The 80,939-nt window shown below is 68.0% G+C and carries 48 protein-coding genes and 1 pseudogene; 9 read left to right on the top strand and 40 right to left on the bottom strand.

From position 1 onward, the window contains the following. From NA10_RS38805 to NA10_RS22500, 11 genes are all read right to left on the bottom strand, one after another. A partial coding sequence (locus NA10_RS38805) for an SDR family NAD(P)-dependent oxidoreductase (protein ID WP_067571160.1) occupies window positions 1–3,286 on the bottom strand: 3,286 nt, incomplete at its 3' end. After that, a complete protein-coding gene (locus NA10_RS22545; RefSeq protein ID WP_084515136.1) occupies window positions 3,279–4,649 on the bottom strand; it encodes a beta-ketoacyl [acyl carrier protein] synthase domain-containing protein in 1,371 nt (456 codons plus the stop codon). The genes NA10_RS22545 and NA10_RS38805, both read right to left, overlap by 8 nt. Next, window positions 4,646–5,410 (bottom strand): thioesterase II family protein, encoded by a 765-nt coding sequence (locus tag NA10_RS22540; protein ID WP_067571158.1) that lies wholly within the window; start codon window positions 5,408–5,410, stop codon window positions 4,646–4,648. Before NA10_RS22540 ends, NA10_RS22545 begins: the two co-directional genes overlap by 4 nt. Window positions 5,411–5,450: 40 nt before the next feature. Beyond that, window positions 5,451–11,900 (bottom strand): condensation domain-containing protein, encoded by a 6,450-nt coding sequence (locus NA10_RS22535; protein WP_084515135.1) that lies wholly within the window; start codon window positions 11,898–11,900, stop codon window positions 5,451–5,453. A 69-nt stretch (window positions 11,901–11,969) separates the two neighbouring features. Next, window positions 11,970–15,602 carry a non-ribosomal peptide synthetase gene (locus NA10_RS22530; RefSeq protein ID WP_067571156.1) on the bottom strand — a complete coding sequence of 1,211 codons (3,633 nt, stop codon included), beginning with the start codon at window positions 15,600–15,602 and terminating at the stop codon, window positions 11,970–11,972. A gap of 219 nt (window positions 15,603–15,821) precedes the next feature. Then, a complete protein-coding gene (locus NA10_RS22525; RefSeq protein ID WP_067571154.1) occupies window positions 15,822–20,405 on the bottom strand; it encodes a non-ribosomal peptide synthetase in 4,584 nt (1,527 codons plus the stop codon). Further along, window positions 20,402–22,207 (bottom strand): condensation domain-containing protein, encoded by a 1,806-nt coding sequence (locus NA10_RS22520; RefSeq protein ID WP_067571152.1) that lies wholly within the window; start codon window positions 22,205–22,207, stop codon window positions 20,402–20,404. The genes NA10_RS22525 and NA10_RS22520 overlap by 4 nt, the downstream gene beginning before the upstream one ends. 28 nt (window positions 22,208–22,235) lie before the next feature. Further along, on the bottom strand, window positions 22,236–23,204 hold the full coding sequence (locus NA10_RS22515) for an ABC transporter substrate-binding protein (protein ID WP_084515134.1): 969 nt from the start codon (window positions 23,202–23,204) through the stop codon (window positions 22,236–22,238). Then, window positions 23,201–26,707 (bottom strand): non-ribosomal peptide synthetase, encoded by a 3,507-nt coding sequence (locus NA10_RS22510; protein ID WP_067571150.1) that lies wholly within the window; start codon window positions 26,705–26,707, stop codon window positions 23,201–23,203. The genes NA10_RS22515 and NA10_RS22510 overlap by 4 nt, the downstream gene beginning before the upstream one ends. Before the next feature lie 11 nt (window positions 26,708–26,718). Beyond that, window positions 26,719–27,660, bottom strand: a complete 942-nt coding sequence (locus NA10_RS22505; protein WP_067571148.1) for a methionyl-tRNA formyltransferase — start codon at window positions 27,658–27,660, stop codon at window positions 26,719–26,721. Between the two features lie 39 nt (window positions 27,661–27,699). Further along, a complete protein-coding gene (locus NA10_RS22500) occupies window positions 27,700–29,001 on the bottom strand; it encodes an FAD/NAD(P)-binding protein (RefSeq protein ID WP_067571171.1) in 1,302 nt (433 codons plus the stop codon). 152 nt (window positions 29,002–29,153) lie between these two features. Between NA10_RS22500 and NA10_RS22495 the strand changes: the two genes are divergently transcribed. Further along, entirely contained in the window at window positions 29,154–29,627 is a 474-nt protein-coding gene (locus NA10_RS22495) for an MTB12 C-terminal domain-containing protein (RefSeq protein ID WP_067571169.1), read from the top strand. 111 nt (window positions 29,628–29,738) lie between these two features. Here NA10_RS22495 and NA10_RS22490 read toward each other — a convergent pair whose 3' ends face one another. Both NA10_RS22490 and NA10_RS22485 read right to left on the bottom strand, forming a co-directional pair. After that, window positions 29,739–31,475: an ABC transporter ATP-binding protein gene (locus tag NA10_RS22490; RefSeq protein WP_067571146.1), complete on the bottom strand. Its 1,737-nt coding sequence runs from the start codon at window positions 31,473–31,475 to the stop codon at window positions 29,739–29,741. Further along, window positions 31,472–33,304, bottom strand: a complete 1,833-nt coding sequence (locus tag NA10_RS22485; protein WP_067571144.1) for an ABC transporter ATP-binding protein — start codon at window positions 33,302–33,304, stop codon at window positions 31,472–31,474. The genes NA10_RS22490 and NA10_RS22485 overlap by 4 nt, the downstream gene beginning before the upstream one ends. Window positions 33,305–33,484: 180 nt before the next feature. Here NA10_RS22485 and NA10_RS22480 point away from each other — a divergent pair, with 180 nt between their 5' ends. Both NA10_RS22480 and NA10_RS22475 read left to right on the top strand, forming a co-directional pair. Then, window positions 33,485–34,441, top strand: coding sequence for an RluA family pseudouridine synthase (locus tag NA10_RS22480; RefSeq protein WP_067571142.1), 957 nt, complete (start codon window positions 33,485–33,487; stop codon window positions 34,439–34,441). Between the two features lie 46 nt (window positions 34,442–34,487). Next, window positions 34,488–35,252 carry a CPBP family intramembrane glutamic endopeptidase gene (locus NA10_RS22475; RefSeq protein WP_084515131.1) on the top strand — a complete coding sequence of 255 codons (765 nt, stop codon included), beginning with the start codon at window positions 34,488–34,490 and terminating at the stop codon, window positions 35,250–35,252. A 111-nt stretch (window positions 35,253–35,363) separates the two neighbouring features. On the opposite strand, the gene NA10_RS22470 is transcribed toward NA10_RS22475, so the two are convergent. The 4 genes from NA10_RS22470 to NA10_RS22455 all read right to left on the bottom strand — a co-directional run bounded on the left by NA10_RS22470 (window position 35,364) and on the right by NA10_RS22455 (window position 39,918). Beyond that, window positions 35,364–35,774, bottom strand: coding sequence for a hypothetical protein (locus NA10_RS22470; RefSeq protein ID WP_067571165.1), 411 nt, complete (start codon window positions 35,772–35,774; stop codon window positions 35,364–35,366). Window positions 35,775–35,969: 195 nt separating this feature from the next. After that, window positions 35,970–38,126, bottom strand: coding sequence for an MMPL family transporter (locus NA10_RS22465; protein ID WP_067571140.1), 2,157 nt, complete (start codon window positions 38,124–38,126; stop codon window positions 35,970–35,972). Between the two features lie 35 nt (window positions 38,127–38,161). After that, complete coding sequence (locus NA10_RS22460) at window positions 38,162–38,713, bottom strand: EXLDI protein (RefSeq protein ID WP_067571138.1); 552 nt, start codon at window positions 38,711–38,713, stop codon at window positions 38,162–38,164. A 251-nt stretch (window positions 38,714–38,964) separates the two neighbouring features. Next, the gene (locus NA10_RS22455) at window positions 38,965–39,918 is read right to left on the bottom strand and encodes a LysR family transcriptional regulator (RefSeq protein ID WP_067571135.1); all 954 of its coding nucleotides are present in this window, start codon (window positions 39,916–39,918) and stop codon (window positions 38,965–38,967) included. A gap of 80 nt (window positions 39,919–39,998) precedes the next feature. Here NA10_RS22455 and NA10_RS22450 point away from each other — a divergent pair, with 80 nt between their 5' ends. Next, the gene (locus tag NA10_RS22450) at window positions 39,999–40,409 is read left to right on the top strand and encodes a DUF5997 family protein (RefSeq protein ID WP_067571133.1); all 411 of its coding nucleotides are present in this window, start codon (window positions 39,999–40,001) and stop codon (window positions 40,407–40,409) included. A 344-nt stretch (window positions 40,410–40,753) separates the two neighbouring features. On the opposite strand, the gene NA10_RS38800 is transcribed toward NA10_RS22450, so the two are convergent. Next, complete coding sequence (locus tag NA10_RS38800) at window positions 40,754–44,047, bottom strand: 3-carboxy-cis,cis-muconate cycloisomerase family FAD/NAD(P)-binding protein (protein WP_245677654.1); 3,294 nt, start codon at window positions 44,045–44,047, stop codon at window positions 40,754–40,756. A 295-nt stretch (window positions 44,048–44,342) separates the two neighbouring features. Between NA10_RS38800 and NA10_RS22435 the strand changes: the two genes are divergently transcribed. Next, window positions 44,343–44,765: a pyridoxamine 5'-phosphate oxidase family protein gene (locus NA10_RS22435; protein ID WP_067571129.1), complete on the top strand. Its 423-nt coding sequence runs from the start codon at window positions 44,343–44,345 to the stop codon at window positions 44,763–44,765. A gap of 101 nt (window positions 44,766–44,866) precedes the next feature. Here NA10_RS22435 and rpsQ read toward each other — a convergent pair whose 3' ends face one another. The 12 genes from rpsQ to NA10_RS22375 all read right to left on the bottom strand — a co-directional run bounded on the left by rpsQ (window position 44,867) and on the right by NA10_RS22375 (window position 51,052). After that, window positions 44,867–45,163: a 30S ribosomal protein S17 gene (rpsQ, locus tag NA10_RS22430; RefSeq protein WP_067571127.1), complete on the bottom strand. Its 297-nt coding sequence runs from the start codon at window positions 45,161–45,163 to the stop codon at window positions 44,867–44,869. Further along, the gene (rpmC, locus tag NA10_RS22425; protein WP_067571125.1) at window positions 45,160–45,399 is read right to left on the bottom strand and encodes a 50S ribosomal protein L29; all 240 of its coding nucleotides are present in this window, start codon (window positions 45,397–45,399) and stop codon (window positions 45,160–45,162) included. Before rpmC ends, rpsQ begins: the two co-directional genes overlap by 4 nt. Then, window positions 45,399–45,815 (bottom strand): 50S ribosomal protein L16, encoded by a 417-nt coding sequence (rplP, locus tag NA10_RS22420; protein ID WP_067571123.1) that lies wholly within the window; start codon window positions 45,813–45,815, stop codon window positions 45,399–45,401. The genes rpmC and rplP overlap by 1 nt, the downstream gene beginning before the upstream one ends. A 3-nt stretch (window positions 45,816–45,818) precedes the next feature. Then, on the bottom strand, window positions 45,819–46,625 hold the full coding sequence (rpsC, locus tag NA10_RS22415) for a 30S ribosomal protein S3 (RefSeq protein ID WP_067571121.1): 807 nt from the start codon (window positions 46,623–46,625) through the stop codon (window positions 45,819–45,821). Then, entirely contained in the window at window positions 46,626–47,027 is a 402-nt protein-coding gene (rplV, locus tag NA10_RS22410) for a 50S ribosomal protein L22 (RefSeq protein WP_067571119.1), read from the bottom strand. Next, window positions 47,024–47,305, bottom strand: a complete 282-nt coding sequence (gene rpsS / locus NA10_RS22405) for a 30S ribosomal protein S19 (protein WP_040804204.1) — start codon at window positions 47,303–47,305, stop codon at window positions 47,024–47,026. Before rpsS ends, rplV begins: the two co-directional genes overlap by 4 nt. A gap of 14 nt (window positions 47,306–47,319) precedes the next feature. Next, window positions 47,320–48,150: a 50S ribosomal protein L2 gene (rplB, locus tag NA10_RS22400; RefSeq protein WP_067571117.1), complete on the bottom strand. Its 831-nt coding sequence runs from the start codon at window positions 48,148–48,150 to the stop codon at window positions 47,320–47,322. 33 nt (window positions 48,151–48,183) lie between these two features. Next, window positions 48,184–48,489, bottom strand: coding sequence for a 50S ribosomal protein L23 (rplW, locus tag NA10_RS22395; protein ID WP_067571115.1), 306 nt, complete (start codon window positions 48,487–48,489; stop codon window positions 48,184–48,186). Beyond that, the gene (gene rplD / locus NA10_RS22390) at window positions 48,486–49,157 is read right to left on the bottom strand and encodes a 50S ribosomal protein L4 (RefSeq protein WP_067571113.1); all 672 of its coding nucleotides are present in this window, start codon (window positions 49,155–49,157) and stop codon (window positions 48,486–48,488) included. The genes rplW and rplD overlap by 4 nt, the downstream gene beginning before the upstream one ends. Continuing rightward, window positions 49,154–49,819 (bottom strand): 50S ribosomal protein L3, encoded by a 666-nt coding sequence (gene rplC, locus NA10_RS22385; RefSeq protein ID WP_067571111.1) that lies wholly within the window; start codon window positions 49,817–49,819, stop codon window positions 49,154–49,156. The genes rplD and rplC overlap by 4 nt, the downstream gene beginning before the upstream one ends. 14 nt (window positions 49,820–49,833) lie before the next feature. Further along, complete coding sequence (rpsJ, locus tag NA10_RS22380; RefSeq protein ID WP_003938093.1) at window positions 49,834–50,139, bottom strand: 30S ribosomal protein S10; 306 nt, start codon at window positions 50,137–50,139, stop codon at window positions 49,834–49,836. A gap of 517 nt (window positions 50,140–50,656) precedes the next feature. Then, the gene (locus NA10_RS22375) at window positions 50,657–51,052 is read right to left on the bottom strand and encodes a hypothetical protein (protein WP_067571110.1); all 396 of its coding nucleotides are present in this window, start codon (window positions 51,050–51,052) and stop codon (window positions 50,657–50,659) included. A gap of 164 nt (window positions 51,053–51,216) precedes the next feature. Here NA10_RS22375 and NA10_RS22370 point away from each other — a divergent pair, with 164 nt between their 5' ends. Together NA10_RS22370 and NA10_RS22365 are read left to right on the top strand one after the other, a co-directional pair. Continuing rightward, window positions 51,217–51,693, top strand: coding sequence for a hotdog fold domain-containing protein (locus tag NA10_RS22370; protein ID WP_067571107.1), 477 nt, complete (start codon window positions 51,217–51,219; stop codon window positions 51,691–51,693). Window positions 51,694–51,834: 141 nt separating this feature from the next. Then, on the top strand, window positions 51,835–53,013 hold the full coding sequence (locus tag NA10_RS22365; protein ID WP_067571105.1) for a lycopene cyclase family protein: 1,179 nt from the start codon (window positions 51,835–51,837) through the stop codon (window positions 53,011–53,013). 8 nt (window positions 53,014–53,021) lie between these two features. Here NA10_RS22365 and NA10_RS22360 read toward each other — a convergent pair whose 3' ends face one another. The 4 genes from NA10_RS22360 to NA10_RS22345 all read right to left on the bottom strand — a co-directional run bounded on the left by NA10_RS22360 (window position 53,022) and on the right by NA10_RS22345 (window position 56,855). Continuing rightward, complete coding sequence (locus NA10_RS22360; RefSeq protein ID WP_067571103.1) at window positions 53,022–54,050, bottom strand: SDR family oxidoreductase; 1,029 nt, start codon at window positions 54,048–54,050, stop codon at window positions 53,022–53,024. A gap of 89 nt (window positions 54,051–54,139) precedes the next feature. Next, complete coding sequence (locus NA10_RS22355; protein WP_067571101.1) at window positions 54,140–55,024, bottom strand: ABC transporter permease; 885 nt, start codon at window positions 55,022–55,024, stop codon at window positions 54,140–54,142. Beyond that, window positions 55,021–55,845 carry an ABC transporter permease gene (locus tag NA10_RS22350; protein ID WP_067571099.1) on the bottom strand — a complete coding sequence of 275 codons (825 nt, stop codon included), beginning with the start codon at window positions 55,843–55,845 and terminating at the stop codon, window positions 55,021–55,023. Before NA10_RS22350 ends, NA10_RS22355 begins: the two co-directional genes overlap by 4 nt. Beyond that, window positions 55,842–56,855, bottom strand: coding sequence for an ATP-binding cassette domain-containing protein (locus tag NA10_RS22345; protein ID WP_084515129.1), 1,014 nt, complete (start codon window positions 56,853–56,855; stop codon window positions 55,842–55,844). Before NA10_RS22345 ends, NA10_RS22350 begins: the two co-directional genes overlap by 4 nt. A gap of 305 nt (window positions 56,856–57,160) precedes the next feature. On the opposite strand from NA10_RS22345, the gene NA10_RS22340 reads away from it, so the two are divergent. Further along, window positions 57,161–58,642 (top strand): aldehyde dehydrogenase family protein, encoded by a 1,482-nt coding sequence (locus NA10_RS22340; RefSeq protein WP_067571095.1) that lies wholly within the window; start codon window positions 57,161–57,163, stop codon window positions 58,640–58,642. 94 nt (window positions 58,643–58,736) lie between these two features. Here the strand turns inward: NA10_RS22340 and NA10_RS22335 are convergent, their stop codons facing one another. Continuing rightward, window positions 58,737–59,975 carry a TetR/AcrR family transcriptional regulator gene (locus NA10_RS22335; RefSeq protein WP_067571093.1) on the bottom strand — a complete coding sequence of 413 codons (1,239 nt, stop codon included), beginning with the start codon at window positions 59,973–59,975 and terminating at the stop codon, window positions 58,737–58,739. A gap of 126 nt (window positions 59,976–60,101) precedes the next feature. On the opposite strand from NA10_RS22335, the gene NA10_RS22330 reads away from it, so the two are divergent. Beyond that, on the top strand, window positions 60,102–60,896 hold the full coding sequence (locus NA10_RS22330; protein ID WP_067571091.1) for an enoyl-CoA hydratase-related protein: 795 nt from the start codon (window positions 60,102–60,104) through the stop codon (window positions 60,894–60,896). A 74-nt stretch (window positions 60,897–60,970) separates the two neighbouring features. Here the strand turns inward: NA10_RS22330 and NA10_RS22325 are convergent, their stop codons facing one another. The 5 genes and pseudogenes from NA10_RS22325 to NA10_RS22305 all read right to left on the bottom strand — a co-directional run. Then, window positions 60,971–62,218 (bottom strand): Nramp family divalent metal transporter, encoded by a 1,248-nt coding sequence (locus NA10_RS22325; protein WP_245677652.1) that lies wholly within the window; start codon window positions 62,216–62,218, stop codon window positions 60,971–60,973. A 155-nt stretch (window positions 62,219–62,373) separates the two neighbouring features. Then, the gene (locus NA10_RS22320) at window positions 62,374–63,381 is read right to left on the bottom strand and encodes an alpha/beta hydrolase (protein ID WP_067571090.1); all 1,008 of its coding nucleotides are present in this window, start codon (window positions 63,379–63,381) and stop codon (window positions 62,374–62,376) included. Window positions 63,382–63,608: 227 nt separating this feature from the next. Continuing rightward, window positions 63,609–77,618 (bottom strand): annotated as a pseudogene (locus NA10_RS22315) (non-ribosomal peptide synthetase); the annotation flags it as partial. Between the two features lie 286 nt (window positions 77,619–77,904). Beyond that, window positions 77,905–78,501 carry a condensation domain-containing protein gene (locus NA10_RS38795; RefSeq protein WP_169812624.1) on the bottom strand — a complete coding sequence of 199 codons (597 nt, stop codon included), beginning with the start codon at window positions 78,499–78,501 and terminating at the stop codon, window positions 77,905–77,907. A 174-nt stretch (window positions 78,502–78,675) separates the two neighbouring features. Further along, window positions 78,676–80,939 (bottom strand): condensation domain-containing protein (locus tag NA10_RS22305; protein WP_157556679.1); only part of this gene is annotated, 2,264 nt, incomplete at its 5' end.

Here is an 80,939-nt window from a genome sequence, read left to right as displayed (position 1 = left end):
CCCCGGCCCTCGAGGCTGCCGTGGCCGTGGTCCCCGAGGCTCCCGTCGAGTTGCCGGGCGCGGTACCCCCGCTGGTCGAGATCGCGGCGGCTCCGATAACCGCGGCAGTCGCGGACGGCGGTGTGATCGGCCGATCCGGCAGGTCCGCGAAGAGCGGGTCCTGGCCGAACAGGGCGAAAATCTCGCGCAGCGTAGACCATTCGGCGGCCACGACCAGGCTGTTGCCGGAGGCGGCGAAGCCCGCGGCAATGGCGGCGGCCGGGTCCATGGGGAGCAGTCCGGCGCCGCTGATGCGGGCGAGGGCGTCGGCATTGTCGGCTCCGACCGCGCGCCACAGACCCCATTGCACGGAGGTGACGCCGATGCCGTCGCGGCGGTAGCCGGTGGCGGCGGCATCGAGCATGCGATTGACCGCGGCGTAGACCGCGTGGCCGCGCCCGCCGATGGTGGCCGAGAGCGAGGAGCACAGCACCACCCGGGCATCGGGGGCGAGCGGGAGCTCGCGAATCATCCGGTCGAGCGCGATCACCTTGGATTCGGCTGCGGCACGGACGGTTTCGGGGCTCGGCTCGGCGGCGGCGGCCGCGTAGTCGACGGCGGCGTGCACCAGCAGGCTCACCGGGGTGCGGACGAACTCGTCGCCGAGGGCGCGCACGGCTTCGTCATCGGTGACATCGCAGGTACGAAGCTCCACGATGGCACCGCGCGAATTCAGTTCGCGAATACGCTCTTTCGTCTCCGCCGAGCCGCCGGTGCGGCTGATCAGGGTCACGCGGCGCGCCCCGGCGCGCGCGAATTCGGCGGCGCAGTCCAGCCCGAGCGCACCCGTGCCGCCGATGATCATGACCTCATCCAGGTCCGAAGGCGTGAGCGGGCAGTCCCCCGGCCTCTCGTCCAGGACGAGGCGCTTGGCGTACCAGGCACCCCCGCGCGCGGCCAACTCCGGCTCACCGGCGGTGTGCACCGCACCGAGCACAGCCTTGGCGGCGTCCGGAAGCGTCTGCCCCGCAGCGATATCCAGATGCCGGAACCCGACCCCCGGATACTCCGCGGCGAGACAGCGGAACCCGGCCTGCGCCGCGGCATGGGCGATATTCGGCGTCTCCCCGTCGAGCACCTGCTCCCCGCCCGAGGTCACCAACCAGACATCCCGCACCCCGGTGAGATCCGGAAGCCACCCGCGATCACCGACGAACGCAGCGGATTCCGCTACCGCCGTGGCGATATCGATGCCGGCGGAGGTTGGCACCAGCACAACCACGGTGTCATAGCCCGGCTGAGCGGGAGCGGAGCTCGCCCCGGCATCACTCGTTCCAACAGTTGTCCGGTGAGCTGCTCCTGCGCTGAACCCAGCGGTCACCGTGCCGCGGCTCGCTGCCACCGCGGTGCTGTCGGCAGACCGGGTCGCCTCGTCAACACGGGTGGCCATGGCAGGTTCCTCGGCACCGCCGGTCGCGGCACGGCCCCCGGCATTTCCACCGGGCAATGGGCGGTTCTCCGCGCCGCCACCGTTCCCGGCATGGTCTTCGGCACCGCCGCCGGTCGCCGTACCCGCAGTACCGAGTGCTTCGACAATGGTCGCACCGTGTTTAGCCGCTGCCTGTTCGATTGCGGCGGCGAGATCGGGCCGGCGAGCGGTGTGGTCGATGATCGTCAGCGCACGCGGTGGGACCAATTTGCGGCGGTCGAGACGAACCCACCGTTCGGCGAGGCGCTGCGGCACAACCGTTCCGGGCGCGACCACCGGGTGTCCGGTGAGCGGGTGGTCGGTCCGGGTTCCTTCCCCGGATTCGACGCCGAGATGACGAGGGGATCCGGCGAGATGCCCAGGGGATCCGGCGGGATGACGAGGGGATTCGGCAGCGAGGGTATTCGCGGGGGCGGCGAGGTTGTAGTCGAAGGGGGCCCAGAGTTGTTTCGGGGTGGTTTGGGTGTTGGGGAAGTCCAGGAGGGGGAGGCGTTGTACTTCGGTGGTGGTGTCGCGCAGGGAATCCCAGGGGAAGGTGGTGTCCAGGACGGCTACCTGGGCCAGGTTCTCGGTGAATTCGGTGAGGTCGGTGGCGGTGCGGCGGGAGGTGCCGATGGTGCGGAAATCGCGGTCCGCGCCGAAGCCGGAAAGGGTGTCCTGCATGGCGACCATGAGGGCCGGGTGGTCGGCTATCTCCAGGAAGATATCGGTGTCGCGGGCGGCGGCCTCGGCGACGGCGAGGTCGAAGCGGACGCGATTGCGCAGGTTCCAGTACCAGTATTCGGCGGGTGATAGGTCGGGGGTGATGGCCGCGCCGAGAGTCGCACCGACGCAAGCGATTTCGGTGGGGGCGAAGTGCGGCGAGTCGAGGGTGTCGTGCAGCGTGCCTTCGAGCTGCTCGCGGAATTTGCTGACGAAGGAGGTGTGCGCGGGGTATTCGACGCGGATCTCCTTGGCGAATTTGGCCTGGGCGGTGAGGTTTTCGACCAGCGCGGCGACGGCGGGCCGCTCCCCCGAGACGGCCAGCACATGCGCGGAGTTCACCACCGCGAGCTCGGCCCAGCCGGAGTTACGAGCCAGTAGCGCCTCGCATTCATCGCGCTCGATACCGACCACGGCCATGGCCCACTGACCATTCCAATCGTTCTCGCGCTCCAGCGAACCCACCAATTCGGCGCGCAGGGTGACCACGCGAATTCCGTCCGCGAGCGAGATGATGCCCGAGACCACGGCGGCGGCGATCTCACCCTGGGAGTGCCCGACGGTCAGGTGCGGTTCGACCCCCGCCGCCCGCCAGATGGCGGCCAGGCCGAGCATCTGCATGAACAGCGCGGGCTGCACGATCTCGACATTCTCGGTGACCGCACCGGCCTCGTCGAGCAGATAGGTGAGCGGCGAAATCCCATGCTGCGCTTGGAAAAGCGCATCGCATTGGTCGACCGTGGCGCGGAATACCGGCGAATACCGGTAGTAGAGCACGCCCATACCGGGGCGCTGGCTGCCCTGTCCGGGGAAGACGTACGCGATGCGGCGCGCCGTCGCCGCGCGATTACCGGCGATGACCGTCGGATGCGGCTGCCCGTCGGCGACGGCGTGCAGCGCCTCCAGCAGCCGCTCACGGCCGGTGGCGGCGATCAGCGCGCGGTACCTGCGCGGGGTGCGGGTGCGGAACAGCATGTCCGCCACCGCATCCGGGGTCACCCGTGGTCGCTGCTCGAGATACGCCGCGAGCCCGGCGGCCTCACGTTTCAGCGCGTCGGGGGTATCGCAGGACAGCAGGATGGGGGTGCTGCCGTCCGGAAGTCGATAGTCAGGCATGGTTCTCCTCTTCCAGGACGGGCATGGCGAGCACGGCGTGCGCATTGGTCCCGCTCACGCCGAATGACGAGACCGCGCCGTAGCGCACGCCGTCGCGCGGCTCCCAGTCGGTGAGTTCGGTGGCCAGCCGCAGACTTCCGGCCTCCCAGTCGAATCGGGTACTGGGGCTGTCGGCGTGGCGGGTGGGCGCGATCTGTCCGTGCAGGCCGCTGAGCAGCACTTTGATCAAGCCGAGCATGCCCGCCGCGGCTTGGGCGTGACCGAGATTGGATTTGACCGAGCCGAGCAACGGGGCGGTGCCGTCGGTGCGGGGCGCGCCGTAAACCCGTTGCAGGGCGGTCAGTTCCAGTGGATCACCAACGGCGGTGCCGGTGCCGTGGCCCTCGATCATGTCGACCAGACTCGGATCGATACCGGCGACCGCGACGGTCCTGCGCACCAGGCGTTCCTGCGCCGCCGCACTGGGCACGGCGATGGGCGCGCCTTTGGCGTTGTGGTTGATGCGGGAGGCGAGCAGTCGGCCGTAGACACGATGCCCGAGCGCCCGTGCCCGCGATTCACGTTCCAGCACAACGACTCCGACGCCTTCGCCCCAGAGTGTGCCGAGCGCGTTGTCGGAGTACGGCCGGCATCGGCCGTCCGGCGCGAGGGCATTGTTCTTGGAGAATTCGAAGAACGCGCCGGGCGAACCCATGACGCAGGCCGCGCCCGCCAGCGCCCATTCACATTCGTCATCGCGAATGGCGTTGGCCGCCAGATGAACCGCCGCCAGCGAGGAGGCGCAGGCCACATCCACCACCACGGACGGGCCGCCCAGGCCGAGCACATTGGAGATGCGTCCGGCCACCGCGCCCAGTGCGGCACCGCCCGCGCGGTATCCGGTGTAGTCGTTGACCGTCGCACCGTGCGGGCCGTACTCGGTATTGGACGCGCCCATGTAGCAGCCGATGTCGTCCCCGTCACCGAGTGCGGCCGGATTGATGCCCGCGTTCTCCAGCGCCCGCCAGGCCACGCGCAGCGCGACCCGCTGCTGCGGATCCATGGCGACCGCCTCGCGCGGGGTGATGCCGAAGAACTGCGGATCGAAATCCGCCGCGGTGTCCAGGAATCCACCCGCGTCGCGGACCTCGCCCCAGCCCTCGGTGCGGGCCAGATCGAACAGCCGCTCCAAGGGCCAGCCGCGATCGCGAGGGAAAGGCCCGATGAGATCGCGTGATTCGGCCAGCGCGGTCCAGTACTGCGCCGGGGTTTCAATGCCCCCGGGCGCTTCGACGGCCATACCGGTGATGACGATCGGATCGTCCGTATCCTTCAGCGCGCCACCGTTCGCGGGGCCTCCCGCGCCGCCGCGATTGCCGCTCATCGCGCCGCTACCGATCGGATCGGCTCGGCCGCAAGGGTTTCCGCGATAGCGGCGATATGGTCGTGCAGATAGAAGTGCCCGCCGTCGAACATGCTCACCTGAAGTTCGTGCGGTGTGTGCGCCTGCCAGCCGTACAGGTCACCGATGGAGACGAATTCGTCGTCACTGCCGCCCATCGCGTGCAGCGGCACGTCGAGTTGGACGTCCTTGTCGCAGGTGTAGGCGTCGAAGGCGGCGTAGTCGGCCTTGAGCGCGGGCAGTGCCATGCGCATCAGCTCGCGGTTGGCCAGCACATCGGCTCCGGTGCCCTGCAATCCGCCGACGTGATCGAGCAACTCCTCGTCCTCGGTGGGGTGCCCGGGCATATCCACCACCCGCCACGGCGCGACCGCACCGGAGACGGCGAGCAGACGCACCGGAATACCCGCGGATTCGGCCAGTCGCGCGAATTCGAAGGCCACCACCGAGCCCATGCTGTGCCCGTAGACGGTGATCGGTTCACCGGTATTGCCCGGTGCGCGAACGAATTCCGCGAACGCCCCCGCCGCGATCTCCGGCACGGTGCGCAGCGCGGCCTCGCGGGCCCGGTCCTGACGGCCCGGGTACTGGAAGATCGAGACGTCGAAATGCTCGCTCAGCGCCCTGGAGAACGGGCGATAAGTGGAGGCTCCGCCGCCCGCGTGCGGGCAGATGACCAGGGGCGGATTGCCCGCCGCGCGCGGTCGATGGAATTTGCGGATCCAGCCGAGGGAATTGCTCATAGTCCTTGCTCCTGTTTCTGCACGCTGGAATTCGCCGCTCTCACTGCCACATTCGGCGCATGACCAGCAGGCCGTGGTCTTCGTCGGCGATGACGGCGGACGCGTCGACGCGGGTGTCCGGTGCGGCGGCAATAGCGCGCAGGGTGTCGTGGAAGGCCGCCTCGATGATCTCGGCCTCGGTGTCGTCGAAGGAGTCCTCCGCATAGAAGACCACAGCCCGGACTCCGTCGCCGGGCAGCAGCGCATTGGCGGGGAAGATCATCACCAGCAGCGCGTTGTCGGTCGCGCCACCGCCCTCGAAGCCGACCAGCTCCAATTGCGCCTGCGCGAGTAGGCTTTCCAGCTCCTCCCGGCCGGGCGGATAGGACTGGAAGACGAACATCGAGTCGAAGAGTCTGCGCACGCCGGTGGCGCGGATGGCCGAGGTGAGCCGGTACTGATGGAATTCCATGAGTTCGACTCGGCGACGCTGGATTTCGGCGAGCAACTCCCGCCAGCTGGCGTCACCGCGCAGTTCGACCGCCACCGGAATGGTGTTGGCGAAGCAGCCCACGGCATGGTCCACCTCGTCGAGATCGGCGGGGCGGCCGGACACCACCTCACCGAATACCGCTGTCTCGGAACCGGTTACGTAGCGCAGGACATTGGCCCAGGCCAGCTGACAGATGACGCTGAAGGTGGTGCCGACTTCGGCGGCGAGAGCGGTGAGCCGCTCCACCACCTCGGCGTCGATGACGGCGGAGCGGCCGGTGGGCACGCCGCCGCCCTCGGGTACGCGATTCGGTGCGACCAGGCACGGCTGCACACCGTCGAGGTAACCCGCCCAGGCGGCCTCGGTGGCCTGTTCGCGATCCTGGGTCAGGCGCAGGAATTCGGCGAAGGTGTCCGGATTGCCCAGCGGCGCGGCGGTGCCGTCGGTGAGGTAGGCGGCGAAGATCTCCTGCGGCAGCAGCTGCCCGGACCAGCCGTCGGTGAGCAGATGATGCGAGGTCAGCACGAGCATGTGCACCCCGTCCGGCAGGTGCACCACGGTCGCCCGGGTGAGCGGGCCGCGCGAGAGGTCGAACTGTTCACCCTGATCGGCCAGCAGGAAATCCTGTAGTCGCTGATCGGCATCCGACCGGGTCGAGAAGTCCACCTCGCGCACCGGCACCCGTACGTGATCGGTGACGATCGCGTACGGCTGTCCGGCGTGCGATACCGAAATCGCCACGCGCAGATTGGGATAGCGGTTGATCACGGTATCCAGGGCGGCCGTCAGGCGCGGCAGCTCCAGTGCGCCGCGCACCGCGATCATGGTCTGCACATTGTAGAAATCCTTGCCACCGGAGCCGAGCGCGGTGAAGTACAGCCCCGCCTGCATGGGCGCGAGGGGATGGACGTCGGCGAACGCGCCGTAGAGCGTGTGCCAGCGGTCCAGGTCCAACTGCGTGACCTCGCGGGCCAGCACGTCACCGGGGGTGAAGCGGCGGCTGGAGTCATCGCGCACGGTCTTCGCGAAATCGCGGAGGCCGCCCGCCCACAGGTCGGCGAATTCGTGCACCTCGGCATCGGTGAGCACGCCCGCCGGGAAGCGGAAGGAGGCGCGCAGGGTGGCGCTGTCACCGTCGGTGACGGTCACGGTGTTCACATCCAGGACCGCCGCCGCCGGCATGGCGGGGTCGGCGTGACCACCCAGATAGCCGAATTCCGGTGCCGCAGCCCAGGTTTCGGCGGTGTCTGCGACCGCGAAGCGACCCATGTAGTTGAAGCTGAGCTGCGGTGCGGGCCGGTCTGCCAGCACGTTTGCGCCCCGCTCATCGATCCAGCGCAGCAGGCCCCAGCCGATACCGGAGTCCGGCACCGCCAGCAGCTGTTCCTTGACCGCCTTCACCGCATCGGTCACCTCGATCTCGACACCGCGCATGACATCCAGAGCGACCGGATAGGCGCTGGTGAACCAGCCGACGGTATTGGCCAGATCGGCTCCGGCGAACAGGGTTTCGACGCGGCCGTGCCGTTCCAGGGTGAGGGTGACGGTGCCGGTATCGCGGGCCCTGGCGCGCCGGAAGCGGTGCACCGCCACGGCCAGCGCCGCCACCTGGATATCGAGGAAGTCACAGCCGAACGCCTGCGCACCGGTGGTCATGAGGAAGCGGGTGTCCTCGGCGTCCAGTTCGGTGGTGACCTCGTGCAGGGTCGCGATGGTGTCCACCGCCGGGTCGAAGGCGCGCGAGCCCAGCAGCGGATCCTCGGTCTCGGCTACCGCTCGCCAGTACGGCAATTCGGCGGCGAGAGTGTCGCTTTCGGTATAGCGAAGCAGATTGGTGTTCCAGGTCTTGACCGAGGTTCCGGTCTCGGGATCGAGTGCGCCGTCCTGCCAGAGTGCACGCAGATCGTCGTGCAGGATGCGCCAGGAGACGCCGTCCACCACCAGGTGGTGGATGACCAGGAGCAGGCGGCCGACGGTGTGATCGGGGGTGCGCGCCCAGACCGCGCCGACCATGCGCCCGGCGGCGGGATCGAGTCCGCTCCCGGCGATGTGCAGCTGCTCTTGCAGCACCGAACCGGCGGTGAGATCCCAATCCCCACCGTCGATTTCGACTTCGACCAGCGCTACAGGCGGATACGCCTCGCCGATCTCCGGCACATAGTAGGCAATGGAACCACTCGTCGTCCCGGCATGCTTGTGGCCGGGATCCACCCCACCCGCGGGGATTCCGGTCGAAGGCGCGCCGGAATGACGGGGGAACAGCTCATCCTCGGGTGCGCTTCCGAGACGAGCGCGCAGTAGCGGGTGCCGGTCGAGTAGACCGTTCACCGCGGCGGTGAGACGTTCGGCGGTGGCGTCGGCCGGGGTCACCACGGTGGTGGCCTGGCTGTATCCGGTGTATTCGCCGACCTTTTCGACCAGCATGACGGCGATCGGGTTGAGCGGGATCCAGCCGGTGGCCGCGCCCGCGTCGATCAGGGCGGGTGCGGCGGTGTCGACAATGGGGGTGGCCGCGGCGGCGATGGCGGCGATGGTGCGGGCGTCGAACAGAGCGCTGGTGGTGATGGCCAGGCCGCGCTTCTTCAGGGCCGAGGCCATGCGGATGGCGGTGATGGAGTCGCCGCCCAGTGCCAGGAAGTCGTCGTCGGCGGCGAGGGTGACCTCATCGGTCAAGCCGAGGACCTGGCGAACCGCCTCGGCGACAAGGGTTTCCGGGCCGTCGCCGAGATCTCGGCCGCGACCGGTGCTGCCGCCGAGATCGGGCTCGGGGAGGGCGCGGCGGTCGAGCTTGCCGTTCGCGGTGAGCGGTAGGGCGGCCATGCGCACCAGGGCGGACGGAATCATGTACTCGGGCAGGCGTTCCGCCAGGTACGTGCGAATGCTCGCGGCGACGTCGGTCTCGGAGTCACTGGCGAACACCGAATTCGGCTCGGCGACGTAGTAGCCGACCAGTACCGAGTCATTGCCGCGCGGCAGCGCGACGGCGGCGGCCGAACCGATTCCGGGCATGCGGCGCAGCGTGGTGCCGATCTCGCCGAGTTCGATGCGATGACCGCGAATCTTGACCTGATCGTCCACGCGGCCCAGATATTCCAGGCGGCCGCGCGAATTCCAGCGCACGATATCGCCGGTGCGGTACATGCGCGCACCGGATTCCTGGGCGAACGGGCAGGCCACGAAGGTTCCCGCGCTCAGCCCCGGGCGGCGGTGATAGCCCCGGGCCAGCTGCACGCCACCCAGGTACAGCTCACCGGTGACGCCCGGCGGCACCCGGCGCAGCTGCTCGTCCAGGACGAAGACCGACGAATTCCATTCGGGCACACCGATGAGCGCCGAGCGGATCTCATCACCGCCACGGGCCCCCGCGAAGTCCTCGTGGGTGAGGTCCATGGCGGCCTCGGTCGGACCGTACAGGCCCAGGACGGTGCCGCCGAAGACCCGACTCGCCTCTTCGACGAGAGCGGGAGGCACGGATTCGCCACCGAGGTAGACGTACCGCATGGAGCGCAAGCGCTCCGGATCCGGCCCGGCATCGAGGAAGGCCCGGGTAACGCTCGGCACCAGGGACAGCTGAGTCACCCTGTGCCGGTCGATGATTCCCGCGAGCGCCGCCACATCGGCCTGCCACCACTCCGGATGCGGCAGCACCGTGGCCGAACCGGTGCACAGGGCGTTCACCAGCTCGAAGACCGAGACATCGAAGCCGATCGGAGCCTTCTGGAGAATGCGCTCCTCGCCGAAGCCGAGGTAATCGCGCATCCACTGCACATGATTGGCAATGGCGCGGTGATGAATGACCACACCCTTGGGACGGCCGGTGGTCCCGGAGGTGTACAGCAGGTACGCCGCATCCAGCGGATGAATGGGCCGAGCCAACTCCTCCGGGCGAATCGAACTCGTCTCGGCCGCAGCCAACTCGGCGCGGACGGCCGGATCCGCGAGATCCAGCAGCGGCAACCCCGTCGGCCCAGCAGCGTCCCCTGCCGCGAGGGCAGCGGACTCCCCCGACACGAGCGCAGCGGACTCCCCCGTCATCCCGGCATGTTCTTGGCCGGGATCCACACCATCAGTGGATGATCCGCGGCTGTGGATTCCGGCCAAAAGCGCGCCGGGATGACGGGGGGACACCGAGAAAACGGCGGAGACCATCAGGGTGAGTTCGGAGTCGGCGAGCATGTATTCGATGCGCTCGAGGGGGTAGCTGGGGTCGGCGGGGACGTAGACCGCGCCCGCGCGCAGGACGGCGGCGAAGAGGATGGGGAGCCATTCGCTGCGGTCGGCGTAGACACCGATGCGATCGCCGTTGCGGACGCCGCGAGCCAGGAGCATGCGGGTGAGTGCGTTGACGCGGGAGTCGAATTCGGCGTAGTCGAGTTCGGTGTCCTCGAAGATGACCGCGACTCGGTCCGGATGTTCGGCCGCGGAGGTGCGGATCATGGCGTCGACGGTGTCGGAGGTGATGGCGGGGCGGTCGCCGAAGGACCAGTCGTCCAGGCGGGCGCGGTCGGAGGCGGAGAGGGTTTCCAGGGAGCCCAGGGTCGCACCGGGGGTGGCCGCGGCCAGCACCTGATCGATGTACTCGTGCAGGCGGTCGATGGTGCCGCGGTCGAAAAGGTCTGTGCGGTAGGTGATCTGCACATCGGTGCGGTCACCGTGCATGAAGGTCTCGACGACCAGCGGCAGCAGTGCGCCGCCATTGTCGATGAGTTCCCAGCTGGTGGTCGCGCCCGGCAGCTGCGGGCCGTCGATCTTCTGATGCAGGAACAGCACCATGGTGTCGAAGAGTTTGGAGCCGACATGCCCGGTGGCGCTGTTGGCCGCGCGGACGATGCCCTCCTGCGGGAAATGCTTGTGCTTGAAGGCTTCGGTGGTGGTGGCGCGCACCTGATCCACCAGCTCGGCGAAGGTGCCCGCGCCCGCGCCGGTGAAGCGCAGCGGAATCATATTGGAGAGATTGCCGATCAGCAGTTCCTGACCGGACTCCTCGCGATTGGCCACCGTGGTGCCCACCACGATGTCGCGCTGACCGGTGAACTGGCGCAGCGCCAGGTAGTAGGCGGCCAGGAAGACCGCGAACGGGGTGCTGCGCAGGTCGGTGGAGAGGCGGCGCAGATTGGCGTCCGCGCGCACACCCAGCAGCCGGTCCAAGCGCTCGCCGCGCTCGCTGACGGTGACGGGCCGGCGATCGTAGGGCAGTTGGAGTTCGGGCACCTCACCGTCGAATTGGCTTGCCCAGAAATCCATTTCGGCGCGATGGTCGCCGTCGCGGTAGCGGTCCTGCTCCCATTCGGCGAAGTCGGCGACCTGTAGGCGCAGGGGTTCCACGGTGACGTCGCCGGTGCGGGCCTGGCGGTAGAAGTCCTCCACATCGCGGGAGACCGCGGGCAGGGTCATCCCGTCCCAGGCGATGTGCTGGATCACCAGCAGCACGACCAGACGGTGCGGGCGGGTGCGGACGAAGGTCACGCGCAGGGACGACTCCGAGGACAGATCGAAGGTCTCGTGCGCGGCGGACCGGGTCAGCTCCGCCAGCCGCCGGTCGATGTCGCGCGGGTCCGGCGCGGTCCTGCCCTCGGTCGAATCCCCGGCGAGTGCGTCCAGGCCGCTGCCGAGCGCATCCCGCGCGGTGCGAACTTGCGCGGGCTGCTCGTCGACATCCGCTGTCGTGAGGTCGATTTCGGTCAGCCGGGGCGGCAGGTCGTCGTGAATGCGCTGATAGGGGTCGCCCTGCTCGTCATTGTGGTACGTGGTGCGCAGTACCTCGTGCCGCTGGACCAGCGCCAGGAAGGCGCGGCGCAGCGCCTCCCGATCCACCTCACCGTCGAAAGTCAGTGCCAGGCAGAGGTTGTAGGCGGCGCTGTCCGGGGCGATCTGCTGATGCGCCCACACGTAGCGCTGTCCGAAGGACAGGGCGGCGCGGGTGCGGTCCCGGCGCACCGGGACCGCGGGTGCGGCCGCCAAGCCGGCGGTGGCGAGGCGGGCTGCCATTGCTGCCTGTAGGTCTTCCAGCGACTTCATCAGGTGAGAACCAATCCTTGTACTTCGACGAACCCTTGCGCCGGAGCGGATTCCGGCGCGGCGAACCGATCAGCGCGCGGCGACCGGCTCCGGATTCGGGATCTCGGCGAGCTCGAGCAGAATGCGGGACACCTGGTCCAGCCGGTCCGGGGTGGGCTCCCCGGCCAGCAGCGCGGTGCAGATACCGCGCACGGTGCGGCCCTCCAGCACGGCGGTGACGCCGAACCGGTCCAGGGCGAGCAGGCCGCGCAGTTTGGCGGTGAGGGTGGTGGCGAGAATCGAGTTGCCGCCGACCTCGAAGAAATCCGTTGCCACACCGAGCTTCTCGATACCGAGCACGGTGGCGGCGATGTACTCCACCGCGGCTTCGAGGGCGGTCGCCGGGGCGACGTAGGTGTCCGGGGCGGCATCGTCACCGGCGGCAACCATACGGCGGATGGCGGCGCGATCCAGTTTGCCGTTGCCGGTCAACGGGATCGCGGCGACGAGTTCGAGGATCTCGGGAACCATGTGCGCGGGCAGCAGGTCTCGCACGCCGGTGAGTATCACCTCGGCGGAGATCGCGTCCTCGGCTGCGGCGACCGCGGCCAGGCGACCCGAATCAGTCACCAGCGCAACGGCTTCGCGAATGCCCGGCTGTGCGGCCAGCGCGGATTCGACCTCGCCGAGTTCCACGCGGAAACCGCGGATCTTCACCTGATGGTCGGCGCGGCCCAGGAAGTCCAGGGTGCCGTCGGGCAGGTAGCGGGCCATATCACCGGTGCGGTACCAGCGGATGCCGTCCACGGTGACGAAGCGGTCGGCGGTGCGCTCGGGATCGCCGCGGTAGCCGTCGGCGACGCTGACGCCGCCGATCCACAGCTCACCCGGCACCCAGTCCGGGCAGTCCTCGCCGCGCGAATTCACCACGCGGCAGCGCACATTCGCCATCGGCGTGCCGTAGGGGACATTCGCCCACTCGGCCGGATAGTTGTCGGTGATCTCGCAGACGGTGGAGTGGATGGCGGTTTCGGTGGTGCCGCCCAGGCCCGCGAAGCGCACGCCGGGGACGAGTTCGCGGAAGCGATGGCCCTGTGCGGATTTCACCCGGTCACCGCCGGTGATGACCACGCGAACGGTGCGCAGCTGCTCGGCGGTGGCGGTGTCCAGCAGCATGGTGATCAGGCCGGGGGCACAGTTCACCACCGTCACACCGGTTTCCGCGATCAGCCGGGACCAGGCCACCGCATCGCGTTCGATACCCGCCTCGACCGCGACCACCGCGCCGCCCAGGGAGAGCGGGGCGAAGATATCGAAGACCGACAGGTCGAACTCCAGCGCCGACAGCCCGATGGTGTGATCGTCCGCGCCCAGATCGAAGTGGGTGATGATGGCGTCGATGGTGTGCGCCGCCGCACGATGACTCACCTCCACGCCCTTGGGCTCACCGGTCGAACCGGAGGTGAACAGCACATAGGCCACCGAATCGGCGGGCGCGATATGCGGTGCCGCCAGCCGCTCCCCCGCGACGGCCTCGGCCAGCGGCAGCGCGGTGACCCGTACGGGCAGCTCCACCGGAGCGTCCACCAGCACCACCCGCGCACCGCCGCGCTCCAGAATGCGATCGCGGCGCGCCCGCGGCTGTTCGGTGCTGATCGGCAGGTAGGTCGCGCCCGCCGCGAGCACACCCAGGACCGCCGGAATCTGCCTATGCCCCTTGGGAATCATGACCGCGACGGTGTCGCCCGGGCGTACTCCCGCGTCGACCAGCGCGCGGCCGACAGCCAGCGCCTGCCCGGCCAGTTCGCCATATGTGCTGCCGGACCCGAACGCGGGAGACCACCCCTCGTCATCCCGGCATGCTTGCGGCCGGGATTCACACGGGCTGTCCTGCGACGGGTCGCTATGGATCCCGGCCGACAGCGCACCGGGATGACGGGGCTGGGACGTGACACCGTCCTCGGTGCGTTCGCCATCGCTCCACAAGCGCAGGGCGGGCCGATCGGGATGGCGGCCGGCCAGGGCGAAGAAGGCTTCGTGCAGGGTGCGGGGGCCGCCGAGTTCGAGGTCGGTGGCATTGACGGCCGCGCGGACGGCGCGCTGGGACGGCGGCAGGTCGATGGTGAGATCGGCGTGCCAATCCGCGCCTTCGGCCACCAATTCGTCCAGGAGAGACCGAAATTCGGTGAACATGGCCTCGGCGACGCCTTCGGGAAGGGCGTCGCGGCGCAGGTCCCAGTTCACCAGGAGGCCGCCGTTGAGCTCGACGACCTGGGCGTCCAGGTCCACCTGCGGACCCTGGGAGATGATCCACACCGGAGAGCCGAACACGCTCAGTACGCGTTCGGAGAAGAGTTCGCCCAGGTCCAGACCCGAGGTGAAGACCACCGACGGGGTGACCGGCGCACCGTGCAGGCGGCCCAGATCGCGCAGTACATCCAGGCCCTCGTAGACCGAATGCGCGGCGCAGGTGTGCAATTCGCGTTGCAGGCGCTTGGCGCGCTCCACCATGGATTCGCGGCGGGTGGCGTCCACGTCGACCAGCACCGAATTGGTGAAGTCGCCGACCACGCGGTCGATATCGTCGTGCAGCGGTTCCCGGTTGAACAGCGGGACGTTCAGCAGGAAGCGCTGCCGAGCGGACCAGCGGGCAATGGTCTCGGAGAAGACCGTGGCGAGGGTGACCGCGGGGGTGACACCGTGGCTGTGCGCAATCTGGTTCAGGCGCTGACGCGCGGCCGGATCGAACCAATGATGCAGGCGCACACTACGACTCGGGTCGCGGCGCTCGGTCTCGGGCAGCACCGGCAGCGCCGGGATACCGGGCAGGTCGCCCAGGCGGGCCGCCCACCAGTCGCGATCGGCCGAATTGTCCGGGGCCGCCTGCTCTTTCGCGGCCAGGTAGGCGCGGAAGGTGTAGGCCGGGGAATCGGTGAGGTCGGCATCGGTCGCGTAGAGCGTGGCCAGATCCTCCAGAATGCGGCGGTAGCTCTGCGCGTCGGCAGCGAGCATATCCACATCCACGTGCAGGCGATGACCGCCGCCCGATAGCAGCGACAGCGCGATGTCGATGACCTGTCCGGCCGCCACATCCATGCGCTGATGGCTCTTGGCCTGGCGCAGGCGTTCCAGCTCGGCGGCCTCGGAATCGGCGTTCAGGGTGAGCGTTTCGAAGACCGGGCGCTGCGGTTCGGGCAGGGTCTGCTGGGTGCCGCTGTCGGTGAAGCGGGCGCGCAGCTGCTCATGCCGGTGCACCAGGCGGGTGACCGCGCGGCGCAGGCGTTCGGGATCCAGGCCGTTCCCGTCGAATTCGACGTACAGGTGCGCGGCGACGCCGCCGAGGGCCTGATCCTGGCGACGGCCCATCCAGTAGGCGTGCTGCATGGTGGCGAGGCCGAATTCGTCACCGGGGGTCCCGGATTCGGTGCGGCCACGGTCGGTGCTCGCGGGAGTTCCGCTGTCCGAGGCGTTTCCGGCTGCCGGTTCCGCGGCGGCCTCGATACGGCCCGCGAGCAGCAGGGCGGTCCAGGCGGTCAGGGTGGGCTCCAGGGCGAGGGCGGAGCTGCGGACCTCATAGCCCTGCTTGCGCCAGGCGGCGGAGAGCTGCATGAGCTTCATGGAGTGCATGCCGAGGCTGACGAGATCGTCGCCGTCACCGATCGATTCGGGGGCGACGTCCAGCGCCGCCGCCACGAGTGCGCGAATCCCAGCCTTGTCGAGCATCGAACTCCTCATCCTGCGAACGGGCCGCCTCCTGTCGAGGCACCAAAGGTAGGCTTGCCTAACTTAACCAGGATGTTAGCCCATGCTTACTCGCACGGTGAAGGGGTGTGGTTTGGCTAACCTAAATATATGAGCAAAGCGCTCTGACAAGGGAATACGCCGAATGGGGTCCACGGAAATTACTCCGTGAACCCCGATCGACTACTCCCGACGGTTCGTTCAGACCCCCGCGAATTCGCTCAGCACCGCCGCCCAGCGCTCAGCGCGCGCATCCACCGCCAGACCGTCCAGCACGGCCGTATTCACATCGAATTGCGCCACCAGTGAGGGGCGGCCGTCCCGCGGCACCACCGCGGTGGTGATATCCACGCTGAAGCGCAGCGGCAGATCCGGGTGCGCGGCCACACCGAACTCACCGGTGAACTCGGCCAGCGGCGTGGGCGACCAAGGGCCGGTGCCGAATTGGAGCACATCGAAACGGCCCAGGTGATTGATGCGCAATTGACCGCGCGCGGCGAAGGTGCGCTCGGACAGATCCGGTGCGCCCCCGCCGGACGGCTCGGCATCGGCAGTCCACGTCGCCGCCGAGCCCGGCACCAGGACCGTCTCCTCGACGGTGAACCAGCCGACCCGCCGGGAATCGTCGTCATCCGGGCGTCCGTGTGATTCGCGGGTGATGGCGACGCGGCCACCGGCATCGGCGATATCGGGGAAGGTGCGGGCGCAGGCCAGAATCAGTGCGTCCTCCAGCGGGACGGACGCCCGCGCGCAGACGGCCAGCAGCTGTTCGGTGCAGTCCGGGCCCAGCTCCACCACGCGCCGGGTGAGCTTGCCCGCGCGATCCCGGGCCGGATCGGTGAGTTCGCCGGCCAGGGGTGTGCCGAGGATGTCCGATCCCGAAGTGGTTGTCGCCGTGTCTGTTTCACCGTAGTGCTGTTCGTTCAGCGGCGCGTGACCCTGTTCGAGACGGCGGAGGTCGTCGACCAGGATCAGCCAGGACACCACATCCACCGCCAGGTGATGGATGGACAGCAGGAGCCGCGGCTGTGGGCCGGACAGGAGGGTGGCGGCCAGCATCAGGCCCGCCTCCGGATCCAAACGGGCCACGGTATCGGTCAGATATGTCGCGGGCGAGCCGGTTCCGTCCGCCTGGTGCAGCCACATCGGATGCGGGGGCAGTTCCTCCACCCGTAGGGCGGGCGCACCGTCCGGGTCCGTGATCAGACGTGAGCGCAGCGTCGGGTGGGCGGTGGCCAGGGCGGAGATGCGTTCCGCGACAGCCGATGTCGTCGCGCCCACGGGGAGGGAAAGCACCTGGGACTGCGCCAGGTGGCGGTAATCGCCATTGCCGATGATCTCGCGGGCGAGCGCGGTGAGCGGGAGCAGCGTACCGGCGGCGGTGACGTCCGCCTCGGCCCACTTCTCCCCCGCCGCGGCGAGTTCGTCCAGGCGAGCGGCGAGCTCACGAAGGTCACCGGCGGCCAGCACATCTCGGGCCGCGACGGGGAAACCCGTTCCGCGCAAACGGGATACGAGATCGATCACTCCGATGCTGTCGATACCCAGATCGACCAGACTGTCGGTGATCGCCGGACCGGTACCCGATGCGCCCAGGGCCGAGATGACAGCCAGCAGGGTGCGCTCGGTGTCGGTCGCGGGCTCGCTGCCGCCGGAGCCGAGCACCGGGGCGGTGAGCAGGGCGGTGGCGGCCTGCACATCCAGTTTGTCGTTGCGGTTCAACGGAATCTCGGACACCGCGACGATGCGGGTGGGCACCAGGAAGCGCGGCAGGCGCTGCGCCAGGGCCAGGCGCAAGCGCGGCACCGGTACGGCGCTCACGACCAGCGCGCCCAGACGGGTGCGGCCACCGTCGGTGTAGGCGAGCACCGCGGCGTGTTCGACACCGTCGAGTTCGCGCAGCACCACGGCGGCCTCATCGGGTTCCACGCGATAGCCGTTGATCTTGACCTGGCTGTCGATACGACCCTCGTAGACGACCGTGCCGTCGGTGGCGCGGCGCACCAGATCGCCGGTGCGATAACGCCTTCCGGCCGGACCTGCTACGAAGGCCGCGGCGGTGGTGGCGGGGCGGTTCAGGTAACCCAGGGCCAACTGCGGGCCCGACAGGTACAGCTCACCCAACCCGCCCGGGGGCACCGGACGCAGGCGGTGATCGAGAATCTCCGCGGTCATCCGGTCGAAGGTGCGGCCGATGGTCGGCGAATCATGGTCGTGCACATCGGCCATGAGGGCTTCGACGGTCGCCTCGGTCGGGCCGTAGAAGTTGATGACGCGGGTATCGGGCAGCGCGCCCAAGCGCTTCCAGGTATCCGGATCGATGGCCTCACCGCCCAGCGCGAGCACCGCGAGCGGGCAGTGCTCCACACCATCGCGCTCGGTGAAGAGGCCGAAGGCTATGAGGCGCGGCAACATCGACGGTGAGGTGTCGAAGATGTCGATCCCGTGCCGGGTGATGGCCCCGGCGATCTGCTCGGCATCCGTGCGCACCTGCTCCCCCAGCATCACCACGGTATGCCCGCTCAACAGGGCCACGGTCGGCTGCCAGGCGGCATCGAACCCGGTCGACCAACCGTGCCCGATCCGCAAGCGCCGTCCGAGCCGCGCGACCGCAGGGGCGAAGATGCGCCGCTCATGATTGGCCCAGTGACTCAGCAGCGCACCGTGCGGCACCACCACACCCTTCGGACGACCCGTGGTGCCCGAGGTGAAGATGACATAGAACGGCGTCACCGCGGCCGGGGCCGGAATTCTGCCTGGAACAGCCGAATTCACCACGGACAGTGTGTCTTCCGAGCCGACGCTCCGAGCCCGCGCGGCGCGGGACTCGATGATCGTGGAGGGCGGCCGCGCGCCCGGCACGCCGTGGAGCCCGCCGATCAGCCGCAGTTCACCGGTGCCGCTGGGGATTCCGTGCGCGAATTCCACACCCTGTGCGCGGACCTGCACCAGCACCTCCGACAGATCCTCGGCACCGAGCACCAGGCGGGCACCGGAGGTCTCCAGGAGATACGCGAGACGATCGGCCGGGGTGCCGGGATCGACGTGCACGCAAACGCCACCGGCATGCGCGATGGCGAAGGGTGCGTGCAGCACTCGGCGATCACGCGGGAGCACAACGGCCACCGCATCACCGGGGCGCACTCCACTCGCCCGCAGTCGTGCGGCGAGAGTCTCCACCGCCGCACCGAATTCGGCGAAGGACTGCTCGCCCTCGGCATCGATCACCGCGACGCCGCCACCCGCGCGGGCCGCCGCGTCCAGCAGGACATCCGACACCGGGGCGCTGTCCGCGTCGGCGGTCGCGAGGACAGGAGGGTACGCGTCCTCGGCAAAGACATGGCCTGTCATTCCGGCGTGCTTTTGGCCGGAATCCACTGCGTTCGGCGGGAGTTCACCGGGTGTGGATCCCGGCCAAATACCTGCCGGGATGACGGGGATGGCGGTCGACTCGGCGATGGTCGCGGTGGGGTGGTCTGCGGTCAGGGTGGTGGGTTCGTCGTGGAGGAGGACCGAGACCGATGCGGCGGTGGGCGCTTCGAGCAGGCGCTGGACCACGGCGAGCATGCGGCTGGCGAGGCGGTCGGGGTGGAAGCGGGAGGCCAGGTCGGGGCGGATTTCCACACGGGTGATGAGTTCGCCGTGTTCGAGGACGGGGACCACGGCGATCGGGTAGTGGCTGGGGGAATCGACGCGGCGCGGGAGGAGGCGGGCACCGTGACCCATGGGCATATCGGCGGTGACCGCGCCGAGGGGGGTGTTCTCGAAGACCAGGAGGGTGTCGAAGAGTTGGTGCCCGCCGGTGTGGCGGGTGATCTCCGCTATGCCTACGTATTCGTGGGAGCGGAGTTGGGCCACCTCGCGTTGCAGGGCGGTGCCGATATCGGCGGGGGCGCGGTCGTCCAGGCGGACCCGGACGGGAATGGTGGTGACGAGCGCGCCCACCAGGCGTTCGGCATTGGGGAGGGAGGCGTCACGGCCGGAGGTGGTTTGGCCGAAGACCACGTCGTCGCGGCCGGTGAGGCCGGAAAGGACTCGGGCCCAGGCCATTTGGAGCACCGTATTGAGGGTCAGGCCCCGGCTGCGGGCCCACGCGGTGACGCGCTCGGTGGCCTCGCGGTCGAGGCGGGCCTCACCCAGCACCGGGATATCGGCGGGGGCGGGGGCGGCGAGCATGGACATGGGGGCCAGACCGTCCAGCGCCCGCTTCCACGCGTCGAGGGAGGCGGCGGTATCGCGGCTCGCCAACCAGGCGGCGTGTTCGCGCAGCGCCGGGGCGGGCGGCAGACTTGCACCCGAACCGCTGTGCAGGGCAATGAGATCCGTGAACAGCAGGGGAATCGACCAGCCGTCGATAATGATGTGGTGGGCGGTGCAGACCAGCTCGTACGCGCCCTCGGCCACACGGGCGGCGGTGACACGGAACAGCGGACCGCGATCAAGATCCAGGCGGCGGCGGCCCTCATCCCAATACAGTTGCCGCGCGGCGGCTTCCGGATCCGCGGCGGTGCGCAGATCCAGTTCGCGCCAGCCGATCGCGCCGCCGGTGGTGGTGACCAGCACCGGATGCGGCAGGCCGTCGGTCACGACCGCGCCGCCCAGGTGCGGGTAGCGCTCCAGCAGGCCGTCGAAAGCCGTTCGCAGCGTGGACAGTTCGGTCAAACCTTCGATACGGACCGCGAAGGTGACCAGATACGGGTCGACCGCGCCGGAGGCGACGCTGACCGAATACAGGCCGCGCTGTAGCGGAGACAGTGCGACGACATCGAGAATCTCCACGCTCACCGGGCAGCGAGCTTTCCAGCCAGGGCGTTCAACGCGCCCGCGTCCAGTCCGGAGGCGGCCATGGGGGCGACCGCGGCGGCGGGCTCGGCTGTCGCCGAACCACTTTCGGAGGTGAGGTGCGCGGCCATCTCATGGACGGCGGGAAACTCGAACACCTTCTGTACATCCAGGATGTGCCCCTGTTCGGCGAGTACGGTGACGAAGCGCAGCGCGGCCACGCTGTCACCGCCGAGTGCGAAGAAGTTGTCCTCCCGGCCGACCTCGTCCTGCTCGTCCAAGTCCAGGATCTCGCGCAGGGCGGCGGCAATAGCTCGCTCCGCATCGGTCCGCGGCGGGCCGCCGAGACCGGAGATGGCGAACGGGTCCAGGTCCAGGGAATCGTCGCCCGAGACGAACCAGCCGCACGGCATCACCTCGACGGCGTCCGGCACGGAATCCGGTGCGGTCGACCAGGATTCAAGGGTCTGTACCAGGTGACGCGCGAAGGCGTCCACCGCGTGCCGGCGGGACAGCTCCTCGGCCAGATCGACGGTCACGGTCCAACCGCGCTCGGTCACCACCGCGTCGACGATCAGGTCCACGCCGTGCGGGCGGGCGAGCGCCCGGGCGATCTCACGCACCGTGCCACCCTCCACGGCGAACTCCAGCACACCGGCGCGCACCCCGGCGAGCACCTGGAACAGGCCACCCCGGGCCGCGCCGCCCGGCCCGCGCAGCTGATGGGTGAGCCGCTCGATCCGGGTGCCGGTATGCGCACGAGCCTGGGCCAGCAGTGCGGCGGCCGCGGCGACCGACTCCCCCGGCGCACTACCGCGTGGCGTATCCACCCACAGCACGAGATAATTCGCGAAATTGCCGAGGACCGTCCCGGCGGCTTCGGTCCGCGCCGCGTCGGCGATCCCGATCGGCACATCCTCCCCCGCGCCGAGTTCCCGCAGCGCTCCGGCCACCAGCGCGGTCAGCACGGCGGCAGGGTCGACAGTGGGTGCGGCGACCGACCCGACACCCTTCGCCCCACCGGTTGCCATTGATTCCGCAGCCACGTCCGCGGCAGCCGGTGGCGCGGCAGCTACGGGGGTGGACGCCGATCCGGCGCGCACGGCGCTGTATCGCGAGATCGCCGCCGTCAGTGCGGCAATGGCGTCGGCGGGCAGTTCGACGACGGCGCGGGCGCTGCGCGGGGTGGCCGGGCGGGGACCGGTCAGGAACAGTTGGTCGGGCAGGCCCGCCAAGCGCTCGGTCCAGTAGGTCAGCGAATCATCCGCTGCCGCCAAGGCTTTCACCTGGGCGGCGGTGAAGTCGCGGTATTGCGCGGCAGCGGCGATCGGGCCGTTCGAGCAGAGCTGGGTCGCCAGCAGATCCACCGTGCGGTCGTCGGCCGCGATCGGATGCGCGGCGAGCGAGAGCACCGCGCGGTCAGCCAGGCGATACACCCGAATCCGGATCGGGTGCTCGCATACCAGATCGAAGGTGTGACCGGCATCGGTCATGAGCGCGGGAGCCAGTGCGGCTTCGCTGATTTCGGCACTCGCGGCCGCGGTCGCCGGTGCGGCCTCGACCCGCTGGTAAGGGACTCGCCGGTCATCCGGATAGACCGCACGCAGGACCTCGTGCGCGGCGAGCACTTCGGCCGCGCGCGCCACCACACCGTCGGCCAGTGCGACCGGAATCTCCAGCGCCAGAAACACATTGGCGGGCGCGGTGCGCGCCAACCGTTCCGGCAGCAACGCCGCCTGCTGCGCCGGGGAGAGCGGGAGTCCGCGATCGGATCGTGCTGGCGCGGTGTGGGTTTCGAGAGTCATGAGGTGAGGTCCTTCCTGCTACCGGCTGCTAGCTACCGGCGATATTCGCGAACGCCGGGTCCAGCTTTTCCAGCACGTACGGCACCGACAGCGCGGTCGGCTGATTGATGGCATTGATGGCGACCACATCCACGAACGAGATACCGCCGTGCCGGACCGCCGGGAGATCGTTGTAGCCGGGCAGCTCCTTGAACTTCGCCTCCAGACTGGGCATCGCGCCGCAGACCAGCAGGTCGGAGGTCAAGTCGCTCAGGCGTTCCGGGGACAGGGCCAGGCGACCGCCGGACGGGGCCTCCTTGACGATGTTCGCGGGAATGGTCATACCCAGGCGGGTGAAGACCTCGGCGGAGCCGTCCTTGGGATCGGCCAGCACCATCAACTGCGCGGGACCGGTCAGCATGCAGGTCAGGAAGGTCTTGCCCTTCAAGCCCGGATGTCTCACGCCCACCGCGTCGATCTTCCCGTCGACATCGGCGATGACCTTGGCCGCCTCGGACTCCTTGCGCAGCACCCTGCCCAGCGCGGTCACCTGGTCCTGCCAGGAGTCGATCTGCGTGCTGGACAGCGAATCGATGGTGGGGGCCAGCTTGGACAGCTTGTCGTACATGGTGCGATCGGCCATGAAGGCCGGGGCCAGAATCAGATCCGGTTCCAAGGCCGCGATCTGCTCCACATAGTCGCCGGTGGCCTCGATGCGCTTGGCGGAGTCCGGAATCGCGGGCTCCCACGGCACCTTGGTGGTCGCGGTCAGACCGGGCACCAGATAGCCGACCGGCGTCACGCCCAGCGCCAGCGCGGCATCGAACCACTGCGGGCCGAGCGTCACCACGCGCTTGGGGGTGCGGTCGATGGTGGTCTCGCCCATGACGTGCTTGATCGTCACCGTGCCGGAGCCGTCGCCGTCACCGTCGCTCGAACCGCAGGCGGCGGTACCGACCACCAAACCCAGTGCCAGCAGGCCCAATCCGGCTCTGCGCCACAGTCCTCGGGTATTCACTCGTGTTGCTCCTCGTCTCGGGCGGTCGCTTCCAGCACCGCGGCCAAACCGTGGACCGCGGGGGTGTCGAAGACCGCGCGCACATCGATCTCGAATCCGAATTCGGCGCGAATCCGCGCGACCAGGTGATTGGCCAGCAGCGAATGGCCGCCGAGTTCGAAGAAGGAGTCGTCCGCGCCGATGCGGTCACGTCCGAACAGCTCGCCGTACAGGGCGGCGAGGCGAATCTCGGCCGCTGTCACCGGTTCCCGGTAGGGACGGGCGGTCAGGCATACCGGTTCGGGCAGGGCGCGGCGGTCCAGCTTGCCGTGCTCGGTCAACGGGATGGCGTCGATGATCGCGTAGGCGGCGGGGACCATGTATTCGGGAAGTCCGGCCGCCGCATGCGCGCGGATCGTATCCAGTTCCGGCACGGTGGATTCGGGCACCAGGTAGGCGGCCAGCAGCGGGCCGCTCACCGCATCGCCCACCACGGTGACCACGCAATCGCGGATCAGCGGATGCGTACTGAGCGCGGCCTGCACCTCACCCGGTTCGATACGGTACCCGCGCACTTTGACCTGCTCATCGGCGCGGCCGACGAATTCGACCGCGCCCGTGAGATCGCGGCGGGCCAGATCCCCGGTGCGGTACAGGCGCGCACCCGGGGTGAACGGATCGGCGACGAAGCGCTCGGCCGTGGCCGGGGCGCGATCCAGGTAGCCGCGCGCCAATTGTGTTCCACCCAGATAGATTTCACCGATCACGCCCGGCGGAACCGGTCGCAGGCGCTCATCGAGCAGGTACAGGTCCACATTGCGATTCGGGTGGCCGATCGGCACGATGCGATTGCCCTGCGGGCCCGCCACCGGCATATGCGTCGCGCTGACCACGGCCTCGGTCGGGCCATAGTGATTGCGCAGCTCGGCGTCGAGCACACCGGTGAAGCGGTCGGCGATCTCACCGGGCAGCGCCTCACCGCCCACGGGCACCAAACGCACGGTGCGCCACTCACTCACCTGCGGCAGCGACAGGAAGGTGCGCAGCAGGGAGGGCACCATATGCAGCACCGTCACGCCGTAGCGGGTCACCAGATCCGCGATGTACGCCAGATCGGTGAAGCCGCGCGGGCGCGGAATGATCAGGCGCGCACCGAGGGTCAGGGTCACGAAGACGTCCAGCAGGGAGGCGTCGAAGCTCACCGAGGACGCCTGCAACAGCCGATCCTCGGCGGTCATCCCGCACTGCGCCCGGAAACCGAGCAGATGATCGGCGATCGCGGCGTGCTCGACCGGAACACCCTTGGGGCGACCGGTCGAACCGGAGGTGTAGATGACATAGGCCAGATTGCCCGGCCGGAGCGGGCGCAACCGATCCGCATCGGACGGATCATGTTCCGGCGCAGTGGAAGCCAGTGCCTCCGCGGTCTCCAACTCGACTCGCCCCAGTACCAGGCGCGGACGGGCGTCAGCGATCAGATAGTCGATGCGGTCGTCCGGATAGGCCGGATCGATCGGCAGATACGCCGCCCCGGACTTGAGCACCGCCAGCACCGCGATCACGAACTCCACCGAGTTCGACAGCCGCAGCGCCACGACGTCCTCGCTGCCGAGGCCCTGCCCGATCAGCCGGTGCGCCAACCGATTAGCGCGCCGATTCAGCCCGTCGTAGGTCAACTCGACCTCGGGGAGCGTCACGTCGCCGACCCGCTGCGCGGGAGACACGAGGGCCGTCGCCCGCGGCGCGGTCAGCACCCGCTCCTCGAACAACGCCACCACCGTGGTCGCCGGGGTGGGCACCCGCTGACCACGCGAAAGTTCCAGCAGGCGAGCGTGCTCGGCCGCACCCAGCAGATCCAGCTCGCCGATACGCCGCTCCGGCATGGCCGTGCCAGCGGTCAGCAATCGCAGGTAGTGGGTGAGCAGCTGCTCGACCAGTTCGGATGCGAAGCGCCCGGCGTGATACACGGCCTCCACGTACGCCCCCGCACTGTCACGAACGACGGTGAACCGCAGCGGTACTCGCGGTGCGGGACTACCGAGCTCCACACGCGCCGCCGTCACCCCGTCGAACACCGGACCCACCGGCGCGATGCGCACCCCGAAACCGAGCCGAACCATCTGATCCAGCCCATCGCGATCCCCGGTCCGCTCCGGATTGACCGCGGCCACCACCCGGTCGATGCCCACCGTCCGATGCGCATGCGCCCGATCCCGGGAATCCCGCACAGCGGCAACCAATTCAGCGAAGGTCAGCCGATCATCGAGCGCAGCCCGCAGCAGCACGGTATTACCCAGGTAGCCGATCGGCGCACCCTGCCGATCCGGCAGCGACTCCCCCTCGCGCATCGAAACCGGCACGGACACAAGAAACTCGGCAGCCCCGGTGTACCGCCCCATCAGCACCTCGAAGGCCGCCAACAACACCGACTCGGCGACAGCGCATCCACCCACAGGCGGCGGCGACAGCCCCTCGTCGGGTGGTTCGATGAGACCCGATCGGAGCGCGAAATCCGCCACAGCCGACAACAATTCGGCAGGCAACTCACGCACCACGCGCCGCGCCGGGGCGTGCCCGGGGACGACAGTGGCGTGGCCGGGGAGTTCGAGCGGCTCCGGCAGCGGCGACAATTCCGCGCGCCAGAATTCGACGCCCGCGTCATCCCTGTCGACCGGGGGCAGTCCTCGATCATCGGAACGTGGCGGCGACTGCGCACCGGTAGCGGGCGAATCGGCAGCGTCGATGATCGGGGCATCCGCGGGCGTACCGCGCGACGCGGCGGCTCTCGCGTTCCCAGCGCCCGAAGGCGGCGCGATGGCGGCGGAGTTCGATGGGCGGGCAACCAGATCGGCGTATCGGAGTGCGGGGCCGGTGGGGAGGTGGCCGTTGTAGGCGGCGGAGAGGTCGCGGGAGAAGATCTCCCAGGACTCGTCATCCCAGCAGAGCGCATGGGCCACCAGGATCAGTGCACATTCATCCACACCCGTGTGGATCAAGGCGAATCGAATCGGCGGTGCGGCCGTGGGGTCGAACGGCGCACCGAGAATGCGGCGGATCAGCACCTCGGCCCGGCGGGTTCGGCTCGCCGCCGAAAGATCCGCGAGATCGTGCTCTTGCCAAGCACATTCGACCTGGGCGAGCACCGACTGGAACGGCTCACCGTCCGCACCGACGCCATAGACGGTGCGCAGAATGTCGTGCCGTGCGACCACCTCGCCCACCGCCGCGCGCAAGAGCGCGGCGTCCAGGTCGCCGGTCAGCCGATAGGCGATGCCGACATTCAGGTCGACATTCGACGGATCGCGCTGCTGGAGGAACCAGGCGCGCCGCTGTCCGGGAGACAGGGGTCGGCGAGCGCCTGAAACGAGATCGCTCACGCGAACCCGATTGACTGAATTCACCTCGGCCGCAGCGCCGTCGACGGCATCGCGATCGGCCGCGATCCTCTCGGCGGCAGCGCCATCGGCCGCGATCCCCTCGGCGGCAGCGCCATCGGCCGCGATCCCCTCGGGTGCGGTGGGCATGACACCGACTCTCATTCGGGTGAGTCGGTGAGGTAGCCGCCGCGTACGAAGAATTCGGCGCCGTCGTGTTCGATGCCGTCGGCGGTGCGGACGCGGGTGATCACCAGGGCGTGGTTGTTGCCGCGCACCGGGTTCGGGCCGCAGACGACCGCGCCACCGCCCTCCTGGACGATGACCCGGCCCGCGGTGCCGCCGTAGCGGGCCTCGGAGATGGTGGCGGACAGGATTTCAATGCGCTCACCGCGGTAGTGCGAGAAGGCGCGGGGGTAGGGCTCGGAGAGGGCGCGCACGAAACGCTCCAGATCCACCGCGTCCCAAGAGAAGTCGATGCGGCTGTCCCGATCGGAACGCTTGTGGAAGTAGGTGCGGTCGGCCTTGTTCTGCGGCTTCCACTGCGCGGTGCCGTCGGTCAGCGCCGCGAGCGCCTCGTGCACGGCACCGGGAATCAATTCCATTCCGGCCAGCACGAGTTCGGTGCCGGTGGCTCCGGCGGGGATGGGCAGCTTGTGCTGAACCAGGATGTCGCCGGTGTCGAGCTGCTCGTCCATCCGGTGCACGGTGAGGCCGAATTCCTCACTGCCGCTGATCAATGCCCACAGCACCGGGGAGAAGCCGGTGAACTTGGGCAGCAGCGAATCGTGCAGGTTGAGCGTGCCGAACGGCGGCAGCTTGTACAGCTCCGGCGGCATCCAGGTGTACCAGCTGTTCACCACGATCACATCGGGTTCGGCGCGCTTGACCAGATCGATGGTCTCGGCGTCGGCGCGCTCGGTGAGGTGCACGGGAATACCGTGTTCGCGGGCCAGTTCCTCGACCGAATCGTTCCAGATCGCCTTATAGGACGACTCGCTGGCCGGATGGGTGACCGCGAGCACCACCTCGTGCTCGGAATCGATCAGGGCCGCAAGGGTTTTGCGCCCCCACGTCTGGAAGCCGAACGACACGATACGCATGGAACCGAACCTCATCTCTCTAAGTAAGGCTAGCCTAGCCTATTGTCCGGCTCGCGCGTGTTCCACCCTCCCCGCCGCAACCCGATCGGCAACTTCCGAGCCATCGACCGCGGGCCGCAGCACCCGATCCGAGAGTTCGCCCAGGCAGCTGAGATTCGGGAAGCCCGGCCCCTGGGTCAGCGCGGCCAGATTCGGCAGGTAGAGCTTGGTCTCGAGATTCGAGACCGCCAGGTCGTAGCCGACCGCCGCCTCGATCCGGGCCTGGGTCAGCGGGCCACCCACCGCCAGTTCCAGCAGATCCGCGGCATCGGTGTCGAAAAGGTCCAGGAACCACAGCGGTTGCCCACCGGTCGCATCCACCACCAGATCGAAAACGTGCAGCTCATCGGCGCGCGGTGCATTGCGCAGGGTCAATTCGACACCCTCGCCGGACTCCCGTACCCGTATCACCCGGCCCTGCAGATGATGAACCCGGTTGTCCCCCAACAGGCTCTCCTGCACCCGCACCGAGAACACCCCGCGATCGGTCCGGCGGATCACATCGCGGCGCTGCTCCAGACTCAGCCCCGCCCAACGGCCCGGATCGCTGTACAAAGCGTTCTCGAAGTAGCTCTCACCACGGGTGTAGAGCGTGGGCAGCGGCGAGATCACCGAGACCGTCAGCATTTCGTGGGCAACCAACTCGTCCAGTGCCGAACCCGCGGTCTCACCGCCGCCGATCACCGCCACCCGGGAGGAGACCGGCAGGGCGCGCCGCCCCGCCAAATCCCAGAAATCCGAGATGCTCAGCACCTTCGGATGATCGGCCAGGGCGCGCGAACTGCGGCCCGGCCCGGTGATCATCAACTCGTCCGCGTCCAACTGGATGACCACACCCTCGGCATCGGTCACCGACACCAGCCAGCCGTCGGCCGCCGGTGCGATCGAATGCACCCGGCCCCGAACCAATTCCAAGTCGATGCGATGCCCCACCCATTGCAGGTACTTGGCCCACACCGTGTGCCGCGGACTGGGCCGGCCGCGATCGATCCACTCCGCGTAGCCGCCCTGATCGACCAGGAACGAGGTCCAACTGAAGGCGTGCATGGCCTCGTTGATCTCGCGATTGCGGCCGCGCGCCCAGGTGGAGTGGTACGGGAAGCCCACATCCTTCTCCGGGCTGGTGCCGAGACGATGCCGGCCGTCGGTCCAGCCACCACTGGGCAGCCAATTGCCGCCCACCGCATGCGGCTCCACCACCACCACACGCGGGGCGGACAGCCCGAGTTGTTGCAGGACATGCGCTTTCGCGGCTACCGCGAGGGCCTTCGGGCCCGCACCGACCACCAGCAGAGTCTTCACCGGGTTCACACTCACTTTCGTTCGCAACCGCTCGGCGATCGCGTCACAGCAACCAAGGTCCCCTCCCATGTTTGCATAGGCTTACCTTATATTGCTTGGTACCGCTCGGGCACCGCCCGCGGCTCACCGCAGTGAACGATTGGATGAAATACATGATCAGCACCACCCGAAAGAAGCTGGGAGCAGCGGTTTTCGCCGCCGCGGCCGTGATCGGCGGTATCAATGTGGCGACTGTCGCACCGGCCCAGGCCGCCCCGATCGTCGCACCGGTCCGCACCGCGCAGCCGGGTCTGGGCGACCTGAACGCCAAGCTGCGCTTGGCGCTGAACCCGGACGCGTCCCGTTCGGCGCGCGCCGCCGAACTCGAAGCGGGCGAAGCGGGTCTGCCACTGCTCGATCAGGTCGGCAGCGTGATCAATACCGTTCCGAGCCTGCGCTGGACGCTCGCCGGACCGGTCGGACAGAACGGTGACACCCTCACCGCCAACCTGCAGGTCACCGTCGACGGCTACGGCACCTTCCCGAATATCGAGATGGCCTGGCGCGAGATCGACGGCACCTGGAAGCTCACCCGCGAATCCGAGTGCTCGGTCGCGTACTACGCCGGACAGTCCTGCAACCTGTGATTCGCGGCGTCGCGTAACGCCGTAATCCACTGTGTGGCAAGGCCGAGCCCCGGGTATTCCATGGAATACCCGGGGCTCGGCCCTATTCGGATCTCCGCTATGCGAGAAGTACTACACCGAAACCGATTCCAGCCGCCAACCGGTCGCGCGCGTGCGCTCATTCCAGAACCCGGCATAGCGGCCGTCCAGCGCCAGTAGCTCGGCATGGGTGCCGCGCTCGACAATGCGACCCGCCTCCATGAACAGAATCTGATCGGCGTGCGCGATGGTGGCCAGCCGGTGCGCCACCACGATCACCGTGCGATCCCGGGTCAGCTCGTGCACACCGCGCACCACCACCGCCTCGTTCTGCGGATCCAGTGCACTGGTGGCCTCGTCCAGCAGCACCACCGGGGCATCCTTGAGCAGGGCGCGGGCGATCGAAACCCGTTGGCGCTCACCACCGGACAGGGCCGCACCGCCCTCGCCTACCGCACTGTCCCAGCCCCGCGGCAGGCGCTCGGCGATCTCGTCCACCCGCGCCGCGGCGGCCGCCACCCGCACCTGCTCGTCCGTGGCCTCGGGGCGACCGGCGCGAATATTCTCCAGAATCGAACGGTTGAACAGGTAGACGTTCTGGAACACCAGGGACATCCGGCCCAGCAGTGCGCGCGAGGTCTGCTCGCGGACATCGTTGCCGCTCACCAGGACTCGGCCCGAATCAGCATCGTGGAAGCGCGCGGCCAACCGCAGCACCGTCGACTTGCCCGCACCGCTGGGGCCGACGATCGCGGTGGTGGTACCCGGTTCGACCGTGAAGGACACCCCCGAGAGCACCTGCGCGCCGGTGCGGTACGCGAAGCTCACGTTGTCGAAGACCACGCTCGGCGCGCCGGGCTCCGGATCGGAATCCGGCTGCGGCAGTGCGGGTTCGGCCAGCAATGTGGTCACCCGCTCGGCCGCCGAAACCGCCGAGCGCAGAGCCGTGCCCAACTGCGCGGCCTGATTCAACGGCTCGATGAAACGTGAGCTCACCGCCACCAGGGCGATGGCCGCGGCCGCCGAGATACCGCCGTCGGTCACCTGACCCACGACCAGGTACACCAGCACCAGGAACACCGCCTGTACGCACAGCGAAAACACCATCAGGCCGGGCACACTCGCGAACAGCAGGCCCGTGGCGGCCCTGCGCTGCCGGATCAGGGCCGCGTGCAACGCCTTGTTGCCCTCGCCCACCGCCCCGAAGGAACGCAGCACCGGCTGCGCCTGCGCGAACTCCAGCACCCGGGCATTGGCCTCGGCCGACGCCTCGTGCAACTGCTCGTCGGAGGCGGTGTACGAGCGATTCGCCCACAGGTTCACCAGATACAGCACCGGGGCCGACAGCAGCATGGCGAGCGAAATCCGCCAGTCCACGAACAACATTCCGATCGCCACACCCAGCGGGACGATCACACCGGTCAGCATCTTGGCCAGCAGGTACGCGATCAGACCCTGCACCTCGCGGACGTTCTCCACCACCAGCCGCGACAGCGCACCGGCGTGCCGGGTCTCGAACCAGCCCAGCGGCAGGGAATTCAGATGATCACCGAGCCGGGTCTGCAACCCCTGCTGCATGCCGACGCCGATGCGCAGGCCGAGCACCGCCTGGACGAAACCGAATCCGATGACACCCGCCACCGCGGCGGCCAGCCAGATGGTCCAGCGCCAAGCACCGCCGGTATCACCCTCGAACAGTGCCTCGAGCACCGGCACCAGCAGCAGGTACGCGGCGGCCTGACTCAGCGCCTGCGCGGTGATAGCGGCCAGCAATCTCGGTGTGAGCGCGGCGAACTCGCTCGGCACCAGGGCGAAAACCCTGCGAATCATCGCGTTCCCTCCAGCACCACATCCAGCGCCGCCTCATTGATCTGCCATAGTCGCTGATAGAGACCACCGGCCGCGACCAGGCTCGAATGATCGCCCTGTTCGACCAGTACGCCGTTCTCCAGCACCAGAATTCGGTCTACCCCGGTGATGGTGTGCAGTCGGTGCGCGATCACCAGCACGGTGCGGCCCGCGACCAAGGCGGCCAGCGCGTCCTGCACCGCCGCCTCGGATTCCGGATCCGCGAAGGCGGTGGCCTCGTCCAGCACCAGCACCGGGGTATCGGCGAGCAGTGCGCGGGCGATCGAAAGGCGTTGCGCCTCACCGCCGGAAAGCGTGGCGTCGACACCGATCTCGGAGTCGTAGCCGCGCGGCAGGCTCATGATCCGGTCGTGGATCTGCGCGGCACGGGCCGCCCGCTCGAGTGCGTCCGGCTCCGCGTCGGGGCGGGCCAGCAGTAGGTTGTCGCGAATACTGCCGCGGATCAGGCGCACATCCTGGAAGACGAATCCGACCGTGCGATACAGCTCCTCGGTGCTGAAGTCACGAATATCCCGGCCGCCGATGGTGATTCGACCCGCCTGCACGTCATAGAAGCGGGGCAGCAGTTTGGCCAGGGTGGACTTGCCGGAACCGCTCGGGCCGACCAGGGCGGTGAGCGTGCCCGGGGCGAGTTCCAGATCGATGCCGCGCAACACCTGATGATCGTCGCGGTAGCCGAAACTCACGCCCTCGAAACGCACCAGGCCCGCGGCGACGGGCGCGGCGGCCCGCGCCTCCGCCGATTCGGTGTCATCCGAAACCGCTGAGCTGGAAGCCAATTCGGGGGTCCGCATGAGTTCGTGCAGTCGCAGCGCCGCGTCACCGGCGGTGCGCAGGGCCTGCGCCCCGTAGCCCAGACCCATCAGCGAACTGCCCAGCCCCAGGCCGATCAGCAAGAACGGCAACACATCCAGGGGTTCGATCCACCCCGCGCCGACACCGGTCAACCCGGCCAGCACCACCAGCAGCATGACGAAGACCGGCGACACCACCGCGTCCGAGAGCGACTGCACCGAGACGATCGGCATCTTCAACCGCCGCAGACTGTCGGTCTGATGATCGACCGCGTCCTGGAAGACGCTGTGCGCCTTACCCGCCCGGCCGAACGCCCGCACCACCTGGATACCGTCCACGAACTCCACGGTCGCCTCGCGAGTGCGCTGTTCGGCGGCGTTGTAGGTGAGCATGCGCTCGCGGCCCGGCTCGTCCAGCATCCTCTTCATGCACAGCGCGTAGAGGACCAGCGGCACCAGCAGCACGAGGGTGAGCCGCCAGTCCACGATGAACAGGTAGACGAGCGTCACCAGCGGCACGGTCACCGAACCGATGAAATCCAGCCGGGCGTGCGCGACCAGATAGTGCAGCGCCTCCACATCGTCCTGGAGGTACTTCTTCACCTCCGCGGAGGTGCGATCACCGAACCAGCCCAGCGGAACCCGGGTCAATTTATCGGCGAGCAGGCGGCGCAGCGTCAGCTGGAATCCGGCATCCACCAGATGCGACCAGGTCAGCGCGACCGCCTGCAACAGGGCCCGCGCCACCAGCACGACCACCGCGACGAGCAGCAGCCGCCACACCCGATCGGTATCGACGGTGTCGTTCAACAGCTCCCGGCAGGCCGAGACGATGAGCAGGAACGGCACCACAGCGCACACCGACGCGATGGCGACCAACAGACTCGCCAGCGTCAGCACCCCGCCGACCGGAGCCAGAATCTCCTTCCGCGCCCGCGCTTCCCGCTGTTTGCGCGCCTTCGCCGCCGCCTTGTCCGGCGCGACCTCGACTGTCATCAGAAGCCCCTCACCCTTGGTTCCATCCGCCCGATCCTCACACAATTTTCGCCCGAAGGATAGGCTAGGCTAACTTTGCCATCCAGCGGGCAGTCCGTTCGGACGTGCGCGCACTGACACCGGCAAACGTCGAGTAGGCCCCTGCACCAGCGCGAATACGTCGCCGATAGGGTTCGCGGGGTGAGACGTAGGCAGCAGCCGCCGCTGGGGAAGCGGCATGGGTTGGACCCGGCGCGGTTGCGGATGCCCGAGGATGGGGAATGGGCGACCATTCGCGATCATCTCGTCGATCGATTGCCGCGGGTGGATCCGGCGCGCATCGACGCGCTGTTGCGGGAAGGCGGGATCGTGGATCTCGACGGGCCGATCGCGCCCGATGCCGCGTACGTGCCCGGCGGGGCCGTGTGGTTCCACCGGGATCTGCCCGTCGAAACCGAGGTGCCGTTCGAGATCGGCATCGTGCATCGGGACGAGAACATTCTCGTCATCGACAAACCGCACTTCCTCGCCACGATTCCGCGTGGACAGCACATATTGCAGACCGCGCTGGTGCGACTACGACGCGAACTCGAGCTACCCGATCTGGTGCCCGCGCATCGACTCGATCGCGTCACCGCCGGACTGATCCTGTTCATCGTGAATCCGGCTGTGCGCGGGGCGTATCAGACCATGTTCCACAAGCGGGTGGTGCACAAGGAGTACGAGGCCATCGCGCGCTTCGATCCCGAACTCGAACTACCACGCACGGTGATCAGCCGGATCGTCAAGGAGCGGCAGGTGCTGCGGGCCTTCGAGGAACCCGGCGAACCCAATGCCGAGACGCTGGTCGAATTGCTGGAGCAGCGCGACGGACTGGGGCGATACAATTTGAAGCCCAAGACCGGCCGCACCCATCAGCTACGACTGCATATGAATTCGCTCGGCATTCCGATTCTCGGCGACGACTTCTATCCCGACCTCACCGATAAACCGGTCGACGACTACTCACGGCCACTGCAATTGCTGGCCTGTGCGCTCGAATTCACCGACCCGATCTCACGACAGCCGCGCCGCTTCGAAACAGCCCGCACGCTGCAGGCTTGGACCGATCCGGAGGGCTGGGCAGGCGGGCCGATCCGTACCGGAGATCAGCTTTAACCACATTCGTAGTGCGTTCTAAGGATCCGTACGTACACTGGCCGGGATGTCTCAGAACGATAACGGTGCGATCGCTGCGCTCCCCGCAGCACCCGCACCCCTCCGCCACCGCCTGCACGCCTCCCTCGATGTCGCGGTCGTCGTGGTCGTTCTGATCTGCACCAATCTCATCGCGCACTTCACCACCGCCTGGGCCAGCATTGTCACCGTCCCGATTGCCGCGATTGTGCTGCTCGCCATGGTCCGCCGCCGCGGCCTCGGCTGGGCCGAACTCGGCCTGTCCCCCAGGCACTGGCGACGCGGCTCGGTCTGGGCCCTCGCCGCCGTGGGCGTGGTCCTCACCGCCGTGGCCATCGGCGCACTGCTGCCGATCACCCGCCCGTTCTTCCTGGCCGACCGCTACGCCACCATCTCCGGCGCGCTCATCGCATCGATGATCGTCATCCCCCTGCAAACGGCCATCCCCGAGGAGCTCGCCTTCCGCGGCGTCCTGCACGGCACCCTCGACCGCGCCTACGGCGCACGTGGCGTATTCGCGGCGGGCTCAATGCTTTTCGGCCTCTGGCATGTGGCCTCATCCCTGGGCCTCACCACCGGCAACAAGGGCCTGACCGGCATCCTCGGCAGCGGCGTAGCGGGGCAGATCCTCGGCATCGGCCTGGCCGTCCTCGCCACCGCCGCCGCCGGAGCCGTCTTCACCTGGCTCCGCCGCCGCAGCGGCAGCCTGCTGGCCCCCATCGCCCTGCACTGGTCGGTCAACGGCGCGGGCGCACTCGCCGCGGCCCTGGTCTGGCATACGACCCTGCGCTGAAACAGTTTTCGCCCGTGAAAAGGGGTGGACCGGCTGACCTGGGGAACAGAGGATTTGGCGGTCAGCCGGTCCGGGACGGTTCGGTGTGGTTGGGCCGCCACCGAACCGGGATCAGGAGCCCAGGAAGCCCAGGGGGCTTGCGCCGCAGGTGGCGCTGCCGGTGAGGGTGGGCTGCAGGACGTTGACCTTCAGTTCCCAGGCGGTGCCCTGGAGGGTGGAGAGGGTGTGGGTGCCGGCGCTCTTGGGGGTCCACTGGATGGTGGCTTTGCCGTTGGTCGGGCTGATCGGGCTGCCGCCGATGACCAGGCCGTTGTCGTAGAACCAGGCTTCGAACCAGTGGTCGTAGGTGGCGGTGACCTCATAGGTGCAGGCCGCGTAGATATTGCGGGCGTTCACCGACAGGCCGGTGGGGACCGCCGAGGCGTAGGGCGCGGTCAGGGCCGCCGAACAGGCCACCGCCGCCAGCGCGGTGATGCCGAATCCGGCCCGCTGGGCGATGCGCTTGTTCACGGTCGTGGTCATGTCTGGAATCTCCTCGGGTGCCAACCCCCTGCGGGTACGGTCCGGCGAACCATATCGGTTGTCCAGTTCGAGGCGTGGCACTTTCGGGAAAAAACTGAAACGCGTTTCTGTCAGAACGGCGAAAAGCCCGGTACAGCGGCCGGGCCCGCCTCCGACAGGGAGACGGGCCCGGCTGTGCTGGAACAGGATTCGCGGCTAACGGCGCGCGGAATCAGAGGCGGGCTGCGCCCACTGCTGCTCATTCCACTCCGCCTGCGGATCGGCATCACCACCGTGACCCGGCCACCACGCCTTGCGACCGATCAGCGCGGTCACCGACGGGGTGAAGAACATCGCCATCACGAAGGCCGCGATACCGATGCCCACCGAGATGGCGAAACCCATCTGGGACAGGGCGTTGTTGCCCGCCAGCATCATCGAGGCGAAGGTGCCCGCCAGGATCAGACCGGCGGCGGCGATGGTCGGGCCGGTGTGCTTGACCGCCTCGGCCGCGGCCCGATGCGGATCGTGACCCTCGCGGGCCTCCTCCCGCAATCGCGCCACCATGAGGATGTTGTAGTCCGTCCCGAGGGCGACCACGAACAGATACATGATCAGCGGCAAAGTGAAGATCAGACCCGAATTGCCTTGCAGGTGCTGGAAAACCAGCACCGCGGCGCCGAGCGTGGCGGCGAACCCGAGGAACACCGACGCGATCAGATACCAGGGCGCCACCAGACTGCGCAGCAGCAGACCCAGCACCAGCATGATCAGCACCGCGGCCACCGGGAACACCACCGCGTAATCACGATTCATCGCGGCCTTGAAGTCCACGAAGATCGAGGTCATACCGCCGACCACGGCCTTGGCGCCCTCCGGTGCGGCCGAATGCGCGACATCACGCAGCGGGCCCTGCACCGTCTTCAATGCCGCATCGGACTCCGGAGCGTCATTGAGCGTCACCTGGTATTCGGCGATCTCCTGGTTCTCCGACAGCTTCGGCTCGGAGACCTGACCCACACCGGAGATACCGGTCAGCGCGGTGCGATAGGTGCTCAGCTGGTCGGCCGTGAGCGCAGTGCCCTCCGAACTCAGATAGACCTGCGACGGCTGGGTCGTGCCCGCGGGCATGCCCTTGAGCAATTCCTTGCTGTAGACCGTGGATTCGGAGGTGTCCGAGGTCGAACTCGAACTCAGATCGAAGGTCGGATTGAAGCCGAGCGCGACCACGCCCAGGGCCACCAGCAGACCACCCGAAACCAGCGCGTACAGCCCCGGACGCCGACCCAGCGAGCCGCCGACCGCCGCGAAACGCGCACCCGTCGGCTCCTGCTGCCACGCCTTCGACGGCCAGAACACCTTGGTGCCCAACAGCGAAACGATCGCCGGAACCAGGGTCAGACCCGCCAGCAGCGCCACCGCGACGGCAATGGCCAGCGCCGGACCGAGCGAACGGAACATGCCCAGCGTCGACAGCATGAGCGCGCCGAAGGCGATGATCACCGCGGCCGCGGCCGAACTGATCGCCTCACCCACCCGGGTCACCGCGCTGACCATGGCGGTCTTGGGATCCTCACCGGCACGCAAGCGCTCCCGATACCGGAACATCAGGAACAGGATGTAGTCCGTGCCGACACCGAACAACACCACCACCAGCAGTGACTGCACGGAACTGTCGACCTTGAGATCGAAAGCCTTGGACACCATGGCGATCAGACCGTTGACCGCCATCGAGATGGCGCCGATCACCAGAATCGGCAGCAGCGCGATGACCGGGCTGCGGAAGATCACCAGCAGCAGCACCAGAATCAGCACGATGGTCGCGATACCGATGATGGCCAGCGCCTTGTTACCCGAATCCTGCTGATCCAGCGTCTGCGCCGCCTGCCCGGTGACACCCGCCTTCAGGTCCGAACCCTCGACCGTCTCCTTCAGAGCGGTGCGCAGATCCTTCACCGCATCGGTCTGCCGCGTATCATTCGGGCTGGTGACCTTGATCATCTGCACCGCGACGACATCGACGAGCTTGTTCTCCGAGACCGGCATTGCCGCGATCGCGGTGACGTCCTTGATCTTTCGCTCGGTGAGCTTGGTCGCAGCCGCCTGCACGGTGGCCGCATCGGCCTCGGTCAGCGGTGCGCCGTCGGCGCGCTCGAAGACGATGAGCGCGGACGGGGTGGCACTGTTGGGGAAGGCCTTCTCCTGAGTCTGCATCGCCCGGATGGACTCGTAGTGCGAAGGGAGGAAGTCGGCCTGATCCGTGGTTGCGGTGAGTTTGGGCGCCGTGGCGGCGATGGCGACAATGGCGATAAGCCAGACGCCGATAACCAGCCACGGCTGCTTGACGACAAAGCGTCCCAGTCGGGAGAACATGCGGGAGAAGTCCTTTCGGGGTTCGGCCGCGCTATTCAGATATCGAGGTCGTGCGAGGCCGGGTTCGACACCACATCGGCGGCGATCCGGAAGGCCTTGGCGGGGACACGCTCGCGCAACTCGTCCAGCGAGTCGACGATGTCCAGAGTGAAGTCCCCGTACCCATCCTTACCAAGGCCAAGCAGTTCGCGCCAGTTCTTAAACTCCTTGACCCAGTGGGTGATAGGTGAAAAGTCGGACTGATCGGAATTGCGGCGCGCGGTGATGAAGTCGGCGCGAACGGAGTTGTACGCCTGCTTGGTCGCCTGCTGGAAATCCGACCATTCGACGTACTGACGGTGCACGACGAACTTGCCCTTCCGGCTGAGGTAGACGTTGATCACCTCGGTGCCGACCTTGGTGACCTGCTGCGATTCGGCCAGCAGCCGGCCGACGAAGCTCTGTGTGCGACCGCCGCCGGGACCCACGCGCAGTTCGATGCGGCTCATACCCTCGGGAAGATCCTCGGTGCCGACAGCGCTCCGGGCGGGCTCGTCGCCCTCGGGCTTGTGCATGTCGATGTCCATGACGTACTCCAATTCTCGCATGCGTCAACCTTAGGTTGACTTTTATTTGATAGTCAACCATCGGTTGACGTTCTTCACATTCATTGATGCGTATATAGGCATGCATCTACAACGTGCCGTCATGGATTGAGATGCACTGTGCCGCAACGGGTTCGATTACCGATGACCATCAGCGGGCGGCTTCATCGCCGCCCGCAATCACTATAAGTAGACGTATACGTATAGCGCAACCCTGAATCGACCCTGAGATATCCCCAGATCGACCCCGATGATCAGCGGCCGCGCCGCTTACCCGGCTTCTGCACTGCCCCACCACGTTTCGCGGGTGCGGGCTTCTTCCCGCCGACCGGCTTCTTCGCACCCCGCACCGGCATCTTGGCCTGCGGCTTCTTCGAATCCTGACCGGACGGCGAGCGCGAACTGCGCGCGGACCGGCCGCGCACCACGCCGACGAACTCCTCCACCAGTTCGGTGGTGCGCTCCTGCGGCCAGGCCAGCGCGATCTCCGTCGTCGGCACATCGGTGACAGTCCGGTAGACGAGATCCTTGCGGGCATGCAGCCGGGCGATCGAATGCGGCACGATGGCCGCACCGCTCACCGCGGCCACCATCTCCATGGTCATGGCCGCCTCATCCAGATCGGCGGCGTCCTGCATCCGCTCATCGGCCAGCTCGAGCGTGCTCACCTGCTCGAACACCGAGATCGGATGATCCTTGGGCACCACCACCACCGGCAGTTCGCGATACAGCGGAATGGCGCTCATCCCCTCGCGATCGATGGGCAGGCGCACGAACGCCATATCGACCACGCCCGCGCGCAGCGCCGATTCCTGATCACGCATGGGGATCGCCAGCATCTCCAACGGCAGCTCCGGGAAGCGCTCACGCCAGATGCGCTCCCATTTGGTGACCGTCACGCCGGGGACGAATCCCACGCGCAGGCGCTCACCCTCGTCCTCGGCCGCGCGCGCGGGCTCCTCGACCACATTCGCGAGAATCTCGCGAGCCGCGGTCAACAGCTCCTCGCCGTCGGCCGTGAGCTGGGTGGGTTGTGCGCCCGGTACGAAGAGTTTGGCGCCGAGCTCCTCCTCGAGCTCGATGACCGTCCGGCTCAAACGCTGCCGGGAAATCCCCATGGCCTGTGCGGCACGGGCGAAGTGCAACTCCTCCGCAACCCCGGCGAACCAGCGCAGACGCGTGACATCGATCGACTCGAACCGGCTCATTCCACCCAGGTTATTGCACTGGCATCCGATAACCGCACCGCGCGGCCGGTTCACCCCACCCGGCCCGATACCCTTGACCGGTGAGCCCGGACAAGAACGCCCAAACCATGAAGCCGCTGACCGCGGCCGCCAAACTCGGTATCTACCTCCCCGCAACCCCCGAGGAGTTCCGGAACTCACCCGTCACCCGCGCCCAGCTGGAGCAGTTGCGCACCGATCCGCCGCAGTGGCTGCGGGATCTGCACCGGGACGGACCCTTCCCGCGCGATGTGGTCGCCCGCAAACTCGGCATCTCCAACTCCGGCCTGGGCCGCGCCGGGGTCGAGGACGCCATGACCACCGCGCAGATCGACGAGCTCCTTGCGAACCCGCCCGAGTGGCTGCTGCGCGAACGCGAGAACTACGCCGAGGTCCGCAAGGAAGCCGAGCGCGTCAAGGCGAAAGAGGCCGCCCGCCGCGCAGCGACCAACCGGCCCGCCAAGCGCTGGTAGTCCCCGCCACATCCCGGGTTGTCGTAACCCCGCCATCCCGGGTTGCCGCACCCCCGTCCCGGGTTGTCGTTCCCCCATCCCGGGTTGTCGTTCCCCCATCCCGGGTTGTCGTTCCCCCATCCCGGGTTGTCGCACCCCCGTCACGGGTTGTCGCACCCCCGTCACGGGTTGTCGCACTCCCATCCCGGGTTGTCGCACTCCCATCCCGGGTCGTCGCACCCCCATCCCGGGTCGTCGTGCCCCCGTCATCCCGGCATGCTCTTGGCCGGGATCCACACCTTCGACGCTCCAACACGTTCAGTGGATCCCCGCCGAGAACCCGCCGGAATGACGACGCTGAAGGCTCACAGTCGGCGCAGCACTCGATCCACCAGATCGGGGGCCGCGCCGAGGTAGTTTTCCGGGCGCAGTAGGTCGTTGAGTTCCACCGGGCTCAAATGCATTGCGATATCCGGGGATTCGGCCAATATCTCCGCCAGCGGACGCGCCGTGGACTGCGATTCGTAGGACGCCGATTGCAGGGTCTTCTTCGCGACCGGCTTCCCCAGCAGCGGAGCCAACCGGATGGAGAGCCGCTCGGAGACGATCTGTCCCTTGGTGAGCGTGAGATTCGCGGTCATCCGGTCGGCGTCGGCGGTGAGACCGGCGGCCAACTCCACCGCGGTATGCGCGGCGCCACCCACCAGCAGCAGACATTCGCGCAGCGGCTGCCATTCGGCATGCCAGGCGCCCGCAGGCCGCTCGTCCTCGGCCAGCAGCGCGCCGAACAGCGTCGAGGCCAGCGCCGGGGTTTGCAGGGCGGCCGCGCGAATCATGGTGCTCAGCACAGGATTTCGCTTCTGCGGCATGGCCGACGACGCACCGCGTCCCTCGGCGGAGGGCTCGTAGAGTTCGGCCACCTCGGTGCGGGACTGGGAGATGACATCCACCGCCATCTTGCCGAGCACGCCCGCGGTGAGCGCCAGCGCGGACGCCAGATCGGCGATGGGTGTGCGCACCGAATGCCACGGCGTCGCGCTCACGCCCAGGGACAGTTCGGCGGCGAACTCCGCGCTCAACCGCTCCACGATCTCCCCGCTCGGCGCGAGGGCCAACTCGGACGCACCGCAGCGCGCGCATTCGATATACGAGGCCAAAGTGCCCGCCGCACCGCCCAATTGCACGGGCAGCCCGGTGCGCACCTGGCACAGCCGCTCACGCGCGTCGAGAATGCCCTGCATCCACACCGCCACCTTCGCGCCGAAGGTGGTCGGCACCGCCTGCATGGCCAGGGTGCGACCGGCGATCGGCGTACTGCGGTGCCGCCGCGCCAATTCGGCCAGCGAACCCAGAATGCGGTTCAGATCCGCGATCACCACCGAGAGCACCCGCGCCGCGATCACCATGGTCGCGGTATCGAGAATGTCCTGACTGGTGGAGCCGTAGTGCACATAGTTCGCACTCACCGGATCGATATCGGCGACCGCGCGATGCAGCCGCTCCACGAGGCACACCACCGGATTCGCCGCTCCCCGTGCGGCTTCCGCGATCTCCCGGGCATCGAGGCGATGATCGCGCACCGCCATGGCGATATGCTCGGGCACCACCTCCGGCACCATGCCCAGGCGGGCCTGCGCCCGCGCGAGCGCCACCTCCACCTCCACCATGGCCTCGATCCAGGCATCGTCGCCGAGCAGGGATTCCACCGGCGCGCCCACGCCCACCGGGGACAGCAGACCGTATTCGATCGCCATATCGTCTTGCCCTTCCAGAGGATTCGCGGACCGCTCATAGCGGTGCGTGGTGAGAATCTCGCGGGCGATACCGTCGCCGTCCGCCAGCGTCACCGAATTCACGCCCGGCCGCGGACCGGCCGCGGTCACCCAGCGCACCGATTCGGTGGGCACACCGAAGGCATAGCGGCGCTGATGAATTCGGCCCGCGCCATCGATCAGATGATGGGTATTGGGTGCGAGCGCCAGACCGCCGGTGCGATAGTCGCTGCCATCGGGGGAGGCGATGGTGAAACCGCTGACGTCCTTGCGGCCCAGCAGATTACGCAGCAGCGGATCCGCGGTGCGGCGCAGATCGGGAGCGGGCAGCCAGGCGTCGATCAGATGACGGCCACGCACGAGCGAACCTGCCACCTGCGGCGACTCCGCCGCGAACAGGCGACGACCGGGGTCCACGCGCAGGCGCATACCCGGGCCGATGACCCGCAGCACGCCCGCGCGAATCAGCGCCGCCATTTCTGCGATGCGACTGGCGGGCGGGCCGATGGAGAGGAAGGCGTTCATGGGGGTGTACCAGCGGTCCAGGTCATCGCGGTAGGACGAACCCGCGATACCGCCGTGGTCGACCACCAGGCGGACCTCATTGCGCAGATCGCGCAGGACATCCAGGGCCGATTTCACCGGGCCGCGCACATTGCCCAGGCGGGCCTCGCGGACATCGGCGTCGAGATAGCCGAGCAGCCAGTCGTGGAAATCGTCGGGATCGGTGAAGGCGCGACCGCCGGTGGGGTCGACGAGGGTGGACCAATCCCACCGCTCGTCCTCGCGAAGATGGAAGCGCTGCAACAACTCCGCGGTCTCGGCGGCCGCCGCGGCATTGAGATAGCGGTCCCGGAAGGACTCCAGCCGCTGCGGGCTCAGCCGTTCGGCCAGGATGGCCGAGTAGTAGACCGATTCGACCTCGCGGGCGATCAGCGGCCACACATCGTGCCGGAACGACACATCACCGAATTTGCGTGAGCGGCCGCGCAATCGGGCAATGCGCTCGGGGGTCAGCAGCATCGGCGCGTACCGGCCGTCCACCCCCTTCTGATTCTCCCCGCGCGCGTGATGGGGTACGCCGCGCCGGCAGCCCGCCATGATCACCGGCTCCCGGCCCGAGGCCACGTACTCCAGGCCCGCGTCGCACTCCTTGAAACAGCCGCCGCGACCTACGGTCAGCAGCGTCAGATAGTCGAAGAAGGTGAGGCCGAGGCCGCGAATCAGCACCGGTTCGCGCTCGGGAATGCGGGCGGTATCGATATCGGCGGCATTGGCCGGGGCCACGTAATCGAGGCCGAGGCGGCGCGCCGAATCGGGCAGCGAGCCGGGCTCCCGCGGCGGCTCCTCCCCCAGATGCCCCTGGCTGAGCACCACGGCGTGCAGACCGCACAGGCGTTCGCCGGTGCTGAGGTCGAGTTCCTGTAACCCACCCGGGCCGTCTCGCAGATCGATTGCGGTAGCCACAATTTCGCGAGTATGCGCCCATTCGGCATAGCGGTCGCGGGTGCGTTCGAATGCCCAGCGCAGATAATGGCCGTAGAAGTAGCGCGGCGGATAGGTATCCGCGCGGATGCGCAGGGCTTCGCGATACGCACCGGAGGGCAGTCCGGCGAAATTGCCTATCTTGGCGAGGAAATTGGACCATTCGTACAAACTGGGCCCTCGATCCACCGGACCCGCCATCTCCACCGTATCGTCGGTGAAGATGGTGACCTGCTCGGCAACCGTGTTCATCAGCAGCTGAGCCGGTTGATCGGTGCGCCAAACCGCGCCCGTGCCAACCCTTTTCGAGTCTATGAGAATCAGTTCCACACCGGCACAACTACCGAGCTGCCGAGCATTCGCGCAAATACGTTCGAAGACATTCAGACCGCGAGGTCCCATTCCGACTATCGCAATACGAACAACATTATCGAGCATTCACTCACCGATCGCGCCCGAGGATCCGTGCCCGGTAGCGGGCACTTCGCCGAGGGTAGCAATGCGATAAATCCCATACAAGAACGCGCGGTACGGAATACGGCCGTGAACAATCCCATGAGCCGCAAACGCCTGTTGCTGCCGCATGCCGTCGAATCGCCGCACATTCCCACCTGATCAGGTGAAACACCGCCCTCCGCGGCGCTTCGGACGATTCGGCGGCCGAAACCGGTCATACCCGCGCGCTACCGTGGATGGCATGACACTGACGTTGGAAGAACGACAGAGTTTCCTCGCCCAACCACACATCGGCGCTTTGGCGGTCAATGACGAGCCGGGTCGAGCACCGCTGAACGTCCCCATCTGGTACCGGTACGAACCGGGCGGTGAGCTGTGGTTCCTCACCGGTCCAGAGTCGCGGAAGATGCGGCGGCTGAAGGAATCCGGCCGCTTCAGCATTATGGCGCAGGTGCTGGAGCCGAGCGTCCGCTACGTCACGGCGGAGGGCCCGATCACCCGCATCACCCCCATCACCGATGCGATGCACCGCGAGATGGCAGCCCACTACATGTCCCCCGAACAGGTCGAGGGCTATATGAAACAGGCCGACGCCATCGGTGAGCAGGTGGCCGTCTACATGACACCCGAACACTGGCTATCGGCCGATCTGGGCTCTTTCTGACCCCTCGCGCGCGGCGGCCCTGCCCGATGAAACGACGAAGGCCCGCCTCCACGGGGGAAGCGGGCCTTCGTATTTCGACTGTCATCGAGGTGGAGCAGACCTTACTTGGCCTTCTCCAGCACCTCGACCAGACGCCAGCGCTTGGTGGCGGACAGCGGACGGGTCTCCATCAGCTGCACGCGGTCACCGATACCGGCGATCTCGTTCTCGTCGTGCGCCTTGACCTTCGAGGTGGTGCGGATGATCTTGCCGTAAAGCTTGTGCTTCACGCGATCTTCCAGCTCGACCACGATGGTCTTGGTCATCTTGTCGGAAACAACGTAGCCGATGCGCACTTTGCGCTGGCCACGCTCTTCTGCCTTGGCCGGCGTCTTGGCCGGGCCCTTTACGTCGCTCATGCGGCGTCTCCCTTGCCTTCAGGACCGGAGGCCAGGCCGAGCTCGCGCTCCCGCATGACCGTGTAGATGCGCGCGATCTCGTGGCGGACCACACGCAGACGACGATTGTTGGTCAGCTGACCGGTCGCCATCTGGAAGCGCAGGTTGAACAGCTCTTCCTTGCCTTCACGCAGTTTCGCGACGAGCTCCTCTTCGGTCAGCTCGCGCAGCTCTGCAGCCGGAGTTCCGGTAGCCATCAGAACTGCTCCTCTCGCGTCACGATCCTGCACTTCATGGGGAGCTTGTGCATCGCGCGGCGCAGGGCCTCACGAGCGGTCTCCTCATTCGGGTAAGACATCTCGAACATGACCCGTCCGGGCTTCACGTTCGCGATCCACCACTCCGGCGAACCCTTACCGGAACCCATGCGGGTTTCGGCCGGCTTCTTGGTGAGCGGGCGATCGGGGTAGATGTTGATCCAGATCTTGCCGCCACGCTTGATGTGGCGGGTCATCGCGATACGCGCCGACTCGATCTGACGGTTGGTCACGTAAGCGGGCTCCAGAGCCTGGATGCCGTACTCACCGAAGGAAACCGCCGTGCCGCCCTTGGACATGCCCGAACGGCTGGGGTGATGCTGCTTACGGTGCTTGACCTTGCGAGGCATCAACATAGGTCAGCCCTCCTGGGTCGTCTCAGCCGGAGCTTCCGCGACAGCAGTCGCGGCACGCCCGGCCTCAGTGCTGGTCGCGGTTGTGCCCTGGGCACCCGAACGACGCGGGCGGCTGGGCCGCTCACGACGCGGGCGATCACGGTCGCCGGCGGGCGCTGCGGTCGCGGTGACCTCACGCTTGCCACCGACGATGTCGCCCTTGTAGATCCACACCTTCACGCCGATACGGCCGAAGGTGGTGCGGGCCTCGTACAGGCCGTAGTCGATGTCCGCGCGAAGCGTGTGCAGCGGCACACGGCCTTCGCGGTAGAACTCCGAGCGCGACATTTCGGCGCCACCGAGGCGGCCCGAGCACTGCACGCGGATGCCCTTGACGTTCGGCGAACGCATGGCCGACTGAATGGCCTTACGCATCGCACGACGGAACGCCACACGGTTCGACAGCTGCTCGGCCACACCCTGGGCAACGAGCTGCGCATCCGACTCGGGGTTCTTGACCTCGAGGATGTTCAGCTGCACCTGCTTGCCGGTGAGCTTCTCCAGCTCGGCACGGATGCGGTCGGCTTCGGCGCCACGACGGCCGATCACGATGCCCGGACGCGCGGTGTGGATATCCACACGAACGCGATCACGGGTGCGCTCGATCTCGACCTTCGAGATGCCCGCGCGCTCCATACCGGTGGAGAGGAGCTTGCGGATCTTGACGTCTTCTCCGACGTATTCCTTGTACTGCTTGTCGGCGTACCAGCGCGACTTCCAGTCGGTGGTGATGCCGAGGCGGAAGCCGTGGGGATTGATCTTCTGTCCCATTTACTTCGCCCCTCCCTTCCGGCGGCTACGAGTGGCAGCGCCGGCAGTGGGCACGCTCTCGACCTCGATGGTGATGTGGCTGGTGCGCTTGCGAATCCGGAACGCACGGCCCTGGGCACGCGGCTGGAAACGCTTCATGGTCGCGCCCTCGTCGACAAACGCCGTCGAGATGACCAGGGTCGCCGGGTTGAGGCCGAGGTTGTTCTCGGCGTTGGCGGCCGCCGAGGCGACAACCTTCGCAACCGGCTCGCTGGCGGCCTGCGGAGCGAACCGCAGGATGTTCAGCGCATCCTCGACCCGCTTGCCGCGGACCAGGTCCACAACACGACGAGCCTTCATGGGCGTCACGCGGACATGCTTGGCGGTCGCGCGTGCGGTCTGATTCTGAGTGTCAGTGCTCATCGCCGCTTGCTCTTCCGATCTTCCTTGACGTGGCTCTTGAACGTCCGAGTCGGCGCGAATTCACCGAGCTTGTGTCCGACCATGTTCTCCGACACGAACACCGGCACGTGCTTGCGGCCGTCGTGCACCGAGAACGTGTGGCCGATGAAATCGGGAATGATGGTGGAACGACGCGACCAGGTCTTGATGACCTGCTTCGTGCCCTTCTCGTTCTGTACGTCCACCTTCTTCAGGAGGTGGCCGTCGACGAACGGGCCCTTCTTCAGGCTACGTGGCATGTCTAACCTCCTCCTTAACGCTTCTTGCCGCGGCGGCGGACGATGAGCTTGTCGCTGGGACGGTTGGGCTTACGGGTACGGCCCTCGGGCTTGCCCCACGGCGAGACCGGGTGGCGACCACCGGAGGTCTTACCTTCACCACCACCGTGCGGGTGGTCGACCGGGTTCATCACGACACCACGGACGGTCGGGCGAACGCCCTTCCACCGCATACGGCCGGCCTTGCCCCAGTTGATGTTCGACTGCTCGGCGTTGCCGACCTCGCCGATGGTGGCGCGGCAGCGCACATCGACGCGACGGATTTCACCGGAGGGCATACGCAGGACGGCGTAGGCGCCTTCCTTACCCAGCAGCTGAATGCTCATGCCGGCGGCGCGAGCCAGCTTGGCGCCGCCACCCGGACGCAGTTCCACCGCGTGGATGGTGGTACCGGTCGGGATCGAGCGCAGCGGCAGGTTGTTGCCGGGCTTGATGTCCGCGCCGGTGCCGGACTCGATCTTCGTGCCCTGGGCGATGCCCTTGGGCGCGATGATGTAGCGCTTCTCGCCATCCGCGAAGTGCAGCAGGGCGATATTGGCGGTGCGGTTGGGGTCGTATTCGATGTGCGCGACCTTGGCCGGGATGCCGTCCTTGTCCAAACGACGGAAGTCGATCAGACGGTAGGCACGCTTGTGGCCGCCACCCTTGTGACGAGTGGTGATGCGGCCCTGAGCGTTACGGCCACCGGTCTTGGTGAGCGGACGCAGCAGCGACTTCTCGGGGGTCGAGCGGGTGATCTCGGCGAAGTCCGAGACCGAGGCACCGCGGCGGCCCGGGGTTGTCGGCTTGTACTTACGGATTGCCATGAGTTCTTCTCTACTTTCTGAAGTCCCCGCCGCTTACGCGACCGGGCCTCCGAAGATCTCGATGGGCTTGCTGTCGGCCGAGAGGGTCACGAGCGCGCGCTTGGTGCTCTTGCGCTTGCCGTAACCGAAGCGGGTCCGCTTGCGCTTGCCCTGACGGTTAGCGGTGTTGACGCTGGTCACCGTGACGCCGAAGACCTTCTCGACGGCAATCTTGATCTGCGTCTTGTTGGAGTCCGGGTGCACGATGAAGGTGTAGGTACCCTCTTCGATCAGTCCATAGGACTTCTCGGAGATGACCGGCGCCAGCAGAATGTCGCGGGGGTCGGCGATCGTGGTCACTTGCTCTCCTCCTGTGCAGCTTCGGCAGGGCCGTGCACGAAGGCGTTGAGCGCCTCGACGGAGAAGATGACCTCATCGGCCTTCAGCACGTCATAGGTGTTCAGCTGATCGGGAGCGATCGGGTGCACGTTCTGCAGGTTCGCGACGCTCTTCCACGTGGCGATGTCCTCGCGACCGACGACCACCAGGAGCTGCTTGCGAGTCGAGAGCTCGGCAAGGAAGTTCTTGGCGACCTTGGTCGACGGGGTCTGACCCGGGACCAGTTCGGTGATCACATGGATGCGTTCGTTGCGAGCCCGGTCGGAGAGAGCGCCACGCAGTGCGGCGACCTTCATCTTCTTGGGCAGGCGCTGGGTGTAGTCACGCGGCTGCGGGCCGTGGACGGTGCCACCACCGGCGAACTGCGGCGCACGGGTCGAACCCTGGCGCGCGCGGCCGGTGCCCTTCTGGCGGTACGGCTTACGGCCGCCACCACGGACTTCACCGCGGGTCTTGGTCGCATGGGTGCCCTGGCGAGCCGCGGCCAGCTGGGCCACGACGACCTGGTGCATCAGCGAGATGTTGGCGGTTACGTCGAAGATCTCCGCGGGGAGCTCGACGGTGCCCTCGGTCTTGCCGCCAGCGGCCTTGACCGTGAGCGTCAGGTTGGTCTTGGTCTCGGTGCTCATGCCCGGGCACCACCCTTCACTGCACTCTTGACGATCACGACGTGGCCGCGACGGCCCGGGATCGCACCCTTGATCAGCAGCAGACCGTTCTCGGCATCCACCTTGTGGACCGTGAGGTTCTGCGTGGTCACGCGGTCGCTACCCATCCGGCCGGACATGCGCATGCCCTTGAACACGCGACCCGGGGTGGAGCAACCACCGATGGAACCCGGACGACGGTGCACGGCCTGCGCGCCGTGCGAGGCGCCCTGGCCCTTGAAGCCGTGACGCTTCATGGTGCCCGCGAAGCCCTTGCCCTTGGAGGTGCCCGTCACGTCGACGAAGCTGCCTTCGGCGAAGGCTTCCGCGCCGATCTCCTGGCCGACCTCGAAGGAATCGACGTCAGCGACGCGGATCTCCGTGATGTGGCGGCGAGGGGTGACACCGGCCTTGGCGAACTGGCCGGAAACCGGCTTGTTCACCTTGCGCGGGTCGATGGCGCCGTAAGCGATCTGGATGGCGGCGTAGCCATCGCGCTCAGCGGTGCGGATCTGGGTCACGACGTTCGGACCGGCCTTGACGACGGTCACCGGAACAACGCGGTTCTTCTCATCGAAGACCTGGGTCATACCGAGCTTGGTTCCCAGGATGCCGGCAGCCGGCCTGCTCTTGTTGTCAGTCATATCTGGAATCCCCGTCACTGAATGTTGACGTCGACGCTGGCCGGGAGGTCGATACGCATGAGAGCGTCAACCGTCTTCGGCGTCGGGTCGAGGATGTCGATCAGCCGCTTGTGTGTACGCATCTCGAAGTGCTCGCGCGAGTCTTTGTACTTGTGCGGCGAACGGATAACGCAGTACACGTTCTTTTCGGTGGGCAACGGCACCGGGCCAACGACGCGGGCACCCGTACGGGTGACCGTCTCAACGATCTTGCGCGCAGACGCGTCGATCGCCTCATGGTCGTAGGCCTTGAGCCTGATGCGGATCTTCTGTCCCGCCACGCTGAGTGTCCTTTTCTCCGCTTAACGTTTGTGCCCCAAGAGCTTTCGCTCTCGAAACACCCTCATTTGCACAGCCCGAACACACGAAGACGCATCAGCCACCACACGACCCGGCCTCTCGAGGCCCGATCCATCGCCGCTGTTCATCTGTCATGGTTCCATCCGGTCCACGCGGTCGGGCGTGTCGCCCATCCGCTCATTCTTCGGCCCGAGTGATCTCTGAGCCTTGGAACCGTGTCCCGGAAGCACCCGCGCCTATCCGGCGGGGTACAAGAGTGGGTCCTACTCACCCGCCACCACCTGCGACTTTCCCGGAGGAAGGCACAACCCGGTGCGGGCAACCTGAACAGTATGCCCCACGGCTATGGGGGACTTCAAATCGGCCCCCCACACCCGCGAAAACGCGATGGCCCTGGTCACAACCGTCGCCGCGACCGGCTTTCAACCACGGGGTGTCGTCACCCGGGCGCGTCGCCGGACGACCGAGCGGACGTCACGAGGACGCCCGCCGGATGGATCAGTACCCCAGTTCCTGAACGACCAGGAACTGGTAGCCCCCGAGTCGGGCCGGATCCACCACCGCGAAGCCGACCATACCCCCGTACTCCCCCGCCTCTTTGAGCACCGAACCGGGAGTGGCATACAAGTGGCCGTCGCGCTGGAGCAGCTCGGAGTAGTCGTCCAGGATGTAGCCCGTCTGACGGTTCGACAGGAACTGGGTCATCAGACCCGGGACCACACTGTCGCTCAGCGCGGCGGTTTCGGCCCGATCGAACTCCACACCGAAGTAGATCCCTTTACCCGGATCACTGAAGGGTTGAAAGGCGGCGGCCGAGCCCGCTCCCACGGTCGATACTGCGGCCGCGCCCGCCAGCGCGATGCCCAGCGAGGCGGCAACGGTCTTGATACGCATGATTTTTCGAGCTCCATTCCCCGACGAACCGATGAATTGGCATCGGCGCCAGCCACGTTGATCACGCAGCGTTTCAAATTAGCAAGCAACTGCCCGGTTTGCCGGGTGAGCCGGTCGCGCCCCGCACCCTTCCGTCGAACTTACTTCTGAGTAAGATACGCGGTATGAGCAAAGAGACCGCCACCTACCGCGGCTGGAAGAAGCTGCCGGACAACCGCCTCGGCCACACCCTGTTCTCCCTCGGCATGGTCGCGCGCGTCCCCTACTTCGGCACCGTGCTGCCGACCGTGGTGCGCCTGGAACCCGGCCTCTGCGAGGTGACTGCCCCCAAGTGGTTCGGCATCCACAACCACCTGAGCACCTTCCACGCCATCGCCGCCTGCAACCTCGCCGAGGTCGCCATGGGCATGCTCTCCGAGGCCACGGTCCCCGACACCCATCGCTGGATTCCCAAGGCCATGAACGTCCAGTACCTCGCCAAGGCCAACTCCGGCCTGCGCGCGGTGGCCGAACTCCCCGAAATCCCCGACTTCGCCACCATCACCGAGGGCCGGAACCTGGTGGTCCCCGTCGCCATCTACGACAAGTCCGGCGTCGAGGTGGTCCACGCCGACATCACCACCTGGGTCACCCCGAAGTAGTCCGAACCCGGTAATTCCGCTGCGCCCCGGCGAAATTGCCCCGTTCGCCCGCCGGAGGAGGCGTCCGCCGCCGAACTTCGGCGGGGTGCGAAGCCGGGTGGATGGTGGTGGGGCGGGGGCGGGGCTGTTTGAATGCGAAGTATGAGTGGCCGGATGGTTGGTGGGGTGGCGGATGTCTGTGTCGTGGGGTTGGGACCCACGGGACAGGCGCTCGCGCACCGGGCGATGGTCGCGGGGTTGCGGGTGGTCGCGGTGGATCCGCGACCGGAGCGGATCTGGCCGCCCACGTACTCGTGCTGGATCGATGAGCTGCCGGAGTGGTTGCCGCAGAGTGTCATCGCCAGTCGGGTGGACAAACCGGTGGTGTGGACCAAGGCCGAACATCGGATCGATCGGCCCTACTGCGTGCTGTCGAAGCCGGGGTTGAAGGCGGCGCTGCCGTTGGACGACGCGATGGTGATCGCCGGGCGGGCCAAGGCGGTCCAGGCGCATCGGGTGGAGTTGGCCGATGGCACCGAGATTCGGGCCGCGGTGGTTTTCGATACGCGCGGACAGGTGTCGCCGGGACAGCGCAGAGTGGCGGCGGCACACGGCATTTTCGTGCGCGAAGAGGTGGCCGCGCCGATGGTGACCCCGGGTGAGGGGCTGCTGCTGGATTGGCGGAACGAGAATGGCGCGGGAGCGGATGAGCCGCCGTCGTTCCTCTACGCCATGCCGCTCGGCGATGGGACCGTGGTTTTCGAGGAGACCAGTCTCGGGTTGCGGGGCGGAATGCCGCAGCACGAGTTGCGCAGGCGGACACTGCATCGGCTGGCGCGGCACGGGATTCGGCTCACCGGCGATGAACCGACCGAGGCCGCGCACTATCCGCTCGATGACGCACCGCCGAAAGCCGGTCGCGGACAGACGATTCCGTTCGGATCGCGGGGCGGGATGATGCATCCGTGCACCGGGTACAGCGTGGCGGATTCGCTGGCGCTGGTCGATACCGCGGTGGCAGCCGTTCAGCGGGGGCAGGATCCGATCGCGGCGCTGTGGCCCGCGCGGGCGCGGCTGGTCTACTGGATGCGCATGCGCGGGGTGTACGGGCTCGGCCGGTTGACCACCGAACAGTCGATCTCCATGTTCGACGCCTTCTTCACCGCGTCGCCCCGGCAGCAGCGGGCGCTGTTGTCCGCACATGAGGACTACACCGCGCTGGGCGGCGTGCTGTTCATGACGGTGGCGCGGACCTGGCCGTTCCGCTGGCGCTACGACCTGGTCGGCTGGCGGAACCGAAACCGTTGGGTGGGTTGGGATTACGGTCGGCCCGAGTCCTGACGACCGGCTCAGACCCAGTTCTCGATCCAGTACTTCCAGATGATGGGCGCGTAGCCGACCAGCGGCGGGACCTTGATATCGGTTCCGGCCAGCGCGGCCTGGGCGTGCCGGGAGTCGAAGTGGCAGGCGAATTCGCTGTGTTCGATGACGTCCATGGGAACCCCGACCTGGCGCAGCGCCCAGCCCATGCCGGGCACGCGCAGCGTCATATCGAGGGTCTGCTTGGGCATGACCTCCATCAGATGCGGTGCTCCGGCCTCATCGGCGAAGAGGTTGAACACCTCGGCCACGCTCTGCCGCCGCGGATCGGTGAGGTGGTAGGTCGCTCCCCCGCCGCCGGGCCGATGCGCGATGTGGTCCAGCGCCCGCGCCACGTAATCGACCGGAACCATGTTGGTTTCGCCCAGTTTCGGTGAGACCACCGGCAGGATGCGCGGCAGCTGCGCGGCCATGCGCAGCAGCCGGAAGAAGTAGTACGGCCCGTCGATGCGGTCGATCTCCCCGGTGTGCGAATCGCCGATGACGATCGAGGGCCGGTAGATCCGCCACGGCACCCCGTCCTGATCGCGCACGGCCTGTTCGGCCTTCAGCATGGCGCGCTGATACGGCGACCCGAGCACCTGTCCGACGTCGAACATGTCCTCGGTGAACACCCCTTCCCAGCTGCCCGCGATCTGCGCGGTCGAAATATGGTGCAGCAGGCCCGCTTCCAGCTGGGTCGCGAGTTCGGCGACGCGCCGGGTGCCGCCGCCGGGTTCGACGGAGTCGAGTCCACCGGCCAGGTGGAAGACGTGTTCGATCGAACCCCGCTGCGCCGCAATCCAGCTCGGGTCGACGCCGACGCCGGGCGCGTTGAGGTCGCCGCGGACCGCGCGCACCCGGTCGCCCGCGCCCCACAGTCGCAGGCAACGGTTGAAGCGCAGTACGGAGTCCTCGCCGGGGCGCACCAGTACGTGGACGTCCGCACCGCGTTTCAGTAATTCGGGAACCAAGAACCGACCGATGAACCCGGTTGCCCCGGTAACCAGGTAAGACATGGGTTCACCCTAGCGTGACGCGCGCCACACTCCTCCTGCGGCTCCGCAAAACGCTCAAAGCTCGCATGCGGGACGCATTCACATTCCCGTCAGGCTCCGGTCTCGGCCGCCTTGCGATAGCCGCGGATGGCCGGATAGCCGAAGACCAGCACCAGTCCGATGGCCCACGCGATGGTCTTCATCAGCGGCGTGGCGATCGGCCCGTCGTAGGCGAGCCCGCGCATGGCGTCGACCGCCGTACTCATGGGCTGGTTCTCCACGGTCTTCTGCAACCACACCGGATACGCGAACACCGGCACGAATCCGGTGTTGAAGAACATCAGCAGGGTATTGATGACACCGATGACCTGCACCAGCATCACCCCTTCGGTAATGGTGGCGAGCGCGGTCACCAGGACCGCGAAGCCGATGCCGAACAGCACCGGAATCGCGAGCATGGCAATGGCCGCGGCCGGACCGAACCAGAATCGGAAGCCCAGCGCCACACCGACCGCGAGCACGATCAGCGAGGTGACCAGTACGCGAATCGCCTCGGCAAGCAGTCGCCCGGTGAGCCCGGCGGCGCGATTCATCGGCATGGTCCAGAACCGGCCGAGCAGTCCGGTGGCCTTCTCGACCTTGAAGCCGAGCGCGGACACCACCGACCCGGACATGGCCGCGACGAGCATGACCATCGGGACCGTGCCGTAGATGCTGGGCATACCGGTGGCGGAGGTGATCGAATCACCCAGCACCACACGGAACATCAGCAGGGTGGCGGCCGGGTAGACGATGGTCTGGATGGTCGTCGCGGGGTCGCGCGCCCAGCCGATCAGCAGTCGCTTGCACTGGATCAGGCTCTGCTCGAACCAGACCGCCAGCGCCCGTTCGGATCGCTCCCGAACGCGCGGCAGCGGCTGATGCCCCGCCCACGACTCCTGCTCCGCTGTCACCGTTTCGCCCTCGAGCGTGTTGGCTTCGATTACCGAACTCATGACCGCCTCATACTCGCCCAGACCGCTGCCGGCACGAAGACCACAGCGGCGCCGATCAGCCACACCATCGGTACCCAGAACACCTGCCAGGTCACCCCGTTCGCGGCCATGTCACGCAGCGCGAAGGAGAACTGGGAGATGGGTTGATTGCGCACGAACGGCCGAACCCACACCGGGAAACCGGATTCCGGGACGAAACCGCAGGAGAGCATGCCGAAGATCAAAGTGGGCAGCGTCAGCGCCTGACTCAATGATTCGGGACTCTTGGTGAGCGATCCGAGCGCGTCCGCGCCGATCGCGAGGACCGTGCCGACCGCGAGGGAGAACAGGCAGAACAGCACCGCCTGGCCCCAACCGGCCACGAATCGGAAGCCGATCATATGGCCCCAGCCGATGGCGGCGGCCAGCGAGACGATGGACCGCACCAGGCCCGCGCTCAGGCGGGACAGCAGCGGCACCATCTTGCCGACGGGCATGGTCTGCAACCGGGTGTTGAATCCGGTCATGGCTTCGAAGGCGGCCATCTGCGCATTGGACATCATGGTGACGGACATGGTCTGCAGCACGATGATCGGCATGACGAACTGCGCGTAATCGATGCCGCGAAAATGCATGACGTATTTGAGCGGCAGGTAGAAGCCGAGGGTCAGCACCAGCGGGGTGATGGTCGCGAAGATCAGTTCGCCCTTGGTGGCCATCACCCAGAGGATGCGCCCGGTGAGCGCGCGCCACTGTCCGAAGCTGTTGGGCTTGGATTTGGGTAGTCCCGCGAACAGGTCGTCGCGCAGGCGGACGGCGGGTTCGACCGACGCCGCCGTCACTGGGTGCCGCCCGAGTGTCCGGTGAGCGAGAGGAAGACATCGTCGAGCGAGGGGCGGCGCAGTCCGATGTCGGCGAGTTGGATGCCGGCGGTATCGAGTCGGCGCAGTGCCTCGGCGAGGGTCGCGGCCCCGTCCGGCGCCGGAATCGAAAGCCGGTCGCCGCCATTGATTTCGGCGCGCACGGTGGCGGGGACCAGATCGCCGAGCGCGTCGGCGGCGTGGGTCAGCTGTGTCGGGTCGAGCGGGACGACCTCGCAGTAGCTCCCGCCGGTCTTCTCCTTGAGCGCGTCCGCGGTGCCCTCGGCGATGACGGTGCCCTTGTCGATGACGATGATGTTGTCACTGAGCACGTCGGCCTCTTCGAGGTACTGCGTGGTCAGCAGGACCGTGATGCCCTGGGTCTTGAGCGCGTTGACCAGATCCCAGACGCCCTGGCGGCTGCGCGGGTCGAGGCCGGTGGTGGGCTCGTCCAGGAAGACCACCTCGGGCCGGACCACGAGTCCGCAGGCGATGTCGACGCGGCGGCGCATACCGCCGGAGTAGTGCCGGACAGCGCGGCGGCCCGCGCCGGTGAGGTCGAACTCCTCGAGCAGGTTGTCCGCGCGCAGGCGGGCGGCCTTGCGGGGCAAACCCATGAGGCGGCCGAAGAGTTCGAGGTTCTCGCGTCCGGAGAGGTTTTCGTCCAGGGCCGCGTACTGACCGGTCATCATGATCGATCGGCGGACGGCGGCGGGATCCTTGCGCACATCGTGGCCGGCGACCCGGGCGGTGCCGGAGTCCGGGCGCAGCAGGGTGGAGAGAATCTTGACGCAGGTGGTCTTACCCGCACCGTTGGGTCCGAGAATGCCGAGCACCTGACCGCGTTCGGCGGTGAAGCTGATGCCGCTGAGGGCGTGCACCTCACCGAAGGATTTGCGGACGTCTTCGACATATACGGCCGGATCGCTTCCGCCGCGCGCTGCTGTTACTGAAACATTTTGCGGCGAATCCGGTTTGTCCTGGCTCGGCATCAACTCTCCACTATCGGCTGGGCGGGCAATTTCAGTCGCCCCGGGCGGCGGGTCCCCACATCCCCTCGGGATGATCCACTCCGTCGCGCGCGATGTTACCGGCCACGCGGAAGCGGGGTCGTTGCTTTGCCTTAGCAGCGTTAGACCAAACGTGAGCTTCACCACAAACCAATGGGTCTACGAATAGCCGCAGATCCAGGGCCAGACCGGGCGGTCTGCTGAATTTCCGCACCTTGTCGGGGGTGTGCGCCGAACCATAGTCTGACGTGGAGGGGAGAGTTTTCGATGGCCACGAGAGGGTAACCATGGCCGAGTCTGCGCAGCAGCCACGGGCCGCAGCGCGCACCGGAGCGGGCCGATCCAAGGTCCTTACTTCGTACGATCCACGGACCGGGGAGGTCGTGGGCGATTTCGCCATTATGGGCGCCGGTGAGCTGACGCGCGCCGTGCGCGCCGCGCACACCACCGAACAGTGGTGGGCGACAATGGATTTCGCCGGACGCAAACGCTGGCTGCTGGATTGGAAGCGCGCCATCGCGCGCGGCACCCGGGATCTGGTGGAGGTCATCAGCTCCGAGACCGGAAAACCGCGCCTGGACGCCGCCGTCGAGGTGACCCTGGCGGTGGAGCATCTGGACTGGGTCGCGCGCCGCGCCGAGCGGACCCTGGGCCGCTCCACCCGCACCGCCGCGCGCTTGCGGCGCGATCGCCCCGGCTCGATCGGGCATCTGCCGCTGGGCGTGGTCGGCGTGCTCGGCCCCTGGCACAATCCCGTTCTCGCACCGATGAATTCGATCGCCGGCGCCATGGCGGCGGGCAATGCGGTGGTGTTCAAACCGAGTGAACTCACTCCCGGTGTGGGCGCGTGGCTGGCCGATACCTGGAGCCGTCTGTCCCCCAGTCAGCCTGTGCTGCAGGTGGTTACCGGTGACAGCAGCACCGCCGCCGCGCTCTGCCGGGCCCGGCTGGACAAGATCGCCTACTCCGGTTCCGCCGCCGGGGCGCGCGAGGTGACCGCGCTCTGCGCGCAGTCCGGTACGCCGCTGGTGGTCGAACAGGGCGGTCGCGGAGCCATGGTGGTACAGGTCGACGCCCGGCTCGATACCGCCGCTGCCGCAGCGGTTTACGGGGCGATGTCCAATGCCGGACAGCATCCGGCGGGCGTGCACGTGGTGTACGTGGCCGATTCGGTCTACGAGCCGTTCCTGGAATTGGTCGCCGGTCAGGCCCGCCGCCTGCGCCCCGCCGCCGACCGCCGCGCCTCCTACGGGCCGATGGTGCTCGAGGCCCAGCTCGACGTGGTGCGCCGCCAGGTCCGCGACGCCCTCACCCGCGGCGGCCGCGCCGTGGTCGGCAGTCTGGAATCGATCCGCGAGCCCTATATCGAACCGGTGGTCCTGACCGAAGTCCCCGAGGTGAGCGTGGCGATCACCGGCGATGCGGTGGGTCCGGTGCTCATCGTGAATCGGGTAGCCGATATGGACGAGGCCGTCGAACGCGTCAACGCGTCGGAAAGACCGCTCCCCGTAGCGGTTTTCACCCGGGACATCCGCAGTGTCCCCGAATTCGCCGAACGCCTGCGCACCCCGTTGGTGACGGTCAACGCCACGCCGGTCTACGGCGTGAACGGCCCGGGCCGCATTCGCGACCCGCAGTCACTGCTGGAATTCACCCGCCCCCAACTGATTACCGAACAGCGCCACCGAGACCCGTTGGGCACCTTCGACAATCATCCCCAGCGTCTCCGGATGGCCAGGGCCCTATTCCGTCTCCGCCACCGTGTTTGACTTGCCCTCCGCTTCGCTCCGGGCGGGTTCGCGGCCCTGGGAGTCGCGGGCCGCGAACCTCGCGGCGAGAACATGGAATGTCTCGAGGTTGCGGCTATTCGCCGTCGGGGGCGGGGTTCGCGCCCAGTAGGACCGCGCTCATCAGGGCGCGGACCCTTGCCAATTGTTGTGGGCGGGAGTCGAAGCGGAGGCGGCGGCCCACGTCGATGACCTGGCCGATCGCGGCGTGGACGCGGAAGCGGGCTTCGGTCTGGTCGCCTTCGAGCAGGTTGGCCCATTCCAGGACGTTCTGGCGCTGGATGGAGCGGAGTCGATGCTGTTCGGTGGCGGGCAGATTGGAGAATTCGGCGAAGTAGACCGGGAGGATCTCCGGCATGGCGAAGGTCATGCGGGCGAAGCGCTCGGCGATGCGGACCGCGGCGTCGGCGCGGCCGGTGGCCTCGGACAGGGCTTCGGCATTGGCGATGGCCACGCGTTCGCCGGTGCGGTGGAAGGCGGCGGCGAGCAGATCGGATTTACTGCTGAAGTAGCGGTAGACGCTGGAGGCGTTGATGCCCGCGGCCGCGCCGATCTCCTCGATGCTGGCCTCGTGATAGCCCTGCCGGCCGAAGATCCGAATCGCCTCGGTGAGCAGTTGTTCGCGTTTGGAGATGACGGGCAGGCCGCGCACGATCGGATCGCCGGTGACCGGCGGGGGCGGCGGGGGTAGCTCGGCGCGCAGGATATCCCAGCAGATGTCGTTGAGCAGGGCCACGATTCGCGCATTGGAGAGCGCGGTGCGGTGGCCGGTGACGCTGCCGATGGCCGAGAGCACGGCGGCCGCGCGCAATATGACATCGGCGGGGTCGGCGTCCGGGTACAGCTCGGCGATGGGCGCGGCGACGGTTTCGTGCAGTTCGGTGTAGATGACGCGAATGCGCGCGCGGTCCTCGCGCTCGAGATACCGGCGCTCCCAGCGGTACAGTCCGCCCTCGCGGCGGCAGTCGATGGTGTACTCGGTGATGCCGCGAATCAGTGCGGTGAGTCGCGGTTCCGGTTCCAGCTTCGGATTGTCCGCGGCCTTGGCGGCGTCCAGAAGTTGCTGTGCCCCCATCTCGGCGGCGGCGACGAGCATGGCGTACTTATTGCTGAAGTGCCGGTAGAGCGCGGGCCCGGAGATGCCGACCTCGGCGGCGATCTCGTCCACGCCGACCGGGTGATAGCCCCGCTCAGCGAAGGCGCGGGCGGCCACGCCGACAATCTGAGCCTTGCGATTCTTGGGTCGTCGCCGGGGTCCGGGTTCGCCGGACGGTCGCGCGGAAGCGAGTCCGGCTTCGCTGCGATCGGCGACCATGCACTTTCTCCTTCTCAACGGCACCGGCTGTTGACAGTGCCGGACGGATCCACCTAAGTTAACCACAATTCGCACAGCTGAACATATTGCGCCGCGATTCGCACCGCACGCAGAGCAGGAGCAGACATGAGCAACACTGCGGCGACCCCGGGCTACACCGCTGTGCTGGACGGCCGGGTGCTGCGTGTCACCATCACCAATCCCAAACGCAAGAACGCCATCGACTACGACACCATGGCGGGGCTCGGTGAGACGGTGCTTTCGGCATATGAAAACCCGGCCGTGCGCGTGATCGTGCTCACCGGCGAGGGCGGCGACTTCTGTACCGGGGCGGATCTGGCGGCCGGTCCGGGTGAGGCGGCGCGCGGAATCACCCCCGAACAGACCATGGACGTGGCCAATCGGATGATCAAGGCGATCGTGGACGCGCCGATCCCGGTGATCGCCCGGGTGAAGGGCGCGGCGGCCGGGGTGGGCGTGGCCTTCGCGCTCGCGGCCGACCTCACCTATGCGTCGGAGGACGCGTATCTGCTGCTGGCCTTCATCAATATCGGCCTGATGCCCGATGGCGGTGCGGCCGCCATGGTCGCCGCCGCGGCCGGTCGTCCGCTCGCCGCGGAGATGGCATTGCTCGGCGATCGCCTGCCCGTCACCGAGGCGGCGCGGCGCGGGCTGATCGCGGGCGTCTACGGCGATGCGGAACTCGACGCCAAGGTCGAGGCCGCCGCGGCCAAGCTCGCCCACGGCCCGCGGCGGGCCTTGGAACTCACCAAGCGTGCCCTCAATGCCGCCGCCCTGACCTCCCTCGACGCGGCGCTCGCGACCGAAAAGACCGGCCAGGCAGAGCTTTTGCGCGCCCCCGACTTCACCGAGGGCGCTACGGCCATGCTCCAGAAGCGCAAAGCGGTCTTCGCCGAATAGCGGAATTCATTCGCCCCGTATGGATCCCGGCCGAAAGCGCGCCGGGATGACGGGGCGATAGACCCGTTGCGGGTCTACATGCCCGTGACGGTGAGGTAGATGAGGGCTACGTTCAGGGCGGAGATGATCAGGGCCACCAGCCAGGCCAGGGCGGTGGTGAGGCGGGGGTTGACGTCATCGCCCATGAGGGTGCGGTCGGCGGTGAAGCGGACCAGCGGGATCAGGGCGAAGGGGATGCCGAAGGACAGGACCACCTGCGAAATGATCAGGGCCCGGGTGGGATCCACGCCGATGGCCAGGATGACCAGGGCGGGGATCAGGGTGATGAGTCGGCGCAGCAGCAGGGGGATGGTGCGGTGCAGCAGCCCTTCCATGATCATCGCGCCCGCGTACGCGCCGACCGAGGTGGAGGCCAGGCCGGAGGCCAGCAGGCCGACTGCGAGCAGGAGTCCGGCGGCCGGTCCGAGGGTGTCCCGCACCGCGGCGTGCGCGGTTTCGAGCGAGTCGACGTCATCGCGCCCCCGCAGCGTTCCGGCCGCCATGAGCAGCATGGCGAGGTTGACCGTGCCCGCGAGCAGCATGGCCAGGCCGACGTCGTAGCGGGTGATGCGCAGCAGCCGGGCGCGGGCCGGTCCCGCCGCGGGGCTGCCGTGCCGGTCCCGGGCGAGCGCGGAGTGCAGGTAGACCGCGTGCGGCATGACGGTCGCGCCGATCATGGCGGCGGCCAGCAGCACGCTCTCGCCGCCGTCGAAACGCGGCAGCAGTCCGCCGATGGTCCCGCCCGCCGAGGGCGGTGAAATAACCACGGAGGCAAGGAATCCGATGGCGATGACGCCGAGCATGCCGGTGATGACGCGTTCGAACGGCTGCTGCCCGCGCCTGTTCTGCACCAGCAGCAGCCCCATCGAGACGATGCCGGTGATGACCCCGCCGAGCAGTAGCGGCAGGTTGAACAGCAGCTTCAGCGCGATGGCCCCGCCCACCACCTCGGCGAGATCTGTTGCCATGGCGACGGTTTCGGCCTGCGCCCAGTAGGCGAGCCGGGTTTTGCGACCGGCCTTGTCCCGCACGGCTTCCGGGAGGGACATCCCGGTGACGAGCCCGAGTTTGGCGGACAGGAATTGCACCAGTCCCGCCATCACATTGGCCATGACGATGACCCAGACCAGTAGGTAGCCGAATTTCGCTCCGGCGCTGATATTGGAGGCGACATTGCCGGGGTCGACGTAGGCGATGGCGGCGACGAAGGCCGGACCGAGCAGGACCGTGGCCGATCGCGCTCGCTGGAACGTGGAGCGTTTATCGGCCAGGCTGGTACTCACAACAATAGTTTACGGGTTCCCAAACTTTTTGTTGAGAGCTACCCGTGAAAAAAGACCCGACTCCTCGTCCGGCACAGAAAAAGAGACCGACCCGACGGTTTCCGTCGAATCGGTCTCTCGATGATCAGGGGCTCACCGCCCCGCGGGCGTCTGCCTCAGAGGCCCAGGCCCCGGGCCAGCACCGGCCACGAGTTCATGAACTCGTCGTTCCAGTAACCCCAGGAGTGGGTTCCGGTGGCGCGGAAGTTGTAGGTCGCCGGGATGCCCAGCGAGTCCAGCTTGGCCTGCAGATTGTGCGTGCAGTAGTTGGTGCCCGCCTCGATGGCGCCGCCGATGATCAGCTGATTGGCCAGGCCGTAGGCGCCGGGCAGCGCGTACGGGCCGTTCAGCGCGTCGTACTGGCCGGGCAGACCGCTACCGGAGGAGATGTAAAGGTCTGTGCCGCGCAGCTTTTCGGCGTGGATGACCGGATCGTTCTCGGCCCAGGCCGGGGAATCCTCCGGACCGTGCATATTCTCCAGCTTGCCGCCGCCCCAGGTCTCGACGGTGAGGCGCATGAATTCACGGCCGACCGGATCGGCGAACTGCGCGCAACCGCTGTAGGCGGCCGCGGCGCGGAACAGGCCGGGCTTGGCCTCGGGCAGCGACAGCACGGTGGTGCCGGAGGTGGAGATGCCGGCGATGGCGTTCACACCGTTGGTGCCGAGCGCGGCGTCGATCAGCGGCGGCAGCTCCTCGGTGAAGAAGGTCTGCCACTTGTTGCGGCCGAGCACCTCGTCATCGTTCTGCCAGTCCTGGTAGTAGCTCCACTTACCGCCGATGGGCTGCACGACATTCAGGTTCTTGTCGCCGAGGAAGCCGTTGACGATAGTGGTCTTCTTCTGCCAGGAGGCGTCGTCCTGTCCGCCGCCCGCGCCATTGAGCAGGTACAGGGTCGGGCGCGGCGCGGACGCGTCGGCCGGGCGCTGCACGTCGACGGGGTAGGTGGCGTCCATGGCGGCGGAGTAGACGTAGAGACGGATATTGCGACCGTCCTTCATCTCCGCCTTGGTGATCTTCGACCCGTCCGGGGCGACGGGATCGGCGAGCAGCTTCTTGCTGTCGATGATCGGGTCGGCGGAGGCGCTCGGCACGCCGACACCGGCGACCAGGCCGGTCAGCACTGCCGTTGCGGCGAGGAAGGCAGCGGTTCGTGCACCGCGCCGACGCCCCACAATCCCATTACGGACGTGTCGACGAATCAATGTTCACACCTTCGCTTTGGTTCGTTTGTGCCGGTCTTACCACCCTGCGGCGCAGTGCTGCTCGGGTACCCAGCCGTGGTCTCCGGGCAGGGTTCACCCCCCGAGAGACCATACGGCTAATGCCATCGCCGCGATAGCCGACAATGTTACGGATTGGTCGCGCGTCCGTGCTCGGCGAGTCCGCCGAGCGCTTGGACCCAGCCTTCGACGAGTCGCTTGATCTGCTCCAGGTCCAGTACCGCACCGGCGAAGTCGAAGCGTGCGACCAGGCCGTCCTGGGTGGTGTCGACGGTGACGTCGAGGTACAGATCATCGGTGACGGGTTCCGGATACACCCGGGCGGGTCGCAGGTCCCGATAGCGGAACCCGATGCGTCCCACCGGGAGTTCGGCGATGGCAGCGGCGGTGTCCGGGTTCAGGTGCTGGAGCAGTCCGAAGCCGACGCCCCGGAACGGGACCTCACGGCGGCGATCGCGAATCTGCCGGATGACCGATCCGGCCGCCGCGCCACCCTGTCGGACCTCTTCGAAGTCGATGCCGTAGACGCGCAGCGGGAACGGGTACGGCGTGGAGAACGCCCCGACCGTGCGGTGCCCGGCGGGATCGCCCGGCACCCGGCCGTCGGCGACCAGCTGCACCACCGAACCCAGTGCGCTGCGGACGATTTCGGCGCTGTCGTCGAGCAGAGTGACCGCGAGCGCGGCCAGCAGGACGTCGTCGATGCTGGCGTCGTAGTAGCGGGCCACGGTATCGACGGCGGCCGCGCCCTCACCGGTGATGGAGACCGAGACCCGGCCGCGGCCGAGCGGTTCGCCGGCACCGCCGAATACCTCGGCCGGATCGCGGCCGGGCAGTGCGGAGGTCAGGGCCGAACGCCACCAATCCAATTCGGCGACGGTCTCGGTGGCGGCGGCCCGGACCGCGAGGTCACGGGCGATACCGACCGGATGCGCGTCCGCGCTGGGCGGGGTGGCGTGCCCACCGGACCAGGAAGCGGTGAGGTCCTCGATAATGGTGCGCCACGAGGTGTCGTCCACGACCAGGCCGTTGGCGACCGCGACCAGGACGGCGGCGGGCCGATCGGCCGGATCGAGATTCGGATCGACCTCGCCGCCCGCCATCAGGACGAAGCGGATATTGCGGCCCTTCTCCGGATCGAGCTCCGCGGCGGCGGCATGGATGACGGCCTCGATGGGATCGCCGACCGCCTCGACCGACGGATCGAGCTGCCAGACCACGGCATCGCGCGAATTCGCCTGCATCGGAATGTCCATGACGGCGGTATCGCCGTCGCGGCGCAGTCGGGACCAGAGCGCCGGATGCCGGTCCAGCAGGGTCCGTACGGACCTGCGGACGCGACTGCCGGAGACATCGGCGGCGATATCGAGGGTGATGGCGCGGATCCACAGGCCGGAGGGTTCGATCTCCAGCATGCTGACCGCGCCCGCGGGCAGCGGAGACACCTTGCCCACGGCGGTGAGACGCGGACCCATGACCGGCGGGGTGGCCGGTGCGGGCGGAACCTCGGGCTCGGCAATGGGTTCCGCCGTATCGGATGCGTCGGCGAGGCCGGTGGCGTCCGCCTCGACGGCTGCGGTCTCGGCTTCGGCGTCCGTGGTCTCGGCTTCGGCGTCCGTGGTCTCGGCTTCGGCGGCCACCGGCTCGGCCTCGACGGCCACGGGCTCCGGCTCGGGGACGGCCTCCGGTTCGACCTCGGCCACCGCCTCGGCGACCGCTCCCGCCATCTCCTCGGCGATCTCCTCCGGAGCCGCCTCCTCGGTGAGGTGCCGCGAATCCTCTTCGCGGGCCTGGAGTTTCATCTCCGAGCCGACCGCGTCGAAGTCGATGACGGGCAGCACCTGGGTGATGGTCCAGTCGCCCTCGGCACGGTCGCCGCCGGCCGTCACCTCGTCTGCGGGAGCGCCACTGTCGCCGTCCAGGATGGCGGCGAGCCGCGGCCCGATGACGGCGTAGGACTCGGCGGTGGTCATGAGCTGATGCTTGACCGGCACCACGTGCTCGGTGACCGGCCCGGTGACGAAGGGCCGCCAGTCCGCGGCCGAATGCCGATGATCGTCACCGCGTCCGAGCTCGGCGGCGAACAGTTCCATCCGGCCGTCGAATGCCGTTGGGCGGTACCGCGATCCGAGCTCGACGGTGCGTACCGCGCCCCGGTAGATGCGCCGCAGCCGCTCCACGGTGAGTACCGCGAGATCGGCCGGGATGGCCTCGTGCAGCGCCGCCAGCGCCTCATCGCTGAGGTCGCTCATATCGCCGTCCGGGAAGGCTTCCTCGCCGACGCCCAGCGCCGCGAATTCGTCGCGGACCGCGGCGGTGAAGTCGGTGAACTCCGCGTCCGGGTAGGCGTCGAGGTTGGCCAGCACGTCGACCTGTTCCCCGGCGGCCTGGAGTTCGGTGGCGATGGCGTGCGCCAGGATGCCGCCGAGCGAGTAGCCGAGCACCCGGTACGGCCCGTGCGGCTGTATCTCGCGGATGGCCTCGACATAGCGCCGCGCCACCTCTTCGAGGCTGTCGGGTGCGTAGTCGGCCTCGGTGAGCGCCGGGGATTGCAGACCGTAGAGCGGCTGGTCCGCGGGCAGGTAACCCGCCAATCCGGCGTAGCACCAGGACATTCCGACCATGGGCGGTGCGCAGAACAGCGGGGTGCGGTCGCCGGTGGCGCGGATCGGCAGCACCACCGCGAGCGCGGCGTCGGCGGCCGAGTCGTAGTCGTGCTTGCTCTCCAGATCCAGGCGAATGCGTTCGGCGAGTCCGGTCACGGTCGGATCGGTGAAGAACCAGGCGACCATGACCTGCGCACCGGAGACCTTGCGCAGTTTGCTGACGATCTGGGTGGCGAGCAGTGAGTTGCCGCCGATGGCGAAGAAGTCCTCGTCCACGCCGACCCGGTCGACGCCGAGCACCTCGGCGAAGGTGGCCGCGATGGTCTCCTCCAGCGGGGTGGACGGTGCGCGGTATTCGCGTTGGCGCAGTTCGGGTTCGGGCAGCGCCTTGCGATCGAGTTTGCCGACCGGGGTCAGCGGCAGCTCGTCCAGGACCACGACGGCGGCGGGCACCATATGCGGGGGCAGGCTCTGCCCGGCGTAACTCCGCAGCGCCTCCGGGTCGAGCGCCCTGCCGAGCACATAGGAGACCAGAACCGTTGTGCCGGTGTGGTTCTTGCGCCCGACGGTGAGGGCGAAGTCGACATCGGGATGTGATCCGAGCACCGCGTCGATCTCACCGAGTTCGATGCGGAAGCCGCGGATCTTGACCTGGAAGTCCGAGCGCCCGACGTAATCGAGCTCCCATGTGGTACCGGGCAGTGCGGTATTGCCGCCACGCTCGTCGGCATCGGCGTACCAGCGCACCACATCGCCGGTGCGGTACATCCGCGATCCCGGTGCGCCCCAGGGGTTCGCGACGAATCGCTCGCAGGAGAGCCCGGCGCGATTGCGGTAACCGCGGGCGAGTGCGCCACCGGCGAGGTACAGCTCACCCGCGACGCCCGGCGGCACCGGGTTCAGTCGCGAGTCCAGCACCAGGGCCGACATGCCGTGCACCGGTTTACCGATGGTGATGTGCCGGCCCGGGGTGAGCTGGGCGTAGGTGGAGATGATCGTGGTCTCGGTCGGGCCGTAGGCATTGTGGTAGACCCGCCCGGCGGCCTTCCAGCGCGCGACCAGCTCCGGCGGTGTCACATCGCCGCCGACCGAGAGCACCTCGAGCTGCGGCTGGGTCGCCGGATCGAGGGTGCCCAGGACGGCGGGGGTGATGAGCGCGTGCGAGACGTTCTCGGTACGCATGAGCTCGCCGAGTTCGGGCCCGCCCAGAATCTCCGAGGGCACGATGACCAGCGTCGCGCCGGTGTAGAACGCGCATACCCATTCCAGCACCGAGGGATCGAAGCTGGGTGAGCAGATGTGCATGAGCCGGTGCTCGGGATCGAGGTCGTAGAGCGCGATCGCGTAGTCGGCGAGCCCGCCCAGACCGGCGTGGGTGACGGTGACGCCCTTGGGCATACCGGTGGACCCGGAGGTGTAGATGACATACGCCGGATGCGACATCCGTACCGGCGCAAGACGATCGGCGTCGGTGACCGGGCCCGGGGACTGCGCCATGCAGGCCGCGTCGGTGGCGGCGTCGTCCAGGCACAGCCATTCGACCTCGCCCGGCAGCGCCCCGCGGTGCGCGCGCCCGGTGATGCCGAGCACGGCTCCGGAGTCGGTGACCATATGCCGCACGCGATCCGCCGGATAGGTGGGATCCACGGGTACGTGCGCACCACCGGCCTTGGCCACGGCCAGTACGGCGGCGACCATTTCGAATGAGCGCGGGAAGGCGATGGCGACCAGCTTCTCCGGTCCGACGCCGCGGCCGATGAGCACCCGCGCCAGCTGCGAGGAGTAGTCGTCGAGTTCGCCGTAGGTGATGGAGTGGCCGCGGTAGCGCACCGCGATCCGGTCCCGGCCCAGTGCGACGCCGCGGGTGAGCAGTTCGGGCAATAGTCCGGTGGCCATCACGTCATCGCCGTGCACATGGGTGAGCAGCTCGTATTCACTGTCGTCCAGCAGCGGCAGATCGCCCACGGGGGTGCCCGGCCGCTCCACGATGGCGGCGAGCAGGCGCTTGAAGCGGTCCGCGAAGACGCCGACGGTGGCGTAGTCGAACAGGTCGCGGGCGAAGGTGAATGCGCCCTGGAGCCCCTGTCCCCCACCGTCGCTCATGGTCAGCGACAGGTCGAACTGTGAGGTCTCGACCTCGGATTCCAGTGCGGCGATGCGCAATTCGGGCAGGTCCGCATTGTTGGCCGGCAGATTCTGGAAGGCCAGCATGACCTGGAACAGCGGATTGCGGGCGGTGGAGCGCTCGGGGTTGAGCAGTTCGACCAGGCGCTCGAACGGGACCTCGGCATTGGCGAAGGCGCGCAGATCGGCGTCCTTGGTGCGGGCGAGCAGTTCGTCGAAGCGCAGTTCGCCCGGCACCCGAGTACGCAGTACCAGGGTGTTGACGAACATGCCGATGACATCGTCGAGTTCGGCCGCGCCACGACCGGCGACCGGGGTGCCGATGGCGATATCGTCGGTGCCCGACAGCCGCGCCAGGAACAGCGCCAGCGCGGTGTGCACCACCATGAACAGCGTGGCGTGCTGCTCGCGCGCGATGCGTTGCAGCCCTTGATGAATCTCGTCGTCGATGGTGAAGTTCACGCTGCCGCCGCGGAACGACTGGGTCGCCGGGCGCGGGCGGTCGGCGGGCAGGTTGAGCTCATCGGGGAGGCCTGCGAGTTCGGCGCGCCAGTGCTCGGTCTGCTTGGCGATCAGGCTCTCGGGATCGTCCTCCGAGCCCAGCACCGCACGCTGCCACAGCGTGTAGTCCGCGTACTGCACCGGCAGCGGCGCCCATTCGGGCGCGGTATCGGCCGAGCGCGCGATGTACGCCAGGATCAGATCGCGCGAGAGCGGCCCCATGGACCAGCCGTCGGAGCTGATGTGGTGGGTGACCACGACCAGCACATGCTCGATCTCGTCGGCGATATCGAGCCGGAACAGCTTGACCCGCAACGGAATCTCACGCGTGACGTCGAATCCGGCGGTGAGCAGTGCGTGGACCCGGTCGGTGACCGCGTCCACGCCGATCCGCTCCGGCATGAGTTCGGGCACGACCCGCGCGGCGGGCAGGATCACCTGGTGCGCGGTGCCCTCGACCTCGGGGTAGATGGTGCGCAGGGTTTCGTGCCGCTCCAGCAGATCGGCGACGGCCAGCCGCAGCGCCTCGGTGTCGAGGGCGCCGGTGAGGCGCAGCGCGATGGGCAGGTTGTACGCCGAGGAGGTCGGATCGAACTGGTTCAGGAACCACATGCGCTGCTGTGCCAGCGACAGCGGCACCCGCTCGGGGCGCGCCCCGGCGACCAGCTTGGGCCGTGGCGCGATGCCCTCGGTGCCCGAAACCCGCTGTGCGAGCGCGCCGACCGAGGAGACCTCGAACAGATCCCGGACACCGAGACCGGCGTCGAGGGCGGCGTTCACCCGGGCGATGACCCGGGTGGCGACCAGTGAATTACCGCCGAGTGCGAAGAAGTCGTCATCGAGGCCGACCCGGTCGAGGCCGAGCACCTCGGCGAAGACCGCGGCCACGGCCTGTTCGGTCTCGGTCTCGGGTGCGCGGAATTGGTGATCGGCCGCGAAATCCGGTGCGGGCAGCGCGCGCCGGTCCAGCTTGCCCGACGGGTTGACCGGGAATTCGTCCAGCACCACGAAGGCCGCCGGGACCATGTACCCCGGAACCCGTTCCGCCACAGCGGACTTGACCGCGACGGTGTCAACGACGGATCCGGCTGCCGGTAGGACATAGGCGACCAGCTGATCCCCCAGTCGCTCGTCATGGCGCAGCACCACGACCGCACGGGCGATGGATTGCTGTGCGGTGAGCGCGGATTCGATCTCGCCGAGTTCGATGCGCAGACCGCGCAGCTTGACCTGGAAGTCGGTGCGGCCCAGGTACACCAGCTGACCGCGATCGGTCCAGCGCACCAGATCGCCGGTGCGGTACATGCGTTCGCCGCCCCGGCCGAAGGGGTTGGCCACGAAGCGATCCGCGGTCAGGTCGGCGCGCCCGTGGTAGCCGCGGGCCAGCTGAGCACCGGCGAGGTACAGCTCACCGGCCATACCCGGGGCGACCGGGTGCAGGCGCGCGTCCAGGACATAGGTCTGGGCGTTCCACACCGGTGCGCCGATCGGCACCGCGCCCGAAACCTCTTCCGGGACGGGGGCATAGGTGGCGTGCACGGTGAATTCGGTGGGCCCGTACAGGTTGTGCAGTTCCGCGCGCCCGATGCGCCGGAAGGCGGTGACCGCGTCACCGGTGAACGCCTCGCCGGCAATGAGCAGGGTACGCAGCGAGGTGAGCGCCGCGGGGGCGGCGGTATCGGTGAAGGCGCTGAGCATGGACGGCACGAACGAGGTCATGGTGATGCGTTCGGCGGCAATGACTTCCGCGAGGTAGGCCGGATCGCGATGCCCGTCGGCGGTGGCGATCACCAGTTTCGCGCCGACCGCGAGCGGCCCGAACAATTCCCAGACCGATACGTCGAAGGTGGCGGGTGTCTTGAGCAGCACCACATCATCGGCGCCGATGCCGTATTCGGTGGTGATCCAGCGGATCTGGTTGACGGCGGCGGCGTGCGAGACCGCCACGCCCTTGGGCCGTCCGGTCGAGCCGGAGGTGAAGATGACGTACGCCGGGTGCGCGCCGTTCAGCGGTGCGCGCCGTTCGTCCTGGCGGAGCGGCTCATCGGAGTACCCGGAGAGGTCGAGCGCGTCGATGGTGAGCACATGCCCCGCAAAGACATCGCCGGGCGCGGGCGTGAAATCGTCCCGGCGCGTGGTGAGTACGCAGACCGGCTGGGCCGTCTCGAGCACATGTTCGATGCGGTCGGCGGGCTGATCCAGATCGAGGGGCACGTATCCGCCACCGGCCTCGAGCACCGCGTAGATGGCGACAACGAGATCGACCGAACGCCGAATGCCCAGTGCCACCAGGCTTTCCGGTCCCACCCCGGCCGCCGTGAGCAGGCGCGCCAGACGGTGCACCCGCGATGCCAGTTCGGCGTAGGTGAGTTCGACGCCCTCGAAGCTGAGCGCGACCGCACCCGGATTGCGGGCCGCCTGCGATTCGAACAGCGAGAACAGCTGTCCCGCGGGCAGATCGATGGCGGTCTCGTTCCATTCGGTGAGCACCTTGCGGCGCTCGTCGAAGGCGAGCACATCGATATCGCCGACCGCGCGGGCGGGATCGGCGGTGACAGCGACCAGGATGCGGCGGAAACGCTCGGCGAAGCCCCGCACGGTGGCCGCGTCGAAGAGATCGGTGGCGTAGGTGAACAGGGCGGTCATGCCCTGTACCTCATTGTCGGCGTCGGCGTGTTCGCTGACGGTCAGTTGCAGGTCGAATTTGGCCAGCGGCACGTCCAGTTCGACCGCCGAGACCGAGACCCCGGGCAGCGAGAGTGCGGAGTTGCCGACGTTCTGGAAGGTGAGCATGGTCTGGAACAGCGGATGCCGGGCCTGGGAGCGCGCCGGATCGAGCACCTCGACCAGCCGCTCGAACGGGACGTCGGCGTGGCCGAAGGCTGCGATATCGCTCTCGCGCACCGTATTCAGCAGATCGCCGAAGGACGCGGCCGGGTCGACCTGGGCGCGCAGCACCAGGGTGTTGACGAACATGCCGATGAGATCGTCCAGCGCGGCCTCACCGCGGCCGGCGACGGGTGCGCCGATGGCGATGTCCGCGGTGCCCGAGAGCCGGGCCAGCAGTGCGGCGAAGGCCGCGTGTACCACCATGAAGAGGGTGGCGTTGTGTTCGGCGGCGACCCGGTGCAGCGCCGAGTGCACGATGGGGTCGATCTCGAAGGCCAGGGTCGCGCCGCGTCCGCTGGCCACGGCCGGGCGGGGCCGGTCACCGGGCAGTTCGAGCTGATCGGGCAGTCCGGCCAGGGTGCGCTGCCAGTAGTCGAGCTGGCGGGCCAGCAGTGAGCCGGGATCGGTTTCGTCGCCGAGGATTTCGCGCTGCCACAGCGCGTAATCGGCGTACTGCACCGGCAACGGCGTCCATTCGGGCTCGCGGCCCTGGATCCGGCTCAAATACGCGGTCATGAGATCGCGGGTGAGCGGCCCGGCGGAGAAACCGTCACCGGCGATATGGTGCACCACACAGACCAGCACATGATCGTCGACGCCCAAGCGCAGCAGGCGAACTCGCAACGGCGGGGCGGCGGTGACGTCGAAGCCGGCGACGGCGGCCGCGGCGACGGCGGCGGCGATACCGTCCTCGCGCACATCCACCATGGGCATCGAGGGCATGGCCTCGGGATCGTCGGCGGCCAGGATCAGCTGATACCCGACGCCGTCCCGTTCGGGGTAGATGGTGCGCAGCACCTCGTGCCGCTCCACCAGATCGCGGACCGCCGCGCGCAGGGCGGGCACGTCCAGGCGGCCGGTGATGCGCAACGCGGTGGGCAGGTTGTAGGTCGCCGAGGCGGTGTCGAAGCGGTTCAGGAACCACATGCGCTGCTGGGCGTAGGAGAGCGGGATCAGCTCCGGCCGCTCCATGGCGCGCAGCGGCGTGCCGAACGAATCCGCCTGATCGCCGAGGGTTGCGGCGAGTTCGGCGACGGTGGGCGATTCGAAGAGGGCGCGCACCGGTACGCGTGCCCCGATGGTCGCACCCAACCGCGCCACCACCTGAGTGGCACTGAGCGAATTGCCGCCGAGTTCGAAGAAGTCATCGTCCGCGCCGACGGTCTCCACACCCAGGACCGCCGCGAACACCTCGGCCACGGTCCGCTCACCCGATGTCGACGGCACACGATAGGCCCGCGCCTGGAACTCCGGCTCGGGCAAGGCTTTCCGATCCAGCTTGCCACTGGCATTGAGCGGCATCGCCGCCAGACGCACCACAGCCGAAGGCACCATATACGACGGCAGCGACGCTCGCGCGTGCGCGAGCAACTCCGAATCCGCCACCACCACACCGGATTCGAGGACGATATAGGCGACCAGACGATCACCGGTGGACGCGCGCACCAGTGTGACAGCGGCACGGTGCACCGCCTCATGGCTCAGCAGCACCGTCTCGATCTCACCGAGTTCGATCCGCTGACCACGCAGTTTGACCTGGAAATCACTGCGGCCCAAGTACTCCAGCGCGTGACCGGTGCCCGCCGGGTCCGCGACCCAGCGGACCACATCACCGGTGCGGTACAGACGAGCGCCGTTCTCGTGTGCGACGAAGCGTTCGGCGGAGAGTCCCGGTGCGCCGAGGTAACCGCGCGCCAATTGCACTCCGGCCACATACAACTCACCGGCGGCACCGAACGGCACCGGCCGCAACTGACGGTCCAGGACGTGCACACGGGTATTGGCGACGGGGCTGCCGATCGGCACGGCATTGCCCGCGGCCTGATCGGCCGGGTGCGCGGTGACCACGGTCGCCTCGGCCGGACCGTACCAGTTGACCAGGGCCGTATTCGGCAGTGCCGCATCGAACTTGACGGCGGTCTCGGTGGACAGCGCCTCACCGGCGGCGAAGACCCAGCGCAGCTGTCCGCTCGGCGCGGTCGCGGACCGCGCGAGACCGTCGAGGTATGCCTCGAGCATGGACGGCACGAAATGCACCGAAGTGACCCCGTACTCACCAATCATCCGCGCGATATACCCCGGATCACGATGACCATCCGGCTCCACGATCACCACCGCCGCACCCGTCTGCAACGGCCAGAACAACTCCCACGTCGAAATATCGAACGTGATCGGCGTCTTATGCAACACCACATCACCCGCACCATGCGGATAAGCCCGCTGCGCCCAACGGAACTGATTCACCATCTGCCGATGCGTAATCACCACACCCTTGGGACGACCCGTCGAACCCGAGGTATAGATCACATACGCCGCATTATCCGCCCGCACCGACACCGAACCCGACCCGACGAACTCGATCTCACTCGCCCCCGCCAGCGCCTCAACCAAGAAAAGCGGCACACCCGAAGCGGTTTCGAAACCCTCATCAGCCCGAGTCAACACACACACCGGCGCCGAACTCTCGAGCACATACTCATTACGCTCGCCCGGATGATCGGGATCCACCGGCACATACACACCACCGGCCCGCACCACCGCATAGATAGCCACCACCAAATCGACACCACGCCGCATAGCCACCGCGACCCGGGACTCCGGGCCGACGCCGCGCAGTGTGAGTTCCTGTGCGAGCCGCCGCGATCGGGCATCGAGCTCGGCATAGGTGAGCGTGGTGTCGCCGAAGATGACCGCGAGCGCCTCGGGCGTCCGCGCCGCCTGCGCGTCGAACAGGGTGAGCAACGTCGAATCATCCAGCAGCTCGGGCACTTCGGTGGCATTGACCGCGTCCAGGGCCTCGCGCTCACTGTCGATGAGCGCGTCCACCTCCGCGATTCGGGCCTGCGGGTTGCTGCCGAATCGGTTGAGCAGCAGGGCAAGTCGGTCGGCGAGCGCCTCGGCGGCGGCGGTGTCGAACAGATCGCGCAGGTACTTGAGATTCACCCGCAGCGCCTTGCCCGGGGTCACCATCACGGTCACCGGGTAGTGCGTGCCATTGGCGGCCGAGGTGCCGAGCAGGCCCACACCCTCGATGGGCGCGGCGGCCTCGTCCAGGGCCTCGTCGTCCACCGGGAAGGACGCGAACACCACGAGCGAGTCGAAAATCCCGTCGATACCGGTGATTTCCTGAATTTCGCCGAGTCCGAGGTAGTGATGGTCGAGCAGGGCGGCCTGCTCGTCCTGCAACTGGCGCAGCAGCCCGGCCAATGTTCCGGCGGCATCGAGCTTGACCCGCACCGGAATGGCATTGAGGAACAGCCCGACCATGGTTTCGATCCCGGCCAGCTGCGGCGGGCGACCCGAAACGGTCGCGCCGAAGACCACATCGTCGCGATCGGTGCTGCGCCCGATGAGCAGACCCCAGGCGGCCTGCACGATGGTGTTGACGGTGATACCCGCCTCGGCGGCCACCCGGCCCAGCGCGGCGGTCTCCTCGACGGTGAGCTCGAAGCCCAATTCGCCGATGCCGGCGGAGATTTCGCGGGACCGGTCGACCGGCGCCAGCGGTGAGGGTTCGGTGAACCCGGCCAGGGCCTCCCGCCACGCCGCCCGCGCGGCCTCGCGATCCTGGGCGGCCAGCCAGGCCAGGTAGTCCCGATAGGACCGGACCGGCGGCAGCAGCGCGGGATCACCGCCGAGTGCGTAGAACGCCAGCATGTCCTGCATGAGCAGCGGCAGTGACCAGCCGTCCAGCAGAATATGATGGCTGGTGACGAAGAGCTGGAAGCGTTCGGGCGCGGTGCGCACCAGGGTGAAGCGCAGCAGCGGCGCGGTGCGCATATCGAAGTGGCCGGTCATTTCGGCGGCCATCAGCCAATCGGTGCGCGCGGGCGCCTCATCAGCCGCGCGATCGCCGAGATCCATATAGCGCCAGGGCACTTCGAGGTCGTCGACGACGATCTGCAGCGGATTGCCGTTCGCGTCCTCGGCGAAGGCCACCCGCAGATTCACATGCCGGTCCAGCATGGCCTGGGCGGCCGCGCGCAGCCGCGGAATATCCAGTGCGCCGGAGAGTTCGACGGTGAACTGGGTCATGTACGCGTCGACCGAATGCTCGGCCAGCAGCGCGTGGAAGAGCATGCCGGACTGCAATGGCGTCAGCGGCCAGATATCCGACATGGTCGGGTAAAGCTCTTGCAGCCGTGCGCGATCGGCGTCGGTGACCGCGACGAGCGGTCCGGCGGCCAGTGACACCTCGGCCTCGCCCGGTGTCACCGTTTCGGCGAGGGCGGCGAGCCCCTCGACGGTGCGCGCGGCGAAGACGTCCTTGGCCTTGAAGGCCAAACCCTGTGCGCGCGCCCGCGACACGATCTGGATGGAGGTGATGCTGTCCACGCCGAGGGAGAAGAAGTCGTCATCGAGGCCGACCCGGTCGACCTTGAGCACCTCGGCGATGACGGCCGAGACCGTCTGCTGCGCAGGGGTTTCCGGTGCGCGGTAGGCGCGCGCCTCGATCACCGGCGGCGGTAGCGCGGCCCGGTCCAGCTTGCCGACCGGGGTCAGCGGGATCTCGTCCAGCACCATGATCGCGCCGGGCACCATATGCGGCGGCAGCGCGCTCTCGGCGAGTGCGGACAGCGCCGCGATATCGACGGTGGCCCCGGGGGCGGGGTGCACATAGGACACCAGAACCGTCGCGCGGTCCCGTACCTGATGACCGACGGTGACCGCGAAGTCGACCGTGTCGGCTCCGGCCAGCACCGCGTCGATCTCCTCGAGTTCGATGCGCAGGCCGCGGATCTTCACCTGGAAGTCGTTGCGCCCCAGGTACTCCAGCTCACCGGATGCGGTCCAGCGCACCAGGTCGCCGGTGCGGTAGAGCCGGGAACCGTTGTCCTCGAACGGATTCGCGATGAAGCGCGCTGCCGTGAGCTCGGGCCGCCGGTGGTAGCCGCGCGCCAGCAGCGCACCGGCCACGTACAGCTCGCCGGGCACGCCCGGGGCGACCGGTCGCAGGTGTTCGTCCAGCACATGGGCGACCGCGCCGCGGATGGCCGCGCCGATGGTGACCGGCCGGTCCGGGAACAGCTCCGCGCCATTGCTCCACACCGTGGTCTCGGTGGGGCCGTAACCATTGAGCAGCCGCCGCTCGCCCCCGGCGATCGGGGCGACCCAGCGCCGCACCAGCTCCGGCGGGCACGCCTCACCGGCGGCCAGGACGACCTGGAGCTGATCGAGTCCGGCCGGATCCAGCGAGGCCAGCACGGAGGGCGTGATCACCGCGTGGCTGACGGCCTCGCGAGCCAGCAGCGCGCCCAGGTCCTCGCCGCCGTAGACCTCCGGCGCGGCCACGACCAGGGCGGCGGCGGATCCGATCGCCATCAGCATTTCGAAGACCGAGGCGTCGAAGGAGGGCGAGGCCACGTGCAGCACCCGCGATTCCGGGGTGATGCGGAAGCGTTCGCGCTGCTCCTCGCTGAGTCCGGAGAGGCCGGTGTGGGTGACCACGACGCCCTTGGGCAGGCCGGTCGAACCCGAGGTGTAGATGGTGTACGCCGGATGTTCGGCGCGCAGCGGCCGCACTCGGTCGGCATTGGTCACCGGTTCGACCGGATAACCCTGGGTGACCTCGGCGAATTCGGCATTGTCGAGTTCGAGCCAGGTCACCGTATCGGGCAGCGCGGCCCGTTTGCCGACAATGGTCAGGCCCAGGACGGCCCGCGAATCCGAAACCATGTGCAGTACGCGATCGGCCGGATAGTTCGGATCGACCGGGACGAATCCGGCGCCGGTCTTGGCGACCGCCCAGACCGCGACAACGGACTCCACCGAGCGCGGAATGGCCACCGCGACCAGATCCTCGGGTCCGACGCCCCGTTCGATCAGCAGATGCGCCAGCCGGGTCGAACGCTCATCCAATTCGGCATAGCTCAGCCGTGCGAGCGGGCCGGTGGCATCGGCCAGGATCAGAGCCACGCCCGCCGGATTGGCTTCGACGGCGGTGGAGATCAGCTGCGGCAGGGTGGGGACGCGGGGCCGCCGGGTACGGGTGGGCCGTACGCGAGCTGTGCGGGTCATGCGATTACCGCCCGACGCTCGATGTGCCGGTGCCCGACCACCCGAATCATGAAGATGTCCCTCATCCTGTCCGTCGTTGCTCCTGCCGCCCGTGCGTCCCGAGAGAAATCGGGTGGGCGCGGGTCGTGTTACTCGTCCCAGCTGGGCAGCCGGGGCCTGGCAACCAGCGCCACGGCATCGGGAGTGGTCACGACCTGCGCCTCTGCATGGGCACCGCGTCGCCAGGGTACCTTCCGGCACACCGAAGACAGGTGTCCACGTAGAAACGGGTGTTAAGGACGCAATGCTAGTGAGGGATCCCCCCTCCGTGCTCGGCGAGCCCGCCCAAAGCCTGTACCCACCCCTGGACGAGCGCCTTGACTCGGTCGAGTTCGAGCAGCTCGCCCGCGAAGTCGAAACGGGCGAGCAGGCCATCGGCGGTGGTGTCGACGGTGATGTCCAGTAGCAGATCGTCCGCGACCGGTTCGGGATACGCCCGCGCCGGGCGCAGATCGCGATAGCGGAAGCCGATGCGGCCCTGCGGAAGTCCGGTCAGCACCGCGGCCGCGGCGGGGTTCAGATACCGGAGCAGACCGAAGCCGACGCCCTGGGACGGCACAGCGAGCAGGGTGTCGCGCACCCGGGTGATGGCCTGCCCGGCGGCCGGACCGCCGCACCGCACCTGCTCGTGATCCACCCCGGTCGCGGCGAGCGGGAAGGGGAATTCCGTGCTGAAGGCCCCGACCGCGTGCTGTGCGGCCGGATCGCCCCGGCGGCCGTCCGCGCGCAGCCGGACCACCGAACCCAGTGTGGCGCGCACCGATTCGCTCTCGTCGTCCCGGAGCGCGACGGCCAAGGCGGTGAGCAGCACCTCCTCCAGGGTGGCGGCATAGCGCCGGGCCACCGCGTCCACCGCGGCGGCGCCGCTGCCCGCACCCCGAACAGGTTGGAGACGGGCGGGCGGTACCGCCCGTTCTTCGCTAACAGTCGCAGGATAACCGGATAGTACGAATACGCCACGATGTTCGCGGGCACAGCGGAGCGGGTCGTCTGAGACGACGGCCCGCTGTGCCTATATCTACTGGTGAACGGCGGGTATACCCGGAATGACCAGTGTGATCACATTTTCCGAGTCTTCGATTCGCGCGGTGGCCGGGAGAATCACCGCTTGCAGGTCATCCGGGGTTTCCGCACCGAGATCGGCGATTCCGGCGGGCTCGGCGAACAGGTGCGTGACCCATTCCTCGGACAACGCCTCAGACAGCACGGAGGAGCTGTCCGCCAGCACAACTGATGCGCCGACCACACCGGCTGAGACCAGCTCCACAAGAGCCAGGGCGGCATCCGCTGCCCCGCTGTGGAAAGTCCGGGACTCGAAGGTGAGTTCGGCGCCCGTGCGCACCCGATCGACCGCGGCGGCCAACCCGTCATAGGTCAGCACCGCACCGCCCGCGATATAGGCGGCATCGTCACCGCGCAGCGCCCGGGTGCGGCTGGCATAGGTGACCGGCCGCTTGGATTCGGCGGAGATCTGCGCGACCACCTCCGGATCGTCCAGCACCAGCCATTCGATGCCCACGGCGGTGGCCGGGGCCGATCCGCTTGTCACACCGACCTTCACATCCAGACCCGGCGCGGCGGCGGCCGCCAGCGGCACCAGCATGGCGCCGGCCTTGAGCACCGCCCAAGTGGCCACGGCCTGCTCCACACCGCGCTCGAGATGCACCAGCACACCGGCGCCGGGACCGCTGCCGTGCGCGATGAGCACGCGCGCCAGTCGCGAGGACCGGGCGTCGAGCTCCTGGTAGGTGACCGCCTCGTCACCCCACACCAGCGCCGGACCGTCCGGATCGTCTTCGACGGCGGTGGTGAGCACCTGGGTCAGCGCCGCACCGCGGGTGGCCGCGAGACCGGGCTCCGCATCCGCCGAGACCTGCTGCGCGACATCGGGTTCCGGCTGGTCGAGCAGTGCGATATCGGCGACCGCGATATGCGGGTCCGCCGCCACCGCGGTGAGAATCCGCTCCAGCACCCGGCCGAACGCCTCGACCGTGGCCTCGTCGAAGAGATCGGTGGCATATCCGAAGATGACATCCAGCGCACCGAGGGCACCGTCCACACCGGGCCGCGGCTCCATGCTGATCTGCAGATCGAATTTGGCCGCCGCCAACTCGGTATCGATGGCCGAGACCCGCAGACCGGGCAGCTCCAGCACCGGAGTTTCGGTGTTCTGCAGCGAAAGCACCACCTGCAGTAGCGGATTCGCGGCGGTACGACCGGCGGCCGCCACCTCCGAGACCCGCTCGAACGGCACATCGGCATTGGCGAAGGCGTTCAGGTCGGTCTCGCGTGCCTGCGCCACCAGGGTGTCGAACGGCGCGGCGATATCGACCGCGGTGCGCAGGGTCAGGGTATTGACGAACATGCCGACCAGATCGTCCAGCGCGCGTTCGCCGCGGCCCGCCACCGCGGTGCCGATCACCACGTCGCCATTGCCCGAGAGCCGCGCCAGCCAGGCCGCCACCGCCGCGTGCACCACCATGAACAGCGAGGCATTGTGCTGGCGCGCAATACGATTCAGTCCGGTGTGCACCTCGGCGGGCAGGCTGAAGTCCAGGAAGGCGCCCGCCATGCTGGAGGCGGCGGTGCGCGGGCGATCCGTCGGCAGCAGCGGGCCGGTCGGCAGGGCGGCCAGCTGTTCCCGCCAGAACTCCAATTGCCGTGCGGCCGGGGAGTTCTCGTCCGAGTCCACACCGACCACCGCGCGCTGCCACACCGCGAAGTCGGCGTACTGCACCGCCAGCGGCGTCCAATTCAGATCCTGGCCCGCGGTGCGCGCCAGATAGGCGGTCATCAGATCGCGCGCCAGCGGGGCCATGGAGGCGCCGTCGGCGGAGATGTGATGCGCCACCAGCACCAACAGGTAATCATCCGGATCGTCACCGGTGATGAGCCGCACGCGGACCGGAACCCGCTGCGCCACATCGAATCCGGTGAAGACCAGCTCGCCGACACGCGCGCCGATATCGCGCGCCCGCTCCACCTCGAGGCCATGGGGCAGCACCTCGGCCACCGAGAGGATCTCCTGGTACGCCGGTGCGCCCGGGGCCGACTCCGGATAGCGGGTGCGCAGCACCTCGTGCCGGGTCAGCACATCCTCCACGGCCCGGCGCAGCGCGGGCACATCGAGTGCGCCCTGCAGGCGAATGGCCATGGGGATGTTGTAGGCCGGGGAATCCGGATCGAACTGGTTCAGCACCCACATGCGCTGCTGCGCCAGCGACAGCGGCACCCGTGCGGGCCGCTCCCCCGCCACCAGCGGCGGGCGCGCGCCCACCCCGG

This window comes from Nocardia acidivorans NBRC 108247 (genome assembly GCF_001625085.1).
Lineage (GTDB): Bacteria > Actinomycetota > Actinomycetes > Mycobacteriales > Mycobacteriaceae > Nocardia > Nocardia acidivorans.
Note: the sequence above shows the minus strand (reverse complement) of the source record. Positions and strands in the feature narration are given on the sequence as shown.

Coding starts and splice junctions, on each gene's coding strand:
- NA10_RS22545 (WP_084515136.1), bottom strand. CDS start 4,649: ATGAGCGGCAATCGCGGCGGCGCGGGAGGCCCCGCGAACGGTGGCGCG.
- NA10_RS22540 (WP_067571158.1), bottom strand. CDS start 5,410: ATGAGCAATTCCCTCGGCTGGATCCGCAAATTCCATCGACCGCGCGCG.
- NA10_RS22535 (WP_084515135.1), bottom strand. CDS start 11,900: ATGAAGTCGCTGGAAGACCTACAGGCAGCAATGGCAGCCCGCCTCGCC.
- NA10_RS22530 (WP_067571156.1), bottom strand. CDS start 15,602: ATGCTCGACAAGGCTGGGATTCGCGCACTCGTGGCGGCGGCGCTGGAC.
- NA10_RS22520 (WP_067571152.1), bottom strand. CDS start 22,207: ATGACTCTCGAAACCCACACCGCGCCAGCACGATCCGATCGCGGACTC.
- NA10_RS22510 (WP_067571150.1), bottom strand. CDS start 26,707: ATGCCCACCGCACCCGAGGGGATCGCGGCCGATGGCGCTGCCGCCGAG.
- NA10_RS22505 (WP_067571148.1), bottom strand. CDS start 27,660: ATGCGTATCGTGTCGTTCGGCTTCCAGACGTGGGGGCGCAAAACCCTT.
- NA10_RS22495 (WP_067571169.1), top strand. CDS start 29,154: ATGATCAGCACCACCCGAAAGAAGCTGGGAGCAGCGGTTTTCGCCGCC.
- NA10_RS22490 (WP_067571146.1), bottom strand. CDS start 31,475: ATGATTCGCAGGGTTTTCGCCCTGGTGCCGAGCGAGTTCGCCGCGCTC.
- NA10_RS22485 (WP_067571144.1), bottom strand. CDS start 33,304: ATGACAGTCGAGGTCGCGCCGGACAAGGCGGCGGCGAAGGCGCGCAAA.
- NA10_RS22475 (WP_084515131.1), top strand. CDS start 34,488: ATGTCTCAGAACGATAACGGTGCGATCGCTGCGCTCCCCGCAGCACCC.
- NA10_RS22470 (WP_067571165.1), bottom strand. CDS start 35,774: ATGACCACGACCGTGAACAAGCGCATCGCCCAGCGGGCCGGATTCGGC.
- NA10_RS22465 (WP_067571140.1), bottom strand. CDS start 38,126: ATGTTCTCCCGACTGGGACGCTTTGTCGTCAAGCAGCCGTGGCTGGTT.
- NA10_RS22460 (WP_067571138.1), bottom strand. CDS start 38,713: ATGCGAGAATTGGAGTACGTCATGGACATCGACATGCACAAGCCCGAG.
- NA10_RS22455 (WP_067571135.1), bottom strand. CDS start 39,918: ATGAGCCGGTTCGAGTCGATCGATGTCACGCGTCTGCGCTGGTTCGCC.
- NA10_RS38800 (WP_245677654.1), bottom strand. CDS start 44,047: ATGGGACCTCGCGGTCTGAATGTCTTCGAACGTATTTGCGCGAATGCT.
- NA10_RS22435 (WP_067571129.1), top strand. CDS start 44,343: ATGACACTGACGTTGGAAGAACGACAGAGTTTCCTCGCCCAACCACAC.
- rpsQ (WP_067571127.1), bottom strand. CDS start 45,163: ATGAGCGACGTAAAGGGCCCGGCCAAGACGCCGGCCAAGGCAGAAGAG.
- rpmC (WP_067571125.1), bottom strand. CDS start 45,399: ATGGCTACCGGAACTCCGGCTGCAGAGCTGCGCGAGCTGACCGAAGAG.
- rplP (WP_067571123.1), bottom strand. CDS start 45,815: ATGTTGATGCCTCGCAAGGTCAAGCACCGTAAGCAGCATCACCCCAGC.
- rpsC (WP_067571121.1), bottom strand. CDS start 46,625: ATGGGACAGAAGATCAATCCCCACGGCTTCCGCCTCGGCATCACCACC.
- rplV (WP_067571119.1), bottom strand. CDS start 47,027: ATGAGCACTGACACTCAGAATCAGACCGCACGCGCGACCGCCAAGCAT.
- rpsS (WP_040804204.1), bottom strand. CDS start 47,305: ATGCCACGTAGCCTGAAGAAGGGCCCGTTCGTCGACGGCCACCTCCTG.
- rplB (WP_067571117.1), bottom strand. CDS start 48,150: ATGGCAATCCGTAAGTACAAGCCGACAACCCCGGGCCGCCGCGGTGCC.
- rplD (WP_067571113.1), bottom strand. CDS start 49,157: ATGAGCACCGAGACCAAGACCAACCTGACGCTCACGGTCAAGGCCGCT.
- rplC (WP_067571111.1), bottom strand. CDS start 49,819: ATGACTGACAACAAGAGCAGGCCGGCTGCCGGCATCCTGGGAACCAAG.
- NA10_RS22375 (WP_067571110.1), bottom strand. CDS start 51,052: ATGCGTATCAAGACCGTTGCCGCCTCGCTGGGCATCGCGCTGGCGGGC.
- NA10_RS22370 (WP_067571107.1), top strand. CDS start 51,217: ATGAGCAAAGAGACCGCCACCTACCGCGGCTGGAAGAAGCTGCCGGAC.
- NA10_RS22365 (WP_067571105.1), top strand. CDS start 51,835: ATGAGTGGCCGGATGGTTGGTGGGGTGGCGGATGTCTGTGTCGTGGGG.
- NA10_RS22360 (WP_067571103.1), bottom strand. CDS start 54,050: ATGTCTTACCTGGTTACCGGGGCAACCGGGTTCATCGGTCGGTTCTTG.
- NA10_RS22355 (WP_067571101.1), bottom strand. CDS start 55,024: ATGAGTTCGGTAATCGAAGCCAACACGCTCGAGGGCGAAACGGTGACA.
- NA10_RS22345 (WP_084515129.1), bottom strand. CDS start 56,855: ATGCCGAGCCAGGACAAACCGGATTCGCCGCAAAATGTTTCAGTAACA.
- NA10_RS22340 (WP_067571095.1), top strand. CDS start 57,161: ATGGCCGAGTCTGCGCAGCAGCCACGGGCCGCAGCGCGCACCGGAGCG.
- NA10_RS22335 (WP_067571093.1), bottom strand. CDS start 59,975: ATGGTCGCCGATCGCAGCGAAGCCGGACTCGCTTCCGCGCGACCGTCC.
- NA10_RS22330 (WP_067571091.1), top strand. CDS start 60,102: ATGAGCAACACTGCGGCGACCCCGGGCTACACCGCTGTGCTGGACGGC.